Source organism: Salipaludibacillus sp. CF4.18 (genome assembly GCF_051262595.1).
In the GTDB taxonomy this organism is placed as follows: Bacteria; Bacillota; Bacilli; order Bacillales; family Salisediminibacteriaceae; genus Salipaludibacillus; species Salipaludibacillus neizhouensis.
On record NZ_JBIMEV010000009.1, the window covers coordinates 1 to 115,343 of the forward strand.

A 115,343-nucleotide genomic window follows, 5' to 3' on the forward strand; every position below is an offset into this window, starting at 1 on the left:
AAAAGAGCCTTCGATACAAAGGCTCTCCAAACATTGTGTGCACTGAACAATAATTTTAAAAATTTCACTTGATAATTGAACCCAACCATTAACTATCCCATGTAAGTCTACTAACTTGGGTTTATTACTTGCTTTGCAATAAATATTCTAATGCTATCGCTATCCATAGGTTCCGCTGTTTTGTCTTACTTTAATTATAATTTCTTTGTTTTCACTCTCGTTCTGTATCTTTAATATGCTAATCACGTAATTTATCTCTTTATAATATTCCGAGTTCTTTTCCCCGTTCAACTCCATACTTCGTTTTTCCAGCACCAACGTTTCAATCATTTCGCTCTCCTCCCCCTCTCTCAAATCCTGGTAACTCTCTACTTCTCCAACATATAATCTTTTAATTATTCGATAGTCAGATCAGATAACTGCATCATTTTTTTGATACTAGAGTCTACTCTATACTACATTCTCTCCTTCCCTAAATCGGTATAATGATCTATTACTGAACATATACCACAAAATGTATCTTATATACTATCTGATAGTTTAAATAGCATTCTATGTATCATACTCAACAATGTTAAATGCTAACGTTGCACAATTACCCACCTATTCCTAATTGCTTTAACCAATGCCTCTGTACGATCATTAGCCTCTATTTTTTTTAGTATCTTAAATATTGCTGTATTTACTGTAGAAGGTGCGAAATGTAACTCTTTAGCAATTTTTCCATTATTGAGTCCATCTAGAATGAGCTGTAGAATATTTTGTTCCTTTTCCGATAATAACCAAGTCACTTTTTCTTTCTTTAGGATCAGCCTTATTATAGGTTTTTTTCCATTTATACGGTCCATTTCTAAAGCAACTACTCTATGAAAATCAGGATCTAAAAATAAGCCTTTATCTAATATTGTTTGCATTACAATCTTAGGATTTCTCTTAATATAAGGGAGTGAGGTCATTCCGTTAACTGGCATTGACAAGTAAGGTAAAAGAGTATCATTTAATTTATCCTTATTAATCAGCAGTACGTGAGTTTGATTACCCTTTAAGAAATTTAATGTATGTTCGAGGTCTTGGATTGTCATTTTACAATACCCATCAACGATATAAAAAATCCATTTTGGAACAGATAGGAGGTTAACATATTTTTCTTTATGGTACAATTCATTTAAATGTTCCGATATTACATCTTTATCCTGGCTTGACAATTTATTTTCATTGCCCATGTATAACGGTTTAAATTTTTCGGACTGTAGCTTTGAGCCCATCCCCTCTTACCTCCCTTTAAATATTCGGGTTATTTAATGACATTCAATGGTATACAGTTATACGTTATTTAAGTAACCTCTTAATACTTTTTTCAGTTCTTTTATAGGTAATGGTCGACTAAAGAGGTACCCTTGCCCTTCCTCACAACCTAGCTCTTTGAGTTTAGATAGCTGCTCGTTCGTTTCAATTCCTTCAGCCAAAACTTTAAGGTTTAAATTTTTCCCTAATTGAATAATTGTTTTTAATATTTCTAAGTCTTTCTTCTCAGATTCAATATATTGAACAAAAGATCGGTCAATCTTCATGATGTCCATTGGTAAATACTTTAGATAGTTAATCGAAGAATATAAAGTGCCAAAGTCGTCTAGAGCAATATGAACCCCTAAGGATTTCAAATTATCTAATTGATGATCGGTAAAATCTATATTATCTACGAGCGTACTTTCCGTTACCTCTAGAACTAAATTTGTTGGGTTTATCCCTGTATCAGTAATGATATCTCGAATACTTTCTACTAAATCTGGCTGACGAAATTGAATACCCGAGATGTTAACTGATAATCGAAAACTCGGATACCCTTGAGATGATAACGCTCTCACATCTTCACAAGCTCTTCGTAAAACCCATTCTCCAATTGGATTGATTAACCCTGTTTCTTCTGCTATGTTAATAAAGTCATTTGGAGGTATTGTCCCCAAAGTTTGATGCTCCCACCTAATAAGAGCTTCCAAGCCAATAATTTCATTATTAATTAAATCAACCTGTGGCTGATAATATAAGACAAATTCATTCAATTTAACCGCCTGGCGAAGTTCATTTTTTATAATTAGTTGTTTAGATAGATCCGTGTTAATAGAAGGCTTATAAAATACAATTGAGCTTTCTCCTTTGCTTTTGGCCCTTTTCATAGCAATCTCAGCATTTTTCACCAATGAATCAACATACACACCATCATCAGGGTAACAACTTATACCGATACTGAGTGTGACCAGAAATTCGTGGTTTTCTGCTTTAAATGGACTAGTTAAGCTATCCAATGCTTTGTCAATAAACGTATGTATGTCTCTTTGTGTTTGAAAAGGAATGACACAAATGAATTTATCGCTATTCCAACGACCTATAGTACAATTTTCACCTAAACAGTGAGATATTCTTTTGGCTATATCTTTCAATACAAAATCTCCGAATTCATAGCCTCCGATACTGTTAATGACACTAAAACGATCAACATCTAAGAACACAACAGCTAAACAAGATTGCTTTTCCATAGATTGATACAATAAATCTTTTAAGTTGCTTTTAAGTTGAGTGGAATTAGGTAACCCCGTCACAGGATCTACATGACTGATTTCTTCTATCTCGGGGCTTTTATAATCAATAACAATCCCGGCCAAACGAACGAAGGGCTCAAGCCTTTTCATATCCATTGAATCTGGACTTCTCCTAGCTGAAAAGTAAATGGCAAATGTCCCCACCATTTTCTTATTTGGCGTGAAGATGGGAAGCGACCAACATGCTTTAAGTCCACTTTCTAAAGCTACTATTTTATAGTTCTCCCATAAAGGACTAGTTTTTATGCTCGAAACAATGACAGTTTCTTTCCGAAAGGCAGCAGTCCCACAAGAGCCTTCTTTTGGTCCCACTTGAATAGTTTCAATAAACTTTATGTACTTCTTTGGAAGATTTGGTCCAACACCGTGGTTTAGCACACCTTGTTTCCTGTTTAAAAGAAGGATAGAGCCTATCGAACCAGATATCTGTTCTTCTAACATAATCACCAATTCTTCAAGTATAGGGGAAATCCGGATGTTGTTGGCAAGCATTTCTAAGATTCGATTTTGACCAGTAAAGATAATTTCTTTTTGCCATTTTTGCCTTGTACTCTTTCTCATGGGCACCATCCCCTCTTCCATATTTAAACAAAAAAGCACACCCCGAATGACACAGGATGTGTTGTCCTGAAACGGTAACTGGCTGACTTTGCTTTTGCTTTAGCCCCTATAGCTTTGCGTCACTATGTTTCCATAGCTTTGCTATTATCATTTCAATATGTGCAATAATTTTATTCCAAAAGTATTGTTTTGTATAATATAACATAAAAACTGACATAAACAAACAAAATATGACATAAGGTTTTGCTTTATAAAATTATATGTAACTACTCCACCGCAATCTGTCCTAAATTTGCGATGAGAATAGCATGAGGGATAATACTGCCAGTAAGTTTCATAATCAAGCTACATTAATGAATATGATTTACTTTCGATTATGCGTAAACTTCACTTTTAACTAAATAGATTTTGCTCCTCTAGAGTCTCGAACACCATACCGACTTGATCTTTGACAGATATTTGAGAACCTTCAACGTCTGCAAAATCTCCTTCCAAGAAACTTGTAAGCGTTTCTTTGATATCAGCTGTTCTTTCATCGGACCTACTCATGATATATAAGACGTGAGCTAATTTTTTCTGATTTACTAATCCAATATTTTTCTTTATGTTAAAACGAGACAATCTGCCGAGGAGGTACAATTCTCTCCCACATTCTTCTATTAAGAATGCGCCCTTTTCTGATTTGGGTAAAAACTCAAATACCCCATTTAGAATTAATTCATTATTTTGTCCACCTTGGTTAGTAGATTCCCTGAGCTTTGCCATTGCCTGGTCTACCTTTCCAGCTAATATTAGACGAATCGTATCATTACCTATTCTCTTAGATAATATTTTTTGAGAACGACTAAGAGAGACTTCTATTGCGTTCTTAGTCGTATTGAACTCGACAGCTGCATTATCCTTATCGAATTTTGTTTTTAGAAGAAATCGTAGTTTTTCCTTTGCATTTTTCTGCTTAAGCCAGCTTAATGAATTAACGTAAGTGACAATCTCCATTAATGCATTGAATTTTTGATGTTCTAAGGCTCTTGCCTCTTCATCAACCACGATTTTTAAGTTTTCTTGAGTTTCATGAACTGCTTTCTCTAGCTCCATTAAAATTTTCATTATTAAAGGCACCTCCTATCGGTTTTTATTGAAACTGTCTAAATCTATTTTGATTGCTACAAATAGTTCGTCAAAGTTAAATTCTCTATCAGCAAATAGATTTGCCGCTTGTTTTGTATATGAAAAGCATGGATCATCAAAAACTCTAAAACTTTCAATAAAATTGAGTTTAAGACTATCGCGCTTGCCATAGCTCGAGTTAGTTTTATCCCTTACATTGATGATTCTTTCAAATTTCTGGTCCGAAGTTAATTCAGCATCACCACATTCTGAAATAGACTCATTATACAAGTCCATTAGAAACGCTCTCTTAATATTACGAAAGCCAGACCTCGTTCTAAACAACTCTATTATGCGTTTTACTTCATCTGCAGAAGTGCTATTGCTAATATTGTCAAAGATATCCTCGCCTATTTTTGATAACATTTCCTTTTTAAATCGATGTTTAGACGTTCGATATGCTGAATCGCTCATTTGGCTTTTTGGCTTTCTAGTACGATTCAAAAACCAATCTTTATCAGATATCTTCACGTATAAAAGTATTTCTTCCATTCCATTCAATCTTTGCAGCCATAGATCTTTATCTTCTTCACTATAATTCTCCTTTTTCTCTCCATACTTTGAAAAGACTCGTGTAAACGCTGCTTCTAGTATTTCCTCTAAATCCATGATAATCATTCCTTTCTATTTTTTGACTACACTGTTGCGTTTCTTTGAGTAAAGTCTTATGAGAACACCAAAAACAAACATTATGAACTACCTTCAACACATACTTAGGGATTATTACAACAAGTACTTAGGATTATAATTACTTATTATTTGTTTTATTGTGAAACCTTAGAAGTACAAGCGTAAAATCATCTAAATAGAGAAAGGTTATGCTTTTTACTAAGGAAAATCCTCAACCTATACCCTAATAAACATATTTATTGTCTTGTTTCAATTGCAAAAATGGATACTTGTGCGTGATAGAATTTAGCTTGTCTGATGTTGATAATTCCCATCGATACTCTATGCTACTGGCTATTAAATGGTTGTTTCAATGAAGGAAGAAGAACTGTGGGAGATTGCTTTTGGAACTAGACTAAGATCAACTTATGTTTAAGCAAGTTAATATAACTATCTCTGAATTGTTTAACGCGTAGAGATTAATAGTAGTGATATCAGCTAATTCCCTTGGAAGTGAGGTTAAGTAAGCAAAATAAATTATTATAGGTTTTATATCCTCAACTATCAGATAATTAATACGCTGCTCTCAGTTTCCAGAAAGAAGCTATCTTGAAGTTTGAGCTTGAAATGTAACACCTAATCGGTGTCTTTTTAGTTTTGTCACAGGGACGTTACTGATTCTTGAACTACAGACATTTCTTGTAACAGCTGATGCCTGTTTTTCTGGCTTGGCAACGGATACGTTACTAAATCTAAGGATTCCAATGATTTTTGTAACGCTTATTCTTTAATTTTATAGCTATGAAACATACGCGCTACAAGATTTGATCCTACCTTGTAACGCTAGGAAACTTTTTTCTTATTTCGTAACGGGGGCGTTATAATATATTCTACTTATACTCACCCTATAAAGCCTATACCCCACAGACATTTCATCTCTCCTGTTTGTCTACAGAAAAATCATACTTTGGTTAGAACTCGATAAATCACTCACATACAGGGATTAAAGTGACGTTTTCTTTGATACCTGCCTTTGGCTTGGTATGAGTATGAGGACAGAAAAATAGCGAGGTGTCGATTGGCACCTCGCTTCCTTGCATCCATATAGTACTCTCCTGCAACTAAACATTGTTGCTTTACCACCTTACATTACATATTGTTATACTTTTCTGCTCTTATTTTCCGCATTAAAGTTGCATGTTGTCTGTTTTCTTTTTTAGTAACTAATTCTAAGTTTTCAGGTCGATTATCATCATTATCTAAGTTTCTATGATTAATGTCGTAATCCTTTCCATCAATTGCATTTTCAATTATTTTTTGTCCCCAGAACAAGACTGCCATAATTTGATGGTCTTTAAGATATATATTATTTTGCCTTATATTACCCTTAGGCAAATGAAAACCTCTGCAGTTATTTTTACTTACCTCCTTTTTATTGTTTCTCAACCAATATGTCTCGGATGTAGAGAATTCTCCGTCACCGTATACTAACCTTACATTGTTGGAATTATACTCTATTAAATAAATACTCCCTTCCCTTATTTCATAAAAGTATTTATTATTATTATATCGATAAATTTCACCTGCATTTCGATCTACAAGAAAAGAACACCCATCAGAAAATGTATGGAACACCCCGCCTAAGAGCCTCTTCTTACTTTTTCGCATTCTTGCTAAATACCTCTGCTTTTCGTTCCAATAATTTTTAATAGCGACATCCGTACTATCTTCATCTTCGATTGGCTTCCACGGAATTCGCCAATGTTCAGCTACTTCACTGTCCGTCAGTTCAATATCATCTTCAAGCAAATACTTGTCTACTTCATATTGCTCTAAATTAATTGCATCATTGTTTAAGTCAATCTGATTATTTCCCATATATAAAACCTCCAATTTTTTATTGCCTGCTGAAAGAGAAACTTTCAAGATCAGGCTCTTGAACAGTCTGATACGATCCATGCTGACTGTAATTTATTTGTAGGTACTCCATAACCTTTGGATTTGATAAAAATTCTTGAATGAAATCAAATAGATTATGCTCCTCCACCAAACCCTTTAATTTTTTGATCATATATTCAGACCCCGTTAGAGCAACTATCAAGACTTTTCTAATATCTACACCTTCATATATAAAAAATTCATCTTGTAGATGTCCGAACTCTACTACCAACCTGTTGAAATCAAAGTCATAATCTAGCTCAAACACTACTTTATCAATAGTATCTTTGGTGAAAAATACTGCCTCTGAAACGCCCTTATAACCTGCTTCAAAATCTGAGTTATTTAAAATGCTTAAGTCTCTTTTCCCCATTCTCTTCTCTTCATTAACACTGCAAGTATAAGCATATGCCTGAAGGTTGATAGTATCGTGGGTCTTTCCTTCTAAATCTTTGACGAATGCCTCTGATAACCAACGTCTTGTATTATCGTTAGAAAAATTAGCGTTCTCCAACGCTTTAAAACTACTAGCATTTAATTCCTCAAATGAATAATTAACACTGAATGTGATCATCATTATCCTCCTCCTTACATCTTGCTTCTCCTAAAGAATCAACTTTATTAAGAGAATTCCTTTACATTGTTGTAGAACTTGTACAATGGAATATTCAGCTCTTCTGCTGCTTCTTTTGCCTTTAAACTTCCAGACTTGTACTTTATGAAAACTAGGTAGAAGTTCTCTGGGTATGTCGAAGGGCGACCTACTCGTCTCGACCAATTGTTATCTTTCTGAAAAACATCTTCAAATTCCAATAGTGTTTCTAAAGAATGGAACCCCTCTTCGCTAAGAAATAATTCTTCATCGTACGTCTTGTCTAACAATATCAAGTTCAGAACTTCATCTCTTGCATACTTTAAAAAGTCATACATCTCTTGAATGTTACTACTGATGTTAAATAAGCTATGCAAGACCACTGTATCGCCTTGTTTAACAAGTTTTAAGAGCCTGTAATACTGGCTGAAGTCACATCTTCCTGAGCTGTCTATCAAGTCGAAAAAGATCTCGTCTGCATCTTGTGCTAGTCCCTTGAAAAACGTTAGTGATTGATACTTACTTATTGCAATGTAAGCGTATTTTGCCATTTTACATTCACCCCCTCATGCTTCCGAATAAAAGTAGCTTAAATTCAACAACTAATTTTTATACATACATATTCACCTGTCCCTGTTTGGTATTTAAACCATATTTTTTATAAAATCCTAACTACTTATTAGTTAAATTATACCGTATTTCCATAGGTAATAATACTCAATTTCTAAAAAATACTTAATTATTTTCCACTGATTTAACATTGATATAACAACGTTTTAGACAACATAAACCAACTCGAAACGTAAGGCGATTCACTAGACTTGTCATCAATGAAATACTCCCCATAGGACAGGAATAACCCCCTAGTATTAGACGCCACTACAAAGCATTTAAACGACATAAAATACATGAATATTATACGACACTTATATTTATGTGATATCCAAAAATACCCAAACTACTTTAAGTGGATAAAGAAATGAAACTCTTGCTTCCGGTACAACTGCTTATCATTGTTTAATACCAAGTGGCGATGGATGAACATAAATCTACAAAAGTACAATAAGAAAATGACCCTCCTATAGAAAAGAGGGTCTAACACATATTACAACTCATCATCATGTGGTTCTTCTGGAAGTAGCCATTCAGGTATCTCGAAGTTTACCCATATGTACTCTTTTTCCTTTCTACCACTGACTGAACTTGGAATGGTGACCAATCCAATAAAGTGTTTGTAAAATCCATTCTTTTTATTGAGAGCTTTATACAAATCATTGTCATAACCACTTAAGATAACTTTATTGTTCGTAGTTAATAAATTATCTATCAAAGTTTTTTGGTCTTCTAATGTAAAAGGGTGCAAGTAACCATAGGTTTCTTTTGTTTGCTCCGTTTGACCACCTTTCGTTTTTTCTGTTTTAACATAGGGAGGATCAAACCAACTTATTATATCGTCACGATGAGTGTGTTTGTAGAATTGTTCTTTGTAATCTCCGCAGGTAATATCAACCTCGTCAAGTATTTCTTCTAAATGATACAATTTATCCAGACTCTTAGGAGGGATACCATTAAAAGTATTAGTCAAACAAAATATTTGTCTGTCGGCCGCTCGGCTGTATTTAGATACAATATAAGTTAATGCTGCTGATTCCACTTGAGGTGTCTCTTCATTTAGTCGCGCAATATTTGCATCGTTAAATTCCTCTTCTGAAGTATAGTAATCTGCCATCAACCAAATTGCTTCTATTAATTCGTCTGTTTCATATGGGTCTTGAAGACATCTGAAAAGGTTGATGACCCCTATATCAATCTCATTTGCTAACTTAAAATCCAACTCTCTCTCTGGATCAAGGTGTAGGAATAACCTACACCCTCCCATAAAGTAATCTGCCGCTCCAACTAATTCGTATTCTTCTATTGCACCCTCTATTATTTCGCAAATAATTTCAATTATTTGTGACTTACCTCCGAGTGTTGCTAAAGGATCTGAGGATTTTAATCTCTTTGGCATTATTTACCTCCTTCTGATAGTGATAAATTAATGTCAAAAATAAAGACAGTGGCCTTTTTTCCGTTTTTACTCTTACCGTAATTACGAACTTTGGAAAGCTTCCCATCATCTTTATCAGCATGCATAACCCCCATTATTATAAAATCTTTTAAGACATCATGGTAGGCATTATCAGACCTGATGATAACTAATAGGTGTCTTAATTCACCCGTTATTATTGCTATTGGGTAATGACCGTCTTTACCTAACTCTTGATCATCCAATATACAACCTTTATGCTTATATTTGTCAAAAATACCACTGCTTTTTGTTGGGAAGTCATGTGGGTTATTCTTATAGCAATCTACCATTATTTTATAATATGAACTTACACTTACACCAATCGTTATGTCACTCGCTACTATACTTCTAATATCTTCGACTTGAATTACCTTCTCCCGTTGATTAAATATTGCATCCTCTATACAGTTCGATATAACCTTTAAATAATTAGGGCGAATTTTACCAATTTGTCCTAGTTTTTTTTGTAGTTTTTTAGATAAAACAGTATCTTCAAGGTCTTGCTTGAAAAAAATGACCGACTGTCCCTCAGCTAAACTTGTTAGCCTCACCGCATAATTAATTTCGTCTGTTATGTTGTTATAACCTTTCAATACCTCTATTACCCAATATTTTTGAACTTCTTTTTCTCCCTTAACGTTATTACCGTTACCTTCAATAACTATTGCTGTTTTTTCTAAACTCTCTACTAATTTCTCTAAGTTAAATATTGTATTATCTTCCATTTTTAAAACGCCTCCCATATAGGTTTTTTAGTTTGATAAACCTATATGGCATCTCACGTGCAATCTTAGAAAAACATTAGCCTTGGTCAAAATCCTTGAATCTTGCCTCAGAAAACAAAATCAGCTGAACAATTTACTCCATCTCCTCATGATTTAAAAACCAAGACCCGAAATTAATAATTCATGTGCGTAAAAGTTATTAAATGTCGCTCACTTTTAATTTCATATGAGTGATGATAAACTGACAAGTCAAATTACAATCACCATTTCTATTTGTCATATTAAATGTGAATTATATTCTCCTAAAAGAAAAATTCTCTAAATATGGAAATTGAAATCTCTGCATTATCATTTGGTTGCTCGGTTGCTCGATTATCATTTAGTAGATAAAGGTTGGCATTACGTCTTTGAAATAAACCCTCTTAAAAAACTTTTACCACCCTTAACCTTACTTACATCTAATTGTTCATCTCCTCTGGCAACTTATAAAATGTGCTTCAAACGACTTAATTTGCTCATCTTGCTCAATTTAACAGTCAAGACCCCATGCCTATTTATGAATTTTGAATCTCGTGGGTCATTCTGTAATTCATCTCACGACAAAAAAACTCAGAACCCCTCACTTTCAAGTCCTAAGTTGAAAATCTAAAGTCTTCCTTATGTAGATTGCATTAATCGTCTGATTAATTTTATTTTAAAAAGTGAGGATGACACCGCTCTCTGGAAAATGGTTGCTCGGTTGCTCGGTGCTTATACGTTTGGAATGAGTGTTCTTGTTGATAGTGGGGGATGCATTACATTTGAGGATGACACTGGAAGGAGATGAAGGATGGCTAAACAGATAGATCTCGCTTAAATACTTGAATTGATTTAGGGTAATAGGAATTGATTCAATGGTTGTTGATTTTTTATCTTCATTTGTTCTCTATATTATAATCATTCTCCTTATTCATTTGATAAATTTTTTTAGGTTGATCATCAATTTTATTATATATTGCAGTTAGTGAGAACAAAAAATAAAGCTCCATTTTAATCCCACCTTCCTCAAGTCCTATTGATCCTTTTCATGCAATCGAAGATCAATTAATACCCATATAAATAGTTCTATACTTTTCAATAATGTCAGAGACTTCTTCGTAGTCACATATCGCTTCGATAAATATATGACCTTGTACTTCTCGCAGGTCATATATCTTTACTTCCACAGGCAAGCCACGATCTATATACCATTCTTCTACCTCCGCTAATAAAACATAAAACATCTTCAATTGCGGTTTGTTGAATGACCAAGGTACAGGCTCACAGAAATATTCCTGTTCCGAATCCGAAAACTCAGCACTGATTGGGTTTACCCAAGGAAAACGTAGCCTGATTACACTTTCTGTGATTATACTTGGTATTTGTTCTAGCATTTGAGACCAGCTCCTTTTACTTAAACGGAATATAACATCGGTACTATTATTCTATAATCTCTAAAATTTGTTGTCCTTCAGGCCTGAGTTTAGGTGATAAATCATTTTAAACTATTTTTACAGTACATAGTCCCTCAATACCTATCATTGAAAATAGGCTTTGTATCTAAGTTACGGTGAACTTTCCAGTCATCAAATCTATTTGCCTCGTTAATTAACAACATCTCAAATTGATCATAAAACTCTATACCATAACGTTCTAGTATCTCTTCCATGTCAGGTCTTCGTCTATCAGGCGTACGCATCGTTCTTTAGATATCAATTCTTTCATTAATCATACCTCCTAGCTTGTCCTTAATTATAAAACTATTGTTCCTTTATATTTTTTTATTTGATAGCCCAATAAATCATATACTCTACCAATAGTTTCTTTTTCATGATCAAGAAACCTCATCAGCCCATCGCCATCTATTGTTAAACCAGGCCCTAAGACTTTCATCTGTTTATCAAAATCTGAGCTGAAAGGTCTTGATTTCACATTCGCTATGTTTACATATAGAGGCTTGTTATAGCCATAGTCTTTCGTGTCAGACAATAAAGATAGTCCATTATCAAAAATAGGGCATAAACTGAAACCTGTGTTTTTATTGTGAAGTAGGGCGATGTTATCTAAATGTCTATCCTCATTTAGAATAAATGCATCGAATGTGATTAAGGTACGTAAATAATCTGTTAAATCTATACCTGTGATGGTATAAACCTTATCGATAATGAAACTAATTTTGTACTCTGTAGATTTCTTCCGATTTTCGATGACATCAATACTTATGTTTGATTTGGTTAATAATCTGTGTATTGTTATTAATTCACTTCCTTTAGGAATCAAATTCCTTGAATAAGAGCTTCGATGTCTTTTAGAATCATCATCAGTAGCACTACACAAGCCATAATCAACGTACATTGATTTATCTAACGAAGAATAATTCAAAACAGCAGATGCGACCCATTCGGCTATATCTTCGTACCCAAAATCATTTGCCTTGAACCAGTAGCCATTTTTATACCATTTTATTTGGTTTCCTTTACTTGCAACACTTGTGCTAATTCTATCAATAGAAGAAAATCTAATCTCTGATCTTGAGATCGCCATATGCAATGTCCTCCTCATTGAAACGTATCCAAGTGAAGTCATCAAACTGTAATCCATGCGTTTTTTTAACAATGGCTATAGTACTATAATGCTCTAACCCTAAATCTGTCAGTAATTGATTACAATTTCTTCTTTCTTTAGGGAAGCACCTGTCCGCTATAAAATTCAATATATCCTCTATTGTCACATCTTCATCTTTTTTAAGGACTGGTCTGGATAGGATATCATCTGTGTACTGGTTGACTTTTATATATCGTGAACCAAAATTAATGTACACATAAGCAATAAGATCCTCCTTAGAAAAGACATCAAACTCCAATATATTATTATTTTTCTCTTGGTCGACATTTCCTACCAAAGAATCTTCACCATGAAGCCTGTTCAAATCATAACCTCTTTCCATAAAAAACTGATCTGCTACATATCCATCACTTTTCCCCCATAAATTCAATTCTGGATTTAAAAGATTTATGTATGCTTGTGATGATATTAAAGAACGGTAAGCTTCTTTTTTATCTATTCCTAATATTTGAGCTATAATTAAAACAACTCTAGGTACTTTTCTTTTAACGATAAAGTTAAAGTTTTCCTTTGATATCATAAAATACTTCCTTCCCTATTAACTGAATTTGTCATTTTTAATATCTTCAATATTCCTCCCTCTCACCTCCAGGTATATCCCGATCTCTTCCAATAAGTAGCCATCCGATTCAGTGTGCAAAGACCTATAATTTCGTTCTAAGAACTCATAAAATCCTACCTGATTCAATATGTTGAAAGAATTTATACTGGCTCCACCTATGTCCTCTCTTAATATTTCAGTGCAATCATGCCACAAATTCATTACATCTAAATCGCTAATTTTTTTCAACTTAATTCACTCCCTCTTGAAGTACTGGTGCCTAAACTCTTTCTAAAGCATTAGATAAAACAAAGATATTTCTCATTCTAAAACAAGAAGGTCACTCAGCTATTAACGCTATTCGCAAATCGCCTTTAGCATCCATTGCAAAGTAAGGACTCTTTAAGACATAGTTATCGTGCAAAACCCATGGCTAAATGAATGGTTTTTATCCCATCATTAAGCCAATTTGGTTGTAAAGTATAATCGTTTTTTATACTTGTAGCAATAGCGTTTATTGTCGTTTTTGGTTCTAAAACTATATGGACACCCTATCCCATACCTTTTCTTAAAAGCTATAGATATAACACACCCTCCAAATAAAACGATATCACCACGGATATTTTCATTCGATAATCTTCGATCTAATTCTATTAAGAAATAAAGAAAGTCTCCTTTGTTTAGCATGGAATCACTCCTAACCAATAATTAGTCATTACTATACCGTTTATGATAAATAAAGTGTCATTTTTATCTTTATATACAAGACAAAAAGACAACCCTAAGGCTGTCTTTTTATAGAAAAACTTATTGTCCGAAACTATCCATCACACTGACGTTTGGAAGTATATAGTCTATACTGTACTCTCCACCAAAAGTATCATGATCTCCTGAGTCGAATATCATTTCAAGCTTACCTGAATGTAATTTCAAGTAAGAGTGACCTGTTACCCCTTTAGAGAAGAATCCACTCATGTCCATTGGTGTGTTCAGATTAGGAATTGTATCAAATTCCATTGGAAGCTTGTCTGAATACATATGAGAAGGTAGATCAAAGGTTGTTGTAAATTCTCTTACAGTTAGGACGACAGAATCTTCATTATACCATCCCTTACCAACTGCTAGAGAAGAATCACCACGCATTGACGAACCTACACTCGCCATGAATGAATCCGTTAGGATTGCACCATTGTTACGTTCGAATGAATTGAATACCTCTCCATTTACAATGTTCATTCTTTCTAAAGCTTCCTCTAGATCAGAAGATAGATTACTAAGATTTCTACTGCCATTAACACCAATTAGCTTTCCACCTCTTATTTCTAAGGTATGCTCTACGTTTGAAGAATCTTTTTCTGTAGCAGTTAAGACTTCTTCTTCACCACCGTAAGTGTCTCCTTCAATGGAGAACTTACCTTCAGCAGTTAAATCGACTTCCCATTTACCACTGCTATTTTTGCTACCGTGTTCGTTAAGGAAATTGTCGTTTACAGAACTACTAAAATACCCTGAGTTACCCCAAGTATTCTTTAAAGCTGTGTTTCCAATATCTAATGCATAAGTCTTGAATTCTAGTTCTCCACCAACTTCAAAACTGTTAGTTGTAGCTGAACCTTTGTAGATAACTTCAGATCCGCCTGCTCCTAACGATGAAGCTAATTGACGTGCATTGCTATCGGTTGCTGCTGACATACCTGTTATTTCTGGAGTGACAACAACATCTTTAAATTCCGCTTTGTTATAATGCACAGGATCAATTTCACGCATTTCTTGACCTGCTACGAATGTTACATTTGTGTTTCCATTTTGATCATCGTAAGCCATAAGAACTTCAGGATTGACTTGCAAAGAAGCACCATCTTGATGCGTCTTCCAATAAGAATGATCGTCCGACTCTTCTTTATCACTGAAAGAAACTACAGATGTGTTTATTGGTATATAATTATTAAACGTTGTTGTGTTGTTGTAGATTGAATCTTGGTAGAGACTAACTACAGTATCGGATTTCCACTGTATATCCGTAAATGAAAAATTATCTCGGTTATTGTCCTTGAAATTTGCATAAATCTCTTTGAAATCTTCGATTTCATTATCGCCTGAGTATGAGTCAGTATCGGTCTCGCTATACTTGAATGGATCGTTTTGACTATCTACACCATATTTAAATGTGTGTGTTTTAGTAACCGTACTAGTGTCTCCACCTTGACCTGTGGTAGTGTTACCTATCAAACCATCGAATAAAGTATCACCATTTACCCACGATGCTAGTTTATTTTGACTAATACTATCATTCGTTTTAACCGCAAGTAAATCACCTGAAAGTTTAAAATTAGCTGCTATATCATAAGCATCTATATTTTTTACGCTATCGTCTCCTTTGACTGTTTTTGCATTACTACTGTATGCCCAATCAACTCCTGAAGTATTTGGATCGATTAACGCAAAAGGTATATTTCCACTTGGTGTTAACGTTGGATCATCATATGTGTGTGCAAGGAAATATACCATGAACGCTGATAGGGATGTGTCACCCTCAGACATATCATCAGTGTAACTAGATAGTTTCCACTGCTCTACTTTATGCTCAGAGTCTACAGGATTTGGATTGAAAGTCGTGACATCCGATTCTTTTGTGTAGAAAGTAAATGTTAATTCTGCATTCGAATAATCATCTTCATCATTACCGTACTTATAAGCATTATTTGAAGAATTATGTCCACCAAGGTAATTATTGATGTCATCTATCGGAGGAGTATCTATTCCCCAGGAGATCGCCCAAGCACGTGATTTATTTTCGACTTTACGTGAACTATCTGAATTGCCGTTATTAACTGTCAGGTTGCTTTTAAGTAAAGACTCCTGATCTTTTGAATCACGCAATTCAAATTTAGCATCGTCAACAAGTAGCTTATATACTTTACCATTTGAAGGGAAATTATAGCTTCCTTGAATACTATCACCATTCTGCAAGTCTTCTATAATTCTATCCGCAGATGTTGTGTAACCTGGAAGATCCCTTTCGAATTCATCTATCTGCTTTCCATTATCATCAAGAACTTTCACAACTTGCTTGGCTGTTACCTGTGGCACAGAACTAGCAAAGAAACTTGTATCTATATCCCTCCAAGACTGGAAGCTCCAGCCCCCGAAAGGGTTAGTGTTGTAATTACTAGACACTGGTGTACTCAATGTTGTAGGTTTTAACGGTGTCATATAACCATCTCTTGCAATTGTTCTAAAGGTGAAAGGTAGACCCCCATGTTGGGCGTAACTCCCTGTGCGAGCATCTGAAGATGATGGAGCCCCTCCTAATGCAACTGCTTTGTGTTGATGTTCTGCTTTTAAGTCCTGAATCGTAGAATTCCAAGGTCTTGCTTCTTTTTGTATATCAAGATACCAATCTGTTGCTTCAACCATACTGATGAAGGAATGATCTCGAGTGAGGTAAGATCCTCCATCTTGTAAACCAATGGCTGCTACAACTTCTGTGAAGAACGTTACACCTTCAGTCATGAATTCATCACTTCCGTAATCATACCCAGCTAGTGATAGAAGCAACCTCTCTCTGTACTGGTCCCAATATTCTTGTGTTGATGAATAGCGACTACCCATATCTACAAATTCATTTTGCTCTTCTAACATATCGACATAACCGTTGATGAGTAGAGCAATGGCTTCGGTTGCTGATAATGTTAGATTACCTGATGAATAACCCCCTTCTATCTCTGCCGCTAATAAATCTCCAAAAGCATTAGGAGAATCAGCTATTGTTCTTGTTTTTGGATTTGATGGATCAGTATTATGCAACGCCTTGGACGTGAAGTATAAGAACCAATTTCGCTCTTCTTCACTCTTAGCCTTTTGTTGGATGTAAATGCTTGTAGCATCGCCTATAACCCTACTCTGGAATTCTGCATTGCTTCCATACATAGGTGTATGTGTCGTTGCATATAAAGGACTTGTTCCCCATACATCTAATGGTCGACCTATGGAACTATTGTACTCCGAAAAATTCGATCCACTTCTCATAGCTACATCATAGGAATTCTTGCTTGGAGCAATGTAAATTGAGAAGTTTGGTTGCAATCCTCTCGTTTTCTCTAATTGTTTATTGGTAGATTCTTCATTTAAAAAATATTCGTTTTCAGGTGGTTGAAATGAAAATGATGCCAATTGAATGTATTCTGACAGCTGGAAAACATTCAAAGGTGATGAAACGCTTCCTGTTCCTGATTGACCTGGTGTTCCACCTATGGTTACTCCCGAAGCTTGTACTTGTCCATCGTAAGGGATTAAAAGTGGTGCTACAAGTACGAAAACTAATAAAGAACTCACAACTGCATTCTTATTTAGTAAAATTCTTTTCTTTCTGTAAATAGAGATTGCACTAACCCCTAGTAGTACGAGTGAAAAAGCAAAGAATGATATTAGATACATAAAAGTATCTCCTGTGTGTGGCGTTGTTGCTGTCCCACCGTATGATACCCCTTCACTTAGTATTAACGTCGTTACTTTTGACTCTGGGTTAATATTTACTGAATGAATCTGACCAGTGTTATTATCTTCTACCATATAAGAATCTCCTGGTTTTACACCGAATGAGTTCTTACTTGTTCCAGTGTACTCATCATCGGAAATATCGCTTACATTAATTACTGAGAAGTTGTAATCATCCCCTGCATCGTGAACCTCTAAGATGTACTCAGGATCTACAACCGCACTCAATGAAGCTTCTCCATCTGTTACAGTAACTGAGTTCGATGATAAAGAAACATTAGCGTAATCATTTTCTTGGACTGATACACCATAAGTATCATCTACTACGCCACCTATAACTGTATCTTCATGATTTACGACACGTGTCATTTGTTCTCCTTCACTATCTTCTAAGACAACTGTGAAGCTTGTCCAAGATGTTGTTAAATCTAGGTTGGAGTTGGTTTCTACTGAAAAATCAATCTCACCTGCGATATGGCTTGTTTCCTCAGTTACCGCAAATTCAAAATCTAACATATGAACTGGGATGGTTGGATGTTCTGTATCGGTCATAATATCTTGATCAATAAACTCTTCACCTGCTAAACCATTCCCTACTGGCTCAACCATGAAAACACTAGTTAAATCTGATCTGTCTAGAAAAACATAACCACTTCCATTTGTTGTTGCTTCAAATGAACCTTGTCTGTTTTCTAAAGTGATTTCTAGATCTGAGTTACTAGCTGAGTTACCACTACCGTCTGAAACGTGGAGGGCTAGTAACCCTTCGTTAAATTCAAGACTTGATTGTACAGGATGTCCTTCAGAACCCCTGATTGTTTCGGGTCTGTCGAAATCTACGCCCTCTTCCTCTTCATACTCAAGTGCTTCTGACTCTAGGTAGTTTAATTGCTCTACCGTATAAATGAAATGTGTACCATTTGTTAGTTCGTATTGAGAGATTTCTACTTCACCTTCTTCTTCATCTAATATTTCTGTGTTAGTAAAGTCGATATGACTTACAACACCATCTGCATCTCTTAATAAGATAGCAAATTCATCATCAGGTGAATAACCTGGATGTTCTAACACTAAGTTGTACTCTGAATCTTCTTCATTATAGTTATTTGGTTTAGCTTGAGCTGAACTGATTTTATCATCATCTGTAGTCCATAACTCTAAAGTAAAGTTAGGTACGTAACTATGCTTTGCTAAAGCAGATGCAACACTAACATCAACGTGAAATCCGTCTTCGTATATTACATCTGTAACTCTAGATGGCTTCCCTTCTTTTTTTCCGGATTCACCTTCGTTGTTTGAAGTTTCTTCATCCTCGTTGTTTACTTCACCTTCAATATTACTTTCAACCTCCGAGGGAGTCGTATCTTCATTACTACCTCCATCATCAGGAACGCTATCTTCCGAATCAGTGCTTTCTTCTGTTAAATTATCTTCCTCAGTCCCAATTGTATTATCATCTTCCAAGTTACTATCTTCAGCAAATATAGAAGATGGGATGAGACTAAACACAAGAGCAAAAGCTAACATTAAACTAAAATACTTACTCATTTTCTATTCCCCCTTTGAATCGTTATCATTTCATTACAGTTAGCAATGTAGGTTTGAATGGCTAATCGAATAGCTGGTTGTGGTTAATGACTACTCTTCAGGTTTCCCATCCTCATTTTCAGGACCCATATCAAACCTATCCGCTTCTTGATCAATACCTTGCTGACGACTTGCTTTTGCTTCTTCTACTGCTGCATCCAATTCTTCCTGAGAAACACCACTATCTACTTTCCCATCATTGCTACGTTCGGGTTCCTCCTCCTTTTGCGGCTTTGGATCTGGTGCAGTTTTCGTCACTTTTTCAGGTTCAGCTTCCGCCTTCTTTGGCTTTTTTGGCTTTGGATCTGGTTCTGACTTTTCAGAAGGTGACCCCTTTTCACTAGAAGTCGAATTAGTTTCTTCATTTCCTGACAAATCTCCACCGGACGTATTAGAAGAAGCTTTGCTAGGTTCAACTGAATCCGACTTCTCTTCTTTAGTTGTTTTTGTATCTTTCACTTGTTTTTCGGTGAATTCAGGTTCCTTTTTTTCACTTTCATCTGTAGACGATAATTCATCTGAATCCTCTTTTTCATCGAATTCTTCTCTATTAGAAAAATCGCCATACATATACCCTTGTTCATCAAAACGTGCTTTTACTTTTTCTAATGACTCTTTGCCTTTTAGACGAATAGGCTCTAATTCTGGAAACCTTTTGGGAGTTATATCTACATCCAAAATCCTTTCGGTTTTATCAAGTTGAGGACTGAGCTGAGAATACTTCACAAACTCGTTGTCTAAGGATAATTTAGCGTCGATAGAAGCTAACCCGCTGACTAAGTTATTCATCAAATCCATGCCTAACTGATTTTGCATTAATCCGCTTGTAATTAACTTGTTTGCCATTTTAAGATTGTTGATCATCGCTGTTTCACCTTGATGCGAATCTCTGTCTTCCAAAGAGAAACTATGTTCTTTGGAAGTTTTGGGATGATTACCATCTGAAAAAGCAGTGTCTATTCCTGTAGCAAAAACCGCTCCTAAAAGTGCGGTAGTCAATAACATACTCTTAAAAACTAAACTGTACTGCCTGTTTTCTTTCTTTCTCGGATCTCTATTTTTCTTCCTACGATATTCAGATGACATGTGGACTTCAGCATCCTTAAAAACGAAATTCTTTTTCCTCATTTTTCACCTCTGCTTTATACCTTGTAATTTTCGTTTAATCTCGCTTATCTTCTAGGAGCTATTCCAAGATTCAAAAACGTTTCATACTCTTGAATAAACAGTTGTTATGAATTATGTCTTTTTCCCTCCCTGACTATTACTTGATAATTCAACCGTTTATTTAAATTGATTATGTAGTAGATATAATTTTTGTTAGTGTTCCGATGAGAAAGTTTAATTAAGTGAAACACATAAAAAAAACTGCACCTCCAATAGTTAGTTGTGTCTAACAATTGGGATGCAGTTCTATTATCATCAGTTTCTTTTTATAAATAATCAACTTTAATTATAAATATGTATTTTTTCCACCTAATTTATTAGCCTTCACTCTTTAAAGATCCCTTGCGTTATAGACTTCCCCCTCTTTAATTTCCTAAGATATACTTTATCAGAGAATACAAAAATATTACATTGGAGTTTGTTCACAATGTCTTGACGATGTGCGCCACTAACCGGAGATTATGTTCAATGAGTAAATTTCTTGCTTCTGCGTCGCCTTCCTTCATTAGTTCAATGTATTTCTTTTCGTCTTTTTCCTTTAAAGGCTGAGGAAACGCATTGTTCTTTACAAAGGAAACAAAGACAAGCAATTCTTTCACAAACTGAGCTACTGCCATTATAATACTGGACATGCCCCCACATCCCTCCTAAGCGGTCATATCCTATGTATATGCCCAGGATGGTTTGGCTGTGTCTGTCTTATAAGAAAAACGGCATAGCCGTCTTTTATTAAATACAGCGTCAGCTTCCACCGCCCCGAGTAGCACCTACGTAGTGCGTGTAGGTGCTACTCGAAAGGAGGGTGCGTTTCCGTTGATACTTGCGGTGTGAAGGTAGCTGCCAATTTTATAAATTCTTATAAAAATGCTTAAATAACATTTCATTCCTACTATGAAATGAAACTGTTAGCAGCTCTATTACTCTTTAGACGAATTAAAACCGTCTACTATGAGCTCTAACTTACCTGTACCTGGATCAATAACCAACCCGTGAACTGGAATATCTGAAGAAATTAATGGATGATTTTTAATCCTACTAACACTGTTTTTTACGCTTTCTTCGACACTGTCAAAGCCAGTAAGCCATGATTTTAAATCAATACCTGCATGAGTTAACATTTCTACCGTTTCATCGGTGATCCCATGTTTCTTAGACTTTTCGAGAAGCGAAGATGCATGAAGATTGGCCATTCCACAATCATGGTGCCCCACTACATATACCTCTTCAGCTTCTAATTCATAAACAGCTATAATAATACTTCGCATAATACTTCCAAATGGGTGTGACACCATTGCTCCGGCATTTTTGATAATTTTCACATCACCATTTTTAACATTCATAGCCTTCGGTAATAACTCTTGTAACCGCGTATCCATACAAGACAATATAACCATTTTTTTATCCGGAAATTTTGTAGTTTCATATTGCTCGTATTCTTTGTTTTCAACAAACTGTTGGTTATGTTCCAGAATTTTTGATAAATAGGTCATAATAGCTAAATTCCTCCTCGAATTTAAAACAATAAAAGATTTTTTTACCATTATAATCTATGCTTCCATAGAGGTCACTTTATATGTGTTTATTATTTCACTCATTATACTAAAAAACTCTCGCTTAGACAACCGTAACAATTCTTTTAATAGGCAATCCACCTCCATTGAATGAACCTTGATCCTTATGATGCGGACTTTATTGATTCCACATCCTTTTTGCACCAATATAAAGGACGCTCAATTGCTATCACGTGAGTTTACAGATGCTAATATGGTATAATCTGACTTGAAACTAAATAACACAGAGGAGCGATTCCATGAAATTTATAACGCTAAATAATCAATTAAAAATGCCACAACTAGGATTTGGTGTTTGGCAAGTAGACGATGAAGCTGCAACCCCTGCTGTTGAGAAAGCGATCGAAGTTGGCTATCGTTCCATTGATACTGCGATGATCTATAAAAATGAACGTGGCGTAGGCGAGGCAATTCGTTTAGCAAATGTACCACGGGAAGAATTGTTTATTACCTCTAAAGTCTGGAATGGAGACCAGGGTTATGAAAATACACTGAAAGCTTTTGATGAAAGCTTGGAACGTCTTGGATTAGAATACTTAGACTTGTATCTCATTCACTGGCCTACACCAGAGTATGACGACTATGTTGATACTTATAAAGCAATGGAGAAACTTTATAAAGACGGAAAAGTGAAAGCTATAGGCGTTTGTAATTTTGATATCGAGCATTTACAGAGACTTCTAGATGAGTGTGACGTGACACCAGCAGTAAACCAGGTAGAATGCCACCCATACCTAGCCCAAAATGAATTGAAAACTTTCTGTAAAAAACATGATATCTTTTTAGAAGCATGGAGTCCCTTGATGCAAGGCGGCGAAGTGTTAAATCACCCGATTGTTCAAGGAATAGCAAGAGATCACGATAAAACAGGGGCACAGGTAATTATTCGTTGGCATTTGCAAAACGATTCGATCGTCATTCCAAAGTCTGTGACACCATCGCGTATTAAAGAAAACTTTGACGTGTTTGGTTTTGAGCTTTCCGATGACGAGATGGAGATAATTAATAACTTAGATCGTGGTGTACGAAATGGTCCAAAGCCTAGTGAGATGAACGTAAGATAACGAGCAGAAGGTGGTGCCCCATAAAATTAACGTTAATATTATGGGGCAACCTTTTCTTTTTCAAGAAAACAATTTCACACTTTTTCTATTAGAAAAATAGTTTATTTTTTCTAGTTTTCTATTGACGGTTACCAGTATTTAATTTACACTCTAAATATTCAAAAAAATATATTTTTTATCAAAAATGAAAAGAACTTTGCATAGTTAATACCTTGGTAAACCAATGATTTGACTGTAATATTACGGTACCATTAGCTCTCGTTCTGCAGTATAAGAGATCAATGGAACTTAGAAGTCTCTGGAATAGTCGTCCTCTTTTCAGGAAGAGGTATTTTTATTACCATTAAAACCAAGTAAATCGATATGTTTTATAATGATGATGGTGATTGTCATACTTCATTAGGGCATTAGGGGGTGTTGGACATAATATTATCCTATCTTGCTATCATTGTTGCGCTATTTTTCGCAATGAATATTGGTGCAAGTGGAGCAGCAGCCACAATGGGACCAGCATATGGCAGTGGTGCAATTTCACGAAAAAAGAGAGCATTATTGCTTGCAGGTTTTGGTGCATTTCTTGGTGCTGTTGTTGGTGGTGGCGAGGTTGTAAAAACCGTTGGAGAAGGTATTATTCCGCCTGACATCTTTTCTATTGAAGTAGCTGTTGTCATACTGATTGCATCGTGTTTAACACTGTTTCTGGCGAATGTTATCGGTATCCCACTCTCTACTAGTGAAGTGACAATCGGCGCGATTATTGGCGTCGGTGTCGCCTTCCAAGCACTCTTTGTATCCAATATTCTATTCATTTTAGCGTTTTGGATCATCATTCCTGTCATCGCTTTTGCTTTATGTTTCATTTTCGGAAAAGTGATAACCGCTGTTGAAAAAAGATGGCCGCAATTGAAAGGAACAGGAAAGTGGAAAAAAGTTCTTGCCACTGTTTTAATACTAACAGCTTTCATAGAAGCATTTTCCGCTGGAATGAACAATGTCGCTAATGCAATTGGACCTTTAGTTGGTGCAGGATTAATGCAGAGTTCTTCCGGAATTTGGCTTGGCGGCCTTTTTATTGCCATTGGAGCGATTCTATTGGGAGGAAAAGTTTTAGAGACCAACGGGAAAAAAATTACCTCCTTCTCTCTTCTTCAAGGTACGGCAGTATCTGGAACTGGTGGAGTATTAGTCATTATCGCATCTTTATTTGGAATTCCTGTTCCCTTAACACAGGTTACTACTTCAGGAATTATTGGTATTGGCTGTTCGGAGAATGGATTTCAAATTTGGCAAAAGGATGTCATAAAAAAAATAGTTAAAGTTTGGGTGGTTTCTCCTGTTTTATCTCTTGTTGTTTCATTCAGCTTGATACATGTATTTTTACAACCAAATCCATACATCGTTGTCATCGTATCAGCGATCATTATTGCAACGATTGGAACATTGAGTTTATATCGATCTGTGAAACTGGAAAGACGAACACTTGAAAATGAGCGAAGTATTTCTTAAGAAAAACGGCAGAGCGGTTATTTATTTAACACAGCATGGGCTTCCCCGCCATATTGTATCAAAGGGTGAATCACCTTAATCCTAATAAAATATGGCGTGAAGGTAGCTCTTAAACGTTAACTTTCTTAAAGAAAAAGGAGGCTTTCACATAATGGAAAACAAAGTAAATGAAGCCGATTATTTTACATTTACCGAGAAAAATTATGATTTTTTCAATCAAAAATTGCAGGATTTAGGGTCACAGGATGTCATTAAATGGGCGTTTGATTTTTTCGGAGACAAATTGGTTTATGCCTGTAGTTTCGGAGCTGAGGGTATTGTACTTATTGATATGATAAGTAAGGTTAAAAAGGATGCCAGAATCGTTTTCTTAGATACTCATGTGCATTTTCAAGAAACCTATGATGTCATCAATCAAATTAAAGAAAAATATCCTGAACTCCAAATTGACATGGTTCAACCGGAATTGACGCTCGATCAACAAGCGGAAAAATACGGCGAAAAACTATGGGAAACGCAACCTGATTTATGCTGTTACTTGCGTAAAAATAAGCCTTTGGAAAGAGCCTTAGCTGGAAATTCAGCTTGGTTATCTGGTTTGAGGCGCGATCAGTCTCCTACTAGGGCCAATACCGAATTTGTAAATAAAGATGATAAGTTTAAACTTATCAAAGTCTGCCCTCTTATTCACTGGAGCTGGGAGGATATCTGGGATTACATTAAGGAGAATGACTTACCTTATAACGCCCTCCATGATCAAAATTATCCTAGTATCGGCTGTCAACCGTGTACCTTCCCTGTTAAACCGGGAGAAGATCATCGAGCTGGACGGTGGAAAGATATCCAAAAAACAGAATGCGGTCTTCACACAAGACCCACTAAATCCTAAGGAGTGATTTAAAATGACAGAAAGTATTGCACATGGGGGAAAACTCGTAAACCGTATTGATGAAAGCTTTGATTACACATCTATCCAAACTGAAGTTACATTAGACAAAACTGGATTATCCGATTTAGAGCTATTAGCGAATGGTGCCTATAGTCCTTTAACAGGATTTCTCGGAAAAGCAGATTACGAGAGTGTTGTTCACAATTTACGTTTAGCAAACGGAGCTATTTGGAGTATTCCAATCACCCTTCCGGTAACAAAAGAAATTGCAAATTCTTTAAAGGTTGGGGAATCAATCCGTTTAACGTATGAAGGCGTAACGTACGGAGTTTTGGAATTAGAAGAAATATATTCTCCCGATCAAGAAGTGGAAACATTTCAAGTTTATAAAACTAGTGATGACCAACATCCCGGTGTCAAAAACGTCCTTAAAAGAGGCGACACTTATTTAGCTGGTCCAATTACATTAGTGAAAAAACATGAGAAAGAACAGTTTTCTACTTATTATTTAGAACCTAAAGAAACTCGCAAGACATTTCAAGATAAAGGTTGGAAAACAGTTGTCGGTTTTCAAACAAGAAATCCAGTCCATCGTGCTCATGAGTACATTCAAAAAACAGCGTTAGAAACAGTAGATGGTTTGTTTTTAAATCCCCTTGTAGGAGAAACTAAATCAGATGACATTCCAGCTGATGTGAGAATGAAAAGTTATCATGTTCTATTAGATAATTATTATCCGGAAGAGCGCGTTTTCCTAGCTGTGTTCCCTGCGGCAATGAGATATGCAGGACCGAGAGAAGCGATATTTCACGCCTTAGTTCGTAAAAATTATGGTTGTACACATTTCATTGTTGGAAGAGACCACGCTGGTGTAGGCGACTATTATGGCACGTATGAAGCACAAGAAATTTTTCAACAGTTTACAGAAGACGAGTTAGGGATTAGTCCCCTCTTTTTTGAACATAGTTTCTTTTGTAAGAAATGTGAAAATATGGCCTCAACAAAAACATGCCCTCATGGTAAAGAGGACAGAGTCATCCTTTCAGGTACAAAAGTACGCGAGCTTTTACGTGATGGTAAGACACCTCCGCCCGAGTTTAGTCGACCAGAAGTAGTAAAAGTACTCATCGAAGGGATGAAAGTAAGCGTATGAGCCAAAAACCTTTTGCTGACAATATCCACTGGCATGATTCTGTTGTAACAAAACAGGACCGTTCACAGCTTAATGGGCATAAAAGTTGTGTATTGTGGTTTACTGGACTTTCTGGATCTGGAAAGTCCACGCTCGCCAATGCTGTAAATCAACGATTATTCGAGAAAAAACTAAGTAGTTATGTGTTAGATGGGGACAATGTTCGCCACGGATTAAATGGAGACCTCGGTTTCAGCCCTGAAGACCGTCAAGAAAATATTCGACGCATAGGAGAAGTTTCCAAGTTATTTGTCGATAATGGTACCATCGTTTTAACTGCGTTTGTATCGCCGTACCGAGATGATCGAATGATCGCAAGAAAATTAGTTTCTAAGGAAGAATTTATTGAAGTGTATGTGAAATGTAACTTAGAGGAATGTGAAAACCGTGACCCTAAGGGATTGTACAAAAAAGCCAGAAATGGAGAAATTCCAGAATTCACTGGTATCAGCGCTCCCTATGAAGAACCGGAAAGTCCTGAACTTGTCATTTCTTCCGATGAAACTTCTATCGATACCTCAGTAGAACAAATAATAACGTTTCTAGAGAAAAAGCAAATTATTTAATCATGAAATCGGAGGAAACAGTGTGAACACAAGCAAAGGTGAAGTCTACTTGGTTGGTGCAGGTCCTGGTGACCCAAAGCTGTTGACTCTTCGAGGTGCAGAACTTTTGCAAGAAGCTGACGTTATTGTCTATGACCGTTTAGTGAATAAAGAAATTTTAAAGCACGGTAAAACCGGTGTCGAATTAATTTTGTGTGGGAAGTCTCCTACAGGTCCTTCTACTAAGCAAGAGGAGATTAATGAGATCCTTGTTTTCCATGGTTTGCAAGGCAAAAAAGTGGTCCGATTAAAAGGTGGAGATCCGGCAATTTTCGGCAGAGTTAGTGAAGAAGCCATTGCGTGCCGAGAAAACGGCATCCACTTTGAAATTGTCCCGGGAATTACTTCCGGGATTGCAGCACCAGCCTATGCGGGTATCCCTCTGACTCATCGTGAATTGAGCACCTCGTTTGCCATTGTCACTGGTCATCAACGGAAAAATGGGAAAACGGACGAAATTAATTGGAAAAGCTTAGCGACAAGCGTAGACACGCTTGTTTTCTATATGGGAGTCAGTCAAATTAAAATCATTCAAGACAATTTACTGCTCCATGGGCTCTCTCCAACCACACCTGTTGCACTCGTGCGCTGGGGAACTTATCCAACTCAAGAGACTTTAACAGGGGAACTTCTGACGATTGCAGAAAAAGTGAATAAACAGAAATTTAAATCCCCTGCAATCATTATCGTAGGAGAAGTTGTAAGGCTTCGTGAGAAATTAGCGTGGTTTGAAGAAAAATTAGATCACTCTTCTCATTTTAATGAATCCTGAAATATTTGAAGGAGGTGTTTACTAGATGAATTCGAACAATGCTGGCGTTTTAGTTATCGTTCACGGTTCAAGTAATCCTAGCTGGGTTAAAGTGGTCGACGAAGCCATTCAACTAGTGGATACAGCACTGCCAATTACTGTAGGATACTTGGAATTTTCTGAGGAAAGATCGATTGAACAAGGGATACGAACCTTGGAAAAGCAGGGCGTCGATACCATTCTATCTATCCCTTTGTTTGTTTCCTCGGCAAGCACTCATATCGAAGAAATTAAGTATGCACTGGGTCAAATTAACACACCCGTTATTGAGACGGATTTGAAGCCTATCTCGACTTCAGCTAATATTATTTGGGTTCATCCAATGGACACTCATCCACTCGTTCTCGACATTATTATGGAAAGAGTAAACTCGTTGTCTGAGTATCCTGAAAAGGAAGTTTTACTTTTTGTCGCTCATGGTAGTGATGTGCCATCATTCCATCAGCGGTGGGAAAAGATGCTTGAAGACATTAAGCAGACTGTTGCTCATCAGGTACCTTTTCATCAAGTCACCCACGGAACATTGCACCCGGACAATTTAGAAGAACGGGCAAAAGAGGCTGCTTCAAATGGTCACACGTTGATAGTCGTGCCTTTGTTTTTAAGTGAAGGATACTTCACAAAGAAAGTTATACCGACAAGACTTGATGGGTTATCCTATAAATGGGATGCTAAAACGTATCTCCCTCATCCATTAGTTTCTAAATGGATAGAGGACAAAATTACTACAGCATTGTAATCATGTGAGCACAGTACATTCAGCAAAAGGAGAGGTTTTCAATGAGTAGTCCGTTTATCCTTCAGCTCTATCGTAAACCTGTCCTGGTAGTCGGCGGGGGAATTATCGCCGAAAGAAAAGTTGCCTATTTACTAAAAGAAAAGGCGCTTGTAACAGTTATCAGTCCTCTTATTACGGAGGGTTTAGAATCTCTACGAAGTCAAATAAAGATTATTAAAACATCGTTAGCCGTAGAGGATATTTCAGAGGAGTATTGCCGCCGTTTGAATATTAATTGGCGGTCGTTTCTGTTAATTGTAATGGCTACCAATTCCCATCCTCTGAATGAGCAACTATCAAATCGGTTGTTCCCCTATGTTTCTTTAATTAATATCGTTGATAACCCCCAATTAAGCAGCTTCTACTTTCCAGCTGTAGTCGATAGGGGAGCACTTAAAATTAGTGTAACAACTTCTGGTAAAAGCCCTATCTTAGCAAGAAAAATTCGTGAATACTTGTCCGATACATTTGGTCTAGAATACAATGCTTATCTAGAAGAATTGCATCACATCAGGACGGAATTACAGAAAATTGAGCCTGATCCTCAGAAGAGAAAAGAAATGCTTGAGGAAAGAACAGAGTTCCCCTTACCACCCGCCACAAAAAAATAGTGAATTTATTGGGGTCAGCCCCCCCCCATTTATTTCCAATACATAAGATAGAAGGCGCAAGCCCCTGAACTTACTCTACAGGGACTTGCGTCTTTTTAAGTTTTTCTTTTTTGGTGCTGTTCCTGCATAACTTTCCTCTGCCACCCTATAAATTACTTCCTCTTATTTTTGTTTCCTTAAGCTTCAATCCATAGCCTTCAAGTGCTTGAGGTACATTTGGTGCAATATGGACATGTTGAAAATTAATACCTTGCTGTACGACTGTCATGGCAATGTTTGAGCGAACCCCGGTCAGGGTAATATGAACACCAATAAGACTGAGTGATTGAATCACAGAGTTAATGTAAGAAGCCACAATATCATCTATATCAGGTACACCTGACATGTCAAAAATAAGCTTGGATAGTTTACGCTCTTTACAAACGTTTAGCGTTTGTACCATGAGCAACTGCCCTCGTTTCTCATCGATTGTTCCTATAAGAGGACAGACAGCAATTTTGCTAGTCAAGTATAATTGGAACCGATAACTCGTTTAATTTTTCGTTAAATTGCGCTTCTCTTTCTTTGGTTGAATCAACATGTGTGTTTAAAATTTCTTTTATTACTATTTTTATTTCCTTATTAAGTAAATCATGCACATGTAATAACTCATCAGAAGACAATCCAAATTGTTCCCGGGCTTCCGCTTGGAACATTGTCCATATTGATTTTGAAATTTCATAAAGCCCTTCAATTAATGCAATAACGGAAACTCTGTTTTCAAGTGAACTAAATGTTGTGTTATTCGTTAGAAATGTTTGTGGGGAATGATCATCTAGTTGGGCTGTCTTGAGCCTGTCGTGAAACCTATGGAGAAAATGTGTAAAAATGTCTCTTAGTTCTTTTACATCATGGTGACCCTGTATTTCTCCTTTACCCATGACCTTATTAATAAGTTCCTGTTCATTTTCCAATACGTGATCAATAATTTTTTGTGTCAGCAACTCTCTATCCCGTTTCATTTAATTCAAGATCTCCTTCATACATAGCGTTGATAGTTTTTAAGTCTCTATATACTAGTTTTACATAGTAAAACCATAAATGTAAGAAGTATATTTCATTATACTAAGGAGGATTCATCTAATGGAAATCAAACAAATAAAAGCAATAACAACAACCCTTGAAATTGTCTGTGGTAAATGGAAAGCTATTATTCTATTAGTACTGGTCGGGAAAACTTTGCGCTTTAGTGAGATTAAAGCGAGTTTACCCAATGTCAATCATCAAACATTAATAAAACAATTAAAAGAATTGGAGCGCGATGGATTGATTGAGAGAACATCTTATCCAGAAGTTCCACCACGAGTGGAATATACATTAACAGAATACGGTGCAGAATTAGAGTCACTTTTAAATGACATGATGATTTGGGGAGGAAAACATATGGAAGTGCAAGAAGAAGCTGAAAATAAAGAATTATCTACATTGTAAGCAGTGTATCTATTTTATCCAATACGTAAAAAAACTAGCCGAGGCATCCTCAGGCTAGTTTTTCTAATTTAATCCGATCCATGTATCGTATCAAGCCATGTTTTTAGCTTGTTGTGCTAACTTATCATACAGAGCTATTTCATCTTCAAAAACATGCTGTTCTACTAATTCCGCTTTTTCAGGCTCTGAAAAATCAAAATCTACCGTTCCTTCAAATTCAAATGTTGCATTTCCTCTGAGGCGAACAGTATAACCTTTTTCATCATCTTTATTAACGACACATTCTACCATTCCGCCAGGATTTAATACTGTAATAACTTCATGGAATTTATTAATTCCCAGAAGGCACGAGACTAAACTTGAAGCGGACATGGCAGTACCGCAAGCATTCGTTAAACCTACGCCACGTTCAAATGTTTGTACAAAAACTTTGGCGTCCCCTAGATCTTTTAGAAAACTCACATTTACACCATTAGGAAAGATATCTTTTTTCTCATTAGCACGTTGGCCAATTTCACGCACTTGCTTCTGATAAACCTCGTCCACTACAGCAACAATATGAGGGTTAGGTACACTTAAAGCAGTAAATGATAAAGAATCATCTAACCCCTTGATGACAGTATCAACATGTTGAGGTTGATCGACGTTTAGTGGAAGCGTCTTAGGATGAAGGAATACTGGTTCAATAGCAACCTCATATGTAAGCACACCCTCAAAAATGTCATCTACCTTCTCTACTTCCAGGTCAGCCTTCATCGTCTCAATAACGATATGCTCATTATTTAGCAGATCTATGACATATCTTGCTACACAGCGAAGACCATTGCCACACATTTCAGCTTCAGAGCCATCTGTGTTGAACATCCGCATTTTTGCATCGGCACGATCACTATCCTGAATGAATAATATCCCGTCTGATCCAATGCTTCTACCACGTTTTGTTAAATATTTAGATAATATTATTCGATCATTTTCTGAAAAATTATAGTTACCATTCATTTCATCGATGATAATAAAGTCATTTCCTGAACCATGACATTTCAACACATTTATATTCATCATAACTCTCCTTTGTAATACAAAGTTTATATATCTCTATGATAATCTGTTTGCATTCCTATGACAAACATTACTTTTTTTCCACTCAAAGTTTACTTCTCTAAGATTGTTGTTTCAATCTCTAAAACCACGAATTTTATACATTCATATTAAAAAGATCAAGGGGAAAAATCCCTTGATCTCAGAAAACTTTTGTCTACATAGAACATTTTAACCGAATAAACTAGTGAATGTCTGTACTCCCGCAATTCCATCAACAATTATACCTGCATCTCTTTGAAAGCTTCTTACAGCCGCCTCGGTTAAAGGACCGAATATGCCATCAATATACTCTGGGGAATGTCCCCTGATATGAAGTATTGCCTGAAGAATCCATGTAATATTCCCTTCGGCCCCTCTCTGTACGTTTACAATGCCACCTCGAGTCTGCGGACCCCAAATACCATCTACAGCTAAACCTGCGTTAAATTGCGTATTTAGTTCTGTTTGCAATCCTAAAATAAGCGCTTGTTTAGTCTCAGGTCCAAAAATATTGTCAACGGCAATATTTAATCCATACCGACTATTCAAAGTAGACTGTATAGTTGATATCGTTCCTGTCGGCGTTTGTGGTGTTGGGTCAGGTGTCGGTTCTGGTGGTGCTCCCGAACTACCTTGTTCCCATCCAAACACCTCCGCTATCCCATTCGTATGACCTTGAGCAACACGCTCTAAAAATTGGTTACTTTTTAATTTTGCTGCATCTTCTACCTGATCAATAAAGAGGTTCTCTGTCAAAATTGCAGGCATCTGTGAGTCCTTAATACTGCGAAATTTGCTCGTTTTTTTCCACGATCAATTCCACCAATTTGGTTCATGATTGCCGCGTGAATAATATCTTGATAGGATTGAGTCACTGACGATACATTTCCATTCCAAATATATGATTCAAAACCAGTTTGCCCACCTGCATTTACATGAATCGAAACAAATATATCCGCTCCCCAATTGTTCGCAATTGTTGTCCGCTCGCTTAGAGAGAGAAAAACATCTGATTCTCTGCTTAATTGAACCTCCGCATCACTATAGGCCGTCAACTGTCTCTGTATCCGTTCGGCAATATCTAAAACGAGATTTTTTTCTAATAAACCGTTTCCTGTTCCTCCAGTATCATTACCTCCGTGCCCTGGATCAAGAAATATTTTAGCCATTTTTTAGCCTCCTTTATCTAGCAGGTTATTCAAGTTTATTGAGAGGGAGATAAAATTAAGTTAACTCCCTCCTATCTGTATCTCATGCAATTATTCGATAACCGGAACGGCATGTACCTGTATGAATTAAAAAAGACTTTTCTCTAATTATATTAGGGAAAAGTCTCATTTGTGCTATATTTCTTAACTTTATTTAACAACAGTCACTTTCATTACCTGTAATTGTTAATCCTGCACCTTCATCGGTTTCTTGATACTCTAGCGTCATATTTTCAGTTTGGCTATGAATCGTCTTATCAATCGCCACTTTAATGCCATTTATTTCTTCTACTACATCATTTTCTGTTGCCTCATCCAGAGCCAATCCCAATTGGGGACCACCTCAACCTATTCCGGCAACAAATACTTTAATGCTCGATACGTCATGTTCTTTTAAAGTTTTTTCAATAAATACCTTTGCTTCATTTGTAATTTTCATATTTCCACCTCACAATTGATTGTACATTAATCACATAATATCAATCTTCCAGGTAAAAAACAAGAAATCTATCCTGTTTAGTCTCCCAAACCGTTCACGAAAATATTTGCGTTATGACGCATCATATCTAAGTATGTTTCCGCATTGGAACCTTCTCCGCCCACTGCATCCGTATATACCTCTCCTGCAATTTATACTCCAGCGTTCTCTGCTACTGTTTCCATATATCTTTGGTCCAACGTTGTCTCAACAAAAACAGCTGGAACATTCTCTACTTCTGCTTCGATCCACCCTATAATTAATACAGTTATATCCACAAAAAAATTCCAGCTACATCTTCTGTAGCTGGAATACATTAAAATTAAAACTAAACTTCAAATAATTAATTACGTACTCTTTTGATAGTGCATCCATAATTCTTGCTCTTTATTATCTGACAACTCCATATCTTTTAAATACTCCGGAGCTTCTTCAATTTGCTCACGTGTAACACTAATCGAAATTTGTGATACCGACCATTCTACATCATCTATCCATTTAGTAGATATTAATACTTTTTTTCCGCCAGGAAGCCATTTTTTCGTATCAACGATAAAATATTTGATCTCAAATGTTTTTTCATCGATAAGAAAATTATCGACTTTTCCAAACACATCATTTTTCACTGATAAATTATACCCCATGACATTCTTAGCCTTATGGACAGAGTAATTCTCATTCTGAGCCAGATCTGCTTCTGCAGAAACTTCCGGACTTCCTAAATCCCTATCCGTCATGGTAGCAAGGCCCCAAACTCCATTGCCAATCCAGTAAGGACTCAATCGGTAATAGTTATTAAATTCTTCTTCATATCTTCTCGAAACAGGCTCATCTCCCGGATCAGGTGATTTCTCGGTTTCTTCTTTAGATATGTTCACCCTAATGACTTCCTCTTTATGATCAATTTTAGCGATTGATAGCGGCGATACAAACCTTTTTTCCGATAAAAATGTTACTCCTGTTTTTACAACCAAATAGCGAATTGTCCAATCATCCTCGTCAAAGTAACAGTCTGATACCTCACCAATTTCTCCATCTGATCCAAAAACGGTGTAAGATGTTAGCCAGTCGTAATGTAAATACATGAAAGTACCCCTTTCTAAAAAGTATTTATTAGTAAAATTCCCGTATGTTATTTTTTAAAACATGGTTGTTTAAAGTGAACTTATTTAGAGTCCAATAATTTTAAGACCATCGATTGCTGTTGGTTTGCTTGAATGCGATTCATCATTGATACTTTCTTACTATATAAAAAAGCTGAACCGGTTATTACCGGTTCAGCTTTTACTACTGTTTATCTCTCAAATAATCCTGCTTCCACTATTTCTGAAACAAAGATTTCGTCAATCTCACCCTCAAAGTCGAGTTCAATTTCCTGACCTGGTTGTAAGGAAAGTGCCAAAATTCCAAGTAAACTTTTAGCATCAATTACCCAATGGTCCTTTTTTATCAAAACTTTTCCTTCGTATTGACTAGCTTTGTTCACAAAAAAGCTTGCTGATTCAGCAAAAATCGGTTTTTTCACTTTTAATAACATGCACAACACCTCCGCCTATTTGGTTGCATTCATTATACCAAATAAAACGCTTTCGCAAAGCTTATTTTATAAATTTTCTGAAACATATTTCAACCTTATGTATTTAAACTGGTAATCTGTTACTATTAGTTTAAGTATCTTTAGCGGGAGGAAATTACGTCATGGATCAACTGTCATCTTTAATGAAGAACTATTTCCAACACAAAAAAGCAGAGATTATGGGGATAAATAACTTTGCTCGGTTTGCAATTTTCGTTCCAATTATTGAGCAAAATGGAGAATATCATTTTGTTTTTCAAGTACGCTCAAAATTTATTAAACAACCTGGTGAAATATCCTTTCCTGGGGGAAAAGTAGATGAAACAGACCTTTCTACAAAGGATGCTGCCATCCGTGAGTTACAAGAGGAATTAGGCGTTGATATGGATCAGATTGAATTACTTGGTGAACTTGATTATATGATTACACCTTTTCATTTTGCACTATATCCTTTTATTGGAACTCTTGCATCCCAAACAAAATTTCACCTAAACCCAGACGAAGTTGAGGACATTTTTTTCGCACCAGTTTCTCAAATGATGAAAATGACTCCTAAAGAACACCCCATTCATTTACAGGTTTCACCTTCGGAAGATTTCCCTTATCATCTAATTCCTAACGGGGAAAATTATAACTGGCGGACCACAGTTATAAACGAAAAATTTTATGAATACGAAGGCCACGTCATTTGGGGACTTACAGCTACGATCTTAAGCCATGCATTAGAGGAATTAAGAAAGGCTTCTAAAGGATAAGTCTTATTTATTGTTAACGCGGATATAAAAAAGTACTTGGCGTCTTTTGTATTTATTTTGCTGCTTGGTTATCATAGAAGGCGTTCGAAAAAATTACAGCTCCCTTTCCGTTGATAATCCGTGAGCCTCTTAGAGCGGATTCGATCCCCTCAGTTTAACAAAAAAAGAACGCTGTCCACTTTAAAAGTGAATGCGATCTCTTTTTTATATTATTAATTGGCTCTTTTATTCTTCTTCAGCTAGCAATCTCTGAGCTCTTATAGACGTTCTATGAAAGAAAACCGCCATTACCAGCATGACACCAATCGTAATGAGTAATCCACTTTGATGACTAGTGTGAACTGTCTCATTTGGCAGAACTGTACCAAGCACCAAAAATGCTGTAAGAGCAATTGTAATAAACGCAAATCTTCGATAATCATTTATCTTATCTTTCAACATTTGTAACTTAGTATCACTCACTATAATCACCTCAATGATATATATTCATAGTCATAGATTCTCGCTAAAAATAGTATAACATGAGGGAGTACAGCGTGAGCATAGCAATGTTTTCCTTTCTATCCATCTTGTATTGAAACGTGAAAACATCGTTCAAGGCACTAATAAATAATCTTATCAGTGTCCATTAATTAATGATTATGCTTTTTTCTTCTTAATTCTCCGAGCATTAAAAGCACGAGCTTTGCAGAATGAACAGAAGCTTTTTCTAGAAACTCGTCGTATGAATGTTTTGCATCCTTTCCAGCGATATCTGATAAAGATCGAATGATCACAAATGGGCATTGGAATTGATGACATACTTGAGCGATAGCAGCAGCTTCCATTTCAGAACAGTATGGGTCATTAAACTTACTTCGAACTTCTTCTACACGCTTTGGATCACTCATAAACGAATCTCCTGAAATAATCAGCCCTTTCACAGAATGTATGCCTACTTCTTTCGCACAATCTTCTGCTATGTCTATTAAGCCGTTATCTGGTCGATATAAAGCAGGCATTAAAGGGACTTGGCCAAATTCATACCCAAACACCGTAGCATCAACATCATTATAGCGTACCTCAGTAGAAATAACGATATCCCCTACGGCAAGGTCGTGATGGAAGCCACCAGCAGATCCTGTATTAATAATATAATCTGGATAGTAAAGCTGGTTCATCAATGTAGCGCTTACCGCTGCATTGACCTTACCGATTCCAGACTTGGATAAAATAACTTCCATCCCTTCTAACTTTCCTAAATAAAATTCACAGCCTGCAATCACATTCTCTTCCAACAGACTCATCTTAGACTTTAATAATTCTACCTCTTCTTCCATTGCTCCGATAATTCCTATACGCATGTTCTATCCTATCCTCTCATCTAATGTCACCTTTTCTATCATAGCTAATCTCTTCTTTTGCAACAAGGTTTTTTTATAACGTTAGTCATTCCCTTTTTAATTGTGATTACTCTATGACCACATGGTACAATAAAATACGACAGGGAGGGAAGATTAAATTGATCATACAATCCAACGCATTGCGAGATAAAGTCGAAATATTTGAAACATCCAGTTTGATGGATTTAGAAAGAAAAATCGAAAATAAAATTAATGAAAACCAAGCAATTTTATTGGAAGTCCATCATGTTTCTCATCAATTAGCATTTAATCCTATTAACGGTAAAAAGATTTATACGGCAACCGTTCATTTTAAGCAACTGAAAGAAAACACTGGCAACAAATAGCCAGTGTTTTTGTTTTATCCACTTATATATGGATTGGATTGTTGCTCTTCAACAGACACAGGTTTCCAGCCTTCTCCTTCTACCCATGAAAGGGTTACTTTATAAGGTGTGTGCCGACCATCATAGGTGCTTACAAAACCCACAGCTGTCTTTGAGTCTCCACCATTTTCGATTCGCCAAACTTCCATGTTATTATCTTTTAAACCAGTAGCATATTGCAAAGCTTTGTCCATCTCTTCCCTATTTACATGACCTGAATCGAAAACTAATGAGAGTTCATCCTGTTCTGTTCCAATAGGGCTCCACTCTTCATCATCTTCTTCTGAGTTGTTATTACTATCAACATTTATACCATCTAAGTCGTTAGAATTGTCATTACTTTCTTTTTCATTGTTTGATTCGTTTGCCTCGTTTTCTGACTTGCTATTACTATCATTCTCACTATTACTATTACTGTCGTTAACACTGTCATTATTAACAGCAACATTTCCATCGTTAGCTAAGTTATTGCTATCATTTTCGTCTTCATTACCATCCTCTGCCGGAATATTTATATCTGATTGATTAGTCTCCTCGATCGATTCATTAGAAACTACAGCCTCGTCCGAATTTCCACCAAAAAATATAGTAGCGACAATAAATACGATTAACAAAGCAACAACACCTATAGACCCGTTTAATATAAAATTCATACGTTTCTTTTTTCTCATATCTGAACGTTGGGGAGTATTTTTATTTTCTGTCATTAGCTTGAATCCCTCCTTCTTACAATATATATATTATAGATTAAATTCAAAGTAATTTCGAGTAAAGTACAGTAATTTGAATATTTTTTAACAATCTGTAACCATTTACCAATCTAAATGTAAAAGTAACTATTAGATTAGGTCTTAGGGCTCGCGTATTTTTGTTACTTCTTTATATAAATAAAATCATTATTCAAAATCATTGTCTCTTAAACCTTATTTATTGTAAAACTCAAAGCAGACTAAAGCTGAAATATCAGAAGGTATATTCTTCTTTTAAAAGCAGCCATCTTTAAGAAAAACTGCATTGCAGTCTTTATCATCGTAGATTGTTCGGAAGAATTACCGCTCGCTTTCCGTAGATGTCCCTCAAACCGCCTCGAGCAAACGAACGTTAGGACAACACATAAATTCTGATACTATATAAAAAAGAGCACGGAAGAAGCTTAAAACTTCTTCCGTGCTCTTCCAAAAGGCAATGCTTTCTTTAATGAACTTTTGTAATCTCGACTTTTATATCTCCACCCGGAGTAGCCACGGAAACTTGATCACCGATACCCTTACCAAATAAACTTTTAGCCATTGGTGAATCATTAGAAATTTTACCCTCAATTGGATCTGCCTCAGCACGTCCGACAATCGTGTAAATTTCTTCATCACCATCAGGTAGTTCTTTGAAAGTAACAGTTTTACCTAATGAAACAACAGAACTGTTTGTATCTTCCTCAATAATCTCCGCATTTCTAATCATCGTTTCAATTTGTTTTATTCTACCTTCTACAAAGGCTTGTTCTTCTTTCGCAGAATCATATTCAGAGTTTTCCGAAAGGTCGCCAAAGCTTCGGGCAACCTTTATTCGTTCAACGACTTCTTTACGTCGTTCCGATATTAATGATTCTAATTCTTTTTCTAATTTAGCTTTTCCTTCTAAGGTCATATAATGTTTATCATCTGTCATGTCCCATTCACTCCTTAAACTATTTAAAAATCGTTATTACTTCTAGGTCACGCTTACAAGAGCTATCTTATTGAAAAGAATCGATATCCAAGAGATTTAGCTTCTCATTTAAATATACATGTAGAACGTTTACATATGCTCTTTTCTTAATAGTTATTAAGGATTACCAACTTAACTAACGAGATTAAATACAATTAACATCTTTCTAATCCAATTACTTTTAATCAGAACCTACCTTGTTTAAATAATTCCCTTTACTATGTACCTTAATAATTACGTCAGCGCCCAACTTACTTACAATGATTTTCCATTGTAACAGTCAGAGCGCTGTCTAGTATACATATTTAATTAAAACTGGTAGTTCATCATCCCTAATATTTAGCTCTTCTGAATAGTATAAACAAAAGTTTGGCTTTCGCCAAGCAAAAAAATTATATCATGGCCTTTTCCGCTAAAATTGTTTTGATTTTAGCAACCATTAAATCAATTGCGACTTTATTATGTCCGCCTTCAGGAACGATAATGTCAGCATATCTTTTCGTAGGTTCAATAAATTGTAAATGCATCGGACGAACCACCGAAGTATATTGGTCTATAACTGAATCGATCGTCCTTCCTCTTTCTTGAATATCCCTCAATAACCGACGAATGATACGCATATCAGAATCTGTATCTACGAAGAGTTTTATGTCCATCATATCCCTCAACCGTTCATCTTCTAATATTAATATTCCTTCTAAGATAATGACATCTCTAGAATACACTGGAATAATATCATTTGACCTTGTATGATTTGCGTAATCGTATACTGGCTTTTCCACCGACTCTCGATTTAATAACTGCTGCAGTTGCTTTAACATTAAATCATTGTCAAACGCAAGCGGATGATCGTAATTGGTTTTCAGCCGTTCTTCCATAGGAAGGTGACTCTGATCCTTGTAGTACGCATCCTGTTCAAGCATCAGGATGGATTGTTCCGGAAATTGACAATAAACTTCATTGGCAACCGTTGTTTTTCCAGAACCGGATCCTCCTGCCACTCCAATTATCACAGGTTTTTTACTCATGATAGGCTTCCTTTCTCATCATGTTCTGAGGATATACTTTGTTGTCTAATTTAAACTTCACAATTTGAAGCGGATGTCTAGCAACTTTTATTTCGTTGCCTTTTTCATCCCAAATTGTATCAATTCTTTGTGTGAAGTTATTTATTTCAGGGCCGAAAAATTCAATAACATCCCCTTGTTTAAAATAATTTCTTTGTTGCAATGTTACCACACTTGTATCCTCATCAAAATCAATCACTAGGCCTACAAAGTTGGCATTCGGCTTTTGACTGTGATTGCCAAACATTTGCTCCTCGTGCCCTGGCGTGTTCTCAAAAAATGCAGGGGCTGTTGGTCGATTCGCGCATTTAGCCAATTCTTTTATCCATTCGGGGTCAATGACAAAATGGTCAGGATCAGCACAATAAGCATCAATCACTTTTCGGTAAACACTCACTACTGTTGCTACATAATGGATGGATTTCATTCTGCCTTCAATTTTAAGACTATTTATCCCAGTGTCAACAAGCTTTGGAATTGCTTCAATCAAGTTTAAGTCTTTCGGTGACATTGCGAAAGGTGCATCGTCCTCATTAAACAGTTTCGTTTCCAATTGTTCTTGCCCTTTATCATGCTTCTCCGCGTACAAGAAGTAGTCCCAGCGACAGGATTGACAGCACCCCACGATTAGAATCTCGTGCTGTCATGTGGTTACTAAGCACGCATCTGCCTGAGTACGAGACACACATTGCGCCATGGATAAACGTTTCTATTTCAATATCAACATTTTTCTTCATTTCTAACATTTCTTGAAGTCCAACTTCTCTTGCCAGAACAACTCTGTCTAGGCCTTCTTGTTTCCAAAACTTCTCCGCTTGCCAGTTCGAAAGGGATTGCTGAGTAGACAAATGTACTTCTAAAGTAGGAGCAACTTTTTTACAAGTCTCAATAATAAGAGGGTCCGCAACTATAATACCACGTATCCCCACTCTTTCTAAGTCAATCAAATATTCTTCCAGACCATACATATTTTCATTATGGGCAAAAATATTAGTAGTTACATAAATATGTGCTCCATATTTTTTAGCGAACTGAACACCTTCTGCCATCTCTTCCGAAGAAAAATTGTCTGCATTCGAGCGGAGTCCAAAATCTCTTCCACCGATAAACACTGCATCCGCTCCATAATGAACAGCTATTTTAAGTTTTTCCAAACTTCCAGCCGGTGCTAATAGTTCAGGTTTCTTCGTAATCACTCGCTTCACGTCTGTCGAGACCTGGGTTGAGGCTTGCATCATTTGCGTTCTCCCCTTTGTTAACATCTCAGGTTAATATACCGTTTCTTTGAAAAAGAAGCCTGTATCTAAATCTCTATTGGAAGGTTGAATTCTCTTCAATTCGGTAAAGAGGTTCTCTTTTTGACCATTATATTTATCTGGGTGTAAAAAATAAAGATCAATTGCTTCTCGGTAGAGAGACGTTACCTGTCTCATATACGAGTAGTCTTTTTGAATTCCTTCTATTTTAAAGGAATCTACACCCGCTTCGAACAATTCTTCTAATTCATCTATCATACACATATCCTTTGGACTCATGACATGAGTACCATTTTTATCTTCCCAAATGGGATACTTTGCTTTTCTTTCAGGGTCATGAAGAATCAAATTCTGATCTTTTCCTCTTCCGGAAATCTGCAAATCTTTTCCTTGAAAAGTCATATAATTACCTAAAAGTAACCGTTTCGATTGAAACATACATGACATACCATGAACTTGAACTTCAATATCAACTTCTGCCTTTTCTTTGATTTCCACAATAGAATCCATATTCAATTCACGTGCAAGTACTGCTCTTGTCGACCCTTTTCTCCCCCAATAATTCGCACTGTACCAATTCGTAGCCGTTGTTTCCGTATTCCAATGCAGTTTTATTTCAGGCGCGTGTTCACGCACACTCATAAGAACTGCTGGATCTCCAAACACAATTGCATCCACACCTATTTTTGAAAGAAATTGGATGTAATCAGGCAATTTAGGAAGCGATTCATTATGAAATAAGGCATTCATCGCTACATATACCTTGGCACCCCTTTGATGGGCAATCTTTAATGCATTTTCGATATCGTCACGATTAAATTCCCCGGCCAATCTTATACCATATTCTTCTTCCCCTACCATAACAGCAGTTGCCCCTGCATCCACTAATCCTTCTACTTCCGTCACGTTTGCTGGTGTAACTAACAACTCCGGTTTCTTCAATCTTTCTTCACCTGCCTTGTTTCTGAAGAACTATGTAATTTTTTACTTACCATTAATCCATCGCCAACAGGCAGGATCGTAGACACAAATCTGTCATGATTCATTAAATTTTCATTGTAAGCTTGGATCTTGCCCACAAGCGACCGAACCCTTCTCGTTTCGGCCTGCTTCTCATTTGACACCATGCCTTTAAAAAGGACATTATCTGAAAAAATAACGCCATTCACTTTTACCATCGGTTCATATAATGAGAAAAATCGTTCATATTGTCCTTTTGCAGCATCGATAAATAAAACGTCAAAAGGGGCTAGGTCTTGGACAGCTTCTGTCACCTCCAAGGCATCTCCTTGAATAAGTTCAAACCTCGTCTCCATAGTTGCCCGGTGTATGTTTTCTATTGCTGTCTTTGCTCTCTCTTCGTCTCTCTCAATCGAAACAACATGACAATTCGGAACTGCTTCCATCATTCTGATAGCTGAATATCCTATTGCAGTCCCTATTTCCAGTATTCGTTTTGGTTGCTGAATTCTCAAAAATTGTAAAAGTGTATCCATTCCATCCGTTTCCATGATTGGAACGTTATGAAGCGAAGCATATGCCTCGATATCTTTAATAAACGTTGATTTATCTGGAACAATGCTTTTAATGTATGTCTTTGTCTTAGCGCCTATTTCCATAAAAAAAGCGCCTCCTTTAGGTGCTTTTTACAAACATTATCTTTATATTCTTTTTGACCGATATATTTTACCATAAAAAGAAAGAGAATGCGACTAAACATCCTCTTCCAATAACTCACAATAGTGGGATCATTCATTCACTAATTTTAATATAAAAAATCCCTTACTGGTATTCATTTACAATCTCTGTATGATCACTATAGTTTTCTGTGAAATATACTTCCCCATCAGGAGAATGATAGAAATAAAGATACTGGTGAATTTCAGGCTCCATTGCTGCAATAATCGAATTCGCGCCTGGATTATTTATAGGACCAATCGGAAGACCATTTCGGTTATACGTATTATAAGGTGATTCAATTTCCAAGTCTTCATTTAAAGTTCGTTCCAAATGCTCTCCATGAGCGTAGGCTACAGTTGGGTCCATCTGTAAAGGCATGTCAACATTCAGACGGTTAGCAATAACCCCGGAAATAGTATAACGTTCCTCATCTGTACTAGCTTCACCTTCGATAATAGATGCTTTTGTAAGAAGTTCATGGAAAGAAACGTTTTCTAAAGCAATAATACCTTGCTCCTCCATAACTCCAGTCATTCGATCTAACATTGATTCTATCACTTGAGTTGCTGTCACCTCTTCATCTACAAAGTCGTACCGAGCTGGAAACAAGTATCCTTCAAGTGGTTCTCGAATATCTTCCGAAAGAATATCTTCTGTAAGAATATCATATCGTTCGATAAGTTCACCTAAGTACTGTTCATCTTGCGCAAGTTCCTCCAACTCTTCTACCTTAACATTTGTTTCTTCGGCAACTTTTGCAAAGATATCTTCTAGCCACAATCCTTCTGGAATTGTAAATGAAGTTGCATAATCTTCATATACTTTACCATCTTTTAGATCTTCAATGATTTCATCCATACCCATTGATCTACTCAAGAGATAGTCCCCGGCTTGAAAGCCAGACTCATTTTGAAATCGAATGTAATACTTAAATACAGTAGAACTTGATATGAGGTCTTTTTCTTCGAGAATTTCACCAATTGAATCCGGTGTCGATCCAATCGGAATCGTTACGCCAATTTCTTCTTCATCATTTTCATCAGTTGGACCTATTGCGCCTATTACATAACGATAAGATCCAAAACCTACAGCACCCACTGCAATAATAGTTATAAGAAAAAGAATAAGTACTATTTTCCTCACCATACTTGCTTCTTTTTTCTTCTCTTCCATTTTCTTTCTATGCTTTTCTTTCAATTCTTGTTTAGCTAGTTTTTTTGAATGATCATCTGCCATCTTTCATCCCCCTTTCACCTTTCTCATTATACTACATCTTAAAATAATTTCGACAATCTGTAAAAAGAAAGTCGTTTTTTTATGAAATAAACTTTGAATATTTTTCCAAACGAGAACTTTTAGAAAGGCTATTTTCGTAATAGTATAGTCCCTAACTCATATTAAATACGAAAAAAAACTACCGGTTTGAGGCCGGCAGTTTTATTAAAACAATTCTTAGTTTTCTTCTTCCTCTTCTTCCTCTTCATCTTCTTCTTCAGAAAAAGTGTTCAAGAGTTCTTCAACCATTTCCCACTCTTCGTCTGTTTCAATTGGAAATAGAGCAAGTTCTTCTCCTTCTGGTTCTTCATACCGGAAAGCATGAACTTCAACTTCATCCTCATCATTTTCGTTTTCATCTGAACCTTCTGGCGCTAGAACCATATAAGAATTACCTGAAGCATCCACATCAAATGTAAAAAGGACTTGAAACAAGTGCTCATCACCATTTTCGTCAGGTATGATAATTCGATCCTCATCACTGCCATGGTTTATGTTTAAATCTGTCATTGTATGACCTCCTCTTTAAGACTGGCGATCTAAGTATCCTTGAAGGATCATGACTGCAGCCATTTTATCAATTACTTTTTTTCGTTTCTTTCTACTTACATCAGCGCTAACAAGCATTCTTTCTGCTGCTACGGTTGTTAAACGCTCATCCCAAAAATCAACTGGTAAACCAGTACGCGCCTCTATGTCTTTTGCAAAAACCTGACACATTTCGCCGCTGGGACCAATTGTCCCATTCATGTTTTTAGGTAAACCCACAACAATTTTTGTAACCTCATTTTCTTTTATTAACTCTTCTATTCTTTCCATATCCGGCTCAGGATATCCTTCCTTTCGCCTGATTGTTTCAACTCCTTGGGCGGTCCATCCGAATGCATCACTAATAGCGACACCAATCGTTCTAGTTCCCACATCTAATCCTATTACTTTCATTATTTCTCCTTTTGATGCTGAGCTAAATAAGAGCGAACAAGCTCCTCAATTAATTCATCACGTTCTATTTTCCGAATGAGTGTTCTTGCATCATTATGACGAGGGATATAGGCAGGATCCCCTGACAACAGATACCCGACGATTTGATTAATGGGGTTGTAGCCTTTGTCTTCCAGAGAGGAATAGACTTTTAACAAAACTTCTTTTGCGTCTTCATCTATAGAATCGTCGTTGAAATTAAATTTCATTGTATTATCCATTGAACTCATGTGACACACACCTCTCTTCTATATTTGAAAGAAAAGGTTAAACACCGTTTTTGTCGTAAAACGGGATAACATTCTTTTTTAACACTTTCCATATTCAATATAAAAATTTCTTTCATACTTGTCTCCTATTGTACACGAAAATAATTCAATTAGACATTCCTATTTACTAAACCAGGAACTAATTTTAGAGCTTCTTCTACTTTGGCAGGGTTTTTACCGCCCGCTTGAGCCATATCCGGTCTTCCACCGCCGCCTCCGCCACATTTCGCTGCAACTTCTTTAACAATATTTCCAGCATGATGTCCCTTTTGTATTAAATCTTTCGAGACACTTGCAACAATATTTACTTTATCATCATTAACTGAAGCAAGTACAATAATACCTGATTCTAATTTATCCTTCAATGAATCAACAAGTTTTCTCAAATTATTCATATCCGATGCATTTACTTGCTTCACTAATACTTTTACATCTTCTACATCAATAACATCATCAAGTAAACTTCCTGCTTGCAGTTGACCTAATTTAGCAGACAAGGATTCATTTTCTTTTTCTTTCTCTTTCAATTGTTTTTGCAGCTGACTGATACGATAAGGTACATCATTGATCGTGGTCTTTAATAATCCAGCCGTTTCTCGCAACGTATCAACTTGACTATCCATGAATTCATAAGCCTTTTTACCGGTCACTGCTTCAATTCGACGCACACCAGCGCCTATTCCTGCCTCGGTAGTTATTTTAAATAACCCAATTTCTGCTGTGTTATTTACGTGACAGCCTCCACATAGTTCCAAGCTGTAATCACCTACCTGAACGACACGTACTTCGTTACCATACTTCTCGCCGAAAAGTGCCATTGCACCCATTTCTTTAGCTTCTGCCAATGATTTGTTCATCGTTTCCACAGAAATGGCATCCCATACCTTTTTATTAACTTCCTCTTCCACTTTCTCTATCTCTTCATCAGATAATGGACCAAAATGAGAAAAATCAAACCGAAGTCGATCGTCATTTACAAGTGATCCCGCTTGATTCACATGCTCCCCCAAAGTATCCTTCAATGCTTGATGAAGTAAATGAGTAGCTGTATGATTTTTTACAATCCCTTTTCTTGTTATGTCATCAACTTGAGATTGCAAACTCATTCCCGTTTTGAGTGTTCCTGAAGAAACAAATACTGTATGAAGATTTTGGCCGTTAGGTGCTTTTTGTACATCCTTCACAAGTAACTGAACATCTTCGTTTTGCAAGGTACCCTGGTCCGCAATTTGTCCACCGCTCTCCGCATAAAAAGGAGTTTGATCAAGGACAATTTGCACCGTTTTCCCTTTGTCAACGAGATCAACCATTTGTTTGTCTTTTACAATTGCTACTATCTTCGAGTCTGTTTCAAGTTTATCGTATCCCTTGAACTCACTGGCTTCCGTAATCTTTCCAAGTACTTCATCTTGAAGTTGCATCGAGCCCGAGTCTTGTCTAGCTGCTCTCGCTCTATCACGTTGTTTTGTCATTTCCTCTTCAAAACCAGTGCGATCCAATTCAAGTCCTGCTTCTTCTACATATTCTTCTGTTAAGTCTACAGGAAAACCATACGTGTCATATAACTTAAAACCATCTGTCCCTGAAATTGTTTTCTTGCCTTCATCCTTTGCTTTATCAATAAGTTTGTTCAACATGGAGAGCCCATCATTTAATGTTTCATGAAATCTTTCCTCTTCCGTTCGAATAACTTTTTGAATAAACGCTTCTTTATCTTTGACTTCCGGATAAAATGCCTCCATGATTTCACCAACTGTAGGAACTAACTTGTACATAAAAGGTTCATGAATGGACAGTTGCTTTGCATAACGAACCGCTCTTCTTAAAAGACGGCGTAAAACGTATCCTCTGCCTTCATTCGAAGGTAGTGCTCCGTCGGAAACAGCGAATGAAACGGTTCTAATATGGTCCGCAATCACTTTAAAAGCTGTATCAAACTCCGTTGACTCACCGTAAGGCAGCCCTGCAATTTCCTCCGTTTGACCGATGATTGGTAAAAATAAATCCGTATCAAAGTTTGTTTTTGCATCTTGAATCACAGACACCATACGTTCTAATCCCATACCCGTATCAATGTTTTTCTTTGGAAGAGGTGTATAGCTACCATCTGGATTGTGGTTAAATTGAGAAAATACAAGATTCCATATTTCTAAATGACGCTCATTTTCTCCACCAGGAAACATTTCAGGATCATTAGGGTCATTCCCATACGCTTCTCCACGATCATAGAAAATTTCTGTATTCGGTCCACAAGGTCCCTCTCCTATATCCCAGAAGTTTTCTTCTAAACGAATGATTCTTTCCTCAGGCAAGCCTATTTCCTCGTGCCAAATTTTAAAGGCTTCATCATCATCAGGATAGATCGTTACAGCTAACTTCTCCGGATCAAATCCAATCCATTTATCGCTCGTTAAAAACTCCCAGCCCCAATGAATTGCTTCTTTTTTAAAATACTCGCCAATAGAGAAGTTCCCTAACATTTCAAAAAACGTGTGATGACGTGCTGTTTTCCCTACGTTTTCAATATCATTCGTACGAATAGACTTTTGCGCATTTGCAATCCTAGGGTTTTCCGGGATTACTCGACCGTCAAAATATTTTTTCAACGTTGCTACCCCACTGTTAATCCACAATAATGACGGATCTTCATGAGGAACCAAAGGTGCACTTGGCTCGATTGCATGTCCTTTCTCTTTAAAAAAATCTAGAAACATTTGTCTCACTTCAGCTGAACTTAATTTTTTCACAAAAATAACCTCCTCTTAAATTATCGACCTCATAATTAGAAGTGCTTAGATAGCACTTTAAATAACACAGAAATTAAAACACAAAAAAATCCCCTCCCAAAAAAGGGACGAGAATATGTTCACGCGGTACCACCCTAGTTACAAAGAAAGTAATTTTCATCACTCACTTGTCACCTCAACGAATAACGATCGTGTACCGGCGAGGTTTCACTCGCTCTCAAGAGTAGCATCCATCAATCTTCATCCAGAATTTCTTTCAGCCAAGGAAATTCCTCTCTTAGTGGTATGATTCCACAATTGGATGGGCTTCGATTTCAATCTCCGTCATCAATTTTTAAAATAAGTATATGTATAAGCATATTATAGGAATCGAATGGTCATTTGTCAATCATAGCTCCCTTTTCTGTTTCTAATAATCCGACGGAAATGTAAGATAAATACTTTAATTACTGCTAACACAGGTACCGCTAAGATAAGACCGATGATTCCAGCAATTTCATTACCTGCAACTAATGCAAAGATGATAAGTAATGGATGCATGTGTAAACTTTTCCCAACAATTACTGGAGAAAAAATATTACTTTCTATATTTTGAATCACTAAAATAAGGATTATTCCATAAAAAACGAGCTGTAACGACTCAGTCAAACCTACTAATACTACCGGAACCATTCCTAAAATTGGTCCGAAGTATGGAATAATATTCGTCAATCCAATAAATATCGCTAGCAACAATCCATATGGCATATCAATGATCCAAAAACCTATCCAAGCTAATAAGCCAACTAATATACCTACAATAATCTGCCCACGTATGTAACCACCAAGCGCTTCATCCAGCGAATTTACTAATTCTATACTTTCAGAACGAGCCCGCATCGGCGTGATGTACCAGCCTACTCTCTTTAATAGTGGCAAATCCTTTAATCCGTAAAAAACCACAAATGGAATCACTATAAATAGTAAAATCCAATCAAAGAGACCCATGAGTAACGTTCCTATTTTAATAATAGAATCCGCTATCCACTCTTCTCCACTTTTTATCCATTGATCTAAATGTACAGAAAATGATTCCGGAAGAAAATCGATTTGATGATGTACGTCAGAAAGTAACTCTCGATAGCCATTTGCCATAGAAGGGATTTGTTCTAGTAATTCTTTTCCTTCTTGAATGACGTATGGGATGGCCTTCATAATAATGCCGATCATTACTACGATAAATAAACAAAATAAAATTAAAATAGATAACGGTCTGGGAACATGAAGAGATTCCAATTTTTCCACAAGAGGATGAAGTAAGTAGATAATAAAACCGGCTATAAGAAATGGAAGAAAAACAACCATTAGCTTTTGAAGAAACGGCCATATAATACTTAGTAGCAGTATGAATCCACATAGTAAAAATGCTGTAATAGTTATTAATATAAGGATCATGAGCCAACGTTTAATTTCTTCATTCGATCTTTTTTTTAACATATTCTCCTCCGTGACGCCGTTTGTGAAAACACTGAAAAGGTAGACGTAGTGAACCGTCTACCTTTAATTACTTGTTACTGATTAACAGGACTCTTCCCCTCGTGCTTACCAAATTGATTTACTACTTGAAACCTAGGGTAAAAAACATGAAACACCCGATCATCTTGGTTATTTCATGCCAATTTACTCTTTAAAGATTCGTTTTATAAATCAATATTTCTTTCTTCCTCTGCGAATAAATCATCAAGGGAGCTTAACGATCCATCAACTTCCACCTGGTGGAGGTGTAACTGACCATCCGTAATCGTGAGTTCAATAAAGCAACCCCAACAGTAGTATTGACTCGTACCTATTTTTCCTATATCTTTGCTTTTACAATTTGGGCATCGCAATTTCCGACCCTCCTAGGGTACTTCTTACTGAACAATGATGGAAAGGCAATCTTTCTCATTATGAACAGTAGAATGATTAGTTCGTATGACCTTTATTCCTTTAAAATCCTCAAAAAGGCCTTCCGTCACTTGATACCCTATAATTTTACCCGTACTTGGTAAAAAATATACGTCTTCGATAATTCCTACCATGTCCCCATCCTCTTTTTTGATCACCTGTCCCATTAAGCGATCATTTCCATGGAAGAACCGTTTATTTTTTTCCGTAACAGGCAAAAGAGAGTCGGTTGTATTAACATAAAACCCTTTTTTTGTTTCTTCATTTACCAATGATAGTGCTAGTGCATGCTTTTTTGTCCACCATTGACCATTGTCCAGCCAATAACCCGTTATAAGGTTAGCTGTCAGGTCATACATTAGGTCAGTTATATTGCCAAGTTTCCGGTTCGTTTCTCCGCAAAAAACGGATGCTCCCTTGACTTTATTAAATGTTCTCAAGGACATCACTCCTTTGAACATTCTTAGTCTTTGGCAGCACCCGATTATTCATTCCTGTATTCTGTTTCCAATCTTATGTGGGCTAATTTTTCCTTCAAGGTAGTGTTACGTTCCAGATCCCGATTTGTTTCTACTGCCAGCTTCAATGCCTCCCAATCTCCACATAACAACAAAAATTCCTTTGCCCTTGTCACACCTGTATAAATCAGTTTTTTTCGTAACATTCGATAATATCCTTTAACTACAGGCATAATAACGATAGGAAATTCGCTTCCTTGAGATTTATGAATGGAACAACAATAAGCATGAGTAATTTGGGTTAAGTCAGGCTTGGTATAAACCACTTCTTGTCCGTCAAATGTAATGATGATTTGTAATTGTTTCTCCGTATTTTCTTTTTCAGTGAAAATCGAAACAATTTCACCTCTGTCTCCGTTGTAAACATTGTCTTCTGGATTATTAACAAGCTGTAATACCATGTCGCCTACCCTGTAAACGATATCTCCAAATGGCACTTCTCTGCGTTGATCCGTTTTAGGATTGAATAAGGTTTGCAGCATGTAATTTAAATTTTCTACTCCAGCAACTCCCCGGTACATTGGAGCTAGCACTTGGATATCTCTTGCGGCATACCCTTTTTTCATAGCACTTTTACATATTTGCATCACTGCTTCCGGGACTTTTTGTTGATCACAAGGAAAAAAACGTAAGTCTTTACTTTTTTGATCAATAGCAGCTGGAAGTTCGCCATCTTTTATTTGGTGCGAAAACTCGATTATTTGTGAATCTTCAGATTGACGATAAATATCCGTCAAACGAACAGCCGGAATCACGTTCGATTCTAATAAATCAGCGAGCACTTGTCCTGGACCAACGGAAGGAAGTTGATCTTCATCCCCCATAAAAATGACCTGCATAGAATTTGGAATGGCTTTTAAAAGTTGATTTGCTAGCCACGTATCCACCATAGAGACCTCATCTAAAATAAGAATTTCTCCTTCTAGTTGATCGTCTTCTCCTTTTTCGAAATAATCATCATCCGCTCCTTTATAACCAAGCATGCGATGAATCGTCGAGGCAGGAAGGCCGGTTGATTCGGTCATCCTTTTTGCAGCTCTTCCCGTTGGAGCTGCCATTAAAATCGGATATTTTTTGGATCCACTGTATTCTCCAGGATCGATGGGTATCCCTTTCAAGCGTCCAAAAACTTCTATCAACCCTTTAATAACCGTTGTTTTTCCGGTCCCCGGTCCGCCGGTAAGTATCATCATTGGTGAGTGAAGCGCCTGTTGTATGCCTTCTTTTTGTGATGGTGCATAACTTAAACCAAGCTCTTCTTCCACTGCTCCCAAGGCTTTTAAAAATTCCGACTCTGGATATTCGTCCATTTCTTTTTTGTTTAAAAGCAATCGTCCCAGATTTTTTGCAATTCCTTGTTCGGCAAAAAATAAAGATGGTAGATACATATTTTCTTGTTCGATAATTATTTTACCTTCTTCACCAAGAGCAATAACCTGATCGGCAACATCCAATGCTTTGATGTCTTCATATGTATCTTTTTCGAGTAATTTTTTTGCTTCTTCCACAATCATTTTCTGTAAAGCAAATACGTGTCCGTCACTTAAGGAGTAATCCTGTAAGACAAATAATATTGCTGCTTTTAATCGATCCGGATGATTTCCAGTGAGACCCTGCTTTCTGCCAATAAGATCGGCTTTAGCAAATCCAATTCCATCAACGTCTTCCACCATTCGATAAGGATTGGATTGAATCACGGTTAACGCCTCTATTTGATATTCACGGTAAACCTTCATCGCAAGCTGTAATCCAAACCCGTAATCATAGAGTTTTAAGAGAACTTGTTCAATTCCCTGGTCCTCTAACAGAGTTTTATAGACATAATCGGCTTTTTCTTTTTTAAGCTTTGTCACCTTCTCTAAAACAGTACGATCCTCTAGAATACGAGATATCGCATGGACGCCTAACGAGCCGATAATCGATTCGGCTGTTTTTTTACCGATTCCGGGAAATCGGTCACTGGATAAATACAAAATAATCCCTTGTTCCGTTTCCGGAATCACTTTTTGAAATTGCTCGAATTTATATTGTTTTCCGAATTTGGGGTGATCAGAAAAGTGCCCTTTAAATAAATAAGTAAGCTCTTTTTCAGGCTCTGTCATCATCCCTACAACAGTCACTTCTTTATCATTCAACTTTTGTGAAGACTCATTCACTCTTATTTTAGCAACTGTATATAGAGAATCTGCGCTATGAAAAACCAAATGAAGAAGCTCCCCTTTTATATAATCTTCTTTTTCTTCATTTGACCTTTCCATGCTTTCCACCACCTTGTTTATTCTCCCTGACGGAGTAGTTCTTCCATTTGGATCTTTGCATTGGCACTTAATTCATGGTCCGGTTGTATTTCAAGCGTCTTATCAAACAGCTCTAATGCTTTTTCAGCATCGTTTTTCATTGCATAGGCGACCCCTAAATTAAAATAGGCATCTGAATACTGATCATCTATCTCAATCGCCCGATTAAACTGAATCATTGCTTGATCGACCTCCTCCGCCTGTGCCAAGCACATACCATAATGGAAACGTGCATCCACGTCTTCTTCGTTAAGCTCCACTGCTCTGCTCAGACTAGGTAACGCTCTCCGGAAGTCTTCCAGTAAATAAAAACTCATTCCGAGCATATAGTAAACGTCTCCTTGTTGCAGACCTTTAACAATTGCCTCTTGGTAAACATCAATCGCTTCTGTGAATTTTTTTTGTGTATAAAATACATTTCCTTTTCCATAGTATGCTGTCGCTAAATCTTCATCCATTTCCACTGCTTTATCATAAAAAACAATTGCTTTATCATCTTCACCAACGGCCGATAATAGATTACCGAAATTCGCATAGGCGATAGCATCTTTTGGATTTTCCTCAATTGCTTCATTTAATAGTTTCGCTGCTTCTTCAATATTTCCTTCTTGCATTTCTTTTACCGCTAATTCATTTTTATCCATATTAATCTCTCCTTCTAAGAAAAACGCATAGCGTCTTTTTTCTAAAATAGTTCTTACCCTCGGACAAAGAAAAGGACTGATTTTATAAAATCATCAGTCCTTCAATATTTCGTCAATTGTTCCACCACCGAGACATACTTCCCCCTGATAAAACACAACAGATTGACCAGGTGTGACCGCTCGTTCTGCCTCATCAAATAAAACCTTTACACGACCATTATTCAATGGTATTACTTCCACACCATGATCTTCTTGGCGATATCGAAATTTAGCAGTGCATCTAATGATTTCTTCAGGAACTTCTCCACTGACCCAATTTAAACCATCCGCAATTAATCCGTTTGAATACAGAGCATCATGGTGATAGCCTTGTCCCACCAATAAAGTATTAGTTTCCAAATCTTTACCGACAACAAACCAAGGCTCTCCAGCACCACCAATACCTAACCCTTGACGTTGCCCAAGTGTATAGTACATCAGTCCATCATGTTGCCCTTTCACTTCGCCGTCCATTGTCTTCATATCACCAGGTTGAGCAGGTAAATACTGACTTAAAAACTCCTTGAAATTTCGTTCACCGATGAAGCAAATTCCGGTACTGTCTTTCTTTGAAGCTGTTGCCAATTCTGCTTCATGAGCGATTTCGCGGACTCTTGGTTTCTCGATCTCCCCAATCGGGAACATCACATGTTGGAGTTGCTCCTGACTTAACGCGTTAAGAAAATAAGTTTGATCTTTGTTGCGGTCTTGCCCACGCAAAAGTTCCACTTTTCCTTCATCTGTCCGTTTCACTTGAGCATAATGACCAGTAGCCACATAGTCAGCACCTAACGACATAGCATGATCTAAGAAAGCTTTAAATTTAATTTCTTTATTACACATGACATCCGGATTCGGAGTACGTCCGGCTTTGTATTCTTCTAAAAAGTACGTAAATACTTTGTCCCAATATTCTTTTTCAAAATTAACCGCGTAATACGGAATGTCTAGCTGATTACACACCCGAATGACATCATCATAATCTTCTGTTGCCGTACAAATACCATTTTCATCCGTATCATCCCAGTTTTTCATGAAAATACCGATGACCTGATATCCTTCTTCCTTTAACAAATGCGCGGTAACAGAGGAATCTACCCCACCAGACATTCCTACTACTATACGTGTATCTTTTTTAGCTTTTTCTGATACGTGAGTATTCATAAACACTCACCTCCTTGACTACTTTATCTGACTTTCTAATCGTTTCATAACGTTGACTACTTTTTGAGCTGCTTCCTCAATTTGTGCAAGATCGTTCCCTAGTCCGAAACTAAATCTAACAGCAGAGTGACTTCTATTTTTATCGTTAAACATGGAGGTAAGTACATGAGAAGGATCAATCGAGCCGGCTGTGCAAGCCGAACCACTTGATACTGCTACACCATCCAAATCCAAGTTCATTAATATAGATTCGACATTGAGTCCAGGAAAACTGACATTTAATATATGAGAAAGAGCCTGTTCCTGATTTCCATTGACTTTGAAGTTTATCATTTCCCGTTCAAAGCTAGTTAGCAAGATTTCTTTGAATTGAGTATAGAGTAATTTTCTCGTCTCACTTTCCTTCAAAGCTAGTTCGAGTGCTTTCTGCATACCTACAATTGCTGGTACATTTTCTGTTCCCGACCGTCTTTTTCTTTCTTGCTCTCCACCATATTGCAATGATGCTAAATGGATGCCTTGCCTAATATATAAAAAACCAGTTCCATTCGGTCCGTTGATCTTATGACCCGAAGCCGCCAATAAATCCACACCTAGCTGGTTCACGTCTATTTGCTCTGATCCAAAAACTTGGACAGCATCTGTATGAAAAACCGATTGGTGTGCTGCCAATACTCGTCCTATCTCTTCAATTGGCTGTATCGAGCCTACTTCATTATTTCCGAACATAATCGACACAAGAATGGTTTCATCGGTTAAAGCATTTTCCAAGTCTTCCATTGAAATTTCACCATGCTCATTTACATCTAAATACGTCACAGAATACCCTGATTTTTCAAGATGTTGAAACGCATGTAACACAGCATGATGTTCTATTTTAGTGGTTATAAGATGGTTTCCTTTATCATTGTTCGCAAAAGCATAACCAAGTATCGCTAAATTATCGGCCTCAGTACCACCACTGGTAAAAACAATTTCATCAAAGCGGGCATTTATTTTCTGAGCGATGAACTCTCTCGCTTCGTCAAGGCCTCTTCTAGCTTCTCTTCCGAAATGATGAATACTTGAGGGATTACCAAAATACGTTTCAAAAAATGGCTTCATCGCTTGAAAAACCTCGGGATGCATTGGAGACGTAGCCGCATGATCCAAGTAAATTCGTTCCATCGTCTTTCACACCTTCTCCTAAGAAAAACGCGTAGCGTCTTTTATTAAATGCAACGTCAGCTTCTGCCGCTATCTTTTAAGTAGCAAGAATGCGGCTTGAAGGTAGTTGCCCTCTTTATACAGAACGCATAGCGTCTTTTATATTATAATGCTTCGCAGGTAACTTGATCAAACGAAGAACCTTTAAATGTAGAACATAAAATTTTCCTGTTCCCCTGTATCTTCGTATGTTGCTAAATCATCAAGTGTAGTGGAATCAAGAACATCTTTCACCGCATCGCGAATTTTTATCCATAAATCACGTTTTGCCGGCTCTTCATCATCAATAATTTCTACTGGTGTAATCGGCCCCTCCAGCACACGAATGATATCTCCAGCTGTAATTTCTTCCGCTAGTTTTCCTAACATATATCCACCGTAAGCACCTCTGACACTTTTAACGAGCATCGCATTTCTTAACGGTGCTATCAATTGCTCTAAATAATGTTCCGAAAGATTATGGTCTTTGGCAATAGATTTTAGTGATATTGGACCTTCTCCATCTTTTTTTGCTAATGCTATCATAATTGTTAGTCCGTATCTTCCTTTAGTTGATATTTTCAACATGAATCCTCCTTTCCATTTTTCTTTCTATTCGTGTATCCATCCATTTTTGACAATAGTTTAATGAGAAACCAGTTACATGACCAATTAATATACTAAATAAGATTGTACCGACGAACACTGGTCCACCAAGTCCCCATCCTGCGATTAAAACTAGTACTTCCATAAATATCCTCACACGGGCAACCGATGCTCCCGTTTTTTGTGAGAACGCCAGCATAACGCTGTCTCTAGGACCTGCCCCACATTTTGGAGATATATAAATTCCAATACCAAAGCCCATAATAAATATTCCAAAGACAAGCATGCAAATTTTTACAACCAGTAATTCAGGAGTTGCTAGTAAAATCAGAAAAATATCCACAAAAACTCCAACAAAAATCATATTTAAATAGGCACCTAATCTCGGCCATTCTTTTGTCATTATTGTAGCTAAAACAAGTAATATGAATCCCATGATTATTGTCCAAGAACCGATCGTAAGCCCAAACTGATTGGTCAGACCAATGTGGAGCACATCCCATGGTGCACTTCCTAAATCAGCGGAAATCATCAAAGCAATGCCAAAACTCATTACGATAATTCCAAAGAGAAAAACGCCCCATCGAAACCAAGGCGTTTCCTGATGTTTGTTCCTGGTGTATGCAAGAGTCATAAAACGTCAACCCTCTCTATTTTTAACGAGCAAATCATACTTTATTGATGTTTAATTGTTGTTCGTTTAGTAAATTCATTATAGCATAGATACAGGAGATCTGTTCCACAGAAAGCAGTGGTATATCTATTAAAGGTACTTCATTTAACCTCTTGCATTCTATCGGTAAATGCTAAATAGTGCAATGAAATCCAGCTCAAATAATAAAAATAGAATTTCAGCTCAAGATTCATCGCCTGAACGAGACATCTTACTGATTAATTTTATACATCATAATCCTTAAAAAGGTGGTATACAAATGGATTTATTTCATTATCCTAACAACGATCAACCAAAGGGTCCTTTAGCTTCCCGAATGAGGCCGAGGTCACTTCAAGAGGTCATTGGGCAAGAAGACATCATTGGGCAGGGCACTTTATTGAGAAGAGCGATTGAAGCTGATCGTCTCACACCCATGATTTTTCACGGTCCTCCCGGCACTGGGAAAACAACACTGGCAAGAGTTATTGCTAACACTACTTCGGCCCGATTTGAACAGTTGAATGCTGTACAGTCTGGCATTAAAGATGTCAGGGAAATTGTCCAACAGGCAAAAGACCGACTCAAATTTGAACAAACAAAAACTGTCTTATTTATTGATGAAATCCATCGTTTTAATAAAGGACAACAAGACTCTTTATTGCCCTTTGTTGAGGATGGAACAGTCATTTTAATCGGAGCCACAACAGAAAACCCGATGTTTGAAGTCAATCCTGCTCTTATTTCACGTTCCCGTCTATTTCGACTCCATTCTCTGACAAATGAAGAAGTAGGTCGCGTCATCGATCAAGCTCTGGAAGATAAAGAAAGAGGATTTGGAAATTATACGATCCACATTGATGAAGAGGCTTCTACTCACATTATTGATATCGCAAATGGTGACGCAAGAACTGCTTTAAATGCGATTGAATTAGCTGTTTTGACAACGGACCCAAATGAAGAAAATATCATTAAAATTGACCTCAACACTGCAGAAGCATCTATTCAAAAAAGGATGATTCGTTATGATAAAGCTGGAGACAACCATTACGACACTATTTCAGCTTTTATAAAAAGCATCCGCGGTTCAGATCCCGACGCAACTTTGTATTGGTTAGCAAAAATGATCTATGCAGGAGAAGATGCGCGTTTTATTGCTAGAAGATTATATGTACATGCAGCAGAGGATGTTGGACTTGCAGATCCTAACGCACTATTAATTGCTGAAGCTGCCTTTCATGCAGTGGAGTTTATCGGAATGCCTGAAGCGAGGATTCCGTTAGCTGAAGCAGCACTTTACTTAGCAACAGCACCTAAGAGTAATGCCGTAATTAAGGGGATTGACGATGCACTAAATGCTGTAGAAAAAGAAAAAGCTAGCGATATTCCTGTCCATTTACGTGATGCCCATTACAAAGGAGCATCTAAACTTGGGCATGGCGAAGGCTACTTATATCCTCATAATTATGAGAATCATTATGTCGTCCAACAATATCTTCCCGAACACCTTAAAAACCGAACATTTTACTCTCCATCCACGAACGGATATGAAAAAACAGTTCAGAAACGGTTGGATTACTTTTTACAAAGAAAAGAAAATAGTTTTATAAGAAAAGAGAAATAATTGTAATCAAGATCGCTATTTCTAGGTACTAATCGATTGTCTCTTTATCTTAATAATTTTCCATCTTATGTATTACGCAAACTTATTTTATCTCGTTAGTATACTTTCATCCTTCATTGACCATGTTAATAGAAAAGAAAGAAGATTAGTAAGAAAGGAATGAAAATGATGAAAGTTAGACAAGATGCATGGTCACATGAGGACGATTTATTATTAGCAGAAACAGTTTTACGGCACATAAGAGAAGGTAGTACGCAACTAAATGCGTTTGAGGAAGTTGGAGATGCGTTAAATCGAACGTCCGCTGCATGCGGTTTCCGATGGAATGCAGTTGTAAGAGATAAATATGATGATGCAATTAAACTAGCAAAGAAACACCGCAAACAAAAAAAACGCCAGATGGCGCAGGATTCCAAGCCACAAGTCCAAAAAGGATTCGATCAGGATATGGAGCCCTCCTATTCGTTTGTGGAAGAGTTCAACAAACATCAATCTCAAGAGTTTTCTCAAGAGTTCGAATTACCTCAGCGTGCGGAACTTCCACTCCCACGTACTAAAAGTGTACAAAGCAAACCAGAACGTGAACTCAGCTTAGACGAAGTTATCGTGTTTTTGCGGTCTATGAAAGGATCTGGATCTAAAGCAACGCTTTTAGAGCAAGAAAATACAGATCTTAAGAATAAAGTGAATACGCTGGAACAAGCATATTCACAATTGAAGCAGCAACATCTAGCAATACAGGAAGATTACCAATCCATTATTCAAATTATGGACCGCGCAAGAAGAATGGCGGTACTTGAGGAAGAATCTGTTGACAGATCGGCGGCTGCTTTCAGAATGGATAAAAACGGAAACCTGGAAAAAGTAGCGAAATAACATATTTTATTAGATAGAAAGTGAGAATCCCTGAAGATAATCAGCGATTCTCACAAATAATCTATCGACTAACCAAGGCTAGAAAACGTAAGCGCTAGATTTTAGCGCTTTTTTTGTTTTGATTTTCTAACTGTTTTTCTTTCAGATATATTGACTAGTATCTTTGATAGTAATCAATTGCGATTATCATTATTACATATCATCGATAACAATATATGTTACCTCAACAGGTCCATGTACTCCAACAACGAGCCTTAACTCGATATCTGCCGAGTTACTTGGTCCAGAAATGAAATTAATACAGGAAGGCGTTCTACCTTCATTTTTGGAGATTTCATGAATTTTTTCTGAAGCTTGTGTCATTCTTGGTACTATTGTACTTTTAGGGATAATCGCCAGATGCTTTTGTGGTAATAAGCTAACGGATCTGGCTTTTCCACTATCACTCAGTAAAACAACCGTTCCGGATTCCGCTAATGTAATATCGGAAAATGTAATGCCTATATTTGCTCTTTCAGCAATTTCGATATTTTTTTTACCAAGATCACTTTTCCATTCATGAACAGATATACCCTCCTCTTTTTCCTGAGTGAGTGCAGCCGTCAATCCATATGTTTCAAACCGAGAGTCATCCCAATAAACAATTGATGCTCCTCCCAACTTTTGGATCACTTCATGAAAGATTTCTTCTAGTTCATTCATTTTTGTCACAACTACATTCGCATGAATTTTCTCGCATTGGATGACAAATTGGGCTAACAGCTCATCCATACTTAAACCTTTGAACACATCATACTGTGGCGCTTTTTTCCAGGCAGGAAGTTCCACTTCTTCTGTCTGCCTTTTTCTTCCTAGCTGATTTGCAATTTTATCTAGAAACTTGTCCTGATTTTGAATGGTTCCTGTTGCCATTAGTCATTACCACCTTTCTCGCGATTGTTATACCATTTTCTAAATGACTGACCTGTGGACTTTGGTAAATTACGAATATCCGTCCATAATTTAATCGGTCCAGCCCCTTTACCATCGCCATCTTTACCAGCAATAGTATTAATAAATGTGGGTGCGCCTTTTATGCCCATTTGATAAAGACTAGGTGTACTTGCACCAAAAGCATATCCTTTCATCGCCAATTTTTCTCCGAACGACGATTTGCCTTCTTGTTCCACAATAATACGACGGTGCTCCACTAATTGCTCGTGCAATGGAATTTTTACTGGACAAGCATCGGTACAAGCAGCACATAGAGAAGAAGCAAAAGGAAGCTCTTTATAATCTTCATACCCCTCTAATAATGGAGTTAATACTGCTCCTATTGGACCTGGATAGATTGAGCCGTAAGAGTGGCCACCTACGTGTCTGTAAACAGGACAAACGTTAATACAGGCTGCGCATCGAATACACTGCAATGCTGACTGGAATTTAGTACCTAATATTTTTGATCTGCCATTATCAACAATGACCACGTGAAATTCTTCCGGACCATCTACATCTCCTTGCTCTTTTGTTGCCGTTAATCCCGTAATGTAACTCGTCAATTTTTGTCCGACTGCACTGCGGCAAAGCATCGTAACAAGAATATCAAGCTCCTTCCAAGTAGGAACGATTCTCTCCATACCCATCACCGTAATCTGTGTTTCCGGTAACGTAGTCGCTAACCTTGCATTGCCCTCATTTGTTACAAGGGAAACACTTCCGGATTCGGCTACAGCAAAATTACATCCAGTAATTCCCACTTCGGCTGCTAAGAAATCTTTTCTTAGTTCCTGACGTGCAAACTTTGCCAATTCATCCGGATCGGAAGTTTTATCATATTGTCTTTTCTTATTAAATGTTTCTCTAATTTGTTCTTTGTTTTTATGAAGAGCAGGTACAACGATATGTGAGGGTGGATCATGATCATCCAATTGTAAAATCCACTCTCCAAGATCAGATTCCACCACATTACAACCGATTTCTTCCAATGCTTCGTTCATGCCAATCTCTTCCGTGACCATTGATTTTGATTTGACGATGTTTTTTGCATTCTTTTTTTTGACGACAGATGTAATGTAATCATTCGCTTCTTCAGCATTTTCCGCAAAAAATACATGTCCTCCTTGCTTAGCAACATTCCGAGCAAACTGTTCCAAATAATAATCCAAATTTTCAAGCGTGTGCTGTCTAATCTCTTCCGACAGGTCTCGCCAGTCTTCCCAATTCCCCAATTCTTCCGTCACTTCTATTTTCCGCCCCTCAAGACGGCTTTGTGCCTCCGAAACGGCTTTTCGCATAAATGTATCTTTAATACCTTTATCAACCCTATCAAAAAACTTTTCATTACTAATCTTCACACCCATATAATCACCTCTTATTTTTGACTATTTAAAATTTCCGCAATGTGCATAACTTTCACTGACTTCCCTTGTCGGTCAATTCTCCCACCAATATTCATTAAACAACCTAAATCAGCACCAATTAATATATCTGCATTTGTTTCTTCGATGTGCTGCACCTTCTCATCTACCATTTGTTCTGAAATAGGCAACATTTTTACGCTGAATGTTCCACCAAATCCGCAACATTGCTGTTTATTAGGTAATTCCGTGAAGTTTAACCCCTTTACATTTTTCAACAGTTTCATCGGAGCTTCCCTCTCTCCAAGCAAACGAGTCATATGACAGGAGGTATGGTAAGTCACATTCCCTTCAAATTCTGCTCCTACGTCTTCTACTTCCAGGACATTCACAATAAATTGGGTAAGTTCATACGATTTATCAGCCATTTTTTTTGCTCTGCCAATCCATTCAGGATCATCTTCAAACAGATGCGGGTATTCTTTGAGCATCGCAACACAGGAACCAGACGGAGAGACAATATAATCTGCATGCTCAAATGTTCGGATCATGTGCATTGCGACATCTCTCGTCTCTCTGTGAAAGCCACTATTATACGCTGGCTGACCACAGCAAGTTTGATTTTTTGGAAAATCTATTTCACAACCTAAACGTTCTAATACTTCAACAGTACTTCTCCCGACATCAGCCGGGTAAGCAGCATCCGCTAGACAGGTTAAAAACAATGAAACTTTCATAATAGTTTTCCCTCCTCAACACCAGTCATAAGGTCATCTGATGACTGGTTATAAATAAGTACTTCTAATTATATATTTTAACGTATCTTCGGGGTGAAATGACAGCGTTTTATAAAAATACTTGAATAATCGTAAATTAATTTAGTTTATTTGAGGTATGATATGTAAATTGAAATTTAGATCTTTTGAGGCTTTTAGTCATTCATTTCAGCGTCTTATCTACGTTCATTTGAGGCGCTTTTTACTTCATTTCAGCATCTTATCCATTCATTTGACGCACTCTCACGCTCATTTCAGCGCATAATACGTTCAATTCATGCTCTCAACTTCATTTCAGCATCTTACCCATTCATTTGAAGCGCTCTCCCGCTCATTTCAATGCCTTATACGTTCAATTCACGCTCTCAACTTCGTTTCGGCGTCTTATCCATTCATTTGACACGCTCTCCCGTTCATTTCAACGCCTTATACGTTCAATTCACGCTCTCAACTCCATTTCGGCGTCTTATCCATTCATTTGACGCGCTCTTCCGTTCATTTCAACGCCTTATACGTTCAATTCATCGTCTTTTCCACTCAATTCAGTCCGCTGATTACAATCTCTGCCGACAACTCTATTCCAAGAGACAACACAAGATTCAACACAAAAACGAAAAAAAAACACCTATAAAGGTGTTTTAATTATATTAGAATATTAAGAGTCCCGTGTTTGCCGTAAAAATACCTTATTTTGAACCTGCAATAGCAGGTGGGTGTCGTGTTCGTTAATTCTAGCTTCCTCTAAGTTATTACATAAGTATGAGGCATGCTATTATTAGCGAAACAGAAAACTCCCAAGGTCGAAGTGTTGGCTCAAAATGAAAAGTTGTTACACGTACAACATAGGACCCTTAAACTTGTTATCAGCTGTTAATCTAATTATACAAAATCTAAGGTTAACAATCAACTGGTAATAAATGATAACTTTATCTCTTCATTCACTTATTAACCACTTAGTTATTGCAATTCCCTATTCTTAAAAAACATAAACTTATACTTTCAAGTAGCGAGATATTTAATTTGTTAACGCAAGTATAGCACAGGTTTTTATTTCATGTAAAGAGCTATATTTGTAGTTTTTATTCAACATATATTTTAACTATTAACTTATTTCAGAGTGGTCTTTCGCAACCATCACTTAAGTATCAAGGGTGGGTTTCCCTTGATACTTGTGGCGTAAAGATAGCTGCTAAATTTATAAATTCTTATCTTTTAAAAAAAGATGACTCAATGAAGGCCATAAACCTTTTGAGTCATCCTTTTTCAAGCTATTCTTTCTTCTTTTGAATCGACAAGTTTAAATCATTTAATTGTGCTTCTGAAACTCCGCTCGGTGCATTCGTTAAAAGGCAACTTGCACTAGCTGTTTTAGGGAAGGCGATTGTTTCCCGCAAATTCGTTCTTTCAGCTAAAATCATTACTAATCGGTCGAGGCCTAATGCAATACCTCCGTGTGGCGGTGTACCATATTCAAAAGCATCTAACAGAAAGCCGAATTGACTAATGGCTTCTTCTTCGGAAAAACCAAGTGCTTTAAACATTTTTTCCTGGAGCTCCCTTTCAAAAATACGCTGAGAACCTCCACCTAATTCATACCCGTTTAACACAAGGTCATATGCTTCTGCTCTGACTTCCTCAGGAGCTGTATCAAGCTTTGACTCATCTTCTGCAAGCGGACGAGTAAACGGATGGTGTTCAGCAGTATAACGGCCTGCATCTTCATCATAAGATAATAACGGGAATTCCGTTACCCAAAGGAAATTAAATTCTTTTGAATCCACTAGGTTTAAATCTTTTGCAAATTTGATTCTTAAAGCCCCTAATGCATCCCAAGCTACGCGTTTTTTATCAGCTACGAAAAACAGGACATCTCCAGCTTCGGCTTCAAATGACTTGATTAGACCAGCAGCACTTTCTTCACCGAAGAATTTAGCGATAGGACCTTTTAGTGTTTGACCTTCTTCGATTTTCAGCCACGCTAAGCCTTTCGCGCCATAAATTTCAGCAACGGCGCTTAGTCCGTCTAAGTCTTTACGTGAATAATCATCAGCGATACCCTTGACACATATTCCTTTGACAACTCCACCATTATTTACAGTACTCGCAAATACTTTGAAGTCACTTTCCAGCATTTGTTCTGATACATCAACAAGTTCCATACCATAACGAGTGTCCGGCTTATCCGATCCGAAACGGTTCATTGCTTCTTGATAGGTTAGTCTAGGGAATGTTTTAACAACATCTACACCCTTAAGTTCCTTTAAGAGGCGAACCATCATCTCTTCCATCATCGTAATTAATTCTTCTTTACTCATAAATGATGCTTCAATGTCGACTTGTGTAAATTCAGGCTGACGATCTGCACGCAAATCTTCGTCGCGGAAACATCTGGCAATTTGATAATAGCGTTCAAAACCTGAGACCATCAATAATTGCTTAAATAATTGTGGAGACTGCGGTAAAGCATAAAACTCTCCATGATGAACGCGTGAAGGAACTAAGTAATCACGAGCACCCTCTGGTGTACTTTTAGTAAGCATTGGTGTTTCGATTTCCATAAATTGTTTTTCATCTAAAATGTCACGAATCAATTTGCTTGTTTTATATCTTAATTGCATCGTATTAAACATTTTCGGGCGTCGTAAATCCAAATAACGGTATTTTAATCTAACATCTTCCGAAACTTCAACATCGTCATCAATAGTAAAAGGCAATCCCTTTGAAGCATTTAATATTTTAATATCATCTACCATAACTTCAATCGTACCAGTAGGGATTTTAACATTCACAGTGGACTCTTCTCGAGCGACAACCGTACCTTCAACGTGAATAACATACTCACTTCTAATTTTCTCGGCAACTTCCAAAGCTTCCGGAAAATTCTCTCCATTAAACACGATTTGAACAATACCGGAACGATCTCGTAAATCCACGAATATAACCTGTCCTAAATCACGGCGAGTCTTTACCCATCCCTGAAGTTTTACCTTTTCTCCAATTAATCCTTCTAATAATTCTCCACATAAATGTGTACGTTCAGTCACTGTCATACCCCTCTCTTATATCCTATCTTTGACTAATTATCCATTCAGCTATTTCTTTTAACGGCACTTGTTTTTGTTCGCCAGTTGCCATCTCTTTAACCATAATACTTTCTTCTGCTAATTCATCGTCACCTAATAAAAGGACAAATTTAGCCTTTTGTCTGTCGGCAGCTTTCATTTGAGCCTTCATTTTTTTCCCCATATAGTCACCATCAACAGCTAAACCTTTACTTCTCAGTCCGTGTAATAACTTTGGACTAACAGCGTTAGCTTGCTCCCCCATCGTAACAAGGTAAGCATCTAATCCTTCCTCAATGGGTAATGAAATCTCTTGTACTTCAAGGGCCATTAATAATCGCTCTATACTTAAAGCAAAGCCTATTCCAGGAGTAGTTGGTCCACCGATATCCTCCACTAAACCGTTGTAACGACCTCCACCACATAGTGTGGTAATCGCACCAAATCCTTCACCATCTATCATAATTTCAAATGCAGTATTGTTGTAGTAATCTAATCCTCTTACTAACGTAGGATCCACTTCGAATCTAATATCCATATCCGCCAAGTACTGTTGGACTAATTTAAAGTAATTGGTTGAATCTTCATTTAAGTAGTCCAGAATAGATGGCGCTGTTGCCATTAATTCATGATCATTGTCTTGTTTACAGTCAAGAATTCGTAATGGATTTTTTTCTAAACGCTGCTGACAATCCGCGCAGAACTCCGAAATTCTCGGTTCAAAGTGTTCGATAAGTGCATTCCGGTGATTATTACGACTTTCCTTGTCACCAAGACTATTCACAACAAGCTTTAGATTACTCAAGCCTAATTCACGGTAAAAATCCATCGATAAACCAATTACTTCTGCATCAACGGCAGGATCTGCACTTCCCATTGCCTCAACACCAAATTGAACAAATTGACGCATTCTGCCTGATTGTGGACGTTCATAGCGGAACATTGGTCCGACATAATAAAGCTTCACTGGTTGGTCTGCCCAGCCGTGCATTTTATTTTCTACAAATGATCGAACTGTGGATGCTGTCCCTTCTGGCCGTAATGTTAAGCTTCTCCCACCTCGGTCATCAAAAGTATACATCTCTTTTTGAACAATATCGGTTGTATCTCCGACACCACGTGCAAACAGTTCTGTCTGTTCAAAAACAGGTGTACGAATTTCTTTGTAATTGTACCTGTTACACAAATCGTGGATTTTCTGTTCAATAAATTGCCATTTACGTGATTGCTCTGGCAAAATATCCTGAGTTCCCCTGGGAATTCTATAATTCATACTCGTTTCTCCTCCTGCCTAATTTAAATTGTATTATGTAAAAACCTGGAAACCTTTTTCACCAAAACAAAAAACCCCCATCCCTGAACTTTGTCAGGGACGAGAGTTTTTCCCGTGGTACCACCCTAGTTGAAGCAACTTTTTTGCTCCCGCTTAATCAGATAACGTCCGATAACGATTTTTCCTAATAAGAAGTCAACTTTTCAGAAAAATACCTAAGGAGTGTTCCTTCGTAAAGTTTCAAAGAAATGCTTCCAGCCTTAGGCATTTCATCTCTGTAATTGAAATCTCTTTACTACTTTGCTCCCTCAATGGTGTATATATAATTTCGTCAATTTTAATCTATCATACGAATACTTTCAAAGCATGTCAACCTTTATCGAAAGTTTTCAATATTAATTTCTTTCAAGTCGTTTTTTTAAAGAACGAACACCTCGGTTTGATGGTCCGAATTCAGTTGCCATTTCATACGCCGAATGAATATCATCCGCTTCAACAAAACGATGTAAATCGGTATGTATTAATCGATTTGCAGTTAGCGCCTTGTTTTGGTGAGAGTAACCAGACCTCATCGTGTATACCTCCTCTTTTTTCTCAGTTTGCCCAAAAAAAAGAGGATAATACACCACGCAACGATTAAATTGTATAGATTGTTTTCTATGAAATAGTTGCTGTTAATGATGTTCCTCGAATTCGCTCCTAGCGGTCACCTTTCACTTCTTCCAGTTCCACTTACTAAGAAAGGCCGGTTTTATCCGTAAGTAATCACCCTTACTATTTACTTTCTACAATTAACGTAATAGGCCCGTGATTTAGGAGGCTAACGTTCATCATTTCGCCAAAGATTCCCGTCTCAACTTGCAAATCGTGTTCACTTTGCAGGCGTTCATTAAAGAAATCATACAATTCTTTTGCTTGTACAGGTTTTGCTGCGGCCATGAAGTTAGGTCTTCTTCCTTTTCGACTGTCACCGTAGAGCGTAAATTGAGAAATAGAAAGAACTTGTCCTTCGACTTCTTGAATGGATAAATTGAGTTTTCCATGCTCATCCTCAAAAAGTCTAAGTTTAGCAATTTTGTCTGCAACATAATAAGCATCTTCTTTTGTGTCATCATGAGTCACAGCAACGAGTAGAACATATCCATGATTAATCGCCCCTGTCACCTCATCATTAACGGTGACATTTGCTTTTAACGATCGCTGAACGACAACACGCATTTGACAAATCTCCTTCTATCCATGGCTATCCCTAAAATTTAAAACAACCGACCTAGTGCATAATTCTGCGCACCGAGTAAATATCCGAAATACTCTTGATGCGGTCTACAACACGTTGCAAATGAGCGATGTTTTGAATGGAAATTGTCATGTTTATAGTAGCCATTTTATTTTTATCTGATTTTCCAGCCACGGCATTGATATTTGTTTTCGTTTCTGCCACAGCCTGTAAAACATCGTTCAAAAGCGCCCGTCTGTCATAACCGGAAATCTCAATATCGACATTGTAATTTTTTTGCTTGTCTTGCCCTTGTTCCCACTCTACTTCTAGTAGTCGTGTATCGCTTTTTTCCATGGTTATATTTGGACAGTCCCTGCGGTGAATGGAGACTCCTCTGCCTTTTGTAATGTACCCAACGATGTCATCACCGGGTACGGGATTACAGCATCGGGACAATCGAATGAGCAGATTGTCGACTCCTTTTACTGAAACACCGGTACTTGTTTTCGCACGCTTTTTTTCAACAGGTTTGATGTCCTCTACAGCTTCGGATATTGATTGAGCATCAAGGCTTTCATCCAGCTTTTTACGAATATTATCTGTCAATCTCGTTACAATTTGAGCAGCTGTAATACCGTTATAACCAACAGCAGCATACATGTCTTCTTCCGTAGTGAAACTGAATTTATCTGCAACCCGGTCTATATTTTCATTCGTTAGGACTTCTTTAATCTTAAAGCCCTTGCGTTCAATTTCTTTTTCTACTTGATCCTTACCTTTTTCGACATTTTCTTCTCTACGCTCTTTTTTAAACCATTGTCGAATTTTATTTTTTGCATGTGAGCTTTGAGTAATTTTTATCCAATCCTGACTCGGACCGTACGAATGCTTTGATGTCAAAATATCTATGATGTCACCCGTCTTAAGTTGATGATCAAGCGGAACCATTTTCCCGTTTACTTTTGCTCCTATACAACGATTACCTACTTCTGTATGTATACGGAACGCAAAATCCAAAGGAACAGAACCTTTTGGTAATTCAATAACATCCCCTTTTGGTGAGAACACAAACACCATATCAGAGAAAAGATCTATTTTTAAGGATTCCATAAATTCTTGAGCGTCATTTGCATCATTTTGCCATTCTAAAATTTGGCGGAACCATGACATTTTTGTCTCTAGAGCATTTGAGTCACTGACTGTTTTGCCTTCTTTATAAGCCCAATGTGCAGCCACACCAAATTCGGCCACTTTATGCATGTCCTCTGAACGAATTTGTACTTCAAGAGGGTCACCCTTTGGTCCAATAACCGTTGTATGAAGAGATTGATACATATTCGCTTTTGGCATAGCGATATAATCTTTAAATCTTCCTGGCATTGGTTTCCATAAAGTATGAATGGTTCCGAGTACAGCATAACAGTCTTTAATGCTGCTAACTACGATACGGACTGCTAGCAAGTCATAGATTTCATTGAACTGTTTGTTCTGCAGGACCATCTTACGGTAAATACTATAAATGTGTTTTGCTCGGCCATGTATTTCAGCCTCCACGTTCATATTACCCAACTTTTCGAGAATATCGTCTGTGACCTCTCCTATATAATCTTCACGCTCGGCACGTTTCTTTTTCATGAGGTTAACGATTCGATAGTATTGCTGGGGATTCAAGTAGCGTAAAGCAGTATCCTCCAGCTCCCATTTAACCGTTGATATCCCTAATCTATGAGCTAACGGCGCAAAGATTTCCAGCGTTTCGTTTGCTATTCTTCGTTGTTTTTCAGGTGGCAAATGCTTAAGTGTTCTCATATTATGCAGTCGATCAGCTAGTTTAATTAAAATCACACGTATATCCCTTGCCATTGCCACAAACATTTTCCGGTGATTTTCCGCTTGCTGTTCTTCCTTGGATTTGTACTTTATCTTACCTAGTTTCGTTACGCCATCGACTAACATAGCAATTTCTTCACCGAATTGTTTTTTCAGGTCATCGAGTGTTACATCAGTATCCTCAACCACATCATGAAGAAAAGCAGCCGCTACTGTGTTGGGATCCATACCAAGTTCTACAAGAATGCCCGCTACCTGAACAGGATGCCATATATATGGCTCTCCAGATCTACGGTATTGTTCACGGTGAGCATGCTCAGCCACTTCATAGGCCTCTCTTAACAGCGCTACTTCCTTCTCAGGTAAATATTCACTTGCTTTTTCTAATACTTGTTCGCTAGTCATGGAATCACCTTAAATTTCCTCTTAATTTCGGTTTATAAACCTATTTATATTATGTAACAAGTGGATGTATTTCTCTTTATTATCACCATTTATCTAACGTTTGTAAAGAAACGAGAAATTTGTCGAATCCGTTTATAAAAAAAGTCCCTTCCGTAGAAAAGACTTTCAATCAGCATAACATATTATGAAACAAAAAAGCAGTGAATTTGCAAACCAAATTTAGAAAAACAGCCTAACCGTCATTCTTTCTTCTTTATTTTGCAATGAAATGAGGAGTGTCAGCACAGACACTCCCTTTTAATATTAATAACTCATAAGTGTAAATACGTCATATTTCCCTAGCTTATTTCGACCGTCTAAATAGGTCAATTCAATCATAAATGCTATTCCAACGACAATTCCGCCGAGTTCCTCAACAATTTTTATTGTTGCTTCAATTGTTCCACCCGTTGCTAAAAGATCATCAGTAATAAGCACTTTCTGTCCTTTTTTAATGGAATCAACATGTATATTAAGGGAGTCTTTCCCATACTCCAAACCATAATCAACTCTGAGTACTTCGCGTGGAAGTTTGCCGGCTTTTCTCACTGGTACGAAACCGACTTCTAAAGCATAAGAAATTGGACAGCCTACTACAAACCCTCTTGCTTCAGGTCCTACAATCACATCTACCTCTTTATTTTTTGCGAAATCGGCCATTTCATCAATTGCCGCTTTATAGGCTTTTCCATCTTCCATAAGAGTAGTAATATCTTTGAAGCTAATTCCTTCTTTCGGATAATCTTTAACCTCAGTAATATATTTCTTATAATCCATTTGTGTTTCCTCCTAGTTATCCTTAAGTTCCATTCACATGTGTTTATAGCGATCATTCGATATATTAAACAGAGGCTAAGTGTTTATCCGCCAATGTACGATCGATCCATTGTTTCAAAGCTCTGTATGAGGAGTAGTATAGTTCATTTTCTATATCACTTTGTTCTAAATACTTTTGATAAGTAAATGATTCCGTTAAATCCTTTTTCTTAGGCTCTGCTTCGACCTCTACTATACCATTGCTTATTTTAACAAATTCTAACTCAAAAAACACCTGACACATAAACTTCACAGCTTTTTCGTTCCAACCTTTATATTTGGCGAGTTCTTGTCCGTTCTTTTTCAGGTCAAACTGTTTACGTTTCATTAAGAACGCATAAAGCCATTTAAATTGCTCTCTTGAAGGGATGGTCTCAAAAAAGTGATTTCCTTCATGAATAAATAATGCATACAGGTTTTCAAGAGATTCCAACCCGTTTAGACATTGTTTCATCTGGTTTAAAGTAGAAGGAAGGTCTAATAATAGAATATTTTTAGCACTTGATAATTCCGTTGTTTCCGGATCAGCTGCCGTCAATTGGACCACTTTCCAGTTATCAGGGATATTTTTTTCATATTTCAACGTTTCCTCTTGAAACATCACCACCGTGCATTCTTCCAAACCAAAAAGATTTTTATTTTGCCAAACTCGTTTATCCCCTCGAAAATCAAACATTTGCCATTCAGTAATTTTAACATCCTCAATCATAAATTGAGGCTTAATCGAACCATTCCATTCGTTGATTGATAGTTTACCAACAGTGGAGATTTTGGATAAAGGGGATATAGAATCGTGTAATGCTCCCATCCTGAATCCTATTCCATCTAATAGAGTTTTCTGATCTTCATCTTGAAAAGTCACTTTCAAATGGTCCTCGCTTGCCCCAATTTTCTTAATCATACTCATATGAACATCGCTTAACATTACTTTAGGTGCAGGATTTCCAATCCCAAAAGGTGCCATCTGCTGGAGATCATAAATTGCATTAACAGATACTTCTTTTAGTGAAATCGGAAGATCTACCGAAATACTTTTCTGCCAATCTGAATCAGCTACTGTATCTAAAGCAATTTGGCTTAATTTAGTTTTTAACCTATCGATATCTTCCATTTGCATTGTAAGACCAGCAGCCATAGGATGGCCACCGAAGTGAGGTAACCAATCGCGACATTGAGAAAGAGATTGGAACATATCAAAACCTTCGATACTTCTAGCTGATCCTTTGGCCAATCCTTTTTCTTCATCGTAGCTCAGTACAATAGTCGGTCGATAATACTTTTCTACTAATCTGCTAGCAACAATACCAATAACACCAGCGTTCCAACCTGCTTGTCCAACAATAATTACCGGTGGAAGACCACCTTCATATGCTTCTACTTGCTGTTCCGCTTCCAGCGCGATTTCTTTCACTATTTGCTGACGTTCTTTATTTAAGTCATCAATCATTTCTGCTAATTCTTCGGCTTCCATAGGATCCTCGGAAATTAGTAATTGTATAGCGGGATCTGCTGAATCCAATCTCCCAGCTGCATTTAATCGAGGTCCAATTATAAATCCTACTTGTTCTTCACTCATCTCCTGAGGGTTAGCACCAGCTCTTTCTAATAAAGCCTTTAATCCGGGTCTAAGCGAGGATGATAAAGAGTGAATGCCTTTCATAGCTAAATATCTATTTTCTCCTTTTAAAGCGACTAAATCTGCAATAGTGCCTATAGCTACTAAGTCGAAATACTCCTCGGGAATTCTTTCTAAAAGAGCATGAGCCACTTTAAACGCGACACCAACTCCCGCAAGATTTTCATTCGGATAACTACAGTCAGATCGCTTCGGATTCACAACTGCAAACCCATCAGGAATAACAGGTGGCGGTTCATGGTGATCGGTAATAATCAGATCAATATTTAACTCTTTTGCCACTTCCGCTTCATGTACGGCAGAAATCCCAGTATCAACGGTAATAATTAAGGTCACTTCTTCTTCGGCAGCATGTCTAAAAGCCTGTTCGTTTGGTCCGTATCCTTCTGTAAAACGATTAGGTACATAAAAACCAACATTTGCTCCTAGTTGTATTAGTGTCATATACATAAGAGATGTACTCGTCACACCATCCGCATCATAATCACCAAAAACAAGAATTCTTTCTTGAGAATCTATACCCTGACGAATTCTATCAATCGCTTTTTTCATATCTTTCAGTAAATATGGATCGTGAATTGCCTCGTTATTCATATGTAAAAAAGCATCAACTTCATCTTTTGTAGTCATTCCTCGTTGCACCAAAAATCTAGTTGCAATCATAGATAACCCTATTTGTTCAGAAAACTGAGCTACCTGCTGTTCATCAATATCTTTAATTTTCCAATTAGCCTTTGAATGAAGCATAAAAAAACCTCCCCTGACCCACTCATTATACATAAGGTCAGAAGAGGGGGCAATATAATAAAAACGCGTAGTGTCATTTATTAAATACAGCGTGATCTTTCGTCACCCCCGAGTAGCAAGAATAAGCTTCGGATTGTCTCGATGGATGCGGCCGCGAGCATCCTCCGTATGAAGTATTTCGAATATTAATCTAGAAACTGGTGAAATAAAATAGCACCTTATTCCAGAAAAACACTCAAGAAATTATCCCTGGTGGTTCTGGAAAAAGGTACTATTTTTGCTCTTATTTTTTTGACTTGCTGCGTGATGGGATTGTTTGGTCATCAGATTCTTCAGAAACCTCGTTATTTTTCGCCTCAAGTGAATCAGATGAAGTCTTTGCTTGATTTTTAAGACGCTTTATTTCTGATTGGAGTCTATACATCTTGAAAATTCCTACAGAACCAACGATTAATCCTCCCATCAAAACAGAGGCAATAATGACAATGACAAGTGGCCACTCAGTCTGACCAAGAAAACCAAAGTTAACTTGAACTGGATCCACATTTAAAACGGCAAAAATTGCTATAATTAAAATAAAAATAATACTTGTAATCAATCCCCATTGACCTTTCATGTTTACTCACTCTCCTCTTTAGAATATGGGTTTACATGGACTCTTACGTCTTGAACATATCCATCTTCCATAAGCTCTCCCTTTACTTCTTTACCAATTGAATGGCCTTCTTCTACAGTAATCTCAGGGTCAACAGCTATTTTAATATCGACAATGACGTAATGTCCGTGCTCCCTTGCCAGTAATTCATGTACTAAAAAAACACCTTTCACAGCACTAGCTTTTTCGAACATTTCTTGTGTGTCTTCATCATGAAGAACGTGGTCTAATGTATTATGAATGGCCTCGCTGCCAAGTTTCCATCCCATTTTAATAATGAGTAAAGAAACAAATATACCGGCTACAGGATCTGCGTAAACTAGCCATTCAATATCTAAACTTCCCCCAAAAATAGCAGCACCTATTCCAATTAAAGCCGCCACAGAGGAAATAGCGTCAGATCGGTGATGCCAAGCATCCGTTATTAAAGCATCACTCTTATACTTTTTACCCAATTTTATCTTATAACGAAACATCGCCTCTTTAACGACTATGGAAAATACCACAGCATAAACGGCTATTATGCTTGGAACAAGTATTGGTTCAAAAAAAGAACGAATTGCTCCAATAGCAATTTCAAGCCCAACTATGAAAAGCAAAACTGCTACAATGATAGCCGTGACCGTCTCTGCTTTTCCATGTCCATAAGGGTGGTCACGATCAGGAGGGAGTTTTGCCGCACGAATCCCTATCAGGACTGCGACAGATCCAGCCACATCCGAAGCTGAATGCACAGCATCCGCAATTAAAGCCCGACTATCCGCAAAAACACCAATAATTCCCTTTAGTAATGCTAACACGATATTAGCAAAAATTCCTACCAATGCACCAAATCGGACTTTTTTATATCTTTCTTCCTGATAATCTTCATTCATGGCAACACATCCTATATACTCTGTCATATATATTACATGATTGGTTTTATCATACTTGTTTTATACTTCATTGCCAAATAAGAGGTAAAATATTTCCCGATTTTACTTTAAGAGGATGTTCAAAAAGGTAAAAACCTACCTTTTTGAACAAACTCTTTAATAGACTTATATTTAGCATGGCTTTTACGAAAACGAATAAATATTTTATTAAGCATAATGGTTTTTCAACTAAAGAACTGAACGAAAAGGATGCGCCTGAGATCCATTAGACCTCTAAACACATCCTTTTTCTGGCTAAACTCAACCCTCAGGTTCCAGCTCCATTTTTTTCTGTTTTTGTTTTTTCAGTTGCTTAGATTTCAACACTAACCAAATCTGGGCAGCAATATAGAGTGACGAGTACGTTCCCGCAACCAAACCCACTACCAGTGCAAAAGAAAAGGTTCTCAATCCTTCTCCACCAAGAACAAATAATGCAACGGCTGCAAAAACCACTGTAAGTACAGTGTTAATGGAGCGAGCTAATGTTTGAATTAGACTCTTATTAACAATCCTAGCGAGATCATCAAAGTCCTTCACTCGTTTTTCAAGACTCATATTTTCACGAATCCGGTCAAATGTAACAATGGTATCGTTAATCGAATACCCCACTATCGTGAGGACAGCAGCAATAAAAGGGATGTTGACCTCCATCTGAGTGATACTGAATACCACCAGAATAAATAACGCATCATGGAACAAAGCAATGATGGCAGAAATTCCATATAAAAACTGAAATCGAATTGTGATATATATAATGATCCCTAACGATGCAATTAATACAGAAATAATCGCATTTCTAGCTAGCTCTTCCCCAACCATCGGTGTCACTGTACTAATTGACGGCGTATTGCCGTAAATGTCTTCAAAGTGACCTTGCAGCTCCAAAGTTTCTTCTTGAGTTAAGCCACCAACAAATTTTGCCCGTGCAGTAGTACTGTCTTCACCAGCCAATCGAATGTCCTCTGGTTCGTATCCAGCATCTTCAAAGTGTGATTGAATTTCTTCTGTAGTAATTGTCTCATTCGCTAAAACATCCATGGTTGTCCCAGCTCTAAAATCGATCCCTAAATTCAAACCTAATGTTGCAAGAAGGATGATGCCTCCTAAAAGAAATATACTAGAAATCAGGAAAAACTTTTTACGATGCTTAACAAAATCAAGTTTAGATTCTTCGTGTTCAAAGTTCATTAATATCACGCTCCTTCACACCGAACAGGCGTGGCTTCTTGTTTAATATCCGACTGTTCACCCAAAGGCCTAATAGCAGTCTGGATCCAAAAACTGCTGTTAAGAAGCTCGTAAGAATACTTACGATAAGCATGACCGCAAATCCTTGAACAGCACTTGTCCCATAAACATACATCACACTAGCAGCAATAATTGTTGTAATATTAGCATCTAAAATAGTGGATAATGATCTTCGGCTACCTGCTTTGAATGCGCTTATCGCTGACTTTCCAGAGCGCAGTTCTTCCTTAATGCGTTCATAAGTAATAATGTTGGCATCAACAGCCATACCAACTCCTAAAATTAAGGCTGCAATTCCAGGCAGTGTCAGAACTGCGTTTAACCAATTAAATATAACTAAAACAACATAAATATATGCGGTTAACGTCAATACTGCGATACCACCCATAAAGCGATAGTAAAACAGCATATAAGCAAAGATCAAGGCAATACCAACTATTCCTGCATTTATTGCTTGCTCCATCGCGCGTTCACCAAGTGATGCACCAACAGAAGTCGAGTCAATTTCCTCCAACTCAACTGGTAATGCCCCCGCATTTAAAATTCCTGCCAGTTCATTCGCCGATTGAACAGTGAAATTCCCAGAAATTTCTACATCGCGGGATGGAATTGTCTCCCTGACTCTTGGTGCAGATATAATTTTAGATTCTTCTTCAGGTTTCATACTCTCCGTTGCATAGGAATCACCTTCTTCGTAATCAAGCCAAATGACTAAAAGATTTTCTCCCAAAGGACGATTGCTTATGTCTTGAGTAATTTCCCTGAACTTATTTGCATCTTCAACGGTTACTTGCACAACGGGCTCATTCGTATCAGCAGTGAAATTCTGACGGGCTCCACCTTCCACTAAATCCGATCCGTCCATCATTAATTCGTCATTTATATCACGAAATGATAGCCTTGCTTGTGTAGATAATAGCTCTCTGGCAGATGCTTGATCCTCAATACCCGCTAGTTGTACGCGAACTCTGTCGTCTCCTTCAATCGTTATACTCGGTTCAGAAACACCTAATACATCAATACGAGCATTTAAGGCACTTACCGTATCGCTTAAGAGCTCTCGATTAATTTCCGTACCTTCTCCACTTACTGGGGTCACTTCATATAAAACTTCAAAGCCACCTTGAAGATCAAGACCTAGGCTAATATCTTCAGCTTGATCCAAGGCATTCCATGCAATAAGCGCGCCAAAACCAATAACAATCGCAAAAAAAACAGCGATCAAACTTTTTTTGACACCTTTTCTTCTTTTCCCCATAAAGATATCCTCCTTCTTAAGCGAACATGACGATGCGACCCTAAAATTCATCAGGGTCGATATATCTATGTAAAAAATACAACGATCTTAAACTAATATTACTATTATAGCGAGATTAAAAAACACATGTCAATTACGGAGATATTGTTCTCAATATCTCCGTAGTAAATCCAATCTGAATCAGCTGAAATCAATTGGTTCTTCATTTTCAAACCACTCTGGACCTTTATAAGCTTCTATTGTTAACCAAGTCATATAATCATTTGCCTTTAAATGAAACAGTTCAGCAACCATCCAGTGCGAACGAACTGGCTCTGGGCGTTCTTTATTTTTTTCTAACTTTGTCAAAAAACATTCCCAGACCTCTTTTTCTGTGACCCGGTCATAACCTAGTATATGCCATTCCTCAGCCTTACTTTCTATCACAGGCTCAAGTTTAAGTTTCCAATATCCCCATTGCTCTTTTGTCATAATTGTTATCCTCCCAGTATATATCGTCTTTACCTTAGCGTTGTTTGTTTAGAACCTAAGAAAAGTGCAATTGATGACCCTATTAAAAAAGTGATGATACATGGGATGATAACACCTACATCATTTTCCAAACCTGGATAAACTACAGTAACTGAACCTAACACAAGTCCAATAATTGCAGCATACGTCATATATGGATAGTGAAGTAATATGTGTTTTATAAATTTACTGCAAATAATAAATCCAACAAGAACACCAGCACCAATGATGATAATAACTGGAATATTAGGCGACGATATAGACAATGCTGACGTAGCTGTGAAATAAACACCAAACAGCAATAATACAAGAGATCCACTAATCCCCGGCATGAGCATGGCCATACTTGCCAACCAACCAGCAATAAAAAATCTGATGCCATTTTCAAATGTGAGATCTAGAATGACTGCCCCTTCTTCGGGCACGATGAAACCGAACAGTGTTACTAAAACAGTGGCCAATATTAAAACCAAATAGTGCCATATCGTAAAACTCGTTTTTATTTCTGCCATTCTCACTAACATGGGAACAATCCCCAAGACAAGTCCTAAGAAAAAGAATTGCGTAGGCTGAAAATGATTCTCCATCAACCAATTAATAATCTGACTAAAACCTAGTAGTGCAACAACGATACCTATCCCTAATGGAATGAGAAACGGAAGTTGCTTTCGCCAATCTTTACTGAAGAATCCGTTTATCGCAGCAATAAAATCACTATAAATCCCTAATAAAACTGCAATTGTCCCTCCACTAACACCAGGAATCAAATCACTGATCCCCATCATAATACCACGATAGATATTTTTCCAGTCCAACCTTTAACACCCGCCCTTTATATACTTCATCTCATACAAATTATAAAATTATTTAAAATATATACCCAAAGCTTGTCATGCTTGGCCACCTTTTCAGCATATACATCTTTAGCGGAAAAATCTAGGATTTTTCGAAGAAAGTAGGGGTGAATATGAGTAAACAAACTTTCTTAAAAGGTGCTGTGATATTAATCATCGCCGGGTTAATCACTCGTTTCCTTGGTTTCGTTAACAAAATAGTTGTTGCCAGAATTATGGGACCAGAAGGTGTAGGTCTTTATATGATGGCTGTTCCCACCTTATTACTAGTCATTACACTAACACAATTAGGGCTTCCCGTAGCAATTTCAAAGTTAGTTGCTGAGGCAGATGCTGAAGGTGATCGTCCACGTATCAAAAGAATCTTGGTAATTTCCCTTACCGTAACAGGGATTCTCAGTTTGATTTTCACTGCATGTATGATCATTTTTGCGCCAATGATATCTACCTATCTTCTTACAGACGAAAGAGCATATTACCCATTAATCGCAATTTCTCCTGTCGTGCCTATCGTTGCACTATCATCTGTTATTAGAGGGTATTTTCAAGGTCTGCAAAATATGAAACCTACTGCTTATTCCCAAGTCATAGAACAGGTTGTCCGTATTGCTTTCGTTGCAACATTTACGTCCATGTTGTTACCTTTTGGAATAGAATACGCTGCTGCTGGTGCAATGATATCGAGTGTGATAGGTGAACTTGCTTCGATTATTTTCATGATAACTGTGTTCAAAAAAAGAAAAACGTTTCGCTTTCGTAAACAATTTTTTTCTCATGTAAAAGATGGAAAAGATACCTTTGGTGATTTAATGGCTATTGCGTTACCTACAACCGGCAGCAAACTTGTTGGTTCCATCTCTTTCTTCTTTGAACCAATTGTCGTTGCGCAAAGTCTTGCAATAGCCGGTGTAACTACCATTCTTGCAACTACACAATACGGTGAGCTTGCCGGGTACGCAATTCCGATGCTTCTATTACCTACGTTTATCACTTATTCGCTTTCTGTGTCTCTCGTTCCTGCTATAAGCGAGGCCGCTATTGTAAAAAATTATGCACTTATTCATTACCGCCTTAGTCAAGCTCTCCGTTTCGCAGTGATTTCAGGTGGAGCAGCAGTCGTTGTCCTCTATGTTTATGCGGATCCGCTTATGGAACTGATCTATGAAGCTCCAACTGTTGCAAGTTATTTAAAGATCATGGCTCCATTTAGCCTCTTTTTATATTTTCAAGGTCCTCTTCAAGCGACACTGCAAGCTTTGAACCTTGCAAAAGCAGCAATGATGAACAGTATAATTGGTGCAGGAGTAAAAATAGCAGCTGTTTTCGTCCTCGCTTCCAGACCAGAGCTGGGGATTATGGGTGCTGCGTTAGCTATTGTTATTGGATTTATTTTGGTCACTCTTTTACACTTCGCCACTTTAGTGAAAGAGATTGGATTTACTTTAAACATAAGAGAACTTGCGAAAGTTATTCTAGCGATGATTATTAGTGGAATCATTGGTTATCTTTTATATACATCGATTTTAACTGGAACTGATTTACTTCTTAAAACGGCTATAAGTATTGTGGTAACAGGATTAAGCTACGCGATTCTTGTATTAGGGATGAACCTTATTTATCGAGAGGAATTAAAAAGGATTCCTTTTTTAAACAGGTGGATTTAATCATAAAAATTGGCTGTTTTCTAAAAATTTCTTTACTCGGAATAAGATGCTCGTATGATTTTAACTTTTAATTAATTAGGATTTCGAAAACAAAAAAAAGCTATCGAAAAGTTAGAATCAACTTTTCGATAGCTTTTTATAAGAAAACTTCAGTTCTTTACTTTCAAGTCAACAAAAAACGAACGATCTCTGTTAATGGAACAAAAGGATATTTGCCCAATCTGGTCATGGCCGAGTTTTTTCATCTCTTCCACCAACCACTCCTCTTTTTTACCAATTTCTTTTAGATGTTCCTTCTGAATTTTACCATCCTGGATCAACGGTAGTGGAAGAAACGGAGGCTCAGACCCCTCAGGTCTATTAAGGTCTTTCCGTATCACACTGAGGTCTCCAGATGGCTCTAATAACGCAAATTCTACATCCGATATATATTCAATATCTTTTTGTCTTAACTGAAGCATTAAATCGTCGAAGTTGTATCGTTGACTCCTCATTACTTTTTCATCAATTTTCCCCTGCCGTATAATCACAGATGGTTTCCCATCAATGAGCTTCCTGAGTCCCTGGCTTTTCAATGAAATGTAGGCAAGAGATATTTGGATCGTCATCAGAAGAAACATTGGTACAAGTTGATGACTGATAGGTACACGTGTATTTTCTATTGTCATTACAGCTAGTTCAGCTATCATTAAAGATATGACGAAGTCTACAATTGATAATTGACCGATTTCTCTTTTCCCCATCAGCCGGAAAACAATCAGTATAACTACGTAAATAACTACCGTGCGTAATATTATAATAAGGAGCTCCATTTCCATTCATGATATCCTCCCGCAAGATATAAATAGACTCTTTTTAGTGTGACCAAAAAGAGTCTAAACATGCTTTTCCGAGGATAACATTTTGGTTACGTATATACTTATATCACATGAAGTCTACCAAATACCGATAATACAAATAGATTGTAGAAATTACAAAAGATATAAGAGCCGTTGGAAGTCCTACTTTCAAAAAGTCCATATAAGTGAATGGCTGTTTTGCTTTTATTGCTAATCCTGCAACAATAACATTGGAACTTGCTCCTATGAGCGTTCCATTCCCACCAAGACACGCTCCTAAAGCCAGTGCCCACCATAAAGGATCTAAATTAGTCATGCCATATTCCTCAAATTCTAAAATAACCGGTATCATTGCTGCTACAAACGGAATATTGTCAACAAATCCTGAAAGAATTCCGGAAGTCCATAAAATTAATAAAGAGGTTTGGGGCACATCCCCTTCTGTATAATAGATGATTCCTCGTGCAATCTCATCAATAATGCCTACTTCCTTCAAACCTCCTACAAGCATAAATAAACCGATGAAAAAGAAAATAGTAACCCACTCAATTTTTTGAAAAATTTCTTCTGTTCCTTCATCATCATTCGTTAACAACATTAAAAGAATAGCACCAGCCATGGAAATACTCGTTAGTTCAACATATAAAAACGGCTGTGCAATAAACCCAACTGTGGTTAAGAGTAATACCGTAACCGATTTAAATAATAATGATTTTCTCGTTAAATATTTTTTTGGATTAATGCTCATGAGATTCTTTCTCTCCAACTCTCCTACAACAAGTTGGTTTTTATATAGAAATGAAACCCCGGTAATGACAACAATATAAATTACAAGCACAACGGGTCCCAAGTGAACCAAGAATGCATTAAAATTTAAATGTGCCACTGCTTGACCAATCATTAAATTTGGCGGATCTCCTATTAATGTCGCAGTCCCTCCTATGTTCGACGCAAGTATCGTTGATAGTAAATAAGGAATTGCTGTCACTTTTAACAAACTAGTCAAAGTAAGAACAATTGGGACGATTAACAAAACAGTAGTCACATTATTTAATAAAGCAGATCCAACAGCCGTCAGAGTTGAGATGACAATTAAAAGCGGTATTGGTCTGCCGCCCACCATTTTTGCCAGTGTGATGGCTGTAAATTCAAACAAACCACTTTTACTAGTTATGGAAACAAGTATCATCATAGATAAAAGTAACACGATTGTGTGCCAATCAATATGCTGCAAGAAAACACTGTTCAAATCCAGTACTCCCGAAAATAGCATTAATATACCACCAAAACATGCAACGAGAGCACGATTAAGTTTTTCAGAAATGATGAAAACATAGCTTACAACAAAAATAGCAAGTGCTAGAAGCCATTCCATTTTTTACCCAACCCTCCCCACGCTCCACTCATACATTGCATTCTATGAATAAAGGTGGACAAACATGTCACCAAAAACATTGATCTCTTGTATTCTTTAAAAAGCTCGTCTATTTTAACTATTTATGAATAGACTTTTATAAAAGCGGGAGAAGGAGGGAAATACATGTTTTCACATCGTTTTATTAGCAGTATCCTTTATGGGGTATTAACTATTTTCATTCTCGTGATTGTTGCAAGCTTCATGAGCTCTTTAGTTCTCAAATACACAAATGTTACGGAAGAGACATTCTTATGGATACTAATTGGTTTTTCGTTTCTGGCCCTTTTTATCGGTGGGTTTATATCCGGAGGGAAATCTGGTCAAAAAGGATGGTTTGCCGGAGCATTAACTGCTCTATTTTACACTACTTTAGTTTTTCTGACTCAGTACTTAAGTATGAATCAAGGATTTGATAGTCAACAACTACTCATGCATTTAGGATACTTCATCGTCGCTATTTTAGGAGGCATAATGGGTGTAAATGTCAGAGGAAATTCTTTTGCTGATTAGAAAAGCTTAAGTGCTAATCACTAAGAAAAACGCATAGCGTCTATTATTAAATGTACGATGTCTTCTGCCACCACCTTTTATAAGTGGCAAGGTGATCTTCCTTGCTACTTGCGGCTGAAGTCGTTGTCCGCCTAGAGCGGATTCGAGCTCTTCTGTTCGAAGGATAGAACAGGCTCTTAAAATACGTATTAAAAAATCGTCTCCCTTTTTAGGAAGACGATTTTTTTTGTATTAATCTTGATTAATAACTTCTCTGATTGACTGACGATCAAAAGTTAATTTATGCGTTCCATCAACATTAAGGACGATTCTAGCATCATCAATTGCATCAATTGTTCCATGTAAGCCGCCAATTGTAATGATTTTATCCCCTTTTTGAAGAGAACTGTGCATCTCTTTTACTTTCTTTTGTCGCTTTTGTTGCGGACGAATTAATAAGAAGTAAAAAATCGCAAACATTAGAATTAGTGGAATTAAAGCACCAAACATATCCATTCATTTCACCCCTTTCGATAATTAACACGATTACTATTTTACCATTTCAAGAAAAAAGCATGTTATATATGTTCTTTTCATCAAATGTCCTAAATATCGCTCCCGTACTATTGTAGACAAAGATACCACTGAAAATCAATTAAAAGAGTATAATTACCCTAATTTTTTTTATTTAACTATTTAATCTTCCTTTTTCATGGTTTCTTTAAAACAACACTTTTTTAAAAATTCTTTGCGTTCGGTTTATTGAAACCGTAAGCTTCGAAAAATTCTTCTCTGAAATCAAGTAAGCGATCTTCTCTAATTGCTTGTCTAACATTTTCCATCAATTGAGACAGGAAATATAAATTATGATAAGAGGTAAGTCTGAATCCAAAAGACTCCTTGCACTTAACAAGGTGACGAATATACGCTCTTGTATAATTTCGACATACGTGACAATCACAGTTTTCATCTAGTGGTCTGAAGTCTCTAGCATATTGAGCGTTGCGCACGACTAGTCGACCTTTACTAGTCATTAAAGTTCCGTTTCTCGCTATTCTTGTTGGTAACACGCAATCAAACATATCAATACCTCTTATTGCACCATCAATAAGTGAATCGGCGGATCCCACTCCCATCAAGTACCGCGGCTTATCTTCAGGTAAGAACGGTGTAGTAAACTCTAGAACTTGCTTCATCACATCTTTCGGTTCTCCCACTGATAATCCACCAATCGCATATCCAGGAAAATCAAGTGATACAAGATCCTCGGCACTTTTACGTCTTAAATCCTCGTACTCTCCCCCTTGAACAATCCCGAATAATCCTTGCTCATTCGGTCGGGCATGTGCTTCAAGACAACGCTCTGCCCATCGACTTGTTCGTTCAACAGAGTCGTTCATATACTTATATTCTGCCGGATAAGGTGGACACTCGTCAAAGGCCATCATAATATCCGGGCCCAGAGCATTTTGTATTTCCATTGATTTTTCAGGAGTTAAGAATAACTTTTCTCCACTTAAATGGTTGCGGAATTCGACTCCCTCTTCCTTTATATTTCGGAGCTCACTTAAACTAAATACTTGGAATCCGCCTGAGTCTGTTAGAATCGGTCTGTCCCAATTCATAAATTTATGCAAGCCTCCAGCTTCTTTTACAATATCTTCCCCAGGACGCAGCCATAAATGGTAGGTGTTACTAAGAATAATATTCGTATTCATGCTTTTTAAATCCTCAGGACTCATTGTTTTTACGGTACCCAAAGTACCTACAGGCATAAATACCGGTGTCTCAAAAGAACCATGAGGTGTGTGTACGATCCCAAGTCTTGCTCCTGATTGTTTACATGTCTTTATATGTTCATATGTTATAGCTGGCATGTCTATCTTCCTTCTTTCAATCTTTTTAATCTCACTATTATCACTAACAGATTAACATCGCATCTCCAAAACTAAAAAAGCGATAGTTATTTTTTATTGCTTCTTCATAAGCTTGAAGAATTTGTTCCCGTCCTGCCAATGCACTTACAAGCATCACTAACGTTGATTTAGGTAAATGAAAATTCGTCAATAAACCATCGATTGCTTGAAAATTAAACCCTGGATAAATAAAAATATCCGTCCAACCAGAAGAAGCTTTAAATTTACCATAATGATCTCGAGTAATTGTTTCTAAAGTACGTGCAGAAGTGGTACCTATTGCGAAAATTCTACCTTTGTTCCTTTTAGATTCATTTAAGATATTGGCTGTTTCTTCGTTCATTTGATAGAACTCTGAGTGCATTTGATGGTCATCAATATTATCGACAGAAACTGGTCTAAATGTACCTAATCCAACGTGAAGAGTGATATAAGCAATTTTTATCCCAGCCTCTTGCAAATTCTCCAGCATATTTTTTGTGAAATGAAGACCGGCTGTAGGAGCCGCAGCTGAACCTTTATGCTCTGCATATACTGTTTGGTATCTGTCTTTTTCCTCAAGTTGTTCCTGAATATACGGAGGTAGAGGCATTTCTCCTAACTGGTCCAGTATTTCATGAAAAATTCCTTTAAACTCAAATTGAATCATTCTTCTGCCTTCAGGAAGTTCTTCCATACATCGACCTGTTAATAATCCTTCTCCAAAATCAATGACAGTTCCCACTTTAACTCTTTTAGCGGGTTTAACTAACGCTTCCCAAATATGGTCCTCTTTTTCTTTTAATAACAAAAGCTCTATTTTTGCCCCTGTTTCATCTTTAATTCCAAATAACCGCGCAGGAATAACCTTCGTATTATTTAAAACAAGCGTGTCCCCTTGCTTTAAAAAAGATAGAAGGTCATAAAAATGATGATGTTCGCAAATTCCAGTATTTTTATCCAACACTAGAAGTTTAGATGCCTCTCTGTTTTTTAGAGGTGTTTGAGCAATTAATTCTTCCGGTAAATTATAATCAAATTGTGATACATCCATTTGTATAGTTCGTTCCTTTCTCTGTTAACGAAGCCTTCCAATAACATATAGAATCAAAGAGGCAACAATGCTGATAACAATAGATGTTACAATAGGAAAATAAAACGTGGAGTTTTTTCCTCGAATAATAATATCTCCAGGTAGTTTTCCCAGAGATAAATATTTTCCTCCCAGCTGCCAAATGATTCCAACGATAATAAGAATGACCCCTAATGAAATAAGCATTTTTGGTAGTTGACTCATGTTTTCGGCACCTCTATATTAAGATGTTCATAAACAAGCGGGGTAACCATTCTCCCCCTTGGAGTTCTTTGTAAAAAACCAATTTGCATTAAATAAGGTTCATAGACATCTTCAATCGTATGAGACTCTTCCCCTATGGTAGCCGCAATCGTATCAATCCCAACCGGACCACCTCGAAATTTTTCAATAATATTCAGCAATAATTTATGATCAATGTGATCCAATCCTAAATCGTCTACTTGAAGTAATTGTAAGGCAGTAGATGTAATTTCTTGATTTATTGTACCATCACCTCGCACTTGGGCAAAATCACGAATTCTTCTTAATATTCTGTTTGCTATCCTTGGTGTACCTCTTGAACGTCTGGAAACTTCCTCAGCCGCAGATGTTTCCAACGTGACATCCATCACGACCGCTGTTCGCTCAACAATTTCTTGTAACTCATCATGCGTGTAATACTCCAGACGGCTTACTACTCCAAATCTATCTCTTAATGGGGCTGAAAGCATCCCGGCTCTAGTAGTAGCACCAACTAATGTAAACGGCGGCAGATCAACTCTCACCGATCTTGCAGATGGTCCTTTCCCGATAACAATATCGAGAAAGTAGTCTTCCATAGCTGGATAAAGCACTTCTTCCACGGAACGATTTAATCTGTGAATTTCATCTATAAATAATACATCCCCTGGCTCAAGTGACGTTAAGACCGCCGCGAGATCCCCTGGCCTTTCAATTGCTGGTCCGGAAGTTGTTCGGAGATTCACGCCCATTTCATTTGCAATAATCATGGATAAAGTAGTTTTACCTAAGCCTGGAGGTCCATATAACAGTACGTGATCCAGACATTCCTGTCTCATTTTAGCCGCTTCAATAAACACGGTCAAATTTTCTTTTACTGTCTTTTGACCAATATATTGAGAAAGAGTCTGAGGTCTTAAACTATGCTCTTCAGAATCCTCATGACCTTGTGACTCTCCACTGACAATACGTTCTTCCATTTTATCTTCCCCCGATATATTATCTTATTTAAAAGATTATTATCGCTTCAACATTTCTTTTAAAGCTAACTTGATATACTGATCAGTGGACATCGTCTCACTGGCTAACTGTGGGTAAACTTTTTTAATTTCCCGGTCCACATAACCAAGTGCTTTCAATGCTTCCATCGCTTCTTCCAGCTCTTGATTACCTGATCGCTGCTTCGGTACCGAATGCTCTGAATGCGGTTGTGTCAAATCAAGCGTCAAGGTTGGCATAAGTTCTTCTAGCTTCCCTTTTAAATCCAAAATGATTTGACGCGCTGTTTTTTTACCTACGCCCGGGAATTTAATGAGAAATGCTTCCTCTTCATTTTCAATCGCTTCCACAACTAATTGTGGCTGTTCCGCCGCAACTATCGCCAATGCCCCTTTTGGACCTATCCCTGAAACCGAGAGAAGCTTTTCGAATAACCTTCTTTCTTCCCGGTGAAAAAAACCGTAAAGTCGAATTGCGTCTTCACGCACGTGTTGATATGTATACACCGTTACGGTTTCATTTATCGATTCTTCATAACGGTAAGGATTTCCACAATAAACTAAGTATCCAACATCTCTCACATCAATCACAATTGCTTCCCGTTCTATATTTATAATTTTCCCTTTTAAGCATTCTATCAAAGTTCTTCCTCCACTCGCTTACTGTAATTAATCTATACGAACACATATTTCTATTTTAGCACAGAAAAACGATCTATACGTTGGTAAGATGATGGAGTTGAAAGAAAAACTAAACTGCATAACAGTCTCTTGAAAAAACTTAGAGATGAAACATAGAAAAGCCGCCACAATCGTGGCAGCTTTTCATTTTACCGCATTAAAGTTCCATAGAGTACTCTTCATATTTCTTAAGTACTTGAATATAGTCCTCTTTGGAGGATACTGGAATACCTTCCAATAAAGACTTATAAAGCTGACTCTTTAATTTCTCTGTGTTTATTTGGAAGAATGATTGGATCACATCACTTCCATCTGGCTTTCCATGATAAATACTTAATGTTCCGTCTTCAGCAAGGCCAAAATAGCCATGCATCTTTAATAAAGGAGAAATATCATCTACATCTTGTCTGAAAATGATTTCTGACTGATTTTGATCTACAAGTTGCCATTCACTGTATCTGGACCAAAAATCCTCCATTGACCAAATGGTTTCCTCCAATTTTTCTTCGCTCATTTCCCCGTCTAAGTAAACTCTTTGTAACGTAACATCGACGTTATGAGGTTCCCCGGAAGTCAGAGAGTCCTTTGCTATAACAGAGAGATTCGCTCCAAAACTAAAGAATAAAGGAAGACTTAACATAAGAAATACCATGATTATTCTTGAAACTTTTAAAGCTCGCATTTAGCCGCCCCCTACTTTAAATCATGTTTTAGAATTACGACATATATGCATAGCATTAACTACTCATATTTAAATAATACATCTAAACTTATCATCAACTAAGAAAAACGCGTAGCATCTTTTGTTTGAAATGCTTTCTTAACCTTTGATTTTTTGAAAAGATCGAAGAAGCGAAGGCGGCGACTACCTTTTAAATTTCTTCCAGTACTTATATAAAACGATCAAAAATACTAGAAAATTAGATAATTTACGACTAGAAAACACCATATATTACCCAATTAAAAAAGCGTAAATTAGTCCTAAGGCTCCAGAGAAAAAGACATAATACAGCATTGGGTAGAAAGTGAGGCGAATAATTTCTCCTTCTTTGCCAAGAAGACCAACTACGGATGCTGCGGCTACTACATTTAAAACACAAATCATATTCCCTGCATTAGAACCTAATATTTGAAGAGCAATAATCAACGTAGGATCGATTGCTATTTGATCTGCGACACTGAATTGAAACAATGTAAACATCATATTGCTAAATGTAGCACTACCAGAAATAAAACTGCCTAGCGAACCGATAAGTGGCGAAAAAAATGGCCAGCTATTTCCCAGTGTTGCAGATGCTGCGTTGGCAAGTTCCATTGGCATACTCAGTAACCCTGCTCCATTCACTCCCTAATTTATGAAGATTCTAACCATAGGAACAGCTGTAAATAATGTTACTGCAGTTCCTACGATCGCTCGACTAGAGACACCCATTGCGTGTCCTAGTTGAGAAGCTTTCATTCCATGAACGAAGAAAGTTATCAATACAACAACAATAAAAACAGCTCCAGGTAAGTATAATGGCTCTAAAGATGCACTTATCTCTGTTCCTAGTATATAACTCCAGCCTAGCGTGAAACTCTGCAGCAAGCTTTTAAAAGGAAGAACCTCCAAACGAGTAAGTACAAGTAATACACCTACAGTAATATACGGTACCCAAGCTAAAATAAGAGGTAACTTTTTTCGGGGGATTACATCTTCCTCCAATAAACTTCCAATCCAATTAGATTCCCAGTTCTTTTTAGCAGGAAAATCCCATTTCTTCTCTGGAAGAAGAAATCCCTTTTTTGCTGCTGGAACTACAATTAAAAGACCGAACAAACCACCAAAAATGGCTGGAAATTCTGGACCTAAGAAAGCAGCAACAAGTAAAGCAGGAACGGTGAATGCAAGCCCTGAAAATATTGCGAATTTCCATATTTCCAGTCCTTCTTTGAACGAACGATTTTCTCCAAAGACTTTCGTTAAAATCATTACTAACAAAAGAGGCATAAAAGTACCCACAAAGATATCAATTTGCATCACCTGTAGTGATACGTCTTGAAGAAATTGATCCATACCAATTTCGTTAATATAAGGTGCTGCTACCGAAGCTATTCCTGTCCCTTGTTGTAACCCTTGTTCCACACCAACTATAATAGGTGTCCCTACTGCTCCAAAAGAAACTGGACTACTGTCTGCAATTAAAGCTAGAACTACTGCAGCAAGAGGAGGGAAACCTAGCGCTACCAGAAGTGGTGCTCCAATTGCTGCGGGTGTTCCAAACCCAGCCGCGCCTTCAACCAAAGCTCCAAAAAGCCAAGCAATGATAATTAATTGAACACGTCTGTCAGGACTAATTCTCATAAAACTGGTACGAATCGTATCAATTGCGCCACTCAGCTTTAAGGTATTCAGCAATAATATTGCCCCGAATACGATATATAAAATCGAAATACCAATAATAACACCTTCAAATACCGAAGCTGTTAATTGTACAATCGGAACCTTCCAATAAATGTAGGCTACCAACGCCGTTGCGACAAGACTTATTGACATTGCTTTAACTGCCGGCAAACGCATGATAATCAAAAATACGATGACTGTTAATACAGGAGTAAGCGATATAAGTATATCCATTAAGAAATCCCCTTCGGTAACAAGTTACAAAAAATTCATACTTCTTTTCGTTTCGTACACTCTTTTTGAAACTCGTCGGAGCAACTTTTTGGTATTACGCAGGCTATTTCCATTTCAAAATGGAATCAAAACTAATATCTATAATATCCATTATTAATGGTTAAAATATTTATCACTGTGATATTATTTCAAGATTATGGTATACCTCTTGAACGTCATCACTGTCTTCAAGTGCTTCTATCATATTTATAACTTCTTCACTATTCTCTTCCTCTAAAGGTATATAAGTATCTGGAAGCATGGTAATTTCCGCAACCTCAACTTTCAAAGAAAGGGCTTGTGTCAACTTGCTTTTTACTGCATCTAACAGCTCGGCGCTAGTAGTTATTTCGACTATTTCATCTTTTACAACGACATCTTCCGCTCCCGCTTCTATAGCCTCAAGCATAATTGACTCCTCATCTATTCCTTCGATATTTTCAAGAATGAGTACGCCTTTTCGCTGAAACATAAATGCGACACAACCTGTCTCTCCCAGGTTTCCATTATTCTTATTAAATGCCAGCCTGACTTCAGCTGCTGACCTGTTTTTGTTATCAGTCAGTACCTTAACATAAACCGCTACACCATACGGGGCATATCCTTCATAAATGATTTCCTCATAAGTCACTCCTTCAAGATTACCCGTAGCTTTTTTAATTGTTCTGTCTATATTTTCATTTGGCATATTTGCTTGTCTTGCTTTATCTAATGCCAAACTAAGATTTGCATTTGTTTGAACGTCCTCTCCACCGTCTCGTACAGCTTGAAAAATCTCCTTTGAAATTTTAGTGAATATTTTCCCTTTTTTGGCGTCTTGACGTCCCTTACGATGCTTGATATTACTCCATTTAGAATGTCCTGCCACATTAATTCCCTCCATTAACTTGATGCTTTTACTATAGCATAATACAATGGCCTTTTTAAGAAAAATGGAGGAAATTTGGTCTATGAATCCGTTTAAAAATAACATCTTTTAAAAAAACTTCCTTCATAAGCTACGATGCTATTTCAGAGCGTTCTGACAGAGGAAATGACACGTTCTGTTGCGGGAGAATAAAGGCGTTTCTGCGGCAAAGATTTGTACATAGTGATTTCAAGCCTAATGTTTCTATAAACCCTAATTTAAATCAAAAAGGGTACTGAAAATTAATCTTTTTCAGTACCCTTTACATATATAATTTAACTATTATCTAGTCTGTTCAAAGGGGCGTTGAATAGCATCGCCTAAATCATCCAACATTGCATTAAAAGTTTCTCCAACTTCTTCAAATGCTTCTCCACCTCTTAAACGACCTTCCATTTGATGAATTTCTTGTGCACCCGCTTCGTCCGTTACTACGTGAATTTGTTTATCTTCAACCATATCACTTACAGCCGACCGAACCTGTGATTCCGTATTGCCGTTGTTTCCGTTGTTTCCGTTGTTTCCTTTATTTCCATTATTTCCATTATTACCATTGGTATTAGTCCCTCTAATACCAACAACCACTTCGTCGTCACTGATAATAACATCTGCATCTTGAACTCCATCTATTTGATCTACTCGTTCTTCAATCTGTCTAGCTGTTCTGCCTTCTTCGGTAGCATAATAACTCTGGTTATTAGGTCTACGGTTGGCAATGGCACCTCCGGCTCCAGTACCATTTCGTCCAGCTCGACCAGCATCCATTCCATCTGCTCCAGCCCCGCCAGCTCCATCGACACCACCGGCTCCTACTCCGCCGGTTGATCCCCCAGCAGCTCCTCCGGTCATTCCTCCGGCTCCACCACTGGTTGCAGGTCCGTCCGCTCCATACGGGCTAGCCCCTCCAGCACCTGTTCTGCCAGTTACACCACCGGTTCCACCATAGTTACGTCGTCCTGTTCCTTGATTTAAACCACGATAATCATTTGTTTGGTCATTTGCTCTCATACGCCCATTCAGTAAACCATTGTCATCTACCATGCCTGGACGGTCATCTCCGACAATTCCTCTGGAAAATCCACCATTACGAGCTGTTTGACCTTCAGTTATATTATACTGTTCCCCTTGCCTACCTTGACCTTGATGACCTCTTTCACCTAACTGACCTTGCTCCTGCTGACCAGCAGCACCATATCTGTCTCTAGTCCCAGCTAAACCTCTTTGGTCCTGTCCATGACCGGCACCCCCGGAACCTGTTCCAACTCTGTTTCCTTGCAGTCCATAGGCTTCACCACCTTGGGCTCCATCTTCGGTATCTCCACACCCTGTTCCTGCCATTAATATTGAAGCAGCTGTAATACACGTTATTAACTTTTTCATTCATCCTCCTCCTTTCACCAATTAGGGTGAGCCGATTTGGATAAGATCATCCTGTAAGTTCTAGGAAATTAAATTAATAAGTACGACAACTGCTTAGTATATAAAAATGGTACCTTCTGTTAATTACTTCCTTTTCCTAAAGAGGTCCCAGGTCCATAAAAGGGTCCCGGATTATTTAGTTTACGCTCATTATTTTTCCGTGGTGTTTTCCCCTCTTTAAAAGCCGAAAGGTCACCATAACTATTATCTTTAGCTTTTTTCTCCGATTCTTTCGTGTCTTTTTCTCTGGTATAGTGTTGATTAGCAAGATCAGGCTCCGCTCCATAATCATATGGATGCTGTGGTGCATTCTGCATACTCAATAACCCATTATTTACTTGATTATTCGTTGTTTGGTCACTTGCATGATTGTACTGCTCAGTAAGATTATGGTGTTGTTTCGATTGCTGCGGGAGATACTCCATCCCCATTACTTGATAATTTGACTGCTGGGGTGGCATTTGCTCCATTCCCATTAATTGATTATTCGGCTGCTCGGATGGCAGATGCTGCATCCCCATCATCTGATTATTCTGCTGCTCGGGTGGCATTTGCTGCATCCCCATCATCTGATTATTCGGTTGCTCGGGTGGCATTTGCTGCATCCCCATCATCTGATTATTCGGTTGCTGGGGCAGATGTTGCATCCCCATCACTTGATTATTCGGTTGCTGGGGCAGATATTGCATTCCCATTACTTGGTTATTTGCTTGTTGCGGTACATGCTGCATTCCCATTAATTGATTATTCGGCTGCTGATACATCGCTTCCATTTGAGCCGGATGTGCCATATAAGAATTATATTGTTGTTGTGGCATGCTGCTACCGCAATCTTGGCAAAGATATGCAGGTGGTATACATCCTTCCATCACTGGTCCCATTTGGTAACCTTTATGCATAGGTTGCTGCATCATTGGCTTTGCTTGCTTCTTCATTGTCGGTTGAAGTGATGCCTTTACCGGTTTAACCTGAGGTATCTTTATTTTAGCCTCTAGTGGTTTTGTTTTTGTAATTTTATTAGACGGTACATATTTATTTTCTTTGGCGATTGGTTTAGGTTTCACCGGCATAGTAGGTGATACTTTTGCCTTTGCTTTTGCTTTTTCTTTTGGCTTCGGTGTTGGCGGAGGTGCAGAAATTGGTTTATAAGCGTGTTTATTATAAACATTCACATTCATGTTCGTTTTATTTATTTCATAAGATGGTTGCTTTTGTACCGGTGCTGGCTTCGGTTTTGCTGGTGCAGGTTTAGGTGGTATTGGTTTTTTAACTTCTTTTTTAACTTCTTTTTTAATTTCTTCTTTCTTCGGTTTTGGTTGTTCTTTCACAGGCGGCTTATTTGCAACTGGTGCCTCTTTAGCAATTATTTTATTGTTTGCTGTCGGAGCTTTGTTATTCGGGATGTTTATTTTCATCCCTGGCATAATTAGATCAGGATTTGCTAATTGTTTATTTGCTGACTTAACACTCTCAAAGGGTACACCGTACTTTTTGGATATATTCCAAAGCGTATCCCCTTTTTGAGTAATATGAATTTTCATTTATTATCCCTCCAATACGATATCACTCTATCCTATGCACAATTGGGCGATTGGTCACTGCTTAATCTAAAAAGACAAACTCACTTTCAATATATATGCACTACTTACTTAAAAATGCCACAGCCTACTTTAAAGGCAACCTAATATATAAATAATATAAATAAAAAAACTGTGAGGAGGGCTTTAACCCTTCTCACAGTTTTTTTAGAATCTTTTACGTTGATTTAGTTTCAACAACTTTTTCTCCAATATTTTGAAGCTCTTCCCAAGAAAAACAAGGATAACTACCTAACACTTGTACTCCACACCCTAGTGCTTCTAATTCTTCACAAACTGATGGTATTAGAACGTTATCTCTTTTCATAGCAACATCAATAATAAAGAAATAATTTCCCAATCCTGTTTTGGTAGGCCTGGATTCTATTTTAGTCAAATTCATTTTCCTCCAAGAGAACGCAGAAAGAACTTGATGTAAAGCACCAGAAAAGTCAGAAGGAAGTGAGATCATCATAGAGGTTTTATATGTTGTTTCATCAGAAATCAACTTATTGCTAAATGGTTTATCTCCCTTTGTTAACAACAAGAAACGTGTACGATTATTTTCATAATCGTTTATTTTACGTTGGGCAATTTTTAGACCATAGGCATCTGCAGCTATGTTATTAGCGATTGCAGCTGCACTTTCATCTGGATTTTCTTGAATATATTTAGCTGCCGCTGCGGTAGAATTCACATAGGAAATTTCCGCCTCAGGTAAATATTTGCGTAAAAATTGGTGACACTGCGCAATTGCTTGGGGATGAGAATATACTTTTTTCACTTCATCCCAAGAAGATAAATTTTGATTACTTACCAGCAAATGTTGTTCTATTGGTGCAACAATTTCAGCAGCCATATTCATTCGTTGATGATGAATGAAGTAGTCTAGCGTAATATTAACTGATCCCTCAATAGCATTCTCCATTGGAACCATCGCGTGGTCTACTTTCCCCTCACTAACTGCATCCATCGTATCAGGAATAGAACGAAACGGCACTCGCTCGTTGCTAGGTACTAAAGCTTTGGCGGCTGCCTCTGTAAAAGAACCCTTAGGTCCTAAAAATCCGACTTTCTCCATCATACTTTCACTCCCTTATGCACCTGAACCTATGAGTTCTACCCTTACTACTGATTCAAGAGTTTCAATTTTTTTTAAAAGAACCGTGACATCTGCGTGCATTGCAGCAGTTTCAATTGTCATAGTAATCGTTGCTCTCCCTTGTAAAGGAATTGTTTGGTTAATTGTAAGTACGTTTGCACCTGTTGCAGCCACTAAAGACAGAAGCTTACTTAGTGCGCCGGATTGATCTTCTAAATGGATGGAGAGGGTAATAATTTTTTCCTTTATCATTGTATGGAAAGGGAAAATACCATCCTTGTATTTATAAAAGGCACTTCTGCTCAAATCCACTTGTTGTACGACTTCATTAATTTTATATGATTTACCACTTTCTAGCAGCTTTTTAGCTTCTACTGTTTTCAGCATTGCTTCTGGCAACATGTCTTCCCTCACCAAGTAAAATTGGTCTGTACGCTTGCGCAAATCCCTCACCACCTAAAATATGAAACCTATTTCATCATTATAATGGTCGTCTCCGTAGTTGACAATACTGAGACAATTTCTATTGATGAAATTAATTAAACGTAATTAATAATTATATGTATAAATACCATTCATTTAAATTTCATCATAAGAAAAACGCGTAGCCATTTTAATTAACGACAGCTTGATCTCTAGACAACATCCATTAAGGGGTCCCTTGATACTGGCGTTAAGAGAACTGTCAACATACCCTTTCCTATCTATTAAAAAAAGTCGAAGGAGAAAAAGCAAACTCATGCTTGCTTCATAAATCTCTTCGACTCCTCATCGTACATTTATTTACTCAATAAACTCGAATTCGTGATCCAAGATTCGAACGATATCTCCGTCCTTGGCTCCTAAATCACGTAATCCTTGATCAATACCCATATGGCGCATTTTTCTAGCAAATCTCTGGACAGAATCATGACGATTAAAATCAGTCATTTTAAATATGACTTCAATTTCGTGCCCTTCGATCGTAAAGCCGCCATCATGATCTTTTGTAAGATTAAATGGAGCATCTTGTTGGGTATATTTATAAACAACACGTTGTTCCAATTCTTCTTCTTCATAAAGAGGAAATTCTGGTGTTGATTCCACTTTGTCTACAATACTCATTAGCAAACCGGACAGCCCTTGTTTGGTAGCTGCAGAAATCGAATGAATCTCAACGTCCTCACCAACCTGCTCTCTAAACAATTCCAAATTGTCCTCAGCACCAGGTAAATCCATCTTATTTGCCACGACAATTTGAGGTCTTTCTGTAAGCCTTAGATTGTACTCACTAAGTTCTAAATTTATCGTTTTATAGTCTTCAAAAGGATCTCGTCCTTCTATTCCACTCATATCAATAACGTGAACAATTACTCTTGTTCTTTCTATATGCCGTAAAAATTGGTGACCAAGACCTACTCCAGAATGAGCACCTTCAATTAGGCCAGGCAAATCCGCCATAACAAAACTACGGTGGTCTTCTGTCTCAACTACGCCTAGATTAGGAACTAAAGTAGTAAAATGGTAATCCCCGATTTTAGGTCGGGCTGCTGAAACGATAGAAAGAAGCGTTGATTTCCCTACACTTGGAAAACCCACTAAACCAGCATCCGCTAATACTTTTAATTCCAGCACCAAATCCTTCTCTTGCCCAGGTGCACCATTTTCAGCAATCTCTGGTGCAGGGTTAGATGGTGTTGCGAACCGAGAATTACCTCTGCCTCCGCGTCCAGCCCGTACAATAATTGCTCGTTGCTCATGTTCCGTTAAATCTGCCACTATCTTACCTGTTTTTTCATCTGTGACTGTTGTACCAGGCGGAACTCGAACTACCATAGGATCCATACTTTTCCCATGCTGGTTTTTAGGTCTCCCGTTTTCTCCACGATTAGCCTTGAAATGACGCTGATAGCGAAAGTCCATTAATGTACGTAATCCCTCATCCACTTCAAAAACAACATCAGCACCTTTACCACCGTCGCCACCGGCTGGACCACCATCAGGTATAAATTTTTCTCGACGATATGCAACTGTACCGTTACCACCGTCACCCGCTTTTACAAATATCTTTACTTTATCTACAAACATATCCTTCACCTCTTATCTGATACTAGAACCATTCTCACTCGTATGGTGAGACCGTTTCCTTACTATGCCTTCTGGAAAAAAATTAACATAGCACTCAGATTCATTCCATTCTATTTGTTCAATATTGTGTTCAAATTCCTTCTCAATCCGTCTAACTCTTTTTTCCATATCCTTAGTAAATGTTAAAGTCCCTTGAAAGTCAACTTCAATTGTTTTAGATTCAATATCACTGATCATAATCATCGCATGATGATCTTCACCATATACTGCATAGGTATCTAATAATTGAAATAACATCTCCAAAAAGGGATACACGGTATCTTCTACTTGAGACCAATCACTTTCACTGGTTATGACTTCAAAACTAATCCGGAACGAGTGATCTCCCCAATTAAATGTCAGTAGTTTTTCCGCAACTTTATCCATCTTCAAGTGGGATAAATGACTTTCATTCTTTGCTTTATTGACTATGTCTTCCACCAGTTTTTCTACTTTATCAACTCGTCCCATTGATAAATATCCATTTATTAGTTGCAGGTGATTTAACCAATCGTGACGTGAATGACGTAAAAGATTTAAGACATTCCATTCTGTCGCCATATAAACACTCCTCAGAACATTTAACCATAACTTTTATCATATCACATTTGAGCCTATAAACGAACATAATTAACACTATTTATAAAATAGTTATTGCTTTGGGAATCTTAATTTAAATGCTGTCCATTTCCCTTCTGAATGGTATTCAATCGTTCCTTGATGCTTCTTCATAAGTTGCTTAGAAACAGTTAACCCAAGTCCTTTTCCCATTTCCTTTGTCCCTACAAATGGCTCAAATATAGAATGTCTTATCACACTGGGGATCGGAGGACCATTGTTTGAAATCGTAATAATTAGTGTATTCGATTTTTCAATAAGGCTTATGGATAGTTTACGATCTTTTTCTTTTAATATTAGTGCATCGTTGGCATTTTGTAATAACTTAAGTAATATCAGTTTTATTTGCTCTTCTATTCCTAAAACAATTAGATTAGAAGTGAAATTAATTTCCATCTTAATTTTATTCTGCATTAGAATTGGTCTAAATGAATGAATTGCTTCATTAAGTAAGTCACTCAATGAAATTCGTGTATTTATAACATCTTGATGATTTTTTTCATTTGACAATAATAATATTTGATTTACTTCCCGTTCTAATTCTTGCATCTCACGATAAATATATTCGAAGTATCTCTTTTCCAGTTCCGGAGTATCCACTCGTTTCTCAAGAAGTTGAATAAACCCTTTAATAGAAGTAAGTGGATTACGAATTTCATGAGCAAAACTAGTGGAAATTTGCGATAGAATTTTCATTCTGTCTTTTCTTAGTTCCATTAATTCTATATTTTTTGAGTTTAGTTCAATATTTTTTTCTTTAATTGTGTGTAAATAGGTCTCTTTTTGTATTTCCAAAAAAAATTCATTTAATTTTGCTAATGCAAATGATTTCCCCTCATTATTACATGGGGCACTTGCTATCCATTTCTCCACGATTAACCGGCAATCATCAAATACATCTACAATATTTGCAACGGATAACTCCATTGCTATACGGAATTCCTCTACTTTTCTGCCGAATCCTGAATAGTTCAACATTTTATCTGTTGTAATTTTAAAGATGAAAGATTTTAGTAAACTAGAAATTTCATTATGTAAATCTAACTCTTGGGTGCTCGTCATTGAGACGTTATGAAACAACAGCATCATTTCATTAACTATGTCATTTTTACTTTTTCGTAAATGATTCACAATCTCCAGTTCAACTATTGTATTCATTTAATTAGCTCCTTTTTATTTTTGCCCCCATTAATTAGTATAAATGAGTATACTTAGAAAAGTTAAATAACTTTTTGACAAAGTTTTTAAAAATAGGCTCATTATCGACGTTTCTTCTCAAAATTATCTTTTTTCCGCTATTTAATTCAAGCCTGAGGAAGGTTTCGACAAATCAATATAAATATAATTTTTGAATTATTTGTCTAGTTCGTTTATCATTTGGTGATTAAGGGAACTTATAAATAGATATTTTGCAAAAGGAGGAATTTTTCATGTCTTCATTCATTTATGGAAATACACCTTGTTTTTTAGGAGGGGAGAACTTAGTAGCCTTTCCGGAAAAAGAAAGTGAAGTAGATGTAACTGTATATGGTGTGCCGTGGGAAGGTGCTGTAACTTGGGGGGATTATACTGGCTGTGAACTAGGGCCTAAAGTAATTCGGTTATGCTCAGGAAGATACAGTGGTTACTTACCTGAATTGAATCATCTTGATGTATTTGAACATCTCTCTATCGGCGACAAAGGAGACGTCCCAGTAACGCCTGCTGAACCAGAGGATACGATGAAAAAAATTCAAGCTTTCTCTAAGGATATTTGGAGTACTGGAAACTTCCCCATTGCATTTGGGGGTGATCACGGAATTACATATCCAATTGTTAAAGGACTCATTGAAGAATCTAATAAAAAAGTCGGGATTATTCATTTGGATGCCCACTATGACAATAATGAACATTCGAATGGAGACCCATATGGTCGCGGTGCCCCTTTTGCAAGATTGTACGAGACAGAAGGCGTTGTGAATGAATCACTTGTACACTTAGGTATTCACGGTCCACGAAATAAGCCTGAAAATGGAAGGCTAGCTCAAAAAATGGGGGCTACCACTCTTACGATTGAAGATATTAGACAATCAGATCATATAAGAGATATCGCTAGAAAAGCCTATGACATAGCATCTACTAATACGGATGTCGTTTACTTGAGTATTTGTAGTGATGTATTGGATCATGCTTTTAATCCAGGTGGACCAGTCGACGGTAATGGTCTAAATTCTCATGAATTGTTAAGTATTGTCCACGAAGTTTGCAAATTAGGTGTTGTTGGCATGGATTTTGTAGAAGTATATCCTCAACAAGATGGAAACGACTTTAGTTCTCATTTCGCTTCCTTCATCGCCCTTTATGCATTAGCTGGAGAAATCGAACGTAAAAAAGCATAGCTAAGAAAAAACGGCATAGCCGTCTTTTGGTAAATACAGCGTCAGTTTCCGCCGCCATCTTTTAAGTATCAAGGATGATTTTCCCTTGATACGTGCGGCGTGAAGATAGCTGCTAATTTTATAAATTCTTAACTTGTAAAAAAAGCAGTCTCTTCAAGTATATTTGAAGAGACTGCTTTCTTATGTCTTATGAAGTTACAAGACGTTTAACAGCGGCTTTACCCTGATCCACACAATCAGGCAGGCCAATACCGTTATAACTGGCACCCACCAGGTCAATGCCTGGATAGGCTTCACTTAAACCTTGTCTGACTTTTTGAAGTTGTTCTAAATGACCTACCTCATACTGCGGCATTGCCTCTTTCCATCGTTTAATACGATAGAATAAGGGATCTCCTTCAATTTTCATAATATGATCTAAGTCCTCTTTAACTTTTCCTAAAATTTCCTCATCTGTCATATTAACAATACTGTCATCTCCAGCCCTACCAACATACGCTCTTAACAATGCGTAACCTTCAGGTGCAGAATGTACCCACTTCTTGTGAGTCCAAGTACAGGCAGTAATCGTATAACCTGACTTTTTTGAAACTACAAAACCAGTTCCATCAATATCTTTTTTTATTGCTTGTTTAGGATAGGCTAAAGCTACGGTTGCCACGGAAGTTGAAGGGATGTCTCCAAGGTACTTCATGAACTTTTCCTGCTCAAAAAGCTTAAAAGCTTGTTGATGAGGAGTAGTGAGGATAATTCGATCTACTGTATCCTTCGTACCATCTTCAAACAGCAGTTCGTATTTATCTTCTAATTTATTCATTTCAAGTAATGCTTTATTTTTATGAACACTGCCACTGTCCAATCTTTCCTCAATCCGATCTACAAACGATTGCAAACCTCCTAGAAAGGTTAAAAACATTCCTTTTGGTTTACTGTCTTTTTCATTTTTAGGGCGAGCTGTTTTAGTTTGATTTTGCGCTCGCTGTGTTTTCATTCCAATAATTAAACTACGATACTTGTTTTCCATTTGCTGAAATTGAGGAAAAGTTGCTTGCAAACTTAATTGATCAATATTGCCTGCATAGATTCCGGATAATAGAGGTTCAATTAAATGATCCACTACTTCATTACCTAATCTTTTACGAAAAAAATGCCCTAGTGACTCATCACCTTGGCCATTATTTGTTTTAGGCAATACCAAATCACATGCTGCCCTAGCCTTTCCCATAGGAGAAAATAATTTTGTTTTCGCAAATGGCATAATTTTTGTTGGAATTCCCATCACTGCACCTTCTGGCATAGGATGTAATGTATGATGATGTAAAATAAATGAACCAGAATGGTTATCCACTAAATCCTCATTCATGTCTACATCTTTTGCAAATTCGGACATACTTGTTTTTCTAGCCAAAAAGGAATCCGGACCTTTCTCGATAACAAAACCATCTTGATAATCAGTCTGAATTCTGCCTCCTAGCCTCCCGCTTCCTTCGTAGAGAGCATATTCAGCATCAATGTTACCTTGCTTGATTTCTTTTTCTAAGTAAAATGCAGCGGCAAGACCTGTTATCCCACCGCCAATAATTGCAATTCGTTGCTTAGACATTATTCTTAACCTTGAACGTTTTCTGGATAACGGAAGCTAAAGCATCGATAAATTCAGGTTTTGAATTTGGCATTTCCGGCCGGTAGTATCCTGCACCAACCTCGTCAGTAACAACCTTACATTCATAATCGTTATCAAATAATACTTCCAGGTGGTCAGCTACAAATCCAACAGGGCAATACATATACGCCTCATAATTATGTTTTTCGTGTAATTCTCTCGTTAAGTCCTGCACATCTGGTCCAATCCAAGGATCAGGAGTGTTCCCTTCACTTTGCCAACCTATTTCATAGTTCTTCACTCCTGCTTTTTCAGCAATCAAAGCAGCTGTTTCTTTCAGTTGGTCTGGGTACGGATCTCCGTTCTGCAGTATTTTTTCAGGTAAACTATGCGCCGAAAAGATAACTACATGATTGCTGCGCTCTTTTTCCGTCATTGTTTCTCTTGTCTGTAGAATTTGATCCGCCCAATAATTAATAAAAGCCGACTCATCATACCAGCTTTCAACACTAGTAATAGAAGGACCTCCGATTAATTCAGATTCTTCCTTTGCACGACCGTTATAAGACTTCACACTAAACGTTGAATAGTGAGGTGCCAGCACAATACTAACCGCTTCCTCAATCCCATCTTTCTTCATTTGGTGAACCGCATCTTCAATGAAGGGATCGATGTGCTTTAAACCTTGATAAGCCTTGAATTCAAGGTCATCGTATCTTTTATTGAGCTCTGCTTCCAACTTGTTCATTTGTTCGTCTGTAATTCTAGCTAACGGTGAAATTCCCCCAATTGCTTCATATCTTTCTGTCAAATCATCTAATTGTTCTTGTGATGGTTTTCTTCCTCTGCGAATATGGGTATAATACGATTCAATTTCGCCCATATTTCTAGGTGTACCATAAGCCATTACTAATAAACCAATTGTTTTTTTCAATTTATATCATCCTCAACGATTAATTTGTAGTAACTTTTCTGTTGAATATTCATGAACAAAAGCAGTCAGCCTTTTCAAAGTTGCAGGGTCTACTTCAGGGAATACACCGTGTCCAAGATTAAAAATATACCCTGGCTGCTTCATGCCTTGGTCCAAAATTTCTTTTGTTTTCTCTTCAATAACTTTCCAGGGAGCCAATAACACAGAAGGATCCAAATTACCTTGCACTGTTTTTGTAATACCATCAGCTCTTGCTTCGTTAATTGGATATCGCCAGTCAAGGCCCACAACATCTAACGGAAGATCGTGCCAATCTAGAGAAAGATGCCTGGCACCTACACCAAACATAATTAGGGGAACACCTTCTCCTCGTAATTCTGTAAATATTTTCTTCATTATCGGCTTCACATAAGTTCGATAATCTTGCTGGTTTAAGGCTCCAACCCATGAATCAAATATTTGAATCGCTTGTGCACCAGCATTAATTTGCGCTTTTACATACCTAATTACCGTATCTCCAAGTTTGTCCATTAATAGATTCCATGTTTCAGGCTGTGAGTACATCATTGCTTTCGTTTTATTGTAATTTTTAGATGGTCCGCCTTCAATCATGTAGCTCGCCAAAGTAAAAGGAGCGCCACTAAAGCTAATTAGGGGTACATTCAATTGTGTTCTAAGCAATTTAATTGTTTCAAGTACAAAATCAACATCTTTTTCCGGTTCAAGCTGTCCTAATCTTTGTACATCTTTCAGCGAACTGAAAGGGTTTGAAATGACTGGGCCAATGCCTTTTTCTATTTTTACATCTACGCCAATAGCCGGTAAAGGAGTCATAATATCCTTATATAAAATCGCAGCATCGTTATTATATTGGTCAACTGGTAATTTCGTTACGTACGCGCACGTTTCAGGACGATGAGTAATCTCTTCTAAACTATACTTTTTCTTTATTTCTCTATATTCCGGCTGGGATCTTCCCGCCTGTCTCATATACCATACTGGCACATGGCTCGTTTGCTCTTGCCTGCATGCTTTTAAAAACTGATCATTAAATTCCATCGTCAACCTTTACACCCCATGTCTAAAATTATGTTTGATTTTCTATCTTGCCATTACTTTCTCACTATGTAACATTATACTTAAATTATAATGGACAATACAATAATTGAGGATCCATGTCACTATTTTGAAAAAATTACGTTCACAATCTGATCACATTTTATAATAAAAAACGTTAGCTTCTGCCGCCCCGAATAGCACCTATCAAATTCCTTCCTAGGTGCTATTCGAATTATCTAGTGATAAATGGCTTTCCGCGTGCAACGCTATACGCCCTTTTATTAAGAAGCGCTGTCTCGTGAAAATAATTGGAATTCTGCGTCTGCTTGATTAGATGCTTCACCTTCTCTGTCGATCTGTGGATTAAAAGGTACCACTACATAGGAGGAAGAAGAAAAAACGCCTGCTCCTTTTACGATATAATCACTTTCTCCAACAACTTCATCTATAAGTTTACGATCATTCCCAACTACTTCATAAATCCGGTAATGCAAGCGATCATCCTGACTGGAAGACCACGATAGCTCTACCCGGCCACCCGTAAATCCAATTTTTAAATTTGCAGATAAATCATCAATATCAACAAATTGGATCGGACCTTCTAAATCCTCTACCCCATCCGGTACCTCAAAAGCTAGATTTGTTTCAGAGGACTCAGGGTACATTTCCTGCAGTACAGTTTTAAATGCGATTGTAGTAACATCGCTGGATGCGGTCATATAGTTTTCTTCATCATCTGTATCGAGCCCCATCCAAATAGCACCTGAGACATCTGGTGTATACCCTGCAAACCATATATCTCGTGATGCACCTTCTACAGAATCAAGAGAAGTCGTTCCAGTCTTCCCCGCTAGAGCCCCATTAAATTGACCTGAAGTTCCTGTGCCTTCTTGGATTACTGCTTCCAACATACGTGTCATATCCCAGGCTGTTTTAGGAGAGTAAACTTCTGCTTCTTCGATAACCACTTCGGCCACCATTTCATCATTTCTATCATAAATTTTATCAATTAAATAAGGTTCAGAGTATACGCCATTATTTGCTAAAGTCCTATACAAGGAGGCTATTGTCAATGGTGAAACTCCTTGGTCCAAACCTCCCAATGCCATTCCTAATCCATCGTCATCCAACAAAAGATGTTGTTTTTCTAAATATGATTTTGAGATATCAATCCCCAATTGGTCCAACGCCCAAACAGCGGGTAGATTAACTGAATCTTTTATAGCATCGTACAATGTTATTTCTCCTGTGTATTGTCCACTAATATTTTGAGGCTCATACCCATCAAAATTTATTTGCTCATCCTTTAGAAGCGAGTACGGATTAAAAAGTCCTTCTTCCATTGCTGGTGCATAAACCGCTATTGGTTTGAAAACCGATCCAGGAGCACGAAGAGCTTGATCGGCCCGATTAAACCCTTTTCGAACATAATCCCGACCCCCTTGCACAGCAATAACTGCTCCTGTGCCATTATCTAGTAATACCATACTTCCCTGGACATTCGAACCAGGAAACGTTTCATCCTTTTGGAATTGTTCGTAAAGCACTTCTTGCGCCACTTTATCCATTTCAACGACTATGGTGTACCCACCTTTCAGTATTTCTGCTTCACTAATTTGGTGGTCTTCCTCAGCTTCCTCCAAAACCATATCTATATAAGATAAATAAGCCTGATTTTCCGTGATCTTCGTTTGATCTGTAGGAATCGTTTTTCCTTGCAACCTAACAGTTTCTTCCGCTGATAACTTCCCTCTCTGTTCCATCGTTCGCAACACTAAATCCCTACGCTCCTTGCTTCTTTCAGGATCCAAAAAAGGAGAATAGTGACTTGGTGCTTTGATTAACGATGCTAAAAGGGCACCTTCTTCAATAGAAGTGTCTTTTACATCCTTATCAAAATATAGCTTGGAAGCCGCTTGAACTCCATGGGCTCCATGACCAAAATATATTCGGTTTAAATACATTTCCAAAATGTCGTCCTTTGAATACCTTTGTTCCAAATTAACCGCAATCAGAACTTCCTTTGTTTTTCTTAACCAGGATTTCTCATTTGTTAAAAACGCATTTTTTGCCAATTGTTGAGTAATTGTGCTCGCGCCCTCTGCTTTTGATTGCGTAATAACGTCCCGGTATAATGCGCGGGCAATCGCACGAATATCTATACCAGTATGCTCATAAAAGCGGTGATCTTCAATCGAAATAAAAGCATCTTTTACATGATTCGGGATGTCCTCAAGATCTACAATTTCACGGTTCTCAACAAACAGTCTAGTAATCTCATTTCCATCTCGATCAACTATTTTTGTTGACTCATTTAACACTAAATCTTTTTCATCTATGGCATAATTACCGAATAGTATTATTACAAAATATACAGCTAATCCTACTGTGAATAACGAAACTATAAAGAATAAAATAGACATGATTTTCTTTTTCAACGATCTTTCACCTCCACTTCAAAGTATTATACTCCACGAAATAAGAAAAACGCAAAGCGACTTTTGTTAAATACATCGTTATCTTTCGCCACCCCCGAGTAGCACCTACGTAGTGCGTGTAGGTGCTACTCGATAGGAAGATGGGTTTCATTGACACTCGTGGAGTAAAGATAGTTGTCTACTTATACATTCTTTTTAAAAATGACGAATCTTCTTAGTTAAAAAAGAAGATAAGTGTCATAAAAGGTTTCAAACAGAAAAAAATGATATTTAAGTGAAAAAGATTCTAATCTCGTCCTATTTCATGTATATTATAATGGGTATTTTTTTTCTTAGCACTGTTATCGTTCAGTGTTGATTATTCTATATAATTCATAAATAGTGCCTTTTTCTAAAGGAGGTTAAGGTATGGTATTTTCAAGTATTTTCATTATAAACGAAGTGTCATTTTTATCGCTTGTGATTTCTCTTTTTGCTGGCGTCGTGTCATTTCTATCACCTTGTGTATTTCCACTCGTCCCGGCGTATATTGCTCAGTTAACTGGAAGTGGCATTTCAGAAAACCAAATAGCCGCCGATAAGCGTCTTATTTTCACGAGAAGCATTGGATTTATCGCAGGTTTCACTTCTATATTTTTAGTTTTAGGCGCTTCTTCCTCTTTTATTGGATCATTTTTCCTTAAAAATTCTGCATTATTAGAACAATTAGGTGGAATTATTATTGTTCTATTTGGTCTTCAATTGACCGGAATTTTCAGTTTGAATTTCTTAATGCGTGAAAAAAGATTCAGAGGACCGGCCAAATCGGCCAGCTTTGGAAGATCTGTTCTATTCGGTCTTGTTTTTGCTGCTGGATGGTCGCCTTGCATTGGCCTTGTGCTCGGTTCTATTTTAACACTCGCTGCCGATACTGGAACTTATGGAGCAATGTTGCTACTATTTGCATATTCTATTGGTATAGGCATCCCGTTTCTACTTGTTGCCATGCTCTATTCAAAATCTATAAATAAAATTAAAAACCTTAATAAGTTCCTGCCTATAATTCAAAAATCGAGTGGAGTAATTATGATTGTGTTAGGAATCATGCTATTTACGGGACTTTTCGCTAGAGTAGCTGCTTATCTCTCGCAATATATTCCGTTTAGTATTTAACTCCTCAGACAAAAAACTTAATACATGAACTAAAGAAGGCATTGGAAAAGTACTCATCTACTTTTTTCAATGCCTTCCTTTGCCAATAGCTTTTCGAAAAACTCGTGAAACATAGGGTGCGAAAGTTCACGCTCTATTTAATAAAAGACGGCTATGCCGTTTTTCTTATCGAAAAATGTTATGATTAACCTCTAGAGAGCTGAATAGGGAGTGAGTACATTGAATAATAAATTGCATGAAAAATTAGCAAGTTATTTTGATGAAATGGTCCAGATTAGACGCTATTTGCATCAGCACCCTGAATTATCATTTGAGGAAGTCGAGACACCTAAATATATTGCAACATATCATAAAGAGCTGGGTCATGAAGTAAGAGAAAATGTAGGAGGTCGCGGAGTAGTTGCGAAGCTTCACGGAGCAAAACCTGGTCCAACTGTTGCATTACGGGCAGATTTTGATGCACTGCCAATTCAAGATGCCAAAGATGTTCCTTACAAATCTCTTGTTCCTGGCGTAATGCACGCATGTGGGCACGATGGTCACACATCATTACTGTTAGTTTTAGCGAAAGTTCTTAATGAAATAAAAGAGGAACTAAGTGGTACCGTGGTTTTTATTCATCAATTTGCGGAAGAACATGCTCCTGGTGGGGCAAAACCAATGATCGAAGACGGTTGCCTTGATGGAGTAGACGTTATCTATGGCACTCATTTATGGGCTACGATTCCTTTAGGACAAATTGAATACACAGAAGGCCCAATAATGGCTGCGGCAGATCATTTTACGGTAACTGTTCAAGGTAAAGGTGGTCACGGTGCACAGCCGCATCACACGAAAGATTCGATTCTAATTGGCTCGCAAATTGTTCAGTCGTTGCAACATATTGTTAGTAGAAGAGTAGATCCAATGGATTCTGCGGTCATTAGCGTTGGTGCATTTGATGCAGTGAACGCCTATAATGTTATTGCTGATACTGCAAGGTTAGAGGGGACTGTAAGGACCTTCAGCCAAGACGTTCAACAACAGATCCAAAAAGATATGAACGAAGTAATTCAAGGTGTAGCTGCTAGCTATGGTGCCACTGTCAAATTTGATTATTCTTATGGTTATCCAGCCGTTATCAATCATAAAGAACAATCACAAATTGTTCAGCAAGTGGCGAGCCAAACACCGGAAATTACAGAAGTGGTACATTCCAGACCTCAAATGGGAGGAGAAGATTTTAGTTATTACCTCCAAAATGTAAAAGGTGCTTTCTTTTTTACCGGAGCTGAAAATCCAAGTTGGGAAACCACGTATCCTCATCACCATCCGCACTTCGATATTGATGAACGTTCAATGCTTCATGGGGCTAACTTATTGGGAAACCTAGTATTAAAAACATTTGAAAATGCATAGAACATAAGGCGAAAGATCCCTCTTGAAAGTTATTCAAGAGGGATCTTTTCCGTTTTGCTTATACTTACTGTAAGACTTTTGTTTGATAAATTTCTCGATGCCTGTAGCTGTTTTTAGCGTGGTAAGCCAGCATGTCTAAATAATGATAGTTTGCTGTCGCCCCAACGATCGCCCCAAATCCCGGAATAAGCTGCAACGTTTTCGGCAAATCAATAAAGTCTCTGTATTCTAATTGAAAGGATTTCCAGTCAATTTCTTCAAGGCTCGGATTTGGATTCACCCATGACTCTGTCGTCTCTTGCCAATGGGTTACTTTCTCGAAAGCCTCGACTCTTCGTTGTTCTTTCGAGAAAGCTAACTGAAATACATGAAGTAAAAATAAACGCTCACTTATATTTTCTACATCATGTCCATAAATCTTTGCCGTATCGAAAAGGAATTTCATTTTTATATTTAAAAGTAACGGAAAGTCGGCTATTCCCAGAAAAATCCCACCAAAACCAGTACCAGCACCTTCTAATGCTGCCGTTCTTTTGTACGCTTTAATTTTTTCATCAAGTACTTTCTCGCGTTCTGTTAAAGATATGTCGGTTAATATAGGCTGACCAGATAAATAATCACTGCTTGCTATCGTCGCTCTAATCATTTGTTTGACACCTTCTGTAACAACACGATGCAGTTTATCCGGCAGTTTGTTATTGATTTTATTTTGCCATCGCTTGCTTACTTTTTCGGGCATCGATAACGTGCGTAAACTCCTGTATTCCCACCGTTCCAGTTCCCGTTCGAGTTTTTTTAACTCTTCCGTCATTAGTACAGCTCCTTCCTCTTACTTATACTTACGATATTACATAGAAGAAGTTTCATACTTTTTAGGAAGTCTTACATGAATATGATATTGATAAGCAACTAATGCAAGTACTAGAACGATCACTGCATCAAGAAATCCATAAGGGAAGAAAACGATCACAGCAAAGACGATTACCTGAAAAACTCCTAATGCGTTCATCCAGTATGAATGAGCTTTAATTTTCATGGATGGGTCAATAGGATAAAGCTCCACCATTTGGCTAGTATCATAATGATTTTTCAGTGTTTCCAGCTGCAAGGTGGTCATATAAGCGAATAGAATCGCTATCAGCCACCTCCCCCAGTCTAACTCAACGATGGAGAGAAATAACGCTCCGAGAAGTGTAAGGCGGATGTAAATCCCAAAGTAATCATTTGACCGGAAAAATGACCGAGCAAAAAGATAATGATACACATGCTTCTTATCGAATGAAATAAGCGAATAGATAGCATTTAACCACGTTCTGAATCTCACTTTAGAATTTAAACTCGGAACATCCGTAAAGCTATTCGCTATACGATAGAATGTCATCACTGTTTGATTTTCAATCTCTACAAGTCTTTCCCATTTCAAGCTAAACTGTTGAGCTAATCTTCGGTAATAGCCTAAGTAGAAAAGAAGGAGTGCTCCTGTAACAACAGCGATGACCCACAAAGGTTGGACAGAAAAAATAGCGTATACTGCCACTAGATTCAGGCCTGCCCGTAGGAGTGTGTGTATCAAATAATGATACTTATCTAATACGCGTTGCTCTTCAAATCCCGTAAGAAGGTTATATGCTTTCAATGCACTTAGCAGAAATAAACTAAACCAGAGTACACTGCCTGTGCCCTGAATTCGGTCGAAAAAGAGAGGTGCTAATACTAAAAATGACAGTGCGAGCCAGAATGTTTCCATGATCCAGCTGTAGAAAATAGAAGAACGAATATAAGGTGCTAATCTTCCTTCCACCGGGGTAAGAAAAAACAAGTCGCCTTGCTTCATGAACGTTCGAACTCTTCCCCTTGTCTCTAACCAAGTAAAAACAACTGTGAAAAATAATACCGCTGGAAATGCTTCTGGAAGCCATTGCAAAAACTGGCCGTAATAATAACTTCCGAACACAAAAAGTAAGTAAATCGTAAATAAAAAGCCACTATTAGCAATAAGACGAAGGTAGCGTATTGCCATTGTCCAATAGTCACTGCGACGTTTGCCCCAAAGGTCCTGTACATTAATCATATAAATCTTCCTTCGTTACTTCTACATAAATATCATCCAGATCAGCTCCTGGCATGTTTGCCTGCTCCTGAAGTTGAGTAAGTGTACCCTCTAGAATAATTTTTCCTTGATGAAGCAAAATAAAACGGTCACAGTATTTTTCCGCTGTTGCTAATATATGAGTGGACATGAGAATACCACAACCTTCTTCTCGAAGTTCCACCATACGATCAAGAAAAGACTTTATTCCAATAGGGTCTAGACCAACAAACGGTTCATCCGCAATATAAACGGAAGGCCGTATCAAAAAAGCACTCATGATCATTACTTTTTGGCGCATCCCCTTTGAGAAATGACTTGGAAACCACTTAGCCATTTTCACCATTCTAAATTCTTTTAATAACTTATGGGATCTGGATTCAAATTGGTCCTTTGTTAGTCCATACGCCATCGCGGTCAGTTCTAAATGCTCCCACAGTGTCATTTCTTCATATAATAGAGGGGTCTCCGGGATATAAGCAAAATTTTGACGGTAGTTCAGTTTATCTTCCGCCATTGTTTTTCCTAATAAACGGACTTCTCCTTTATGAGGCTCCATCAATCCTAATATATGTTTGATTGTTGTACTTTTCCCAGCTCCATTTAAACCAATTAGACCTACCATTTCATGAGGTTTAACAGTAAAAGAAACATCGTGGAGAACCGGCTTACTGTTTTGATAACCACCGGTGATATGACTTACTTTCAAAAGATCATTCACATTTCATACCTCCTTGATTAACATCCATAGTATCCAATCTTTACTATATCTAAAAAGGGTAATAAAGTCCAAGTTACTAACGATTGACAAAATATTAAATTAAATGACTCATTTATGGTAAGATATGAAAAAGGAAATTTTCACAATAGTCCAGAAGCAAGATCGGAACGGAATTACTTTTAATAATTACATTCTAAAAAATGTTAAAGAGGTGATATGTCATGCACAAAAGTGACGATTGTATTTTTTGTAAAATTGTTGCTGGAGAAATTCCTTCAGCTAAAGTGTACGAAGACGACGAAGTATATGCCTTTTTAGATTTAAGTCAAGTAACAAAAGGACATACTCTTGTGATTCCAAAGAGCCATGAAAAAAACGTCTACGAATTGAAGGAAGAAACTGCCTCTAATTTATTTAGGGCTGTACCTAAAGTTGCCAATGCCATAAAAGCATCTTTTGATCCAATCGGATTAAACATGCTAAACAATAATGGTGAAGCAGCAGGTCAATCCGTTTTTCATTTCCACATTCACCTTCTTCCCCGCTACGGTAAAGGTGATGGTTTTGGAGCAGTTTGGCATGATCACAGCAGTGAATATTCAGAGCAAGCACTAAAGGACATCTCTCAAGAAATCCAATCCAATTTAATGTAACTCAGACCTCGTGTCAAAGTATTGGCATGTCGTTTTTTGTTAATATATAAAACATATCCAAGCTATGTTTTAACAATGTGATATTTATTACTCTAGGAGGTTTTACAATGACAGAAGTTTATAATTTTAATCCTGGTCCAAGCCCTATTCCAGCACCTGTTCTAAAGAAAGCTAAGGAAGAAATGTTCAACTATGAAAACTCTGGAATGGCAGTCATGGAAATGAGTCACAGAAGCCCTCTTTACGAAAAAATTCATTATCAAGCAATCAATCAATTAAAAGAGCTGCTCTCTGTACCTGATGACTACGAAGTTTTATTTCTACAAGGGGGAGCAAGTCTTCAGTTTGCTATGGTTGCTCTTAATTTCTTGCCTGAAAACAAAGAAGCGGCGTATGTCTTAACCGGCTCTTGGTCTGAAAAAGCTGCCAAAGAGGCGCAAGCCTTGGGAAATGTCACCACGCTCGCGACTTCTGAAAGTAATCAATTTAAACATATTCCAGAAGTGGATTTATCCAAAGTAACTGAAAAAACAGCGTATATCCACCTTACTTCTAACAACACAATTTACGGAACGCAATGGTCTTCTTTCCCTAAAGAACCAGCCGTGCCAGTTATTATTGACATGTCAAGTGATATTTTAAGCCGATCTATTCCCTGGAATGATGTCGATATGATTTACGCTGGTGCCCAAAAGAATGCTGGAATGTCTGGAGTTACGATTGTAATAATGAAAAAGAGTTTATTAGAATCAGCAAATGAGAAACTTCCACCATCTTTGTCTTATAAGCAACACGCTAGTAAAGATTCGTTATATAATACGCCTCCAACTGCTGCTATCTACATAACCAGCCTTGTAACAGACTGGATTAAAGGTCTTGGTGGAGTTGAGGAAATGCAACGATTGGCGAAACAAAAAGCAGATCTTATTTATAGTGTCATTGATGGGTCCAGTGGGTTCTACACAGGACATGCAGAGCCTGAAGCGAGATCCCAGATGAATATTACCTTTAAGTTAGCCAATGAGAATTTAGAGAAAGAGTTCCTTACACAAGCAAAGAATGCTGGATTCATAGGTTTAAACGGCCA

The 115,343-nt window shown here is 37.3% G+C and carries 106 protein-coding genes, 1 other RNA gene, 4 pseudogenes, 1 riboswitch and 1 other annotated feature (1 of these 113 running past the window's edge); of the genes and pseudogenes, 20 read left to right on the plus strand and 91 right to left on the minus strand.

Annotated features, from left to right (window positions below; genetic code table 11):
• Nucleotides 1-159: 159 nt before the first annotated feature.
• The 18 genes and pseudogenes from ACHABW_RS07975 to ACHABW_RS08060 form a co-directional block, all read right to left on the minus strand.
• The gene (locus ACHABW_RS07975) at nt 160-330 is read right to left on the minus strand and encodes a hypothetical protein (RefSeq protein WP_435754835.1); all 171 of its coding nucleotides are present in this window, start codon (nt 328-330) and stop codon (nt 160-162) included.
• A gap of 251 nt (nt 331-581) precedes the next feature.
• Nucleotides 582-1,265 (minus strand): response regulator transcription factor, encoded by a 684-nt coding sequence (locus ACHABW_RS07980; RefSeq protein ID WP_435754836.1) that lies wholly within the window; start codon nt 1,263-1,265, stop codon nt 582-584.
• 57 nt (nt 1,266-1,322) lie between these two features.
• A complete protein-coding gene (locus ACHABW_RS07985; RefSeq protein WP_435754837.1) occupies nt 1,323-3,158 on the minus strand; it encodes a sensor domain-containing phosphodiesterase in 1,836 nt (611 codons plus the stop codon).
• Nucleotides 3,159-3,228: 70 nt separating this feature from the next.
• Nucleotides 3,229-3,311: riboswitch (cyclic di-GMP riboswitch) on the minus strand.
• A 240-nt stretch (nt 3,312-3,551) separates the two neighbouring features.
• Nucleotides 3,552-4,265, minus strand: coding sequence for a hypothetical protein (locus tag ACHABW_RS07990; RefSeq protein ID WP_435754838.1), 714 nt, complete (start codon nt 4,263-4,265; stop codon nt 3,552-3,554).
• A gap of 15 nt (nt 4,266-4,280) precedes the next feature.
• Nucleotides 4,281-4,934 (minus strand): hypothetical protein, encoded by a 654-nt coding sequence (locus tag ACHABW_RS07995; protein ID WP_435754839.1) that lies wholly within the window; start codon nt 4,932-4,934, stop codon nt 4,281-4,283.
• Between the two features lie 1,149 nt (nt 4,935-6,083).
• Nucleotides 6,084-6,812: an HNH endonuclease gene (locus ACHABW_RS08000; RefSeq protein ID WP_435754840.1), complete on the minus strand. Its 729-nt coding sequence runs from the start codon at nt 6,810-6,812 to the stop codon at nt 6,084-6,086.
• 19 nt (nt 6,813-6,831) lie between these two features.
• The gene (locus ACHABW_RS08005; protein WP_435754841.1) at nt 6,832-7,449 is read right to left on the minus strand and encodes a hypothetical protein; all 618 of its coding nucleotides are present in this window, start codon (nt 7,447-7,449) and stop codon (nt 6,832-6,834) included.
• A gap of 44 nt (nt 7,450-7,493) precedes the next feature.
• Entirely contained in the window at nt 7,494-8,015 is a 522-nt protein-coding gene (locus ACHABW_RS08010; RefSeq protein WP_435754842.1) for a hypothetical protein, read from the minus strand.
• A 554-nt stretch (nt 8,016-8,569) separates the two neighbouring features.
• On the minus strand, nt 8,570-9,475 hold the full coding sequence (locus ACHABW_RS08015) for a DNA adenine methylase (RefSeq protein WP_435754843.1): 906 nt from the start codon (nt 9,473-9,475) through the stop codon (nt 8,570-8,572).
• Nucleotides 9,475-10,260 (minus strand): hypothetical protein, encoded by a 786-nt coding sequence (locus ACHABW_RS08020; RefSeq protein WP_435754844.1) that lies wholly within the window; start codon nt 10,258-10,260, stop codon nt 9,475-9,477. Before ACHABW_RS08020 ends, ACHABW_RS08015 begins: the two co-directional genes overlap by 1 nt.
• Nucleotides 10,261-11,339: 1,079 nt before the next feature.
• The gene (locus ACHABW_RS08025; RefSeq protein WP_435754845.1) at nt 11,340-11,672 is read right to left on the minus strand and encodes a hypothetical protein; all 333 of its coding nucleotides are present in this window, start codon (nt 11,670-11,672) and stop codon (nt 11,340-11,342) included.
• Nucleotides 11,673-12,030: 358 nt separating this feature from the next.
• Nucleotides 12,031-12,822 (minus strand): hypothetical protein, encoded by a 792-nt coding sequence (locus ACHABW_RS08030; protein WP_435754846.1) that lies wholly within the window; start codon nt 12,820-12,822, stop codon nt 12,031-12,033.
• On the minus strand, nt 12,797-13,423 hold the full coding sequence (locus ACHABW_RS08035; RefSeq protein ID WP_435754847.1) for a hypothetical protein: 627 nt from the start codon (nt 13,421-13,423) through the stop codon (nt 12,797-12,799). Before ACHABW_RS08035 ends, ACHABW_RS08030 begins: the two co-directional genes overlap by 26 nt.
• Nucleotides 13,424-13,441: 18 nt before the next feature.
• Entirely contained in the window at nt 13,442-13,693 is a 252-nt protein-coding gene (locus tag ACHABW_RS08040) for a DUF3791 domain-containing protein (protein ID WP_435754848.1), read from the minus strand.
• A gap of 558 nt (nt 13,694-14,251) precedes the next feature.
• Nucleotides 14,252-19,489 carry a hypothetical protein gene (locus ACHABW_RS08045; RefSeq protein ID WP_435754849.1) on the minus strand — a complete coding sequence of 1,746 codons (5,238 nt, stop codon included), beginning with the start codon at nt 19,487-19,489 and terminating at the stop codon, nt 14,252-14,254.
• 90 nt (nt 19,490-19,579) lie between these two features.
• Entirely contained in the window at nt 19,580-20,656 is a 1,077-nt protein-coding gene (locus tag ACHABW_RS08050) for a hypothetical protein (RefSeq protein ID WP_435754850.1), read from the minus strand.
• Nucleotides 20,657-21,126: 470 nt separating this feature from the next.
• A pseudogene (locus ACHABW_RS08055) lies at nt 21,127-21,312 on the minus strand (RNA polymerase subunit sigma-70); the annotation flags it as partial.
• A 300-nt stretch (nt 21,313-21,612) separates the two neighbouring features.
• On the minus strand, nt 21,613-22,185 hold the full coding sequence (locus tag ACHABW_RS08060) for a beta-class carbonic anhydrase (RefSeq protein WP_435754851.1): 573 nt from the start codon (nt 22,183-22,185) through the stop codon (nt 21,613-21,615).
• 320 nt (nt 22,186-22,505) lie between these two features.
• On the opposite strand from ACHABW_RS08060, the gene ACHABW_RS08065 reads away from it, so the two are divergent.
• The 8 genes from ACHABW_RS08065 to ACHABW_RS08100 all read left to right on the plus strand — a co-directional run bounded on the left by ACHABW_RS08065 (nt 22,506) and on the right by ACHABW_RS08100 (nt 29,722).
• Complete coding sequence (locus ACHABW_RS08065) at nt 22,506-23,330, plus strand: aldo/keto reductase (RefSeq protein WP_435754852.1); 825 nt, start codon at nt 22,506-22,508, stop codon at nt 23,328-23,330.
• A 423-nt stretch (nt 23,331-23,753) separates the two neighbouring features.
• On the plus strand, nt 23,754-24,836 hold the full coding sequence (locus ACHABW_RS08070; RefSeq protein ID WP_435754926.1) for an inorganic phosphate transporter: 1,083 nt from the start codon (nt 23,754-23,756) through the stop codon (nt 24,834-24,836).
• Between the two features lie 151 nt (nt 24,837-24,987).
• Nucleotides 24,988-25,725 carry a phosphoadenylyl-sulfate reductase gene (locus tag ACHABW_RS08075; protein ID WP_435754853.1) on the plus strand — a complete coding sequence of 246 codons (738 nt, stop codon included), beginning with the start codon at nt 24,988-24,990 and terminating at the stop codon, nt 25,723-25,725.
• A gap of 25 nt (nt 25,726-25,750) precedes the next feature.
• Nucleotides 25,751-26,878 carry a sulfate adenylyltransferase gene (sat, locus tag ACHABW_RS08080; RefSeq protein WP_120689022.1) on the plus strand — a complete coding sequence of 376 codons (1,128 nt, stop codon included), beginning with the start codon at nt 25,751-25,753 and terminating at the stop codon, nt 26,876-26,878.
• On the plus strand, nt 26,875-27,483 hold the full coding sequence (cysC, locus tag ACHABW_RS08085) for an adenylyl-sulfate kinase (protein WP_435754854.1): 609 nt from the start codon (nt 26,875-26,877) through the stop codon (nt 27,481-27,483). The genes sat and cysC overlap by 4 nt, the downstream gene beginning before the upstream one ends.
• A gap of 22 nt (nt 27,484-27,505) precedes the next feature.
• Nucleotides 27,506-28,294 carry a uroporphyrinogen-III C-methyltransferase gene (gene cobA, locus ACHABW_RS08090; protein ID WP_435754855.1) on the plus strand — a complete coding sequence of 263 codons (789 nt, stop codon included), beginning with the start codon at nt 27,506-27,508 and terminating at the stop codon, nt 28,292-28,294.
• A gap of 25 nt (nt 28,295-28,319) precedes the next feature.
• Nucleotides 28,320-29,072: a sirohydrochlorin chelatase gene (locus ACHABW_RS08095; protein WP_435754856.1), complete on the plus strand. Its 753-nt coding sequence runs from the start codon at nt 28,320-28,322 to the stop codon at nt 29,070-29,072.
• A gap of 41 nt (nt 29,073-29,113) precedes the next feature.
• A complete protein-coding gene (locus ACHABW_RS08100; protein WP_435754857.1) occupies nt 29,114-29,722 on the plus strand; it encodes a precorrin-2 dehydrogenase/sirohydrochlorin ferrochelatase family protein in 609 nt (202 codons plus the stop codon).
• 145 nt (nt 29,723-29,867) lie between these two features.
• Here ACHABW_RS08100 and ACHABW_RS08105 read toward each other — a convergent pair whose 3' ends face one another.
• Together ACHABW_RS08105 and ACHABW_RS08110 are read right to left on the minus strand one after the other, a co-directional pair.
• Complete coding sequence (locus ACHABW_RS08105) at nt 29,868-30,230, minus strand: STAS domain-containing protein (protein WP_435754858.1); 363 nt, start codon at nt 30,228-30,230, stop codon at nt 29,868-29,870.
• The gene (locus ACHABW_RS08110; protein WP_435754859.1) at nt 30,223-30,723 is read right to left on the minus strand and encodes a hypothetical protein; all 501 of its coding nucleotides are present in this window, start codon (nt 30,721-30,723) and stop codon (nt 30,223-30,225) included. The genes ACHABW_RS08105 and ACHABW_RS08110 overlap by 8 nt, the downstream gene beginning before the upstream one ends.
• A gap of 121 nt (nt 30,724-30,844) precedes the next feature.
• On the opposite strand from ACHABW_RS08110, the gene ACHABW_RS08115 reads away from it, so the two are divergent.
• Nucleotides 30,845-31,192 (plus strand): winged helix-turn-helix transcriptional regulator, encoded by a 348-nt coding sequence (locus ACHABW_RS08115; RefSeq protein ID WP_435754860.1) that lies wholly within the window; start codon nt 30,845-30,847, stop codon nt 31,190-31,192.
• Between the two features lie 90 nt (nt 31,193-31,282).
• Here ACHABW_RS08115 and dapF read toward each other — a convergent pair whose 3' ends face one another.
• The 7 genes and pseudogenes from dapF to ACHABW_RS08150 form a co-directional block, all read right to left on the minus strand.
• Nucleotides 31,283-32,254: a diaminopimelate epimerase gene (gene dapF / locus ACHABW_RS08120; RefSeq protein WP_435754861.1), complete on the minus strand. Its 972-nt coding sequence runs from the start codon at nt 32,252-32,254 to the stop codon at nt 31,283-31,285.
• Between the two features lie 207 nt (nt 32,255-32,461).
• Nucleotides 32,462-32,923, minus strand: a complete 462-nt coding sequence (locus ACHABW_RS08125) for a peptidoglycan-binding domain-containing protein (RefSeq protein ID WP_435754927.1) — start codon at nt 32,921-32,923, stop codon at nt 32,462-32,464.
• 63 nt (nt 32,924-32,986) lie between these two features.
• Nucleotides 32,987-33,441: pseudogene (locus tag ACHABW_RS08130) on the minus strand (N-acetylmuramoyl-L-alanine amidase); the annotation flags it as partial.
• A gap of 193 nt (nt 33,442-33,634) precedes the next feature.
• Complete coding sequence (locus ACHABW_RS08135; RefSeq protein ID WP_435754862.1) at nt 33,635-33,811, minus strand: hypothetical protein; 177 nt, start codon at nt 33,809-33,811, stop codon at nt 33,635-33,637.
• A gap of 299 nt (nt 33,812-34,110) precedes the next feature.
• Nucleotides 34,111-34,236: a hypothetical protein gene (locus tag ACHABW_RS08140; RefSeq protein ID WP_435754863.1), complete on the minus strand. Its 126-nt coding sequence runs from the start codon at nt 34,234-34,236 to the stop codon at nt 34,111-34,113.
• 69 nt (nt 34,237-34,305) lie between these two features.
• On the minus strand, nt 34,306-35,043 hold the full coding sequence (locus tag ACHABW_RS08145; RefSeq protein WP_435754864.1) for a PRC-barrel domain-containing protein: 738 nt from the start codon (nt 35,041-35,043) through the stop codon (nt 34,306-34,308).
• Nucleotides 35,044-35,252: 209 nt separating this feature from the next.
• Nucleotides 35,253-35,495, minus strand: coding sequence for an HPr family phosphocarrier protein (locus ACHABW_RS08150; protein ID WP_435754865.1), 243 nt, complete (start codon nt 35,493-35,495; stop codon nt 35,253-35,255).
• 161 nt (nt 35,496-35,656) lie between these two features.
• Between ACHABW_RS08150 and ACHABW_RS08155 the strand changes: the two genes are divergently transcribed.
• Nucleotides 35,657-36,289, plus strand: a complete 633-nt coding sequence (locus tag ACHABW_RS08155; protein WP_435754866.1) for an NUDIX hydrolase — start codon at nt 35,657-35,659, stop codon at nt 36,287-36,289.
• Between the two features lie 225 nt (nt 36,290-36,514).
• On the opposite strand, the gene ACHABW_RS08160 is transcribed toward ACHABW_RS08155, so the two are convergent.
• Both ACHABW_RS08160 and mtnN read right to left on the minus strand, forming a co-directional pair.
• A complete protein-coding gene (locus ACHABW_RS08160) occupies nt 36,515-36,751 on the minus strand; it encodes a YrhC family protein (RefSeq protein WP_435754867.1) in 237 nt (78 codons plus the stop codon).
• 170 nt (nt 36,752-36,921) lie between these two features.
• Entirely contained in the window at nt 36,922-37,632 is a 711-nt protein-coding gene (gene mtnN, locus ACHABW_RS08165; protein WP_435754868.1) for a 5'-methylthioadenosine/S-adenosylhomocysteine nucleosidase, read from the minus strand.
• Between the two features lie 158 nt (nt 37,633-37,790).
• Here mtnN and ACHABW_RS08170 point away from each other — a divergent pair, with 158 nt between their 5' ends.
• Entirely contained in the window at nt 37,791-38,018 is a 228-nt protein-coding gene (locus ACHABW_RS08170) for a DUF2536 family protein (protein WP_223292298.1), read from the plus strand.
• A gap of 14 nt (nt 38,019-38,032) precedes the next feature.
• Here the strand turns inward: ACHABW_RS08170 and ACHABW_RS08175 are convergent, their stop codons facing one another.
• The 20 genes and pseudogenes from ACHABW_RS08175 to ACHABW_RS08270 form a co-directional block, all read right to left on the minus strand.
• A complete protein-coding gene (locus ACHABW_RS08175; RefSeq protein ID WP_435754869.1) occupies nt 38,033-38,764 on the minus strand; it encodes a YrrS family protein in 732 nt (243 codons plus the stop codon).
• A gap of 487 nt (nt 38,765-39,251) precedes the next feature.
• Nucleotides 39,252-39,722, minus strand: coding sequence for a transcription elongation factor GreA (greA, locus tag ACHABW_RS08180; protein WP_110936762.1), 471 nt, complete (start codon nt 39,720-39,722; stop codon nt 39,252-39,254).
• Between the two features lie 431 nt (nt 39,723-40,153).
• Nucleotides 40,154-40,789, minus strand: a complete 636-nt coding sequence (gene udk, locus ACHABW_RS08185; protein WP_110936763.1) for a uridine kinase — start codon at nt 40,787-40,789, stop codon at nt 40,154-40,156.
• Nucleotides 40,782-42,066 (minus strand): annotated as a pseudogene (locus tag ACHABW_RS08190) (peptidase U32 family protein). Before ACHABW_RS08190 ends, udk begins: the two are co-directional and overlap by 8 nt.
• Before the next feature lie 30 nt (nt 42,067-42,096).
• Nucleotides 42,097-43,026: a peptidase U32 family protein gene (locus tag ACHABW_RS08195; RefSeq protein ID WP_435754870.1), complete on the minus strand. Its 930-nt coding sequence runs from the start codon at nt 43,024-43,026 to the stop codon at nt 42,097-42,099.
• A complete protein-coding gene (locus ACHABW_RS08200; RefSeq protein ID WP_110936766.1) occupies nt 43,023-43,703 on the minus strand; it encodes an O-methyltransferase in 681 nt (226 codons plus the stop codon). Before ACHABW_RS08200 ends, ACHABW_RS08195 begins: the two co-directional genes overlap by 4 nt.
• Before the next feature lie 163 nt (nt 43,704-43,866).
• Nucleotides 43,867-45,000 (minus strand): endolytic transglycosylase MltG, encoded by a 1,134-nt coding sequence (gene mltG, locus ACHABW_RS08205; protein WP_435754871.1) that lies wholly within the window; start codon nt 44,998-45,000, stop codon nt 43,867-43,869.
• 216 nt (nt 45,001-45,216) lie between these two features.
• Nucleotides 45,217-45,549, minus strand: a complete 333-nt coding sequence (locus tag ACHABW_RS08210) for a DUF1292 domain-containing protein (RefSeq protein ID WP_435754872.1) — start codon at nt 45,547-45,549, stop codon at nt 45,217-45,219.
• A 15-nt stretch (nt 45,550-45,564) separates the two neighbouring features.
• Nucleotides 45,565-45,981 carry a Holliday junction resolvase RuvX gene (gene ruvX / locus ACHABW_RS08215; protein ID WP_110936769.1) on the minus strand — a complete coding sequence of 139 codons (417 nt, stop codon included), beginning with the start codon at nt 45,979-45,981 and terminating at the stop codon, nt 45,565-45,567.
• Nucleotides 45,981-46,250: an IreB family regulatory phosphoprotein gene (locus ACHABW_RS08220; protein WP_110936770.1), complete on the minus strand. Its 270-nt coding sequence runs from the start codon at nt 46,248-46,250 to the stop codon at nt 45,981-45,983. The genes ruvX and ACHABW_RS08220 overlap by 1 nt, the downstream gene beginning before the upstream one ends.
• A 149-nt stretch (nt 46,251-46,399) precedes the next feature.
• Nucleotides 46,400-49,036 (minus strand): alanine--tRNA ligase, encoded by a 2,637-nt coding sequence (gene alaS / locus ACHABW_RS08225; RefSeq protein ID WP_435754873.1) that lies wholly within the window; start codon nt 49,034-49,036, stop codon nt 46,400-46,402.
• 384 nt (nt 49,037-49,420) lie between these two features.
• Complete coding sequence (locus ACHABW_RS08230; RefSeq protein WP_435754874.1) at nt 49,421-50,512, minus strand: AI-2E family transporter; 1,092 nt, start codon at nt 50,510-50,512, stop codon at nt 49,421-49,423.
• Nucleotides 50,513-50,715: 203 nt separating this feature from the next.
• On the minus strand, nt 50,716-50,904 hold the full coding sequence (locus ACHABW_RS08235; protein ID WP_110936773.1) for a hypothetical protein: 189 nt from the start codon (nt 50,902-50,904) through the stop codon (nt 50,716-50,718).
• Between the two features lie 24 nt (nt 50,905-50,928).
• Complete coding sequence (locus tag ACHABW_RS08240) at nt 50,929-51,402, minus strand: hypothetical protein (protein WP_435754875.1); 474 nt, start codon at nt 51,400-51,402, stop codon at nt 50,929-50,931.
• A gap of 44 nt (nt 51,403-51,446) precedes the next feature.
• Nucleotides 51,447-53,738 carry an SF1B family DNA helicase RecD2 gene (recD2, locus tag ACHABW_RS08245; RefSeq protein ID WP_435754876.1) on the minus strand — a complete coding sequence of 764 codons (2,292 nt, stop codon included), beginning with the start codon at nt 53,736-53,738 and terminating at the stop codon, nt 51,447-51,449.
• A gap of 17 nt (nt 53,739-53,755) precedes the next feature.
• Nucleotides 53,756-54,421: a tetratricopeptide repeat protein gene (locus ACHABW_RS08250; protein WP_435754877.1), complete on the minus strand. Its 666-nt coding sequence runs from the start codon at nt 54,419-54,421 to the stop codon at nt 53,756-53,758.
• Nucleotides 54,422-54,514: 93 nt separating this feature from the next.
• Nucleotides 54,515-55,624, minus strand: coding sequence for a tRNA 2-thiouridine(34) synthase MnmA (gene mnmA, locus ACHABW_RS08255; protein ID WP_435754878.1), 1,110 nt, complete (start codon nt 55,622-55,624; stop codon nt 54,515-54,517).
• A gap of 18 nt (nt 55,625-55,642) precedes the next feature.
• The gene (locus ACHABW_RS08260; protein WP_435754879.1) at nt 55,643-56,791 is read right to left on the minus strand and encodes a cysteine desulfurase family protein; all 1,149 of its coding nucleotides are present in this window, start codon (nt 56,789-56,791) and stop codon (nt 55,643-55,645) included.
• 183 nt (nt 56,792-56,974) lie between these two features.
• Nucleotides 56,975-57,394, minus strand: a complete 420-nt coding sequence (gene cymR, locus ACHABW_RS08265) for a cysteine metabolism transcriptional regulator CymR (protein WP_435754928.1) — start codon at nt 57,392-57,394, stop codon at nt 56,975-56,977.
• Nucleotides 57,378-58,049 (minus strand): YczE/YyaS/YitT family protein, encoded by a 672-nt coding sequence (locus ACHABW_RS08270; protein ID WP_110936780.1) that lies wholly within the window; start codon nt 58,047-58,049, stop codon nt 57,378-57,380. The genes cymR and ACHABW_RS08270 overlap by 17 nt, the downstream gene beginning before the upstream one ends.
• Nucleotides 58,050-58,347: 298 nt before the next feature.
• Between ACHABW_RS08270 and ACHABW_RS08275 the strand changes: the two genes are divergently transcribed.
• Nucleotides 58,348-59,691: an AAA family ATPase gene (locus ACHABW_RS08275; protein ID WP_435754880.1), complete on the plus strand. Its 1,344-nt coding sequence runs from the start codon at nt 58,348-58,350 to the stop codon at nt 59,689-59,691.
• Nucleotides 59,692-59,859: 168 nt separating this feature from the next.
• Nucleotides 59,860-60,567, plus strand: coding sequence for an RsfA family transcriptional regulator (locus tag ACHABW_RS08280; protein WP_435754929.1), 708 nt, complete (start codon nt 59,860-59,862; stop codon nt 60,565-60,567).
• 192 nt (nt 60,568-60,759) lie between these two features.
• On the opposite strand, the gene ACHABW_RS08285 is transcribed toward ACHABW_RS08280, so the two are convergent.
• The 17 genes from ACHABW_RS08285 to ACHABW_RS08365 form a co-directional block, all read right to left on the minus strand.
• Nucleotides 60,760-61,479, minus strand: coding sequence for a LutC/YkgG family protein (locus ACHABW_RS08285; protein ID WP_435754881.1), 720 nt, complete (start codon nt 61,477-61,479; stop codon nt 60,760-60,762).
• On the minus strand, nt 61,479-62,906 hold the full coding sequence (locus ACHABW_RS08290; protein WP_435754882.1) for a LutB/LldF family L-lactate oxidation iron-sulfur protein: 1,428 nt from the start codon (nt 62,904-62,906) through the stop codon (nt 61,479-61,481). The genes ACHABW_RS08285 and ACHABW_RS08290 overlap by 1 nt, the downstream gene beginning before the upstream one ends.
• 11 nt (nt 62,907-62,917) lie before the next feature.
• Nucleotides 62,918-63,640 (minus strand): (Fe-S)-binding protein, encoded by a 723-nt coding sequence (locus tag ACHABW_RS08295; RefSeq protein ID WP_435754883.1) that lies wholly within the window; start codon nt 63,638-63,640, stop codon nt 62,918-62,920.
• Between the two features lie 696 nt (nt 63,641-64,336).
• A non-coding RNA gene (gene ssrS, locus ACHABW_RS08300) (6S RNA) lies at nt 64,337-64,531 on the minus strand.
• 416 nt (nt 64,532-64,947) lie between these two features.
• Nucleotides 64,948-66,723 carry an aspartate--tRNA ligase gene (aspS, locus tag ACHABW_RS08305; protein WP_435754884.1) on the minus strand — a complete coding sequence of 592 codons (1,776 nt, stop codon included), beginning with the start codon at nt 66,721-66,723 and terminating at the stop codon, nt 64,948-64,950.
• 22 nt (nt 66,724-66,745) lie between these two features.
• A complete protein-coding gene (hisS, locus tag ACHABW_RS08310; protein WP_435754885.1) occupies nt 66,746-68,014 on the minus strand; it encodes a histidine--tRNA ligase in 1,269 nt (422 codons plus the stop codon).
• Between the two features lie 92 nt (nt 68,015-68,106).
• Nucleotides 68,107-68,335: a binding site (T-box leader), on the minus strand.
• A gap of 74 nt (nt 68,336-68,409) precedes the next feature.
• Nucleotides 68,410-68,586 (minus strand): hypothetical protein, encoded by a 177-nt coding sequence (locus ACHABW_RS08315; RefSeq protein WP_183040871.1) that lies wholly within the window; start codon nt 68,584-68,586, stop codon nt 68,410-68,412.
• Nucleotides 68,587-68,788: 202 nt separating this feature from the next.
• Nucleotides 68,789-69,232: a D-aminoacyl-tRNA deacylase gene (dtd, locus tag ACHABW_RS08320; RefSeq protein ID WP_435754886.1), complete on the minus strand. Its 444-nt coding sequence runs from the start codon at nt 69,230-69,232 to the stop codon at nt 68,789-68,791.
• A gap of 52 nt (nt 69,233-69,284) precedes the next feature.
• On the minus strand, nt 69,285-71,468 hold the full coding sequence (locus ACHABW_RS08325) for a RelA/SpoT family protein (RefSeq protein ID WP_110936789.1): 2,184 nt from the start codon (nt 71,466-71,468) through the stop codon (nt 69,285-69,287).
• 303 nt (nt 71,469-71,771) lie between these two features.
• Nucleotides 71,772-72,284, minus strand: coding sequence for an adenine phosphoribosyltransferase (locus tag ACHABW_RS08330; protein WP_110936790.1), 513 nt, complete (start codon nt 72,282-72,284; stop codon nt 71,772-71,774).
• Between the two features lie 64 nt (nt 72,285-72,348).
• Nucleotides 72,349-74,706 carry a single-stranded-DNA-specific exonuclease RecJ gene (recJ, locus tag ACHABW_RS08335; RefSeq protein WP_435754887.1) on the minus strand — a complete coding sequence of 786 codons (2,358 nt, stop codon included), beginning with the start codon at nt 74,704-74,706 and terminating at the stop codon, nt 72,349-72,351.
• A gap of 283 nt (nt 74,707-74,989) precedes the next feature.
• On the minus strand, nt 74,990-75,322 hold the full coding sequence (locus ACHABW_RS08340; RefSeq protein ID WP_435754888.1) for a LapA family protein: 333 nt from the start codon (nt 75,320-75,322) through the stop codon (nt 74,990-74,992).
• Between the two features lie 2 nt (nt 75,323-75,324).
• Nucleotides 75,325-76,236: a cation diffusion facilitator family transporter gene (locus tag ACHABW_RS08345; RefSeq protein WP_435754889.1), complete on the minus strand. Its 912-nt coding sequence runs from the start codon at nt 76,234-76,236 to the stop codon at nt 75,325-75,327.
• Nucleotides 76,237-76,536: 300 nt separating this feature from the next.
• Nucleotides 76,537-77,466, minus strand: a complete 930-nt coding sequence (secF, locus tag ACHABW_RS08350) for a protein translocase subunit SecF (RefSeq protein ID WP_435754890.1) — start codon at nt 77,464-77,466, stop codon at nt 76,537-76,539.
• A complete protein-coding gene (gene secD / locus ACHABW_RS08355; RefSeq protein ID WP_435754891.1) occupies nt 77,456-78,784 on the minus strand; it encodes a protein translocase subunit SecD in 1,329 nt (442 codons plus the stop codon). Before secD ends, secF begins: the two co-directional genes overlap by 11 nt.
• A gap of 180 nt (nt 78,785-78,964) precedes the next feature.
• Entirely contained in the window at nt 78,965-79,255 is a 291-nt protein-coding gene (locus tag ACHABW_RS08360; RefSeq protein WP_435754892.1) for a post-transcriptional regulator, read from the minus strand.
• A gap of 29 nt (nt 79,256-79,284) precedes the next feature.
• Nucleotides 79,285-80,109: a DUF368 domain-containing protein gene (locus ACHABW_RS08365; RefSeq protein ID WP_435754893.1), complete on the minus strand. Its 825-nt coding sequence runs from the start codon at nt 80,107-80,109 to the stop codon at nt 79,285-79,287.
• Nucleotides 80,110-80,261: 152 nt separating this feature from the next.
• Here ACHABW_RS08365 and spoVB point away from each other — a divergent pair, with 152 nt between their 5' ends.
• Complete coding sequence (gene spoVB / locus ACHABW_RS08370) at nt 80,262-81,812, plus strand: stage V sporulation protein B (protein WP_435754894.1); 1,551 nt, start codon at nt 80,262-80,264, stop codon at nt 81,810-81,812.
• Between the two features lie 149 nt (nt 81,813-81,961).
• Here spoVB and ACHABW_RS08375 read toward each other — a convergent pair whose 3' ends face one another.
• Both ACHABW_RS08375 and ACHABW_RS08380 read right to left on the minus strand, forming a co-directional pair.
• Nucleotides 81,962-82,624: a DUF421 domain-containing protein gene (locus ACHABW_RS08375; protein ID WP_407690417.1), complete on the minus strand. Its 663-nt coding sequence runs from the start codon at nt 82,622-82,624 to the stop codon at nt 81,962-81,964.
• Between the two features lie 112 nt (nt 82,625-82,736).
• A complete protein-coding gene (locus ACHABW_RS08380) occupies nt 82,737-84,026 on the minus strand; it encodes an ArsB/NhaD family transporter (protein ID WP_435754895.1) in 1,290 nt (429 codons plus the stop codon).
• Between the two features lie 165 nt (nt 84,027-84,191).
• On the opposite strand from ACHABW_RS08380, the gene ACHABW_RS08385 reads away from it, so the two are divergent.
• Nucleotides 84,192-84,578 carry a TIGR04086 family membrane protein gene (locus ACHABW_RS08385; RefSeq protein WP_110936801.1) on the plus strand — a complete coding sequence of 129 codons (387 nt, stop codon included), beginning with the start codon at nt 84,192-84,194 and terminating at the stop codon, nt 84,576-84,578.
• Nucleotides 84,579-84,809: 231 nt separating this feature from the next.
• Here the strand turns inward: ACHABW_RS08385 and yajC are convergent, their stop codons facing one another.
• From yajC to ACHABW_RS08465, 16 genes and pseudogenes are all read right to left on the minus strand, one after another.
• Nucleotides 84,810-85,073, minus strand: a complete 264-nt coding sequence (gene yajC / locus ACHABW_RS08390; protein WP_110936802.1) for a preprotein translocase subunit YajC — start codon at nt 85,071-85,073, stop codon at nt 84,810-84,812.
• A 221-nt stretch (nt 85,074-85,294) separates the two neighbouring features.
• Nucleotides 85,295-86,434, minus strand: coding sequence for a tRNA guanosine(34) transglycosylase Tgt (gene tgt, locus ACHABW_RS08395; RefSeq protein ID WP_435754896.1), 1,140 nt, complete (start codon nt 86,432-86,434; stop codon nt 85,295-85,297).
• A gap of 43 nt (nt 86,435-86,477) precedes the next feature.
• Complete coding sequence (queA, locus tag ACHABW_RS08400) at nt 86,478-87,506, minus strand: tRNA preQ1(34) S-adenosylmethionine ribosyltransferase-isomerase QueA (protein WP_435754897.1); 1,029 nt, start codon at nt 87,504-87,506, stop codon at nt 86,478-86,480.
• Between the two features lie 24 nt (nt 87,507-87,530).
• Nucleotides 87,531-87,749 (minus strand): DUF2905 domain-containing protein, encoded by a 219-nt coding sequence (locus ACHABW_RS08405; protein ID WP_435754898.1) that lies wholly within the window; start codon nt 87,747-87,749, stop codon nt 87,531-87,533.
• Entirely contained in the window at nt 87,746-88,747 is a 1,002-nt protein-coding gene (gene ruvB / locus ACHABW_RS08410) for a Holliday junction branch migration DNA helicase RuvB (RefSeq protein ID WP_110936806.1), read from the minus strand. The genes ACHABW_RS08405 and ruvB overlap by 4 nt, the downstream gene beginning before the upstream one ends.
• Nucleotides 88,748-88,786: 39 nt before the next feature.
• On the minus strand, nt 88,787-89,407 hold the full coding sequence (gene ruvA / locus ACHABW_RS08415; protein WP_110936807.1) for a Holliday junction branch migration protein RuvA: 621 nt from the start codon (nt 89,405-89,407) through the stop codon (nt 88,787-88,789).
• A 196-nt stretch (nt 89,408-89,603) separates the two neighbouring features.
• Nucleotides 89,604-90,128, minus strand: a complete 525-nt coding sequence (locus ACHABW_RS08420; protein WP_435754899.1) for a BofC C-terminal domain-containing protein — start codon at nt 90,126-90,128, stop codon at nt 89,604-89,606.
• 270 nt (nt 90,129-90,398) lie between these two features.
• A pseudogene (locus ACHABW_RS08425) lies at nt 90,399-92,063 on the minus strand (L-lactate permease).
• Nucleotides 92,064-92,235: 172 nt separating this feature from the next.
• A complete protein-coding gene (locus ACHABW_RS08430; protein WP_435754900.1) occupies nt 92,236-92,970 on the minus strand; it encodes a YebC/PmpR family DNA-binding transcriptional regulator in 735 nt (244 codons plus the stop codon).
• Between the two features lie 321 nt (nt 92,971-93,291).
• Nucleotides 93,292-94,389, minus strand: coding sequence for a YhcN/YlaJ family sporulation lipoprotein (locus ACHABW_RS08435; RefSeq protein WP_435754901.1), 1,098 nt, complete (start codon nt 94,387-94,389; stop codon nt 93,292-93,294).
• A 119-nt stretch (nt 94,390-94,508) separates the two neighbouring features.
• Entirely contained in the window at nt 94,509-95,969 is a 1,461-nt protein-coding gene (gene safA, locus ACHABW_RS08440) for a SafA/ExsA family spore coat assembly protein (RefSeq protein WP_435754902.1), read from the minus strand.
• Between the two features lie 214 nt (nt 95,970-96,183).
• Nucleotides 96,184-97,086 carry a prephenate dehydratase gene (gene pheA / locus ACHABW_RS08445; RefSeq protein WP_435754930.1) on the minus strand — a complete coding sequence of 301 codons (903 nt, stop codon included), beginning with the start codon at nt 97,084-97,086 and terminating at the stop codon, nt 96,184-96,186.
• Between the two features lie 15 nt (nt 97,087-97,101).
• On the minus strand, nt 97,102-97,551 hold the full coding sequence (locus ACHABW_RS08450) for an ACT domain-containing protein (RefSeq protein ID WP_110936811.1): 450 nt from the start codon (nt 97,549-97,551) through the stop codon (nt 97,102-97,104).
• A 339-nt stretch (nt 97,552-97,890) separates the two neighbouring features.
• The gene (gene obgE / locus ACHABW_RS08455) at nt 97,891-99,174 is read right to left on the minus strand and encodes a GTPase ObgE (protein ID WP_110936812.1); all 1,284 of its coding nucleotides are present in this window, start codon (nt 99,172-99,174) and stop codon (nt 97,891-97,893) included.
• A 12-nt stretch (nt 99,175-99,186) separates the two neighbouring features.
• Complete coding sequence (locus ACHABW_RS08460) at nt 99,187-99,774, minus strand: Spo0B domain-containing protein (RefSeq protein WP_435754903.1); 588 nt, start codon at nt 99,772-99,774, stop codon at nt 99,187-99,189.
• Nucleotides 99,775-99,864: 90 nt separating this feature from the next.
• Complete coding sequence (locus ACHABW_RS08465) at nt 99,865-100,989, minus strand: sensor histidine kinase (RefSeq protein ID WP_435754904.1); 1,125 nt, start codon at nt 100,987-100,989, stop codon at nt 99,865-99,867.
• A gap of 272 nt (nt 100,990-101,261) precedes the next feature.
• On the opposite strand from ACHABW_RS08465, the gene ACHABW_RS08470 reads away from it, so the two are divergent.
• Complete coding sequence (locus tag ACHABW_RS08470) at nt 101,262-102,209, plus strand: agmatinase family protein (RefSeq protein WP_435754905.1); 948 nt, start codon at nt 101,262-101,264, stop codon at nt 102,207-102,209.
• A 187-nt stretch (nt 102,210-102,396) separates the two neighbouring features.
• Here the strand turns inward: ACHABW_RS08470 and hemY are convergent, their stop codons facing one another.
• From hemY to ACHABW_RS08490, 4 genes are all read right to left on the minus strand, one after another.
• On the minus strand, nt 102,397-103,812 hold the full coding sequence (gene hemY / locus ACHABW_RS08475; RefSeq protein WP_435754906.1) for a protoporphyrinogen oxidase: 1,416 nt from the start codon (nt 103,810-103,812) through the stop codon (nt 102,397-102,399).
• Nucleotides 103,805-104,746 carry a ferrochelatase gene (gene hemH / locus ACHABW_RS08480; protein ID WP_435754907.1) on the minus strand — a complete coding sequence of 314 codons (942 nt, stop codon included), beginning with the start codon at nt 104,744-104,746 and terminating at the stop codon, nt 103,805-103,807. The genes hemY and hemH overlap by 8 nt, the downstream gene beginning before the upstream one ends.
• Nucleotides 104,747-104,758: 12 nt before the next feature.
• Nucleotides 104,759-105,805, minus strand: a complete 1,047-nt coding sequence (hemE, locus tag ACHABW_RS08485) for a uroporphyrinogen decarboxylase (RefSeq protein WP_435754931.1) — start codon at nt 105,803-105,805, stop codon at nt 104,759-104,761.
• A 281-nt stretch (nt 105,806-106,086) separates the two neighbouring features.
• Nucleotides 106,087-108,243 carry a transglycosylase domain-containing protein gene (locus ACHABW_RS08490; protein WP_435754908.1) on the minus strand — a complete coding sequence of 719 codons (2,157 nt, stop codon included), beginning with the start codon at nt 108,241-108,243 and terminating at the stop codon, nt 106,087-106,089.
• 408 nt (nt 108,244-108,651) lie between these two features.
• On the opposite strand from ACHABW_RS08490, the gene ACHABW_RS08495 reads away from it, so the two are divergent.
• Nucleotides 108,652-109,395, plus strand: coding sequence for a cytochrome c biogenesis CcdA family protein (locus ACHABW_RS08495; RefSeq protein WP_435754909.1), 744 nt, complete (start codon nt 108,652-108,654; stop codon nt 109,393-109,395).
• A gap of 219 nt (nt 109,396-109,614) precedes the next feature.
• Nucleotides 109,615-110,793, plus strand: coding sequence for a M20 family metallopeptidase (locus tag ACHABW_RS08500; protein ID WP_435754910.1), 1,179 nt, complete (start codon nt 109,615-109,617; stop codon nt 110,791-110,793).
• Nucleotides 110,794-110,857: 64 nt separating this feature from the next.
• Here the strand turns inward: ACHABW_RS08500 and ACHABW_RS08505 are convergent, their stop codons facing one another.
• The 3 genes from ACHABW_RS08505 to ACHABW_RS08515 are packed head-to-tail and all read right to left on the minus strand — an operon-like array spanning nt 110,858 to nt 113,603.
• Nucleotides 110,858-111,604: an EcsC family protein gene (locus ACHABW_RS08505; protein ID WP_435754911.1), complete on the minus strand. Its 747-nt coding sequence runs from the start codon at nt 111,602-111,604 to the stop codon at nt 110,858-110,860.
• A 36-nt stretch (nt 111,605-111,640) separates the two neighbouring features.
• Complete coding sequence (locus ACHABW_RS08510; RefSeq protein WP_435754912.1) at nt 111,641-112,864, minus strand: ABC transporter permease; 1,224 nt, start codon at nt 112,862-112,864, stop codon at nt 111,641-111,643.
• Nucleotides 112,857-113,603, minus strand: a complete 747-nt coding sequence (locus ACHABW_RS08515; RefSeq protein WP_110936822.1) for an ABC transporter ATP-binding protein — start codon at nt 113,601-113,603, stop codon at nt 112,857-112,859. The genes ACHABW_RS08510 and ACHABW_RS08515 overlap by 8 nt, the downstream gene beginning before the upstream one ends.
• A gap of 221 nt (nt 113,604-113,824) precedes the next feature.
• On the opposite strand from ACHABW_RS08515, the gene ACHABW_RS08520 reads away from it, so the two are divergent.
• Nucleotides 113,825-114,256 (plus strand): HIT family protein, encoded by a 432-nt coding sequence (locus ACHABW_RS08520; protein ID WP_110936823.1) that lies wholly within the window; start codon nt 113,825-113,827, stop codon nt 114,254-114,256.
• Nucleotides 114,257-114,363: 107 nt separating this feature from the next.
• Nucleotides 114,364-115,343 carry the 5' portion of a 3-phosphoserine/phosphohydroxythreonine transaminase gene (gene serC, locus ACHABW_RS08525; RefSeq protein ID WP_435754913.1) on the plus strand. It continues 106 nt past the right edge of the window, so the window shows 980 of its 1,086 coding nt (coding positions 1-980); it begins with the start codon at nt 114,364-114,366; its stop codon lies off the right edge, out of view.

Bases quoted from the DNA above. Each gene is read 5' to 3' on its own strand.
- ACHABW_RS07975 (WP_435754835.1), bottom strand. From the start codon at position 330: ATGATTGAAACGTTGGTGCTGGAAAAACGAAGTATGGAGTTGAACGGG.
- ACHABW_RS07980 (WP_435754836.1), bottom strand. From the start codon at position 1,265: ATGGGCTCAAAGCTACAGTCCGAAAAATTTAAACCGTTATACATGGGC.
- ACHABW_RS07985 (WP_435754837.1), bottom strand. From the start codon at position 3,158: ATGAGAAAGAGTACAAGGCAAAAATGGCAAAAAGAAATTATCTTTACT.
- ACHABW_RS07990 (WP_435754838.1), bottom strand. From the start codon at position 4,265: ATGAAAATTTTAATGGAGCTAGAGAAAGCAGTTCATGAAACTCAAGAA.
- ACHABW_RS07995 (WP_435754839.1), bottom strand. From the start codon at position 4,934: ATGGATTTAGAGGAAATACTAGAAGCAGCGTTTACACGAGTCTTTTCA.
- ACHABW_RS08000 (WP_435754840.1), bottom strand. From the start codon at position 6,812: ATGGGAAATAATCAGATTGACTTAAACAATGATGCAATTAATTTAGAG.
- ACHABW_RS08005 (WP_435754841.1), bottom strand. From the start codon at position 7,449: ATGATGATCACATTCAGTGTTAATTATTCATTTGAGGAATTAAATGCT.
- ACHABW_RS08010 (WP_435754842.1), bottom strand. From the start codon at position 8,015: ATGGCAAAATACGCTTACATTGCAATAAGTAAGTATCAATCACTAACG.
- ACHABW_RS08015 (WP_435754843.1), bottom strand. From the start codon at position 9,475: ATGCCAAAGAGATTAAAATCCTCAGATCCTTTAGCAACACTCGGAGGT.
- ACHABW_RS08020 (WP_435754844.1), bottom strand. From the start codon at position 10,260: ATGGAAGATAATACAATATTTAACTTAGAGAAATTAGTAGAGAGTTTA.
- ACHABW_RS08025 (WP_435754845.1), bottom strand. From the start codon at position 11,672: ATGCTAGAACAAATACCAAGTATAATCACAGAAAGTGTAATCAGGCTA.
- ACHABW_RS08030 (WP_435754846.1), bottom strand. From the start codon at position 12,822: ATGGCGATCTCAAGATCAGAGATTAGATTTTCTTCTATTGATAGAATT.
- ACHABW_RS08035 (WP_435754847.1), bottom strand. From the start codon at position 13,423: ATGATATCAAAGGAAAACTTTAACTTTATCGTTAAAAGAAAAGTACCT.
- ACHABW_RS08045 (WP_435754849.1), bottom strand. From the start codon at position 19,489: ATGAGTAAGTATTTTAGTTTAATGTTAGCTTTTGCTCTTGTGTTTAGT.
- ACHABW_RS08050 (WP_435754850.1), bottom strand. From the start codon at position 20,656: ATGAGGAAAAAGAATTTCGTTTTTAAGGATGCTGAAGTCCACATGTCA.
- ACHABW_RS08060 (WP_435754851.1), bottom strand. From the start codon at position 22,185: ATGACCTATTTATCAAAAATTCTGGAACATAACCAACAGTTTGTTGAA.
- ACHABW_RS08065 (WP_435754852.1), top strand. From the start codon at position 22,506: ATGAAATTTATAACGCTAAATAATCAATTAAAAATGCCACAACTAGGA.
- ACHABW_RS08075 (WP_435754853.1), top strand. From the start codon at position 24,988: ATGGAAAACAAAGTAAATGAAGCCGATTATTTTACATTTACCGAGAAA.
- cysC (WP_435754854.1), top strand. From the start codon at position 26,875: ATGAGCCAAAAACCTTTTGCTGACAATATCCACTGGCATGATTCTGTT.
- ACHABW_RS08095 (WP_435754856.1), top strand. From the start codon at position 28,320: ATGAATTCGAACAATGCTGGCGTTTTAGTTATCGTTCACGGTTCAAGT.
- ACHABW_RS08100 (WP_435754857.1), top strand. From the start codon at position 29,114: ATGAGTAGTCCGTTTATCCTTCAGCTCTATCGTAAACCTGTCCTGGTA.
- ACHABW_RS08110 (WP_435754859.1), bottom strand. From the start codon at position 30,723: ATGAAACGGGATAGAGAGTTGCTGACACAAAAAATTATTGATCACGTA.
- ACHABW_RS08115 (WP_435754860.1), top strand. From the start codon at position 30,845: ATGGAAATCAAACAAATAAAAGCAATAACAACAACCCTTGAAATTGTC.
- dapF (WP_435754861.1), bottom strand. From the start codon at position 32,254: ATGATGAATATAAATGTGTTGAAATGTCATGGTTCAGGAAATGACTTT.
- ACHABW_RS08145 (WP_435754864.1), bottom strand. From the start codon at position 35,043: ATGTATTTACATTACGACTGGCTAACATCTTACACCGTTTTTGGATCA.
- ACHABW_RS08150 (WP_435754865.1), bottom strand. From the start codon at position 35,495: ATGTTATTAAAAGTGAAAAAACCGATTTTTGCTGAATCAGCAAGCTTT.
- ACHABW_RS08155 (WP_435754866.1), top strand. From the start codon at position 35,657: ATGGATCAACTGTCATCTTTAATGAAGAACTATTTCCAACACAAAAAA.
- mtnN (WP_435754868.1), bottom strand. From the start codon at position 37,632: ATGCGTATAGGAATTATCGGAGCAATGGAAGAAGAGGTAGAATTATTA.
- ACHABW_RS08175 (WP_435754869.1), bottom strand. From the start codon at position 38,764: ATGACAGAAAATAAAAATACTCCCCAACGTTCAGATATGAGAAAAAAG.
- greA (WP_110936762.1), bottom strand. From the start codon at position 39,722: ATGACAGATGATAAACATTATATGACCTTAGAAGGAAAAGCTAAATTA.
- udk (WP_110936763.1), bottom strand. From the start codon at position 40,789: ATGAGTAAAAAACCTGTGATAATTGGAGTGGCAGGAGGATCCGGTTCT.
- ACHABW_RS08200 (WP_110936766.1), bottom strand. From the start codon at position 43,703: ATGGAAATAGGCGCTAAGACAAAGACATACATTAAAAGCATTGTTCCA.
- mltG (WP_435754871.1), bottom strand. From the start codon at position 45,000: ATGGCAGATGATCATTCAAAAAAACTAGCTAAACAAGAATTGAAAGAA.
- ACHABW_RS08210 (WP_435754872.1), bottom strand. From the start codon at position 45,549: ATGACAGATTTAAACATAAACCATGGCAGTGATGAGGATCGAATTATC.
- ruvX (WP_110936769.1), bottom strand. From the start codon at position 45,981: ATGAAAGTAATAGGATTAGATGTGGGAACTAGAACGATTGGTGTCGCT.
- ACHABW_RS08220 (WP_110936770.1), bottom strand. From the start codon at position 46,250: ATGAGTTCAATGGATAATACAATGAAATTTAATTTCAACGACGATTCT.
- ACHABW_RS08230 (WP_435754874.1), bottom strand. From the start codon at position 50,512: ATGTTAAAAAAAAGATCGAATGAAGAAATTAAACGTTGGCTCATGATC.
- recD2 (WP_435754876.1), bottom strand. From the start codon at position 53,738: ATGGAAAGGTCAAATGAAGAAAAAGAAGATTATATAAAAGGGGAGCTT.
- ACHABW_RS08250 (WP_435754877.1), bottom strand. From the start codon at position 54,421: ATGGATAAAAATGAATTAGCGGTAAAAGAAATGCAAGAAGGAAATATT.
- mnmA (WP_435754878.1), bottom strand. From the start codon at position 55,624: ATGAATACTCACGTATCAGAAAAAGCTAAAAAAGATACACGTATAGTA.
- ACHABW_RS08260 (WP_435754879.1), bottom strand. From the start codon at position 56,791: ATGGAACGAATTTACTTGGATCATGCGGCTACGTCTCCAATGCATCCC.
- ACHABW_RS08270 (WP_110936780.1), bottom strand. From the start codon at position 58,049: ATGACTCTTGCATACACCAGGAACAAACATCAGGAAACGCCTTGGTTT.
- ACHABW_RS08275 (WP_435754880.1), top strand. From the start codon at position 58,348: ATGGATTTATTTCATTATCCTAACAACGATCAACCAAAGGGTCCTTTA.
- ACHABW_RS08280 (WP_435754929.1), top strand. From the start codon at position 59,860: ATGAAAGTTAGACAAGATGCATGGTCACATGAGGACGATTTATTATTA.
- ACHABW_RS08285 (WP_435754881.1), bottom strand. From the start codon at position 61,479: ATGGCAACAGGAACCATTCAAAATCAGGACAAGTTTCTAGATAAAATT.
- ACHABW_RS08290 (WP_435754882.1), bottom strand. From the start codon at position 62,906: ATGGGTGTGAAGATTAGTAATGAAAAGTTTTTTGATAGGGTTGATAAA.
- ACHABW_RS08295 (WP_435754883.1), bottom strand. From the start codon at position 63,640: ATGAAAGTTTCATTGTTTTTAACCTGTCTAGCGGATGCTGCTTACCCG.
- hisS (WP_435754885.1), bottom strand. From the start codon at position 68,014: ATGAATTATAGAATTCCCAGGGGAACTCAGGATATTTTGCCAGAGCAA.
- ACHABW_RS08315 (WP_183040871.1), bottom strand. From the start codon at position 68,586: ATGAGGTCTGGTTACTCTCACCAAAACAAGGCGCTAACTGCAAATCGA.
- dtd (WP_435754886.1), bottom strand. From the start codon at position 69,232: ATGCGTGTTGTCGTTCAGCGATCGTTAAAAGCAAATGTCACCGTTAAT.
- ACHABW_RS08325 (WP_110936789.1), bottom strand. From the start codon at position 71,468: ATGACTAGCGAACAAGTATTAGAAAAAGCAAGTGAATATTTACCTGAG.
- ACHABW_RS08330 (WP_110936790.1), bottom strand. From the start codon at position 72,284: ATGGATTATAAGAAATATATTACTGAGGTTAAAGATTATCCGAAAGAA.
- recJ (WP_435754887.1), bottom strand. From the start codon at position 74,706: ATGCTTCATTCAAAGGCTAATTGGAAAATTAAAGATATTGATGAACAG.
- ACHABW_RS08340 (WP_435754888.1), bottom strand. From the start codon at position 75,322: ATGAAAGGTCAATGGGGATTGATTACAAGTATTATTTTTATTTTAATT.
- ACHABW_RS08345 (WP_435754889.1), bottom strand. From the start codon at position 76,236: ATGAATGAAGATTATCAGGAAGAAAGATATAAAAAAGTCCGATTTGGT.
- secF (WP_435754890.1), bottom strand. From the start codon at position 77,466: ATGAACTTTGAACACGAAGAATCTAAACTTGATTTTGTTAAGCATCGT.
- secD (WP_435754891.1), bottom strand. From the start codon at position 78,784: ATGGGGAAAAGAAGAAAAGGTGTCAAAAAAAGTTTGATCGCTGTTTTT.
- ACHABW_RS08360 (WP_435754892.1), bottom strand. From the start codon at position 79,255: ATGACAAAAGAGCAATGGGGATATTGGAAACTTAAACTTGAGCCTGTG.
- spoVB (WP_435754894.1), top strand. From the start codon at position 80,262: ATGAGTAAACAAACTTTCTTAAAAGGTGCTGTGATATTAATCATCGCC.
- ACHABW_RS08375 (WP_407690417.1), bottom strand. From the start codon at position 82,624: ATGGAGCTCCTTATTATAATATTACGCACGGTAGTTATTTACGTAGTT.
- ACHABW_RS08380 (WP_435754895.1), bottom strand. From the start codon at position 84,026: ATGGAATGGCTTCTAGCACTTGCTATTTTTGTTGTAAGCTATGTTTTC.
- ACHABW_RS08385 (WP_110936801.1), top strand. From the start codon at position 84,192: ATGTTTTCACATCGTTTTATTAGCAGTATCCTTTATGGGGTATTAACT.
- yajC (WP_110936802.1), bottom strand. From the start codon at position 85,073: ATGGATATGTTTGGTGCTTTAATTCCACTAATTCTAATGTTTGCGATT.
- tgt (WP_435754896.1), bottom strand. From the start codon at position 86,434: ATGCCAGCTATAACATATGAACATATAAAGACATGTAAACAATCAGGA.
- queA (WP_435754897.1), bottom strand. From the start codon at position 87,506: ATGGATGTATCACAATTTGATTATAATTTACCGGAAGAATTAATTGCT.
- ACHABW_RS08405 (WP_435754898.1), bottom strand. From the start codon at position 87,749: ATGAGTCAACTACCAAAAATGCTTATTTCATTAGGGGTCATTCTTATT.
- ruvB (WP_110936806.1), bottom strand. From the start codon at position 88,747: ATGGAAGAACGTATTGTCAGTGGAGAGTCACAAGGTCATGAGGATTCT.
- ACHABW_RS08420 (WP_435754899.1), bottom strand. From the start codon at position 90,128: ATGCGAGCTTTAAAAGTTTCAAGAATAATCATGGTATTTCTTATGTTA.
- ACHABW_RS08435 (WP_435754901.1), bottom strand. From the start codon at position 94,389: ATGAAAAAGTTAATAACGTGTATTACAGCTGCTTCAATATTAATGGCA.
- safA (WP_435754902.1), bottom strand. From the start codon at position 95,969: ATGAAAATTCATATTACTCAAAAAGGGGATACGCTTTGGAATATATCC.
- pheA (WP_435754930.1), bottom strand. From the start codon at position 97,086: ATGGAGAAAGTCGGATTTTTAGGACCTAAGGGTTCTTTTACAGAGGCA.
- obgE (WP_110936812.1), bottom strand. From the start codon at position 99,174: ATGTTTGTAGATAAAGTAAAGATATTTGTAAAAGCGGGTGACGGTGGT.
- ACHABW_RS08460 (WP_435754903.1), bottom strand. From the start codon at position 99,774: ATGGCGACAGAATGGAATGTCTTAAATCTTTTACGTCATTCACGTCAC.
- ACHABW_RS08465 (WP_435754904.1), bottom strand. From the start codon at position 100,989: ATGAATACAATAGTTGAACTGGAGATTGTGAATCATTTACGAAAAAGT.
- ACHABW_RS08470 (WP_435754905.1), top strand. From the start codon at position 101,262: ATGTCTTCATTCATTTATGGAAATACACCTTGTTTTTTAGGAGGGGAG.
- hemY (WP_435754906.1), bottom strand. From the start codon at position 103,812: ATGTCTAAGCAACGAATTGCAATTATTGGCGGTGGGATAACAGGTCTT.
- hemE (WP_435754931.1), bottom strand. From the start codon at position 105,805: ATGGAATTTAATGATCAGTTTTTAAAAGCATGCAGGCAAGAGCAAACG.
- ACHABW_RS08495 (WP_435754909.1), top strand. From the start codon at position 108,652: ATGGTATTTTCAAGTATTTTCATTATAAACGAAGTGTCATTTTTATCG.
- ACHABW_RS08505 (WP_435754911.1), bottom strand. From the start codon at position 111,604: ATGACGGAAGAGTTAAAAAAACTCGAACGGGAACTGGAACGGTGGGAA.
- ACHABW_RS08510 (WP_435754912.1), bottom strand. From the start codon at position 112,864: ATGATTAATGTACAGGACCTTTGGGGCAAACGTCGCAGTGACTATTGG.
- ACHABW_RS08520 (WP_110936823.1), top strand. From the start codon at position 113,825: ATGCACAAAAGTGACGATTGTATTTTTTGTAAAATTGTTGCTGGAGAA.